The 115,343-nt window shown below is 43.7% G+C and carries 96 protein-coding genes (2 of these 96 cut by a window edge); 59 read left to right on the plus strand and 37 right to left on the minus strand.

What is annotated here, in order from left to right; translation table 11 throughout:
• From ABR189_RS27365 to ABR189_RS27385, 5 genes are all read left to right on the plus strand, one after another.
• A protein-coding gene (locus tag ABR189_RS27365) for a 2'-5' RNA ligase family protein (RefSeq protein WP_354663704.1) crosses the window boundary here: on the plus strand, positions 1–84 show its 3' end. It extends 750 nt beyond the left edge of the window; 84 of the gene's 834 nt are visible here — the last part of the coding sequence; its start codon lies beyond the left edge, outside the window; it ends in the stop codon at positions 82–84.
• Complete coding sequence (locus ABR189_RS27370; RefSeq protein WP_354663705.1) at positions 54–2,381, plus strand: RelA/SpoT family protein; 2,328 nt, start codon at positions 54–56, stop codon at positions 2,379–2,381. The genes ABR189_RS27365 and ABR189_RS27370 overlap by 31 nt, the downstream gene beginning before the upstream one ends.
• A gap of 147 nt (positions 2,382–2,528) precedes the next feature.
• Positions 2,529–3,800, plus strand: a complete 1,272-nt coding sequence (locus ABR189_RS27375) for an adenylosuccinate synthase (protein WP_354663706.1) — start codon at positions 2,529–2,531, stop codon at positions 3,798–3,800.
• A gap of 94 nt (positions 3,801–3,894) precedes the next feature.
• Positions 3,895–4,350, plus strand: a complete 456-nt coding sequence (locus tag ABR189_RS27380) for a hypothetical protein (RefSeq protein WP_354663707.1) — start codon at positions 3,895–3,897, stop codon at positions 4,348–4,350.
• A gap of 112 nt (positions 4,351–4,462) precedes the next feature.
• Positions 4,463–5,668, plus strand: coding sequence for an anthranilate synthase component I family protein (locus ABR189_RS27385; RefSeq protein WP_354663708.1), 1,206 nt, complete (start codon positions 4,463–4,465; stop codon positions 5,666–5,668).
• A 79-nt stretch (positions 5,669–5,747) separates the two neighbouring features.
• Here ABR189_RS27385 and ABR189_RS27390 read toward each other — a convergent pair whose 3' ends face one another.
• Positions 5,748–6,662, minus strand: coding sequence for a TIGR01777 family oxidoreductase (locus tag ABR189_RS27390; RefSeq protein ID WP_354663709.1), 915 nt, complete (start codon positions 6,660–6,662; stop codon positions 5,748–5,750).
• Between the two features lie 165 nt (positions 6,663–6,827).
• Here ABR189_RS27390 and ABR189_RS27395 point away from each other — a divergent pair, with 165 nt between their 5' ends.
• The 5 genes from ABR189_RS27395 to ABR189_RS27415 all read left to right on the plus strand — a co-directional run bounded on the left by ABR189_RS27395 (position 6,828) and on the right by ABR189_RS27415 (position 12,927).
• Positions 6,828–8,360 carry a hypothetical protein gene (locus tag ABR189_RS27395; RefSeq protein ID WP_354663710.1) on the plus strand — a complete coding sequence of 511 codons (1,533 nt, stop codon included), beginning with the start codon at positions 6,828–6,830 and terminating at the stop codon, positions 8,358–8,360.
• Positions 8,361–8,384: 24 nt separating this feature from the next.
• The gene (locus ABR189_RS27400; protein WP_354663711.1) at positions 8,385–9,362 is read left to right on the plus strand and encodes a hypothetical protein; all 978 of its coding nucleotides are present in this window, start codon (positions 8,385–8,387) and stop codon (positions 9,360–9,362) included.
• 248 nt (positions 9,363–9,610) lie between these two features.
• Complete coding sequence (gene purQ, locus ABR189_RS27405) at positions 9,611–10,303, plus strand: phosphoribosylformylglycinamidine synthase subunit PurQ (RefSeq protein WP_354663712.1); 693 nt, start codon at positions 9,611–9,613, stop codon at positions 10,301–10,303.
• A 31-nt stretch (positions 10,304–10,334) separates the two neighbouring features.
• Complete coding sequence (locus ABR189_RS27410; RefSeq protein ID WP_354663713.1) at positions 10,335–10,790, plus strand: protein-disulfide reductase DsbD domain-containing protein; 456 nt, start codon at positions 10,335–10,337, stop codon at positions 10,788–10,790.
• A gap of 112 nt (positions 10,791–10,902) precedes the next feature.
• Entirely contained in the window at positions 10,903–12,927 is a 2,025-nt protein-coding gene (locus ABR189_RS27415; RefSeq protein ID WP_354663714.1) for a protein-disulfide reductase DsbD family protein, read from the plus strand.
• 375 nt (positions 12,928–13,302) lie between these two features.
• On the opposite strand, the gene hisS is transcribed toward ABR189_RS27415, so the two are convergent.
• A complete protein-coding gene (gene hisS / locus ABR189_RS27420) occupies positions 13,303–14,652 on the minus strand; it encodes a histidine--tRNA ligase (protein WP_354663715.1) in 1,350 nt (449 codons plus the stop codon).
• A gap of 33 nt (positions 14,653–14,685) precedes the next feature.
• Positions 14,686–15,123, minus strand: a complete 438-nt coding sequence (locus ABR189_RS27425; RefSeq protein ID WP_354663716.1) for a low molecular weight protein-tyrosine-phosphatase — start codon at positions 15,121–15,123, stop codon at positions 14,686–14,688.
• A 489-nt stretch (positions 15,124–15,612) separates the two neighbouring features.
• Here ABR189_RS27425 and ABR189_RS27430 point away from each other — a divergent pair, with 489 nt between their 5' ends.
• The 22 genes from ABR189_RS27430 to ABR189_RS27535 all read left to right on the plus strand — a co-directional run bounded on the left by ABR189_RS27430 (position 15,613) and on the right by ABR189_RS27535 (position 38,485).
• The gene (locus ABR189_RS27430) at positions 15,613–15,852 is read left to right on the plus strand and encodes a hypothetical protein (protein ID WP_354663717.1); all 240 of its coding nucleotides are present in this window, start codon (positions 15,613–15,615) and stop codon (positions 15,850–15,852) included.
• 16 nt (positions 15,853–15,868) lie between these two features.
• The gene (locus ABR189_RS27435) at positions 15,869–16,792 is read left to right on the plus strand and encodes a PstS family phosphate ABC transporter substrate-binding protein (RefSeq protein WP_354663718.1); all 924 of its coding nucleotides are present in this window, start codon (positions 15,869–15,871) and stop codon (positions 16,790–16,792) included.
• A gap of 36 nt (positions 16,793–16,828) precedes the next feature.
• The gene (locus ABR189_RS27440) at positions 16,829–18,562 is read left to right on the plus strand and encodes a tetratricopeptide repeat protein (RefSeq protein ID WP_354663719.1); all 1,734 of its coding nucleotides are present in this window, start codon (positions 16,829–16,831) and stop codon (positions 18,560–18,562) included.
• A 162-nt stretch (positions 18,563–18,724) separates the two neighbouring features.
• Positions 18,725–19,120 (plus strand): NADH-quinone oxidoreductase subunit A, encoded by a 396-nt coding sequence (locus tag ABR189_RS27445; RefSeq protein ID WP_354663720.1) that lies wholly within the window; start codon positions 18,725–18,727, stop codon positions 19,118–19,120.
• A 68-nt stretch (positions 19,121–19,188) separates the two neighbouring features.
• Positions 19,189–19,752, plus strand: a complete 564-nt coding sequence (locus ABR189_RS27450; RefSeq protein WP_354663721.1) for an NADH-quinone oxidoreductase subunit B — start codon at positions 19,189–19,191, stop codon at positions 19,750–19,752.
• Positions 19,753–19,824: 72 nt separating this feature from the next.
• Positions 19,825–20,346, plus strand: a complete 522-nt coding sequence (locus tag ABR189_RS27455; RefSeq protein WP_354663722.1) for an NADH-quinone oxidoreductase subunit C — start codon at positions 19,825–19,827, stop codon at positions 20,344–20,346.
• An 11-nt stretch (positions 20,347–20,357) separates the two neighbouring features.
• Positions 20,358–21,575: an NADH-quinone oxidoreductase subunit D gene (locus tag ABR189_RS27460; protein ID WP_354663723.1), complete on the plus strand. Its 1,218-nt coding sequence runs from the start codon at positions 20,358–20,360 to the stop codon at positions 21,573–21,575.
• A gap of 98 nt (positions 21,576–21,673) precedes the next feature.
• Complete coding sequence (locus ABR189_RS27465; protein ID WP_354663724.1) at positions 21,674–22,165, plus strand: NADH-quinone oxidoreductase subunit NuoE family protein; 492 nt, start codon at positions 21,674–21,676, stop codon at positions 22,163–22,165.
• Between the two features lie 245 nt (positions 22,166–22,410).
• Entirely contained in the window at positions 22,411–23,778 is a 1,368-nt protein-coding gene (nuoF, locus tag ABR189_RS27470) for an NADH-quinone oxidoreductase subunit NuoF (protein WP_354663725.1), read from the plus strand.
• A gap of 116 nt (positions 23,779–23,894) precedes the next feature.
• On the plus strand, positions 23,895–24,980 hold the full coding sequence (locus ABR189_RS27475) for an NADH-quinone oxidoreductase subunit G (RefSeq protein ID WP_354663726.1): 1,086 nt from the start codon (positions 23,895–23,897) through the stop codon (positions 24,978–24,980).
• 57 nt (positions 24,981–25,037) lie between these two features.
• Entirely contained in the window at positions 25,038–26,087 is a 1,050-nt protein-coding gene (nuoH, locus tag ABR189_RS27480; protein WP_354663727.1) for an NADH-quinone oxidoreductase subunit NuoH, read from the plus strand.
• A gap of 91 nt (positions 26,088–26,178) precedes the next feature.
• Positions 26,179–26,688: an NADH-quinone oxidoreductase subunit NuoI gene (nuoI, locus tag ABR189_RS27485; RefSeq protein ID WP_354663728.1), complete on the plus strand. Its 510-nt coding sequence runs from the start codon at positions 26,179–26,181 to the stop codon at positions 26,686–26,688.
• A 49-nt stretch (positions 26,689–26,737) separates the two neighbouring features.
• A complete protein-coding gene (locus ABR189_RS27490) occupies positions 26,738–27,229 on the plus strand; it encodes an NADH-quinone oxidoreductase subunit J family protein (protein ID WP_354663729.1) in 492 nt (163 codons plus the stop codon).
• Between the two features lie 41 nt (positions 27,230–27,270).
• Positions 27,271–27,588 (plus strand): NADH-quinone oxidoreductase subunit NuoK, encoded by a 318-nt coding sequence (nuoK, locus tag ABR189_RS27495; RefSeq protein ID WP_354663730.1) that lies wholly within the window; start codon positions 27,271–27,273, stop codon positions 27,586–27,588.
• Between the two features lie 107 nt (positions 27,589–27,695).
• Entirely contained in the window at positions 27,696–29,594 is a 1,899-nt protein-coding gene (nuoL, locus tag ABR189_RS27500) for an NADH-quinone oxidoreductase subunit L (protein ID WP_354663731.1), read from the plus strand.
• A 33-nt stretch (positions 29,595–29,627) separates the two neighbouring features.
• A complete protein-coding gene (locus ABR189_RS27505; RefSeq protein ID WP_354663732.1) occupies positions 29,628–31,067 on the plus strand; it encodes a complex I subunit 4 family protein in 1,440 nt (479 codons plus the stop codon).
• Between the two features lie 71 nt (positions 31,068–31,138).
• On the plus strand, positions 31,139–32,512 hold the full coding sequence (locus ABR189_RS27510; RefSeq protein ID WP_354663733.1) for an NADH-quinone oxidoreductase subunit N: 1,374 nt from the start codon (positions 31,139–31,141) through the stop codon (positions 32,510–32,512).
• Between the two features lie 385 nt (positions 32,513–32,897).
• Positions 32,898–34,169, plus strand: coding sequence for an ABC transporter permease (locus ABR189_RS27515; RefSeq protein ID WP_354663734.1), 1,272 nt, complete (start codon positions 32,898–32,900; stop codon positions 34,167–34,169).
• A 113-nt stretch (positions 34,170–34,282) separates the two neighbouring features.
• Positions 34,283–35,596 (plus strand): gluconate:H+ symporter, encoded by a 1,314-nt coding sequence (locus tag ABR189_RS27520; RefSeq protein ID WP_354663735.1) that lies wholly within the window; start codon positions 34,283–34,285, stop codon positions 35,594–35,596.
• Positions 35,597–35,625: 29 nt separating this feature from the next.
• Positions 35,626–36,087, plus strand: a complete 462-nt coding sequence (locus ABR189_RS27525) for a RidA family protein (protein ID WP_354663736.1) — start codon at positions 35,626–35,628, stop codon at positions 36,085–36,087.
• A 33-nt stretch (positions 36,088–36,120) separates the two neighbouring features.
• Positions 36,121–37,224, plus strand: coding sequence for a D-TA family PLP-dependent enzyme (locus ABR189_RS27530; RefSeq protein WP_354663737.1), 1,104 nt, complete (start codon positions 36,121–36,123; stop codon positions 37,222–37,224).
• Positions 37,225–37,252: 28 nt separating this feature from the next.
• Positions 37,253–38,485, plus strand: coding sequence for a DUF2252 domain-containing protein (locus tag ABR189_RS27535; RefSeq protein ID WP_354663738.1), 1,233 nt, complete (start codon positions 37,253–37,255; stop codon positions 38,483–38,485).
• On the opposite strand, the gene ABR189_RS27540 is transcribed toward ABR189_RS27535, so the two are convergent.
• A complete protein-coding gene (locus tag ABR189_RS27540; protein ID WP_354663739.1) occupies positions 38,474–38,881 on the minus strand; it encodes a hypothetical protein in 408 nt (135 codons plus the stop codon). The two genes, ABR189_RS27535 and ABR189_RS27540, sit on opposite strands and share 12 nt — an antisense overlap.
• A 117-nt stretch (positions 38,882–38,998) precedes the next feature.
• Between ABR189_RS27540 and ABR189_RS27545 the strand changes: the two genes are divergently transcribed.
• Positions 38,999–39,871 (plus strand): alpha/beta hydrolase fold domain-containing protein, encoded by an 873-nt coding sequence (locus ABR189_RS27545; RefSeq protein ID WP_354663740.1) that lies wholly within the window; start codon positions 38,999–39,001, stop codon positions 39,869–39,871.
• Between the two features lie 53 nt (positions 39,872–39,924).
• Here ABR189_RS27545 and ABR189_RS27550 read toward each other — a convergent pair whose 3' ends face one another.
• The 4 genes from ABR189_RS27550 to rpsF form a co-directional block, all read right to left on the minus strand.
• Positions 39,925–40,659, minus strand: coding sequence for a hypothetical protein (locus ABR189_RS27550; RefSeq protein ID WP_354663741.1), 735 nt, complete (start codon positions 40,657–40,659; stop codon positions 39,925–39,927).
• Positions 40,660–40,953: 294 nt separating this feature from the next.
• Positions 40,954–41,400 carry a 50S ribosomal protein L9 gene (rplI, locus tag ABR189_RS27555; RefSeq protein WP_354663742.1) on the minus strand — a complete coding sequence of 149 codons (447 nt, stop codon included), beginning with the start codon at positions 41,398–41,400 and terminating at the stop codon, positions 40,954–40,956.
• A 6-nt stretch (positions 41,401–41,406) separates the two neighbouring features.
• A complete protein-coding gene (rpsR, locus tag ABR189_RS27560; RefSeq protein WP_354663743.1) occupies positions 41,407–41,679 on the minus strand; it encodes a 30S ribosomal protein S18 in 273 nt (90 codons plus the stop codon).
• 4 nt (positions 41,680–41,683) lie between these two features.
• A complete protein-coding gene (gene rpsF / locus ABR189_RS27565; protein ID WP_354663744.1) occupies positions 41,684–42,034 on the minus strand; it encodes a 30S ribosomal protein S6 in 351 nt (116 codons plus the stop codon).
• Positions 42,035–42,572: 538 nt separating this feature from the next.
• Between rpsF and htpG the strand changes: the two genes are divergently transcribed.
• The 3 genes from htpG to ABR189_RS27580 all read left to right on the plus strand — a co-directional run bounded on the left by htpG (position 42,573) and on the right by ABR189_RS27580 (position 46,303).
• Complete coding sequence (gene htpG, locus ABR189_RS27570) at positions 42,573–44,408, plus strand: molecular chaperone HtpG (protein ID WP_354663745.1); 1,836 nt, start codon at positions 42,573–42,575, stop codon at positions 44,406–44,408.
• A gap of 172 nt (positions 44,409–44,580) precedes the next feature.
• A complete protein-coding gene (locus ABR189_RS27575) occupies positions 44,581–45,384 on the plus strand; it encodes a carboxylesterase family protein (protein WP_354663746.1) in 804 nt (267 codons plus the stop codon).
• A 115-nt stretch (positions 45,385–45,499) separates the two neighbouring features.
• Entirely contained in the window at positions 45,500–46,303 is an 804-nt protein-coding gene (locus tag ABR189_RS27580; RefSeq protein WP_354663747.1) for a carboxylesterase family protein, read from the plus strand.
• Between the two features lie 150 nt (positions 46,304–46,453).
• On the opposite strand, the gene recJ is transcribed toward ABR189_RS27580, so the two are convergent.
• Both recJ and ABR189_RS27590 read right to left on the minus strand, forming a co-directional pair.
• Positions 46,454–48,166 (minus strand): single-stranded-DNA-specific exonuclease RecJ, encoded by a 1,713-nt coding sequence (recJ, locus tag ABR189_RS27585; protein WP_354663748.1) that lies wholly within the window; start codon positions 48,164–48,166, stop codon positions 46,454–46,456.
• 116 nt (positions 48,167–48,282) lie between these two features.
• On the minus strand, positions 48,283–49,248 hold the full coding sequence (locus ABR189_RS27590; protein WP_354663749.1) for a polyprenyl synthetase family protein: 966 nt from the start codon (positions 49,246–49,248) through the stop codon (positions 48,283–48,285).
• Between the two features lie 293 nt (positions 49,249–49,541).
• Between ABR189_RS27590 and ABR189_RS27595 the strand changes: the two genes are divergently transcribed.
• From ABR189_RS27595 to ABR189_RS27605, 3 genes are all read left to right on the plus strand, one after another.
• On the plus strand, positions 49,542–51,089 hold the full coding sequence (locus tag ABR189_RS27595; protein WP_354663750.1) for an OmpA family protein: 1,548 nt from the start codon (positions 49,542–49,544) through the stop codon (positions 51,087–51,089).
• Positions 51,090–51,218: 129 nt separating this feature from the next.
• Complete coding sequence (locus tag ABR189_RS27600) at positions 51,219–53,204, plus strand: KUP/HAK/KT family potassium transporter (RefSeq protein ID WP_354663751.1); 1,986 nt, start codon at positions 51,219–51,221, stop codon at positions 53,202–53,204.
• 143 nt (positions 53,205–53,347) lie between these two features.
• Positions 53,348–55,114, plus strand: coding sequence for a DUF4091 domain-containing protein (locus tag ABR189_RS27605; RefSeq protein WP_354663752.1), 1,767 nt, complete (start codon positions 53,348–53,350; stop codon positions 55,112–55,114).
• A 109-nt stretch (positions 55,115–55,223) separates the two neighbouring features.
• Here the strand turns inward: ABR189_RS27605 and ftsZ are convergent, their stop codons facing one another.
• The 13 genes from ftsZ to mraZ all read right to left on the minus strand — a co-directional run bounded on the left by ftsZ (position 55,224) and on the right by mraZ (position 72,007).
• A complete protein-coding gene (ftsZ, locus tag ABR189_RS27610) occupies positions 55,224–56,993 on the minus strand; it encodes a cell division protein FtsZ (RefSeq protein ID WP_354663753.1) in 1,770 nt (589 codons plus the stop codon).
• A gap of 165 nt (positions 56,994–57,158) precedes the next feature.
• Positions 57,159–58,562: a cell division protein FtsA gene (ftsA, locus tag ABR189_RS27615; protein ID WP_354663754.1), complete on the minus strand. Its 1,404-nt coding sequence runs from the start codon at positions 58,560–58,562 to the stop codon at positions 57,159–57,161.
• Entirely contained in the window at positions 58,559–59,611 is a 1,053-nt protein-coding gene (locus tag ABR189_RS27620; RefSeq protein ID WP_354663755.1) for a cell division protein FtsQ/DivIB, read from the minus strand. The genes ftsA and ABR189_RS27620 overlap by 4 nt, the downstream gene beginning before the upstream one ends.
• A 29-nt stretch (positions 59,612–59,640) precedes the next feature.
• Complete coding sequence (murC, locus tag ABR189_RS27625) at positions 59,641–61,014, minus strand: UDP-N-acetylmuramate--L-alanine ligase (protein ID WP_354663756.1); 1,374 nt, start codon at positions 61,012–61,014, stop codon at positions 59,641–59,643.
• Between the two features lie 66 nt (positions 61,015–61,080).
• Entirely contained in the window at positions 61,081–62,172 is a 1,092-nt protein-coding gene (gene murG, locus ABR189_RS27630; protein WP_354663757.1) for an undecaprenyldiphospho-muramoylpentapeptide beta-N-acetylglucosaminyltransferase, read from the minus strand.
• Positions 62,173–62,243: 71 nt separating this feature from the next.
• Complete coding sequence (locus tag ABR189_RS27635) at positions 62,244–63,404, minus strand: FtsW/RodA/SpoVE family cell cycle protein (protein ID WP_354663758.1); 1,161 nt, start codon at positions 63,402–63,404, stop codon at positions 62,244–62,246.
• Between the two features lie 124 nt (positions 63,405–63,528).
• A complete protein-coding gene (gene murD / locus ABR189_RS27640; RefSeq protein ID WP_354663759.1) occupies positions 63,529–64,929 on the minus strand; it encodes a UDP-N-acetylmuramoyl-L-alanine--D-glutamate ligase in 1,401 nt (466 codons plus the stop codon).
• A 37-nt stretch (positions 64,930–64,966) separates the two neighbouring features.
• Entirely contained in the window at positions 64,967–66,223 is a 1,257-nt protein-coding gene (gene mraY / locus ABR189_RS27645; protein WP_354663760.1) for a phospho-N-acetylmuramoyl-pentapeptide-transferase, read from the minus strand.
• Between the two features lie 82 nt (positions 66,224–66,305).
• Positions 66,306–67,772, minus strand: coding sequence for a UDP-N-acetylmuramoyl-L-alanyl-D-glutamate--2,6-diaminopimelate ligase (locus tag ABR189_RS27650; protein ID WP_354663761.1), 1,467 nt, complete (start codon positions 67,770–67,772; stop codon positions 66,306–66,308).
• Positions 67,772–69,826 (minus strand): penicillin-binding protein, encoded by a 2,055-nt coding sequence (locus ABR189_RS27655; protein WP_354663762.1) that lies wholly within the window; start codon positions 69,824–69,826, stop codon positions 67,772–67,774. Before ABR189_RS27655 ends, ABR189_RS27650 begins: the two co-directional genes overlap by 1 nt.
• 225 nt (positions 69,827–70,051) lie before the next feature.
• Positions 70,052–70,423, minus strand: coding sequence for an FtsL-like putative cell division protein (locus tag ABR189_RS27660; RefSeq protein ID WP_354663763.1), 372 nt, complete (start codon positions 70,421–70,423; stop codon positions 70,052–70,054).
• A gap of 198 nt (positions 70,424–70,621) precedes the next feature.
• Positions 70,622–71,530, minus strand: coding sequence for a 16S rRNA (cytosine(1402)-N(4))-methyltransferase RsmH (gene rsmH, locus ABR189_RS27665; RefSeq protein ID WP_354663764.1), 909 nt, complete (start codon positions 71,528–71,530; stop codon positions 70,622–70,624).
• Between the two features lie 9 nt (positions 71,531–71,539).
• Entirely contained in the window at positions 71,540–72,007 is a 468-nt protein-coding gene (gene mraZ, locus ABR189_RS27670; RefSeq protein WP_354663765.1) for a division/cell wall cluster transcriptional repressor MraZ, read from the minus strand.
• Between the two features lie 540 nt (positions 72,008–72,547).
• Here mraZ and ABR189_RS27675 point away from each other — a divergent pair.
• The 10 genes from ABR189_RS27675 (at position 72,548) to ABR189_RS27720 (ending at position 82,054) form a co-directional block, all read left to right on the plus strand.
• Positions 72,548–73,378 (plus strand): outer membrane protein assembly factor BamD, encoded by an 831-nt coding sequence (locus tag ABR189_RS27675; RefSeq protein ID WP_354663766.1) that lies wholly within the window; start codon positions 72,548–72,550, stop codon positions 73,376–73,378.
• On the plus strand, positions 73,347–73,688 hold the full coding sequence (locus ABR189_RS27680; protein ID WP_354663767.1) for a DNA-directed RNA polymerase subunit omega: 342 nt from the start codon (positions 73,347–73,349) through the stop codon (positions 73,686–73,688). The genes ABR189_RS27675 and ABR189_RS27680 overlap by 32 nt, the downstream gene beginning before the upstream one ends.
• 208 nt (positions 73,689–73,896) lie before the next feature.
• Positions 73,897–75,105 (plus strand): bifunctional phosphopantothenoylcysteine decarboxylase/phosphopantothenate--cysteine ligase CoaBC, encoded by a 1,209-nt coding sequence (gene coaBC / locus ABR189_RS27685; RefSeq protein WP_354663768.1) that lies wholly within the window; start codon positions 73,897–73,899, stop codon positions 75,103–75,105.
• Entirely contained in the window at positions 75,098–76,105 is a 1,008-nt protein-coding gene (porD, locus tag ABR189_RS27690) for a type IX secretion system protein PorD (protein WP_354663769.1), read from the plus strand. Before coaBC ends, porD begins: the two co-directional genes overlap by 8 nt.
• Before the next feature lie 85 nt (positions 76,106–76,190).
• Positions 76,191–76,664 (plus strand): DUF4296 domain-containing protein, encoded by a 474-nt coding sequence (locus ABR189_RS27695; RefSeq protein ID WP_354663770.1) that lies wholly within the window; start codon positions 76,191–76,193, stop codon positions 76,662–76,664.
• A 26-nt stretch (positions 76,665–76,690) separates the two neighbouring features.
• Complete coding sequence (locus tag ABR189_RS27700) at positions 76,691–77,395, plus strand: CoA transferase subunit A (protein WP_354663771.1); 705 nt, start codon at positions 76,691–76,693, stop codon at positions 77,393–77,395.
• 5 nt (positions 77,396–77,400) lie between these two features.
• Positions 77,401–78,057 carry a 3-oxoacid CoA-transferase subunit B gene (locus ABR189_RS27705; RefSeq protein WP_354663772.1) on the plus strand — a complete coding sequence of 219 codons (657 nt, stop codon included), beginning with the start codon at positions 77,401–77,403 and terminating at the stop codon, positions 78,055–78,057.
• A 163-nt stretch (positions 78,058–78,220) separates the two neighbouring features.
• Positions 78,221–79,633 (plus strand): DUF5723 family protein, encoded by a 1,413-nt coding sequence (locus ABR189_RS27710; protein WP_354663773.1) that lies wholly within the window; start codon positions 78,221–78,223, stop codon positions 79,631–79,633.
• 196 nt (positions 79,634–79,829) lie between these two features.
• A complete protein-coding gene (locus ABR189_RS27715) occupies positions 79,830–80,669 on the plus strand; it encodes an aminotransferase class IV (protein WP_354663774.1) in 840 nt (279 codons plus the stop codon).
• An 80-nt stretch (positions 80,670–80,749) separates the two neighbouring features.
• Positions 80,750–82,054: a cryptochrome/photolyase family protein gene (locus ABR189_RS27720; RefSeq protein WP_354663775.1), complete on the plus strand. Its 1,305-nt coding sequence runs from the start codon at positions 80,750–80,752 to the stop codon at positions 82,052–82,054.
• 3 nt (positions 82,055–82,057) lie between these two features.
• Here ABR189_RS27720 and ABR189_RS27725 read toward each other — a convergent pair whose 3' ends face one another.
• Together ABR189_RS27725 and mqnB are read right to left on the minus strand one after the other, a co-directional pair.
• Entirely contained in the window at positions 82,058–82,849 is a 792-nt protein-coding gene (locus ABR189_RS27725; RefSeq protein ID WP_354663776.1) for a 1,4-dihydroxy-6-naphtoate synthase, read from the minus strand.
• A 65-nt stretch (positions 82,850–82,914) separates the two neighbouring features.
• The gene (gene mqnB, locus ABR189_RS27730; RefSeq protein WP_354663777.1) at positions 82,915–83,700 is read right to left on the minus strand and encodes a futalosine hydrolase; all 786 of its coding nucleotides are present in this window, start codon (positions 83,698–83,700) and stop codon (positions 82,915–82,917) included.
• Between the two features lie 88 nt (positions 83,701–83,788).
• On the opposite strand from mqnB, the gene ABR189_RS27735 reads away from it, so the two are divergent.
• The 3 genes from ABR189_RS27735 to fabD all read left to right on the plus strand — a co-directional run bounded on the left by ABR189_RS27735 (position 83,789) and on the right by fabD (position 85,915).
• On the plus strand, positions 83,789–84,202 hold the full coding sequence (locus ABR189_RS27735; RefSeq protein ID WP_354663778.1) for a 6-pyruvoyl trahydropterin synthase family protein: 414 nt from the start codon (positions 83,789–83,791) through the stop codon (positions 84,200–84,202).
• A 124-nt stretch (positions 84,203–84,326) separates the two neighbouring features.
• A complete protein-coding gene (folE, locus tag ABR189_RS27740; protein ID WP_435575342.1) occupies positions 84,327–84,914 on the plus strand; it encodes a GTP cyclohydrolase I FolE in 588 nt (195 codons plus the stop codon).
• 110 nt (positions 84,915–85,024) lie between these two features.
• Positions 85,025–85,915, plus strand: coding sequence for an ACP S-malonyltransferase (fabD, locus tag ABR189_RS27745; RefSeq protein ID WP_354663779.1), 891 nt, complete (start codon positions 85,025–85,027; stop codon positions 85,913–85,915).
• A 394-nt stretch (positions 85,916–86,309) separates the two neighbouring features.
• Here fabD and ABR189_RS27750 read toward each other — a convergent pair whose 3' ends face one another.
• Both ABR189_RS27750 and ABR189_RS27755 read right to left on the minus strand, forming a co-directional pair.
• Complete coding sequence (locus ABR189_RS27750) at positions 86,310–87,167, minus strand: GNAT family N-acetyltransferase (RefSeq protein WP_354663780.1); 858 nt, start codon at positions 87,165–87,167, stop codon at positions 86,310–86,312.
• An 11-nt stretch (positions 87,168–87,178) separates the two neighbouring features.
• The gene (locus tag ABR189_RS27755) at positions 87,179–87,640 is read right to left on the minus strand and encodes a GNAT family N-acetyltransferase (RefSeq protein WP_354663781.1); all 462 of its coding nucleotides are present in this window, start codon (positions 87,638–87,640) and stop codon (positions 87,179–87,181) included.
• 115 nt (positions 87,641–87,755) lie between these two features.
• Between ABR189_RS27755 and ABR189_RS27760 the strand changes: the two genes are divergently transcribed.
• Both ABR189_RS27760 and ABR189_RS27765 read left to right on the plus strand, forming a co-directional pair.
• Positions 87,756–88,250, plus strand: coding sequence for a DinB family protein (locus ABR189_RS27760; RefSeq protein WP_354663782.1), 495 nt, complete (start codon positions 87,756–87,758; stop codon positions 88,248–88,250).
• Positions 88,251–88,315: 65 nt separating this feature from the next.
• Entirely contained in the window at positions 88,316–89,011 is a 696-nt protein-coding gene (locus ABR189_RS27765; RefSeq protein ID WP_354663783.1) for an NUDIX hydrolase, read from the plus strand.
• Between the two features lie 25 nt (positions 89,012–89,036).
• Here ABR189_RS27765 and ABR189_RS27770 read toward each other — a convergent pair whose 3' ends face one another.
• Entirely contained in the window at positions 89,037–90,386 is a 1,350-nt protein-coding gene (locus ABR189_RS27770; RefSeq protein ID WP_354663784.1) for a TIGR00341 family protein, read from the minus strand.
• Between the two features lie 235 nt (positions 90,387–90,621).
• Between ABR189_RS27770 and ABR189_RS27775 the strand changes: the two genes are divergently transcribed.
• Positions 90,622–92,583 (plus strand): sensor histidine kinase, encoded by a 1,962-nt coding sequence (locus ABR189_RS27775; RefSeq protein ID WP_354663785.1) that lies wholly within the window; start codon positions 90,622–90,624, stop codon positions 92,581–92,583.
• Positions 92,584–92,635: 52 nt separating this feature from the next.
• Positions 92,636–94,576: an ATP-binding protein gene (locus tag ABR189_RS27780; protein ID WP_354663786.1), complete on the plus strand. Its 1,941-nt coding sequence runs from the start codon at positions 92,636–92,638 to the stop codon at positions 94,574–94,576.
• A gap of 49 nt (positions 94,577–94,625) precedes the next feature.
• Here ABR189_RS27780 and ABR189_RS27785 read toward each other — a convergent pair whose 3' ends face one another.
• On the minus strand, positions 94,626–95,627 hold the full coding sequence (locus ABR189_RS27785) for a beta-ketoacyl-ACP synthase III (protein WP_354663787.1): 1,002 nt from the start codon (positions 95,625–95,627) through the stop codon (positions 94,626–94,628).
• 256 nt (positions 95,628–95,883) lie between these two features.
• Between ABR189_RS27785 and ruvA the strand changes: the two genes are divergently transcribed.
• Both ruvA and sov read left to right on the plus strand, forming a co-directional pair.
• Positions 95,884–96,471, plus strand: coding sequence for a Holliday junction branch migration protein RuvA (ruvA, locus tag ABR189_RS27790; RefSeq protein WP_354663788.1), 588 nt, complete (start codon positions 95,884–95,886; stop codon positions 96,469–96,471).
• Between the two features lie 33 nt (positions 96,472–96,504).
• Positions 96,505–103,770: a T9SS outer membrane translocon Sov/SprA gene (gene sov / locus ABR189_RS27795; protein WP_354663789.1), complete on the plus strand. Its 7,266-nt coding sequence runs from the start codon at positions 96,505–96,507 to the stop codon at positions 103,768–103,770.
• Positions 103,771–103,892: 122 nt separating this feature from the next.
• Here sov and ABR189_RS27800 read toward each other — a convergent pair whose 3' ends face one another.
• The 8 genes from ABR189_RS27800 to dprA form a co-directional block, all read right to left on the minus strand.
• Complete coding sequence (locus ABR189_RS27800; protein ID WP_354663790.1) at positions 103,893–104,054, minus strand: hypothetical protein; 162 nt, start codon at positions 104,052–104,054, stop codon at positions 103,893–103,895.
• A gap of 201 nt (positions 104,055–104,255) precedes the next feature.
• Positions 104,256–105,011 carry an SDR family NAD(P)-dependent oxidoreductase gene (locus ABR189_RS27805; protein WP_354663791.1) on the minus strand — a complete coding sequence of 252 codons (756 nt, stop codon included), beginning with the start codon at positions 105,009–105,011 and terminating at the stop codon, positions 104,256–104,258.
• 30 nt (positions 105,012–105,041) lie between these two features.
• A complete protein-coding gene (locus ABR189_RS27810; protein WP_354663792.1) occupies positions 105,042–106,967 on the minus strand; it encodes a T9SS type B sorting domain-containing protein in 1,926 nt (641 codons plus the stop codon).
• A 64-nt stretch (positions 106,968–107,031) separates the two neighbouring features.
• Positions 107,032–109,602, minus strand: a complete 2,571-nt coding sequence (locus tag ABR189_RS27815) for a T9SS type B sorting domain-containing protein (protein WP_354663793.1) — start codon at positions 109,600–109,602, stop codon at positions 107,032–107,034.
• A gap of 105 nt (positions 109,603–109,707) precedes the next feature.
• A complete protein-coding gene (locus tag ABR189_RS27820; RefSeq protein WP_354663794.1) occupies positions 109,708–110,499 on the minus strand; it encodes an alpha/beta fold hydrolase in 792 nt (263 codons plus the stop codon).
• 2 nt (positions 110,500–110,501) lie between these two features.
• A complete protein-coding gene (gene lnt / locus ABR189_RS27825; protein ID WP_354663795.1) occupies positions 110,502–112,094 on the minus strand; it encodes an apolipoprotein N-acyltransferase in 1,593 nt (530 codons plus the stop codon).
• A gap of 177 nt (positions 112,095–112,271) precedes the next feature.
• Positions 112,272–113,744: an IMP dehydrogenase gene (gene guaB, locus ABR189_RS27830; RefSeq protein ID WP_354663796.1), complete on the minus strand. Its 1,473-nt coding sequence runs from the start codon at positions 113,742–113,744 to the stop codon at positions 112,272–112,274.
• A gap of 89 nt (positions 113,745–113,833) precedes the next feature.
• Positions 113,834–114,937, minus strand: a complete 1,104-nt coding sequence (gene dprA, locus ABR189_RS27835; protein WP_354663797.1) for a DNA-processing protein DprA — start codon at positions 114,935–114,937, stop codon at positions 113,834–113,836.
• Between the two features lie 97 nt (positions 114,938–115,034).
• On the opposite strand from dprA, the gene ABR189_RS27840 reads away from it, so the two are divergent.
• On the plus strand, positions 115,035–115,343 hold the beginning of the coding sequence (locus ABR189_RS27840; protein WP_354663798.1) for a 5'-nucleotidase, lipoprotein e(P4) family. The gene runs 498 nt beyond the window's last position; only the first 309 of its 807 coding nucleotides appear in the window; the start codon lies at positions 115,035–115,037; its stop codon lies off the right edge, out of view.

Raw genomic sequence — 115,343 nt, forward strand, 5'->3', positions numbered from 1 at the left:
AATAACCTGTACCTCATGCGGCATAATGACAACTCCTGGGAAGTACTGCATAAATGCAGGTTAGGATTGCCTGTAAAGAAGTAGGCGCAAAAGCTACCCCTATTTATATTTGCGCCAAAATCGTAACTTTATTGCCAATGGAAACAGTGGTAGCACAAAAATACAATTTAGACGAAGAGCAGGAAAAGAAGGAAATTGTTCGTCATTATCGAGCTTTATTGAGGGCCTTAAAACCGCGTTTAAAAAAGGGAGATAGGGAACTGGTCCGTACCGCCTTTGAAATGGCTGCTGATGCACACAGGGATATGCGGCGCAAATCCGGAGAACCCTATATCCTGCATCCGCTGGCAGTGGCACAGATATGTGTGGAAGAGATCGGGCTGGGCGTCCGGTCGGCTATTTGTGCTTTATTACACGACACCGTAGAAGATACAGAAGTTACCCTGGAAGATGTGGAACGGGAATTTGGTACTGAAATAGCCCATATTGTAGATGGGCTGACCAAGATCTCCACCGTGATTGATTCCAGTACCAGTACCGCCCAGGCCGAAAACTTCAAAAAAATACTCCTGACCCTGGCAGATGATCCCAGGGTGATCCTCATTAAGCTGGCCGACAGGTTGCATAATATGCGTACCCTGGATAGTATGAGCCGGGAAAAACAATTGAAGATTGCCTCTGAAACCGTGTTTATTTACGCACCACTGGCACACCGCTTAGGTCTTTACAACATCAAATCAGAGATGGAAGACCTGGCCATGAAATATACCGAGCAGCAAACTTACCGTGAAATAGCCAAGCGGCTCAAGGATACCAAACGTGAGCGTACCCGGTATATCAATGAGTTTATCAAACCTATCAAGGAAGTGTTGTCGGAAGAGGGGTTCAACTTTGAAATATATGGCCGTCCCAAATCCATCCACTCTATCTATAATAAGATCAAAACCAAGGGGGTAGCCTTTGAAGAGGTGTATGACCTGTTTGCCATTCGTATTATCCTGGATTCTGCCCTGGACAAGGAAAAGGCAGATTGCTGGAAGGTATATTCCATTATCACCGACTTTTACCATCCCAGCCCGGAAAGGACCCGCGACTGGCTGAGCAATCCCAAATCAAACGGATATGAAGCCCTGCATGTAACGGTAATGGGGCCACAGGGCAAATGGGTGGAAGTGCAGATCCGCTCCAAACGTATGAATGACTATGCGGAGAAAGGGGTGGCTGCTCACTGGCGCTATAAGGAGGGGAATACCAACTCTATACAGGAATCCAAATTTGACCAGTGGTTTACCCAGATCCGGGAAATCCTGAACAATCCGGATTCCAATACGCTCGACTTCCTGGCGGATTTTAAAAGCAACCTGTTTACCGAAGAAATCTATGTATATACCCCCAAAGGGGATTTGAAGATATTGCCTGTAGGTTCCACCGCACTGGATTTTGCCTATGCTATCCACAGTGCCGTGGGCAACAAGTGTATTGGGGCCAAAGTAAACTATAAGCTGGTCCCCCTGAGCCATAAGCTGCGCAGCGGGGACCAGGTGGAAATTATTACCTCCAATAAACAAAAACCTTCTGAAGACTGGCTGAACTTTGTATTGACTGCCAAGGCCAAATCAAAGATCAAAGATGCGCTGAAAGAGGAAAAGCGTATTGTGGCCATGGATGGCAAGGGTATCCTGGAGCGTAAATTGAGCCACCTGAAAATCCATCCCAGCCAGCATAATATCAATGAGCTGGTGCAGTTCTATAAACAATCTTCTCCACTGGACCTGTATTACCAGATAGCGGTAAAAAATATCGATCTGCGGGAGCTGAAACAGTTTAATGTACTGGGGGATAAGCTGGAACAGCCCAAGCCGGTCAAACCGGAGCATGTGCCAGAGGAGCAACTGAAGCACCATCAGCAGATTCCTTCCAAAAAGGATGCGGAGCTGATCATCTTTGGAGAAAGTTCGGATAAAATAGCCTATAAGCTGGCCAATTGCTGCCGTCCTATACCTGGCGACGACGTATTTGGCTTTATTACTGCCAGCGAAGGCCTTAAAATACATCGTACCAATTGTCCCAATGCTGCACAGCTGCTGGCCAACTATGGCCATCGTGTAGTAAAAACCAAGTGGGTGAAAAACAGGGAAATATCCTTCCTCACCGGCTTGCGTATTGTGGGTATGGATGATGTGGGCGTGATCCATAAAATTACAAACATCATTTCAGGGGAATTAAAAGTGAATATCTCTGCGCTTTCCATCGAATCGAAAGAAGGCTTGTTTGAAGGGCTGATCAAGGTGTATGTACACGATAAGGAAGAACTGGATGAACTTGTAGAAAGGCTTAAAAAACTCGATGGAATACAGTCTGTAAACAGGCTGGAAGACTAGTATGGATAAAAAAAACACTTTTATTCATAATTCGCCTTAATTTTGCCACTTCTTTAAAAAGCAAAGGAGGGTAAAATAGCGTGCTTTTGCCCGCCCATTGCGGATAAAGATAAATATTGAAACCTCCGACAATAAATATAAATCATTATGGTAGATGTTTTGTTAGGCCTGCAATGGGGCGATGAAGGAAAAGGGAAGATCGTGGACTATTTTGCCGGCAAGTATGATGTAATAGCCCGTTTTCAGGGTGGACCCAATGCTGGTCATACACTGTATGTAAACGGACAAAAAGTAGTACTGCGTACGATTCCTTCCGGCGTATTTCATGCCAACACCATTAACCTGATCGGGAATGGCGTAGTGCTGGATCCGGTAGCTTTTAAAAAAGAAAGTGAAGATATTGCCGTACTTGGAATAGATCTGAAAAAGAATCTTTTTATAGCCGAAAAAACGCATATCATTGTACCTACGCACCGTGCGCTGGACAAAGCTTCTGAATTATCCAAAGGAAACGATAAAATAGGGTCTACCCTGAAAGGTATCGGACCTGCCTATATGGACAAAACCGGTCGTAATGGCCTCAGGGTGGGAGATGTGATTTCCGCTGATTTCAAAAGCAAATACGAAAAACTGAAGCATAAACACCTGCAATTACTGGCAGGATACGATTTTAACGACTTCCGTGAAGAAATTGCAGCCTGGGAAGCCGAGTTTTTTGAAGCTGTGGAATTCCTGAGAAGCATGAACATTGTGAGTGGAGAATATTTTATCCACGAAAAGCTGAAAGCAGGTAAAAAAATACTGGCAGAAGGAGCACAGGGTAGTATGCTGGACGTAGATTTTGGTACTTATCCTTTTGTAACCTCTTCCAATACCATTTCCGCAGGAGTTTGTACCGGTTTGGGTATTGCGCCGCACTGGATCAAAGAGGTAATTGGTGTTACAAAAGCTTATTGTACCCGTGTAGGTAGTGGTCCTTTCCCTACAGAGCTGCATGATGCCACCGGAGAAAAGCTGCGTAAAGAAGGTAATGAATTTGGTGCAGTTACCGGCCGTCCACGCCGTTGCGGATGGATTGACCTGGTAGCTCTGAATTACACCTGTATGCTGAGCGGTGTAACGCAGCTGGTGATGACCAAAAGTGACGTGATGGACGCTTTTGATGAAATCAATGCTTGTGTGGCTTATGAAATTGATGGCAAACAAACCAAACAACTGCCATTCCAGATTTGCGATGTAGAAATAAAACCTATATGGCAGACGTTTAAAGGTTGGAGTAATGATACTGCTAGTTGCAAGCAATTCAATGAGTTACCGGAGGAAATGAAAGCATTTGTTGCAGCGGTGGATGAATATCTGGGGGTACCGGTGAAATATGTATCCAATGGCCCGGGAAGGGACCAGATCCTGGAAAAATAGTCGGAAAAAAATTACACAAAAAAAACGTCAAAAAAAATTTGGCGAATAAAAAAAACTGTTAAAACTTTACGGCAAAGAAATAAGTGAACCTATTATGAAATCAAAATCTGATAAGGAAAAAGAGACCAAAAAAACTACTTCTCCAAAAACGGCAAAAGGAGCTCCTAAAGCTGCCGCCAAGCCAAAAAAAGAGGTAGATGAAGATGAGGATGAGGATGACGAGGAGGAAACTCCACGTAAGTCTGCTTCAAAAAAATCAGATAAGCCAGCATCAAAGTCCAAAAGCAGAAAAGAAGATGACGAGGATGACGATGATGATGACGATGATAGTGATATTGATGGGGATGATGATAGCTGGGGTAAGTCAGATGATGAGGACTATGATCCTGATTTTGAAGAGTTTGACATGCCTAAATCCAAAGCTAAACGTGGCCGTCCAAGCAGCAGCAGCAAGAAAGGCGATGATGACGATGATCTTGGATTCGATGAAGAATTCAAGGACATGGGTATGTTCAACGACGGCTTTGACGATGATGATGATGATTTTTAAGCATTAAAAAGCGATTGTTATCAGGATATTTCACAATTTTCCTATCGCTGATCAGAAGATATTTAAACAACAAATGTTGAATTGGGGAAACCAGTTCAACATTTGTTGTTTTTTGGATAATAATAATTATACCTCTCCTTATCATCAGTACGAAGCCTTACTGGCCACCGAAGCTGTTGCATCTGTGAAAATGGGTGCCGGCAATGCTTTTGCCGGTTTGCAGCAGTTTTATGATACACATCAGGACTGGCTTTTCGGGCATCTGGCCTATGATCTGAAAAATGAAAACACCCATTTACAGTCTGCAAATTTTGATGGTATCGGTTTTCCCGACCTGTACTTTTTCAAGCCACGCATAGTGATGCTATTAGAGCAGCACCAGGTGCGGATCGGCGGAGAAGCGTTTACTGCTGCACAGGCGCAGGAGGTATACCGGCAATGTCTTAGTATGCCGGTTACTGTTATACCACCACCTCAACCGGCCGTTTTACCTCCCCTGCAAAGCCGTATCAACCAGCAACAGTATTTGCAGGCAGTTCAGGCATTACAGGAACATATTCTCAGGGGAGATTGTTATGAAGTAAATTTTTGCCGGGAAAACTATATGGAGCAGGTAGTTGTTTGTCCGGTTACTTTGTTCAAACGCCTGAATACTTTATCTCCGGCACCTTTTGCGGCCTATTACCGCATGGAAGATAAATACCTGGTATGCTCCAGCCCTGAACGCTTTCTGCAAAAGCAGGCGGCCACCCTTATCTCACAACCTATTAAAGGCACCAGCAGGAAAAACGAAGATGCGCAATTGGATGAGCAATATCGTAATGAACTTCACACCAATGCCAAAGAGCGGGCAGAGAACATTATGGTGGTAGACCTGGTACGTAATGACCTGTCTTATACCGCAGTACCCGGCAGTGTACAGGTAGCCGAACTGTGTGGCATCTACTCCTTTGCACAGGTACATCACATGATTTCTACGGTAACGGCTAAGCTGGACGACGCTATTCCTTTTGTACAGGCATTGCACCATGCTTTTCCAATGGGCTCTATGACCGGCGCACCTAAACTAAGGGTCATGGAGCTGATAGAACGATATGAACAAACTAAAAGAGGCCTCTACTCCGGTGCCGTTGGTTATATCACCCCACAAGGTAACTTTGACTTTAATGTAGTGATCCGGAGCATTTTGTACAATGCTACCCAACAATACCTTTCCTTCCAGACAGGTTCTGCTATCACCTTTCAGAGCCAGCCACAAAAAGAATGGGAAGAATGCCTGCTGAAAGCTAGGGCGATGGAGATAGCTATTAGCTGTTAGCTTTTGTAAAACAACCGCTTCAACAAGATGCAATCAACAAAAAGTAATCAGCTAAGAGCTAACAGCTAAAGGCTAACAGCTATTTCTTAAACAATTGTTCCATTGCCTGCTGAATCGTAGGATAAGAAAAGACGAACCCGGTATTTTGTATCTTTTGGGAAGACACTTTCATGCTTTTAAGTACTTCTTCGCTCATTTCTCCCAGCGCCAGTTTGAGGGCAAAAGCAGGGACATAGGTAGTGATGAAGCTTTTCCCTTTGGCAGCCCGGGCCATGGTCATGATCAGTTCCTTATGAGGTACTGGTTGTGGCGCTACCGCATTATAAATACCATTCAGGTGGTCATTTACGATAGCGTTAAAGTACAGGCGTACGAGGTCTTGTATATGTATCCAGCTGATCCATTGTTCACCACCGCCTAAGATGGTGGCAAATCCGAGTTTCAGCGGTTTGTAGAATTCTTTGAGCGCCCCGCCGTCCCGGCTTAAGGCGATGCCTGTACGGAATATGACTACCTGTTTGCCCAGCGCACTCATTTGCAGCACACTATTTTCCCAGGCAGCACAGGTAGATCCCAGAAAATCACCCGCAGGCGTATCGTTTTCTATAAAGGTTTTGTCGGTATAGGTACCATAATAGCCTGTAGCAGAAGCACTAATGATCTTTTTTACCTTATTGGGATGTTGCCGGAGCGTATCGAAGAGCAGTTGGCTGGTTTGGGTGCGGCTATCCAGTATTTCCTTTTTACGGGCAGACGACCATCGTTTATCCGCTACATTGGCTCCGGCCAGGTGTACAATAAAGTCGGCTTGTTGTAGCGCCGTAATATCAATTGTTTGGCGGGCAATGTCCCACTGAGCGTAAGATAGGCGGGGATTGTCGGATTTAGGCAATTGCCTGCTTAAAATAATCACTTTATAACCACGATCCAAAAGCAGCTGGGTAAGTGCTTTTCCAACCAGGCCAGTGCCTCCGGTTATTAACACAGTATCCATTCCAGGGATATATATCTTTTTGTAAATAATAAACTAAAAATACACAATATATCGTTGTATTAGATATTTACTGAACATTGGTACAATAACTGTTCCACAACCGGCTTTGCGATAATCAAATTTTCGTGTAGGTTTGGGGAATATCAGCTCATTAAAACACACCACATGCGCACGCTATATCGTTTTCACCTTTGCCTGCTCCTGTTATTGGGGAGTGGTGCGGTAATGGCACAAAAAATAAGCTACTCCGAACCGGAGCGGGACGATTATAAAAGCACTGAATTTGAGATCATTGGCAGAGTGTCCGGTAATATACTGGTATATAAAACAGACAAAGGTGATTATAATGTTTCGGTGTATGACAATGCCATGCAGCTGAAAGAGCGCGTAAAACTGGATTTTTTGCCTAAAAAGCTGATCAGTGTTGATTTCATTGCCTATGCTGATAAGGTATATATGCTGTATCAGTTCCAGCGCAAAGATGCGGTATATAGCTTTTGCGCGCTGATGAACGGAGAAGGAAAATTCCAGGAGGCCCCGCTGATGGTAGACTCTACCCGGATAGGCTTTTATTCCAAAGAGAATAAGGTGTATTCAATGGAATACTCGGAAGATAAGAGCAAGATCATGATCTACAAGATCAATCAGGATAAGGAGGACAATAACGTGTTTTATACCTTCCTGTATGACAGTGCTTTTAACCTGATCAACAACAGCCGTTTATCATTGCCTATGGAATCGAAGAAATCATTCCTGAGTAATTTTAATCTGACGAATGACGGAGATTTTCTGTTTAATAAGCTGGAACGTACCAATAACAAAGACTACATTGTAAACGGCAGCCTGGTTATAAAAAGAGCTACGGTAGATGCTTTTGAAACAATCCCAATGCAGCTGAAAAGCCAGCTGCTGGATGAGGTGAAAATGAAGCTTGATAATAACGCACATACCGTGCTTACCACTGCGTTTTACTATAAACAAAAAAGAGGTAATGTAGATGGGATGCACCTTATCAAATACGATTATACCGGTAATGCGGTGGTGTACGAAAAAACAGTGGTTTTCCCCAATGATGTGAAATTGAATGCCAAAGGAGAGTCATCTACCAATGCCGCATTCAATGATTATTTTACCCGTAAGATTATCAATACCAAAGACGGTGGCTTCTTATTGACCGCAGAATCATTTTATACCACTTCCCGTACCCAGCCCTGGAATCGCTGGAACTACATGTATGGATCACCTTATGGTTATGGTGGCGGATTCTACAATCCTTATTACTATTCCCCTTATTCTTCCATGTATTATAATCCCTGGTACTGGAATAATTCCCAGGGTAACCGTTATCATTATGACAATGTAGCCATCCTTTCTTTTGATGGAGAGGGAAATCTGCAATGGAGTAATTTTGTGCGCAAGAGCCAGTTTGACGATGGCGCGGACCTCTATCTGTCTTATATGATGGTGAATGTGGGGAGTGAGCTGCGTTTTCTCTACAATGAGCTGGATCGGAGAAATTATATCCTGACGGATAACAGCATTGGGCCGGATGGCAAAATCAGCAGAAATCCTACTTTGCGTAACCTGGATAAGGGATTTACCTGGATGCCACGGTACGGTAAACAGATCAGCGGCCGTTCCGTACTGATACCCTGTGTATATAGAAATTACATCTGCTTTGCAAAAATTGACTTTTAACGACTTTAACCGCATCTTTGCATTGTGATTAGATTTTTCCGCTCAGGCAACCCACTCACAGTGCTGTTGCTGTTAATATATACCCTGGTCGTCAAATTCTTTTACCTGCTGCATCCGTCTACTTATCTGACAGATGGCTCTGAAGGTATTTTGTATGAGCTGCTTGTAAAGTGGTTGCATGGCCTGGTAGGCGATAGCCCCTTATTTTTTACATCTTTAGCCATCCTGCTGATCCTGTTGCAGGCATTGTTGCTCACCAAAATCATCAATCATCACCGGCTGTTTGCAAAACCTACCTATTTGCCAGCTATGTGCTACCTGCTGTTTACCTCCATGCTGGCAGGGTGGAATGTGTTTTCGCCTGCTTTGCTGGTAAATGTGATCATGATATGGGTATTTTCCAGTCTAACAGAGCTGTATACCCGCACTTCCGCCAGGGACGTAGTGTTTAATGTAGGTTTTGCCCTGGGGGTTTGTGGATTATTCTATTTTCCTGCTATCCTGTTATGTTTGCTTTTGCTGGTAAGTTTACTGATTATGCGGGCTTTCCGGCTGGCAGAGTGGATTATAGCCCTGTTGGGCGTTTTTTGTCCTTTATATCTGTTGGGCACCTATCTTTTTTTAAGCAACCAATGGCACCTGATCTATAAAATACCGCGGATGGGTATCCCGATGCCTGTAATTACCGATTATAAGGTCTGGGGCGCTATGATTGCCTGCCTGGTATTTTTTGTGATAGGGTGGCTGTTATTACAGCGTCCATTAAAGAAAATGCTGATTCAGGGACGTAAGATCTGGGCGGTATCGATTGTTTATGTGATAGTGGCTATTATGGTACCTTTTTTTAATGTGCATTTTTCGGCCGATTACTGGCTGCTAGCGGTATTGCCGATCTCTATGTTTGCAGGAAATGTGTTTTGGAGCGTAACAAATGATACATTTGCCAACGTTATTCACTTTATTACCCTCGCATACGTGATAGTCATGCAGTATTTCAGTTAGTAAAAGGTGATATACCACCTGAAATGCAGTAAAAGGGCTATTAACCCTGTAACAATGGTGGACTAACCGGCTGATTTCCAGCATATTTGTTAAAACAGGATAAACGGCAATGGAAAATTGCAGGCGGCTAAGTAATTTTGTGTTTTTCCGGTACTTTCGTCATTAGTGAATAATACGAAGCGGAGGTTGGAAAAACAGGTATCAGATAAGTATCGTATTTAGTATAATTCATAAAAAATTATTTTCAGATGAAATTTGGTGTTGTCACCTTTCCGGGCTCAAATTGTGATCATGATATGATTGATTCCCTGCGTAATGATCTTGGGCAGGAAGTGATTGAACTGTGGCATAAGGAAAAAGACCTTAGCATGTTCAGTACAACAGATTGTATAGTATTACCCGGCGGTTTTTCCTACGGAGATTACCTGCGTTGCGGGGCAATTGCCAGGTTCAGCCCGATGATGCAGAGTGTAATAGACTTTGCCAACAAGGGAGGCCGTGTGATAGGGGTGTGCAATGGTTTCCAGGTTTTATGTGAAGCAGGTTTATTGCCTGGCGTATTATTACAGAATCAGAACCAGCAGTTTATATGTAAAAATGTGTTTCTGAAAAGCGAAAACACCACTACTTCACTGACAAAAGAAGTAACCGGCCGCCCGCTGATGATTCCTATTGCGCATGGAGAAGGTCGTTATTATGCGGACGAAGCCACGCTGGACGGGTTGTTTAAAAATAATCAGGTGCTTTTCCGGTATTGTGATGAATTTGGCAACATTATTGAATCTGCTAATCATAATGGCGCTATTCGTAATATAGCAGGGATCTGTAATAAGGAGAAAAACGTATTTGGCATGATGCCACATCCGGAAAGAGCTACCAGTCAGATCCTTGGTAATACAGACGGACAGCTGATATTCCAGAGTTTAATCAGCAATAATTAATATAATACACCAACCAATTAAAAAGCAAAGTATGAAGAAACTGTTCACCGTGTTGTGCTTGTTTGCACTGCCTATTCTGGCATCAGCACAAATAGAAAATCCCGTTAAATGGAATTTTACTTCCAAAAAAATCAATGCAACTACTTATGAATTGCATATGACCGCTACTATTGATGGCGGTTGGCATTTATATGCACAGGATGCAGGAGAAGGCCCTGTACCTACCACCTTCAAATTTACCAAAAACCCATTGGCCAGTGTAAGTGGAAAAGTGGCAGAAGATGGTAAACTGCATAAAGCATTTGATAAGAACTTTAATTCTGAGCTGAAATACTACGAGAACTCTGTAAATTTTGTACAGAAAGTAACCGTAAAAGGTAAAGCTGCTACTAAAGTAAAAGGAACCGTAGAATTTATGGTGTGTGATGATCATCAGTGCCTGCCACCTAAAGAACTGGAGTTTGCAATCAGTGTGGGTGGAAAATAAGCAAGTGTACCGAAGAAGTCTATTACAAACATATCTGGCAAACGAGTTTCTTTCCAAAGGAAACTCGTTTGTCGTTTACTTTAATCTATAGTATTTAAAACCTATGATTTTTATGAAGCATTGGCTTTCATTATTAATGCTGGCTTTCGGGTTTTGGGCTTTACCTGCACAAGCGCAGGAGCAATCAGCGACAAAAGTGATCAAATGGCAATATGCTGCAGAGCAAAAAGGAGATCAGGAATATGTGCTGCATTTTAAAGGAGCGATAGCGAAAGGATGGTTTATTTACTCTGTTACTATGGGAAATGATGATCCCAATACCAGGATTGTGCTGGATAGTGCCAGTGCAGCAGGGACGGAAGTAGTAAGTATTACCGAAGCAGGGAAACCGAACAGCCGTAAAGAACCGCTGCTCGATAACCTGGACATCAAATATTTTGAAAATGAAGTAGAGCTGCTGGCTACAGTAAAGCTAAAAGGTAGTTTGGATAAGGTGCGGGGTACTGTTACAGCAATGGTACAGAAAGGAGAGGAAATTGTGCCGGAAGAAGATGCATTTTCCATTGCCCTGTCGGCGGATAAGCCAGCAACAGCTGAAGGCGCTACCGCTGTTACCAATGAGGTAGCCGCAGATGATGCTACCGATAAATCATTGTGGTGGATTTTCCTGGCCTGCTTTGGAGGTGGTTTCATTGCACTGATCACTCCTTGTGTGTTTTCAATGATTCCTATTACAGTAAGCTTTTTTACAAAACGCAGCCAAACCCGTGCAGAAGGGATTAAGAATGCGTTTATCTATTCTATTTCCATTATTATCATCTATACCCTGCTGGGTTTTCTGATCACTAAAATATTTGGAGCCAGTGCACTGAATGCATTAGCCAGTAATGGTATTGCGAATATGATATTTTTTGTCATCTTCATTTTATTCGGGTTCTCCTTCCTGGGAGCATTTGAGATCAGCTTGCCAAGTTCCTGGGCCAATGTATCTGATTCAAAAGCTGGAATGGGAAGCGCAGTGGGAATCTTTTTCATGGCGTTGACCCTGGCAATTGTATCGTTCTCCTGCACAGGGCCTATCATCGGTAATCTGCTGGTATTAGCCGCAAAAGGAGGGAATTCCGGACCACTGGTAGGGATGTTTGGTTTTTCCCTGGCACTGGCTATTCCATTTTCCCTGTTTGCCTTATTCCCCAGCTGGTTAAACAAAATTGGTAAATCAGGTGGATGGCTGAATGCGGTGAAAGTGACCCTTGGGTTCCTGGAACTGGCGCTGGCATTGAAGTTTTTCTCCAACGTAGATATGGCTTACCATTGGGGACTGCTGGACCGCGAAATATTCCTGGCACTGTGGATTGTCATTTTTACATTAACGGGCATTTATCTGTTGGGCAAACTGAAGTTCAGCCATGACAGTGATTTGCCTTATGTATCTGTGACCCGCTTATGTTTTGCGATTGTTACCTTCTCCTTTGTGGTGTATATGATTCCCGGCATGTGGGGAGCACCGCTGAAAGGTATCAGCGGATTCTTGCCGCATGAAGGCTCACAGGACTTTAATCTGCATCGTTCTATTACCAATCTGGAAGCAGCACTTGATGGTGGTGGCGCCGGTGGTGGAACAAATAATGCTAATACGATACGTCCGAAGAAATACACCGATGTACTGCATTCTGAAATACCAGGTGTAGAACATACTTTCTTTGATTATGACGAAGCCCTGGCAGCAGCAAAGGCGGCCAATAAGCCTTTAATGCTGGACTTTACCGGACATACTTGTGTAAACTGCCGCAAATTTGAAAAATCAGTACTATCAGACCCTGCAGTAATGAAGGTGATGCGGAATGATTTTATTGTAGCGTCTTTGTATACGGATGAAAAGACCTTATTGCCTGAAGAAGAGCAATACGTGTCCAAATTTGATGGTACCAAGGTTAAAAATGTAGGGCAGAAGAATGGCGATTTCCAGGTAATTACTTTTAACCGTAATTCCCAGCCATATTATATTCCGGTGGATTTAAACGGTAAACCATTGGTAGATAAGGGATATGGCTATGATCCGAAAGAAGATGCCAACGCTTTCCTGGAATACCTGGAGCGTGCGAAAGCGGAGTTTGCTAAACGTGCTGCCAAATAATAACACACTGCTTTAAAAATAAGCCAGGGGCTGTCTCAGGGATGAGACGGCCCTTTTGGTGTCCAGCAGCGGGCGCTTAAAAATACCTACTTCTGAGTATTGTGTTTACTTGCTTTTCGGCTGATCTTTGAGAAGATTAATTAACTGATAATTACGGAAGTAATTATGCGTAATTATTTTAATTCGCTTGATGCCGGTTGAAGATAGCTGCTTGATGATAACGAGCCAGCAGTAGGTGATCTGGAGTGGTGATATTGTACCAGGTGCGGATGGGAGGTAGCTACAGGGCAGGAGCTTACGAAACGTTAAAATACTTTTATCAGGAGTATGGACAAGCGGCTGTTACCAGTAATGGAACAGCCGCTTTATTATTTATCAGAATGCAAATGCAGCCAGATCAGCGGCATTGATTTTTTCCTGTTTCCCGGATTGGAGATTTTTGATACTGATCATATTTTCCTGCAACTCACTTTCACCGATGATCGCTACAAACGGGATACCGCGCTTATCGGCATACTTCATCTGCTTGTCCATTTTAGTTGATTCGGGAAAGAGTTCGGTAGCAATTCCTTTTCCACGTAGCAGCATCACATGTGCAAATGCTGTCTTAGCGTTGGCTTCGCCCAGGTTAAGAAATAATACGCGGGTGGATTGCTGTGCAGTTTGTGGAAAGAGCTGCAGTTCTTCCAGTACATCATAAATGCGGTCTACACCAAAAGAAATACCCACACCGGAGATACCAGGTAACCCAAATAAGCCGGTGAGGTCGTCGTAGCGGCCGCCACCCCCAATGCTGCCCATTTTTACGGTAGCAGGGGCTTTTACTTCCACGATCATGCCGGTGTAGTAGTTAAGGCCACGTGCCAGCGTAACATCTATGATTGGCGTAACATTAAAGCTGGTAAGACCGGAATGTATGACGTAGGATAATTCTTCAATACCTTTTTTCCCGGTTTCAGAATCTTTCAGCAGTTCCTGCAACTGTGCCAGTTTAGCAGTACTATCGCCGGATATGTTCAGGAAGTTTTCGATCAGGCCGATTTCCCTTTCTCCCAGACCACGGTCCTGCAGTTCTTTTTTCACGCCATCCATGCCTATTTTATCCAGTTTATCAATAGAAATGGTGATGTCTGTCAGCAGTTCAGGTTTACCCACTATTTCTGCCAGGCCACTTAATATTTTCCGGTTATTGACCCGCAGCTCGTATCCCTGTAATCCCAGCCGGGTAAGTACAGTATCATAAATGAGGAGGAGTTCTACTTCGTTCAGTAATGAATTACTACCTACCACATCCGCATCACATTGATAAAACTCGCGGTAGCGGCCTCTTTGGGGGTTGTCTGCCCGCCATACGGGTTGCATCTGGTAGCGTTTGAAAGGTAGTGCCAGATCGTTCCGGTTCATGACTACGTAACGGGCAAAGGGAATGGTGAGATCGTAGCGCAGCGCCTTTTCAGTAATTAAGGTCCCCAGTTCCCGGTTATCTTTTGCCTGCTGGGCTTTAGGGAAGATATCTCCGTTGTTCAGAATTTTGAACATCAGTTTATCTCCTTCTTCGCCATATTTGCCGGTAAGTGTGCTGAGGTTTTCCATCGCCGGAGTTTCCAGCGGCTGGAATCCGAATAGTTCAAACGTTTCCCGGATGGTTTGAAAAATATAATTCCGCTTGCGTACCACTACTGGTCCAAAGTCGCGTGTGCCTTTGGGTATGCTGGGTTTTATCATTTTGTAAAGTGTAGCGTGTTAATTAAATGTTGATCACTTTCCTGCTTTTACAATTGTTTCACAAGCTTTGTAGATCATTTGGTATACTGGTTCAAACAGGTTGTCATCATACCAGGGATCGGGCACTGCTTGCTGGTCAGGGAGCAGGAGCTGAATTTTATTTTTATCATGGGCCGAACGTGCTTTGCTCAGTACATCCCGGTAGTTGTCCAGGTCCATTACAAAGATCCTGTCAAAGTGATCAAAGTCTGCCACCTGGAATTGCCGGCCACGTAATCCGGAGATATCAATACCATGCTCCCGTGCCACTTTAATGGAGCGGGCATCCGGCGGATGGCCCACATGCCAGTTGCTGGTACCGGCAGAATCTATTTCCCAGTTGAGCCCCTGTTCAAGAGCCAGATGCCTCAGAATACCTTCTCCTAATGGAGAGCGGCAAATATTACCCAGGCATACCATTAATACTTTCATTCCCTGTTACATTTCAATTAATCCGCAAACCTACAAGATTTTGGCAGAAGTCCATAATCCTGATCCGGATACATTTATCCGCAATGTGGGTAATATACCGGGCATACCTGCTTAGCGGCAGTACATTTACCTGCGTTCGTGGCGCAGTTTTTATTATGGAAATTTCCCAAATCTGCATCTATAGGATAAGAATTGTCATAAAAAGTTATGATACCTTTAAAATTCCTTAACAACTGTTTAACACTTTTATGGCACAGCATTGGAGGCGCAGTAGGTATGGAGGCAAAGTAGCTGTGAGTGCGGATTGCAGAAGGGAGGTATCGTATAGAGTATCAATGATTTATAGTGTGGATAACATGGGGAGTAGGGCATTGAATACCTGATTTGATTCAGGAAATGGGCTATAAACCGCAGTTTTATCAAAAAGTATGGGATTTCTTTGACTAGATTAAAAAAATATTTTTTGTATAATTGTAAATCGCTAAAATAATGGAACAAGAACAATCAGGCTACAGAAGGGATCAGAATAAGTACCGCTCGTTAGGAGAATTGGTGCGCGGTTTGTTTTTTATATGCTTTGCATTGTTTGCATTTTTTGCAGAGAAGTTAGGCATGGGAGAATTCAGGCTTTCACCAACCGCTATGAATATTTTTGCATCGGTACTAATGGCGTATGGCCTTTTCCGTGTATATAGAGGAGGGAAGCAACTTTTTTTTAACAAGGGTTAACAGACAGGAGGGAGTTATGTTTAGCAACAAGATAAAGAAACAACATACCTTATATTTATCAGTACTTGCTATCATGATGATGGCATGTGGTGATAATAGCGGCAAGAAAAGGCCCAAACTGGATACGCCCACAGAAGGAACGATTCATATAAGTGTAGATGAGACATATAAGCCGCTGATTGATTCTGAAATAAGGGTATTTGAATCATTATACCCAAAGACCCATATAATAGCTACTTATAAGCCGGAAGCAGAGTGTTTTAAGGATTTGGTGGATGATAGTGCCAGGCTGATCATCGTTACAAGGGATTTTAATCAGAAAGAAAGGGACTATTTTAAAGAGATCAGAATAACGCCACGGAGTATGTTGTTGGCCTGGGATGCGCTGGCATTGGTTACTAACAAAGCCAATCCGGATTCTATCCTGACGATGGACCAGGTACGTAACATTATGAATGGCTCGGATAAATCAAGGAAATGGCAGCTGGTATTTGATAACCAGAACTCAAGTACGGTACGTTATATCCTGGATTCTGTGAATAAAGGCACGCCTTTACCACCAGATGTAATGGCGGCGAAGAATAATCCGGAGGTGATAGATTATGTGGCCAAAAATAAGGATGCGATTGGGGTGATTGGCGTTAGCTGGATTTCAGACCGTAATGATTCAACTTCTATTGAATTTACGAATAAGGTTACAGTAGTGAAATTGAGGGCGGACAATGGATCGGAATTTGTAAAGCCATACCAGTTGTATATTGGTACTGGTTCTTACCCGCTTAAACGGGGCATTTTCTTTGGGCTGAAAGAGCCTCATCAGGGTTTAGGCTCAGGATTTGTCACTTTCCTGGGAAGTTATGAAGGGCAGTTGGTAATCAGTAAATTCAGACTCTTTCCTGCAAGACTAAATGTTGTTTTCAGGGAAGCTAATCTTAAATAATAAAAAAACACAACTAAACTAAAAATCGGATTGCTCATGAACAGACGGAAAAGTTTAATCGTAGCATTGCTGTGCGTCGCGAACGGCGTGATGGCCCAATCTGTGGAGGATGGATTGAAAGACCTTTACTACGGTAAATACCAATCAGCGAAGCAGAACCTTGAGAAAGTAATTGCTGCGAAACCAACTGATGACAAAGCTTACTATTACTTAGGAATAGCCCAATTGGGTCTGGAAGATCAGGCAGGAGCCGAAGCTACTTTTCAGAAAGGGTTACAGGCAGTACCAGCTTCAGCTTTATTGCAGGCAGGTATGGGACGTATAGACCTGTTGAAAGGTAATGCAGCAGCTGCAAAACAAAAGTTTGAAGCTGCGAGCACCGCCACAGAAGGCCGTGATGGTGATGTGGCCCGTGCTATTGCTGATGCCAACACAGAAGTTCCTAAAGTAGGTGATCGTGGTTATGCATTAACCATTATGGAAAAATTACTGAACAATGAAGGCCGCAAGAAAAAGCAACAGTATACACCAATTGCAGCGGACTATATTGAATTGGGCGACGCTTACAGGATGTTAGGTGGTGAAAATGGTGGTAAGGCTATTACTACCTATGAAAAAGCACTGGAAGTAGATCCAAACAATGCAGAAGCAGTTACCAAACAGGGTATGGTAAACTACAATGCCAAACTGAAACAACAGGCAGTAGCTGACTGGAGCAAAGCGACCAACATGGATTCTAAATATGGTCCGGCTTATTTCCAATTGTTTGAGTTTTACATTACGCCAATTAAGGATCAACTTTCCTGGGACAGGGCTGCTGATTATCTGCAGAAGTATATAGATGCTGCTGACCCTGCTGACAAACAAAAAACAGATTACTACCTGGCCGCTATCTCTTTCTATAAGAAAGACTACGATGCAGCCATCAATAAGGCAAAGAGTGTAATCCCTCAGGCCGGAGAAGCTTATAAGGGTAAATTTACCCGTTTGTTAGGCGATGCCCACCTGCAAAAAGGTGATTCCCTGACTGCTAAACAGGTGATGGATGAGTATGTACAGGCTGTTGGAGAAGGCAAACTGGTAGCTGATGACTATAAATTGCTGAGCGCTATCTATGGTAAAGTAAAAGAACAGGATTCTGCGAAAGCAGTCGTGATCGATTCACTGGCTTCTTTATACCTGGAAAAATATGCTTTGGCTGATACCGCTAAAGATGCAGAAAGATACCGTAACGTAGCAGAATCATTCAAAAATCTGCGCGATTACAAACGTGCTGCTGAATGGTATGGTAAGCTGGTAAATGATTTTACGGATGAACAGAATACTGGTAAAATCCAGGATTATTTCTTCAAGGGTACCTGGGAACTGTATGATCGTCAATACGACAATGCAGATGCTACTTTTGCCAAGTTTATAGAAAAATACCCTGCACAGGAAATCCTGGGTAACTACTGGAGAGGACGTGCGCAGATGGGTAAGGATACAGAAGCTAAAGAAGGTCTGGCAATCCCTTATTTCCAGAAATTCTTTGACCTGGGTGGTGAGGCTAAAACCAAGCCAAGGGACCTGATGTTTGCTTATCAGTACATGATGATCTACTACTATAACAAGGAAGATAAAGACAATCTGAAAATCTGGGAAGACAAGGTATTGTCTATCGATCCTAACAATGCTACTGTAAAAGCTATTCAGGAAAACATGGCATCCCGCGAGAAAGCAGCTGCCAGACCTGCCAGTGGTAACGGTAAACAAGGGCAGAACAAGAAATAAATAAGTTTTTTATATCATAATATTAAAAAACCTCCTGTACTTCAGGGGGTTTTTTAGTTTCTGGTTGGTATAAAAATATAATACTTTAATAGCTCATTCATTTGATTTTTGGTTTAGTTGGCGTACTTTTGCGCAATTCGGAGAACGTTTTAAGGGAAGCATATGTTTACACATACTGAATTTTTGTCAGCTACTAATACTCCTTTCAGTTATTTTCCCATTGTATTGCAATTATTTGCGGCCTTGGGTTTTGTGGGACTTGTCATGGTGGCTACCCACTTTTTAGGCCCCAAACGCCAGACCAGCGATAAGCTTATCAACTTTGAGAGTGGTATTGAACAAAAGGGAAATGCCCGCCAACCAGTTGCTATTAAGTACTTCCTGACTGCCATTTTGTTCGTTTTATTTGATGTAGAAGTGATCTTTTTCTACCCTTATGCTGTTAATTTTAAGCAGCTGGGTTGGGAAGGATTTTTAGCTGTGCTGATGTTTGTTGGGTTTTTCCTGACAGGATTCATTTATATTATTAAAAAGGGTGCCCTTAAATGGGAAGATTAATTATAGAAATGTGCGTATGATTTGCAACTTTGCAGATCGGGATTGTAAATCTTTAAATCTTAAATCAAATGGCTCGTCCGGTTCAATATAATACAAAGGTGAAGTTGGTGGAAGCTCCGGAAGGATATTCCAGTGAGGGCTTTTTTGCCACTTCTTTTGACAAGGCGATAGGTCTGGCACGTAAAAACTCCATATGGCCTTTACCTTTTGCCACTTCCTGCTGTGGAATTGAATTTATGGCTACTATGGCCTCCCATTATGACCTGTCACGTTTTGGTTCTGAGCGTATGGCATTTACGCCCCGCCAGTGTGACTTGCTGATGGTAATGGGTACTATTGCCAAAAAAATGGGTCCGGTACTGCGTCAGGTATACCTGCAGATGGCCGAACCCCGTTGGGTAATCGCAGTAGGAGCATGTGCTTCCAGTGGTGGTATTTTTGATACCTATTCTGTGTTGCAGGGGATTGACCAGATTATTCCGGTAGATGTGTATGTACCAGGATGCCCGCCAAGACCAGAAGCGATTATTGATGGATTTATGAGGATACAGGAACTGGTAGGAGAGGAAAGTCTGCGCAGGCGTCACTCCGATAAGTACAAGGAACTGATGTCTTCTTATGGTATTCAATAAGACAACAGGCTGCAGATAACATAACAGTGCAGGCGAACAGCTTTTTATGACATCGTAAATATAACAAGGTTAATGTCTTTAACTAACGAACATATACAGCATAGGTTAACGGAGAAGTTTGGTGAAGTACTTACAGAGTTTGCTGAGTCTTTTGGCATGCTCTCTTTTGCAGCTCCTAAGGATCATAACCTGAAAGTGCTGCAATTCCTGTATGATGATGCAGAACTGAAGTTCACGTTTCTGACAGATCTGACAGGGGTACATTACCCGGACCGGAAAAATGAAGAATTAGCAGTCGTGTATCATTTGCACAACTTTCAGGACAATGTACGGCTCCGTTTCAAAGTATATACTGCTGTAGCTGCTCCGCAGATCTTCACCGCTACCCGGTTATTTGAATCTGCGAACTGGATGGAAAGGGAAACTTATGATTTCTTTGGAATCGATTTCGTTGGACATCCTAACCTGAAACGTATCCTGAATGTGGATGAAATGACCTATTTCCCCATGCGTAAGGAGTTTCCGCTGGAAGATCAGACCCGTATTGACAAGGATGATGAAATGTTTGGACGGGGTGGGCATATTGGAATATAATTAATTAGACTATGTCAGAGCAGCAACATATAAATTTGCCGGAAGGCTCAATAGAAAAGCAAACCACCACGCTTAACCTGGGGCCTACGCACCCGGCTACCCACGGGGTGTTTCAGAACATATTGGAAATAGATGGTGAACGTATTGTAAGCGCTGAATCTACCGTTGGTTATATTCACCGCGCTTTTGAAAAAATTGCAGAACGCCGTCCCTTCTACCAGATCACGCCACTCACAGACCGCCTTAACTACTGTTCTGCTCCTATCAACAACATAGGCTGGCATCTTACCGTAGAAAAATTATTAGGTATTGAAACCCCGAAAAGGGTGGATTACCTCCGTGTGATCATTATGGAACTGGCACGTATTGCCGACCACCTGATCTGTAACGGTGTAATGGGGGTAGATAGTGGTGCCTTTACCGGGTTCCTGTACATTATGAAATACAGGGAACTTATTTACGAAATATATGAAGAAGTGTGTGGCTCCCGCCTCACTACCAATATAGGCCGTGTAGGTGGTTTTGAAAGAAACTTTACACCGGCAGCCTTCCAGAAAATTGAGCAATTCCTGGACGAATATCCAAAAGCATTGAAGGAGTTTGAAACCCTGATGACACGTAACCGTATTTTTATGGAACGTACGCAGAAGGTAGGTGGCATTTCCGCAGAAAGAGCGATGAACTACGGATTTACCGGTCCTAACCTGCGTGCTTCCGGCGTGGATTATGATGTAAGGGTAGCCAGTCCTTATTCTTCTTACCAGGATTTTGAATTCGCTATACCAGTAGGTACTACCGGTGATTGTTACGACCGTTTTCTGGTGCGTAACGAAGAGATGTGGCAAAGTGTCAGCATTATCCGCCAGGCGATGGATAAGCTGAAAGGCTTGCCACCGGAGGTGTATCATGCAGATGTACCTGCTTATTACCTGCCGGAGAAGAGTGATGTATATACGAAGATGGAAGCACTGATCTATCACTTTAAAATAGTGATGGGTGAGGCGGATATATTACCGGGTGAGTTATACAATCCGGTAGAAGGGGCAAACGGAGAGCTGGGTTATTATCTCATCAGTGATGGTGGCCGTAGTCCTTACCGTCTGCATTTCCGCAGGCCCTGCTTTATTTACTATCAGGCTTATCCTGAACTGGTGAAAGGAGCGATGATCAGTGATGCGATTATTTGTTTGAGCAGCCTCAACCTGATTGCAGGTGAGCTGGATGCATAAAGTGTTTTGCTTATAACGGCAACGGCCAACGTTGCATTTGACATTATACATTTTTAAAGCCCTTCCGCCCAGGCGGAGGACATGAATACAAGGGCCTTATGATACAATTTTCTGAAGAGAAACTGAATAAAGTAAAAGAGATCATTGCACGCTATCCGGAAGGAAAGCAGAAAAGTGCATTGTTGCCTGTGCTGCACCTGGCGCAAGAAGAATTTGGTGGATGGCTGAGTGCGGAAACCATGGATTACGTGGCGGAATTACTGCAGTTGAAGCCAATCGAGGTGTATGAAGTAGCTACTTTTTACAGTATGTACAACCTGAAACCGGTAGGAAAATACCTGTTTGAGGTATGCCAGACTGGTCCTTGTATGGTGAGTGGCTCTGATCAGATCATTGAGTACATCAAGAATAAACTGGGCATCGGTGTAGGTGAAACTACCCCTGACGGGATGTTTACCCTTAAAACGGTAGAATGCCTGGGAGCCTGTGGGTATGCTCCGATGATGCAATTGGGCAAACATTACCGCGAACATCTGACCCCTGAAAAGGTAGATGCTATTATTGCAGAATGCAGGGCAAAGGCAAACTAAGGTATCAATAAAACAATATAGCCATATAGGTATGAAAACGTTTTACCACCGGCATAAACTAATGATATTGGAGGCTGCAATACTGATATTAATGCTGACAGTACTCTGGAAGGTGGAAAATTGGTTTACTTCCTTTATTTGTGGCACAGGCGCCGGCCTCCTGTTTTACCGGATAGGTGAACGGATGGCAAGGACAAGGATACGGAAGGCTTAGTACCAACGAGCCATTAAACTATAATCAGACAATGGGACGCAAATTACTGTTAGACAAGGCACATATTGAAGGTATCAGGTACTACGATACTTACAGGAAGAACGGCGGTTATGCAGCTGCAGAAAAAGTGTTGAAAAGCATGAGCCCTGACCAGGTGGTAGAAGAAGTGAAGAAGAGTGGCCTGAGAGGTCGTGGTGGCGCCGGTTTCCCAACCGGTATGAAATGGAGCTTCCTGGCTAAACCGGAAGGAGTGCCCCGTTACCTCGTATGTAATGCGGATGAATCTGAGCCAGGTACGTTCAAAGACCGCTATCTTATGGAGTTTTTGCCACACCTGCTCATTGAAGGCCTGCTGATATCCAGTTTTGCTTTAGGATCTCACCGTACCTATATCTATATCCGGGGAGAATATGCCTGGATACCTGATATCCTGGAACAGGCTATTGCAGAGGCTAAAAACAATGGCTGGTTAGGAAAGAATATTTTAGGAACAGGCTTTGACCTGGAAATATATGTACAACGTGGTGCCGGTGCCTATATCTGCGGAGAAGAAACAGCGTTGATAGAATCCCTGGAAGGTAAGCGTGGTAATCCCCGTATCAAACCTCCGTTTCCTGCTATCAAAGGATTATGGGAAAGCCCTACGGTGGTAAATAATGTGGAAACACTGGCAGCAGTAGTACCTATTATTAACCTGGGTGGGGATGAATATGTGAAGTATGGTACAGGTAAGTCTACCGGTACAAAATTATTATCTGCCTGCGGTAACATCAATAAGCCTGGTGTATATGAGATAGAAATGAATATTTCCGTTGAGGAGTTTATTTATTCTGATGAGTACTGTGGAGGTATCCGCAATGGCAAGCGTTTAAAAGCCTGTATCCCGGGCGGTTCTTCCGTACCGGTTTTACCGGCTAACCTGCTGCTGAAAACAGCCAAGGGAGAAACCCGTATGATGACCTATGAAAGCCTCGCAGACGGTGGTTTTGCTACCGGCTCGATGTTAGGCTCCGGTGGGTTTATTGTAATGGATGAAGACCAGTGTATTGTACGTAACACACTTACTTTTGCCCGTTTCTATCATCATGAAAGCTGTGGACAGTGTAGTCCTTGCCGTGAGGGTACAGGTTGGATGAAGAAAGTACTGCAGAACATTGAGTCCGGTAAAGGAAAAATGAGTGACATTGATTTACTGTGGGATATACAACGGAAAATAGAAGGTAACACCATCTGCCCGCTGGGGGATGCTGCTGCCTGGCCGGTAGCTGCTGCTATCCGTCATTTCCGGGATGAATTTGAATGGCATGTGAATAACCCGGCCGAATGCCTGACCCGTAATTTTGGTCTGGCGCATTATGCCGATCCGTTGCCAGTACCTGAACCTGCTGCAGCGGTATAAGCTACAGGGAATGCTCTTGGAAAAGGTGGCTATGCGTAGCATAGCTGATAAATATAATCACCATTTTTTTGCTACCGGAAACAAAGGCAGCTTAAAAGTGGTTTCAAGCAAATGCAATGGCTGAAGAGAAAAAACTTTTTAAGGTCAAGATTGATAATATCTCCGTGGAAGTGGAGCCGGGAACAACTATTCTGAATGCAGCCCGGAAGATAGGAGGAGATGTTGTACCACCGGCAATGTGTTATTATTCCAAACTACAGGGTAGTGGCGGAAAATGCCGTACCTGCCTGGTGAAAGTAACAAAAGGTTCCGATGCTGATGCCCGCCCTATGCCTAAACTGGTGGCCAGCTGCCGTACTACTGTAATGGATGGTATGGAAGTAGCAAATATCACCTCTCCGGAAGTACTGGAGGCCCGTAAAGGGGTTGTAGAGTTCCTGCTGATCAATCATCCGCTGGATTGCCCTGTGTGCGATCAGGCGGGAGAATGTCATTTGCAGGACCTGAGCTACGAGCATGGTGCAGAAGCTACCCGTTTTGAATTTAAACGCAGAACATTTGAGCAGATAGATATCGGTGATAAGATAAAGCTGCACATGACACGCTGTATTTTATGCTATCGTTGTGTATACACTGCCGACCAGCTGACAAATAAGCGGGAACATGGTATCCTGGGTCGTGGCGATGCATCTGAGATCAGCACCTATATCCAGCAGTCACTGGATAATAACTTTATCGGAAATGTGATAGATGTGTGCCCGGTGGGTGCTTTAACTGATAAAACTTTCCGTTTCAAAAACAGGGTATGGTTCCTGAAGCCGGTAAATGCACACCGCAATTGTGATCAGTGCTGTGGTAAAACCACCTTGTGGATGCGTGGTGATGAAGTATTCCGCATTACTGCCCGTAAAGATAAATACGGTGAAGTGGAAGATTTTATCTGTGATACCTGCCGCTTTGATAAGAAAGAAGCAAAAGACTGGACGATTGAAGGTCCACGGAAAATAGAACGCCATAGCGTTATCTCACAAGGTCACTATGTTGGTGTGAAGAAACCTAAAGAGTCGCTGATGGATGTATTGGATGGCCGTAAGCCCAAGCTGCTGATGGATATCCATAGTATCAGTGAGGTAAACAGGCCAGATATAGACCTGTCCAAAATAGACGGGCCTGCACATTCCGACGACTTCAATAGCAAGTAACTGAAGGAGTAGCGTAACAGATAGTTCATCATTCGTAATTGACACATAAGTGCTGGTATGACATTATTAAGTATAGACTGGTTTTTTATCCTGGAAAAGATATTGCTCATTGCAGCAGTATTGGGAGTATCCCTGATGGTGGCGATGTATGCTACCTGGGGTGAAAGAAAAGTAGCGGCTGTTATTCAGGACAGGCGTGGTCCCAACAGGGCTGGCCCGTTTGGTTTATTGCAACCGCTGGCAGATGGTGGTAAGCTCTTCTTTAAGGAAGAGATCATTCCTACCAACTCCAATAAGTTTATGTTTATCCTGGGACCCTCTATCGCTATGATGGTGGCCTGTATGACCAGTGCTGTCATTCCCTGGGGCGACACCTTAACCTTTGGTGATTATTCTTTCTCCCTGCAGATTGCAGATGTGAACATCGGGATTCTGTACCTTTTTGGAGTAGTGAGTCTGGGAGTATATGGTATCATGATCGGAGGCTGGGCATCCAACAATAAATATTCCCTGCTGGCGTCTGTACGTGCGGCTTCCCAGATCATTTCCTATGAGCTGGCATTCGGTATTTCATTGATTGCCCTGCTGATGCTGACCGGCACTTTAAGTATTAAGGAAATTGTAGAACAGCAACGTCAGAGTGGTATCTGGAATGTGATCTATCAGCCACTGGGATTCCTCATTTTCCTGATCTGTTCTTTTGCAGAATGTAACCGTACACCGTTTGACTTACCGGAAGCAGAAAATGAACTGAACGGTGGTTATCACCTGGAATATTCTTCCATGAAGCTGGGCTTTTACCTGTTTGCGGAATACATCAATATGTTTATCAGCTCTGCGCTGATGTCCAGCCTGTATTTCGGTGGTTACAGTTTCCCTGGTATGGATAGCCTGGGACTGAGCCCTAATCTGCTGACAGTAATAGGAGTAATTGTACTCTTTATTAAAATTATCTTCTTCCTGTTCCTGTTTATGTGGGTGCGTTGGACCATTCCAAGATTCCGTTATGACCAGCTGATGCGTTTAGGTTGGAAGATTCTGATTCCGCTGGCCTTATTGAACATGCTCATTACCGGTGCAGTGGTATTATTCCGTCAGGGATTATAATAAGTAAGGAAAAATGAACCGGGCAACCGGCTAATTATAAAAAATATATACCTGCAGGTATACTCAGGCAGGTAACAAACAAGCATACATTATGCAAGCATTAACCAATAGGGCAAAAGCAGTAGACCGCAGGCCAATGAGCTTTGCGGAAAAAATGTATCTGCCTGCCATTTTTAAGGGAATGGCGATAACGTTTAAGCATATATTCCAGAAGAAAAGCACCATCAGCTATCCGGAGCAAAAGCGTCCGTTCAGCCCGGTGTTTCGTGGATTGCAGATATTGAACCGTGACGAAGAGGGCCGTGAAAGATGTACTGCCTGCGGGTTGTGCGCAGTAGCCTGTCCTGCTGAAGCAATCACTATGGAAGCGGCAGAAAGGAAACCAGGTGAAGAGCATCTGTATCGTGAGGAAAAGTATGCTGCTAAATATGAAATCAATATGCTGCGTTGCATCTTCTGTGGTTTTTGTGAAGAGGCTTGTCCTAAAGATGCGGTTTACCTGAGTGAAACATTTGCGCCTTCCAATTTTCAGCGTAAGGGCTTTATCTATGGAAAAGATGATCTGCTGATCCCTCATCCGAAAGACAACCAAACAAAGTAGTATCTGTATTAATAAAACCATACAATAGACAAACATAGCAGAGATGGGAATGAGTATACAACAAATAGTTTTCATGGTGCTTTCAGTAGTAGCACTGGTTTCTGCACTGGGTGTAGTACTGAGTAAAAACCCGGTAACCAGCGTGTTGTGCCTGATCATTACCTTCTTTACCATAGCAGGGCATTATGTAATGCTGAATGCACAGTTCCTGGCAGTAGTACATATCATTGTATATGCAGGTGCTATAATGGTATTGTTCCTTTTTGTGATGATGCTGATGAATATGAATGCGGAAATGGAACCACAAAAGCGGAACTGGCTGAAATATGCAGGGGCTATCAGTGGAGGTGCCTTACTGGTGATACTGGTAGCAGCGCTGAGAGATGCCAATATGCCTGCTGTTCAACCCGGCTCCAATGAGATCGGGCTTATTGAAAACCTTGGTAAAACCCTGTTTACAACCTATGTGATGCCTTTTGAAGTGAGCAGCATTCTTTTCCTGAGTGCCATGGTAGGAGCAGTCGTTATCGGGAAAAAATAAGGGTAATTCATCATTGATCATTAGAAATTGAAAATTATTATATGCCGGTTCAATACTATATTTTCTTAAGCATAGCCTTGTTTTGCATAGGTATAATGGGCGTACTGGTACGCAGAAATGCGATTATCGTTTTTATGTGCATTGAACTGATGCTGAATGCCGTGAATTTATTAATGGTAACCTTTTCTAAAATGTGGGCAGATGCAGGACGGGTAGATGCAGCCGGCGCCCAGATTTTCGTGTTTTTCATTATGGTGGTAGCTGCAGCCGAAGTAGCGGTGGGACTGGCTATCATAGTAATGGTATACAGAAACACACATTCTGTAGACATCAATATCCTCAACAGGTTGAAGAATTGATGTGGTACCGTTGAGGGATCATCAATAAAAGGAACAATTGAAATAACGTAATGGTCTGTGGCCTGTCATTATGGTGCATAGACGGTTAACTAAATACCGATTCGTAAATGATTAATCTAGTTTGGCTGGTACCATTATTACCATTATTAGGATTCCTGGTTAATGGATTAGGGAGGAGGTTCTTATCCAAATCCCTGGTAGGTGTGATTGGAAGTGGTGCAGTGTTGGCTGCTTTTGCAGTGAGCGTAATGATATTCCTGGAAGTAAAAGCTCCCGGGTTTACTCCGCAGGTGGTAACCCTGTTTGATTTCATTAGTGCAGGCACCCTGCATATTCCTTTTGCATTTCAGGTAGATCAGCTGAGTGCTTTATTCCTGCTTATTATTACAGGAGTAGGTACACTCATTCACATCTATTCTACTGTTTACATGAAGGAAGAAACAGATGAAAGTTTTGCACGGTATTTTGCCTATCTCAACCTGTTTATCTTCTCCATGCTCATATTGGTGCTGGGTGCCAACTTTGTGATGATGTTCATCGGATGGGAAGGAGTAGGTTTATGCTCCTATCTGCTGATCGGTTTCTGGTTTAAGAATACGAACTATAACAATGCTGCGAAGAAAGCCTTTATCATGAACCGCATTGGTGACCTGGGCTTTCTACTGGGTATTTTCTTCATGATCACCCAATTCGGATCGGTTACTTTCTCTGAAGTATTTCAGAAAGCAGCTACCCTGGGGATGAATGACCCGGTTATTGTAGCTATGACGATGCTGTTGTTTGTAGGTGCTATGGGTAAATCTGCACAGATTCCGTTATACACCTGGTTGCCGGATGCGATGGCGGGTCCTACACCGGTATCTGCCCTGATCCACGCAGCTACGATGGTTACGGCAGGTATTTATATGATTGCACGTAGCAACGTCCTGTTTACCCTGGCTCCATGCATACAGACTGTAATTGCGATAATAGGGCTGGCTACCGCTTTACTGGCAGCTTCCATCGCTTTAAAGCAAAACGATATTAAGAAGGTATTGGCTTATTCTACTGTAAGCCAGCTGGGTTATATGTTCCTGGCATTAGGTGTGGGCGCTTATACAGCAGCAGTGTTTCACGTAATGACGCATGCCTTCTTTAAAGCCCTGATGTTCCTTGGTTCCGGTTCTGTGATTCATGCGATGGGCGGAGAACAGGATATCCGTAAAATGGGAGGCCTGAAGAAATTCATGCCTACCACCAGCTGGACTTTCCTGGTTGGTTGTCTGGCCATTGCAGGTATACCGGGTTTATCCGGTTTCTTCTCTAAGGATGAGATCCTGGCACATACTTTTGCTGCCAACAAACTGATGTATGCCCTGGCACTTGCTGGTGCGCTGATGACTGCTTTCTACATGTTCCGTTTATACTACATTACTTTCTGTGGTAAGTTCCGCGGCACGCATGAGCAGGAACATCATTTACATGAGAGCCCTGCAGCAATGACCATTCCACTGATCATACTGGCAGTATTATCTATTGCAGGTGGTTATGTAGGATTACCAGAAGTATTTGGTGTAAAACATGTACTGGGTGAATATCTGGCACCCATCTTTGCACCTTCTGCACCTTTTGCAGCTACACATCATTTAAGCCACAGCACAGAATGGATCCTGATGGGCCTGAGCACTGTACTGGTAATTGTATTTATACTACTGGCACGCAAGCAGTTTATTGCTTACCAGGATAATGGCAAGGAGAATACCGGCCTGGCTAAGGTACTGGAAAACAAATGGTATGTGGATGAGCTGTATGATGCTATCATTGTTAAACCTTTAATGGCATTGTCTCAATTCTTCCAGGATGTAATTGAAAAAGCAGGTATTGACCGGTTGGTGAATGGAGTAGGCCGTGGTGTACAATGGGGAAGCCAGCAAATACGCCTGGTGCAAACCGGACAGGTGGGCTTTTACATATTCGCCATGGTAATTGGTATGATTATATTATTCGTGATAGGGTTTATATTATAAATCAATAGCTGAAGTTACAAGCGCAAGATAATTATGTTGACAGTATTACTAATATTGATTCCTTTAATTGCAGGCCTGCTTACATTTGGCCTCAAGGGATCCGGGCCTAAAGTGCTGGGCATGATAGCATCCCTGGCTTCTGTGGCAGTAGCGTTGGGTGCCTTATTCCAATTCCGGACAGCGCCGGAAGGATTACACTTAACCGCTAACTGGATTCCACAATTGGGAAGTCAGTTTAACGTAGGATTAGATGGAATGGGCGTGATGCTCTGTTTACTTACTGCTATTTCCTTCCTGGTTATTTTTATTACGATCTATACAAGGGAGTACGAACGTGCTAACAGTTTTTATGGCCTGATGTTATTATCCCAGGCTGGTCTGATCGGTGTATTTACCGCTTATGATGCCCTGTTGTTCTACTTCTTCTGGGAGCTGGCATTGATCCCTGTTTATTTCCTTTGCTCCATGTGGGGCGGCGAAAAACGCATACCTGTTACTTTTAAGTTCTTTGTGTATACGTTCCTGGGATCACTCTTAATGCTGGTAGGGTTGATTTATCTGTATACCCAGACTCCGGGCGACAAGTCTTTCAGCTGGACTGCTTTCACCACCCTTAATCTGGCTGCGGGTGAGCAGTCCTGGTTATTCTGGTTGTTTTTTGTAGCCTTTGCGATTAAAATGCCCATTTTTCCGTTCCATACCTGGCAGCCGGATACCTATGAGCAATCACCCACCCCTGTTACAATGGTACTTTCCGGTATCATGGTAAAAATGGGCTTGTTTGGTGTGATCCGCTGGGTATTACCCGTATTGCCACAGGGCGCCGCCATGTGGGCGGATGTAGCTATTGTATTATCCATCATTGGTATTATATATGCTTCCTGCATTGCCATTATGCAGCAGGATCTGAAAAGGCTGATTGCTTATTCTTCTATTGCACATATCGGTTTAATGTGTGCCGCCATATTTGCTAATAATGATCAGAGTCTGCAAGGCGTACAGGTGCAGATGTTTAACCATGGTATTAATATCATCGGGATGTGGATCATTGTTGAAATTATCCAGCAGCGTCTGAACGTGAAGAATATGAATGACCTGGGGGGGATCGCACAGGTGGCTCCACGTATGGCTATTTTCCTGGTAATCATCAGTCTGGCAAATATTGGATTACCACTCACGAATGGTTTCATCGGAGAATTCTTAATGTTCAGCGGATTGTTTCAATACAATGGATGGTTTATGGCAGTAGCTGGTCTGGGAATTATTCTGGCTGCGGTATACACCCTGAATATGATTCAGCGGGTGATGTTTGGAGAAAGTAATACCCTGACTGCCAAGACTACCGATCTGCAAGGTGGAGAATTGCTGGCATTGAGCCTGGTGGTGATCCTGATTCTTGTATTGGGGGTATATCCAAAGCCTATGCTGGATTTGGTTAGCAGCACTACGGAAGTGGTAAACAAGGTGTTTTAGAATAAAAAGGAAAGAAGCGGGGTATTTTACCTTTTACTTTTTTCATTTTAAGTTTTTTGTAAGACAAGAATATGAATGCACTAATTTCTACGGCTTTATCGGGCGTTTTAATGATGTTTGTTGGTTTATTTGTAAGCAATAAGCAACAGATCAAGTATTTTGCCATAGCGGCGGTGATCATCGCTTTTGTAGCTAACCTGCTGGAGTGCCCTGGATTGCAAGGCGGTAGCCGTATTTACTATGGCATGATAGAAGTAAGCCAGTTCAGTATATTGTTTAATGCAGTAGCATTAGGCGCTACCCTTTTATATTTTATATTATCCGGTCGTGAGTTTGAGAAAGTGGGAGAGCATGTGGCGGATTATTTTGGACTGGTGTTTTTCATTTTAGCAGGGATTACCCTGGCAGCTTCTTTCAGCAATATGCTGATGTTGTTCCTGGCTATTGAAATTATATCTATTCCTCAATATGTTCTGGCAGGTAGCGATAAGCAGAATCTGAAAAGCAGTGAAGCAGGTCTGAAGTACTTCCTGATGGGAGCTTTCTCTACCGGTATCATGCTGATGGGTATTACCCTCATTTATGGCGCAGCAGGTACTTTCAATATTGCAGAACTGGGGCTGGGCACCGGCAGTATTCACCCGCTGGCCCTCTGTGGTATTATCCTGCTGGCATTTGCACTTTCTTTTAAAGTATCTGCGGTACCTTTTCATTTCTGGACACCAGATGTATATGATGGTTCACCTACCGTTTTCACTTCTTTTATGGCTACCGTTGTAAAAGCAGGTGGTTTCATTGCTTTCTTACGCATGTTCCACATCAGCTTTACAGGTGGTACCATCAGTGAGCACTGGTTGCTGATCCTGTCTATCATTGCTGCCTGCACGCTGATTCTGGGTAACTTTACTGCTGTGTTCCAGCAAAGTGTAAAACGTATGCTGGCATACTCCAGTATTGCACAGGCAGGGTTTATGATGCTGGCAGTAATAGCCATGAATAAACTGGCCTCCCAGGGTATTATTTTATATGCAGCAGCATATAGCATTGCTACCATTGGGGTGTTTGCGGTACTCATGAAAATGAAGGATTATACCTTTGAAGGATTTAACGGCCTTGCACGTAAATCGCCCTTATTAGCATTGGCTACCGCCATTTTCCTGTTTTCACTGGCAGGTATACCACTTACTGCAGGCTTTATGGCAAAGTACCTGGTACTGGCCGCAGCAGTGCAGGAAGGTAATTTACTCTGGCTGGTAATTATAGCAGTGGTTTGTGCGGCTATCAGTGCATACTATTATTTCAGGATCATTATAGCGATGTATTTCAAACAGGGTGATCCGGAAGTAGAGCCTGTGGGCAGTGGCTTCAAAGCAGCGTTAATACTGACTATTGCTATTATAATTATACTGGGTGTATTCCCAGGGCTGGTGTTGCAGTTTGTATAACAGCTTTTAGCTCTTAGCTTAAATGCAGCGAGTGAAAAAGAGCTGTTAGCTTTTAGACCTTAGCCTTTAGCTCAAATGCAGCAATTAACAAGTGAGAAAAAGTTTGATGATATTTAAAAGACGCCGGGACACCTGGCGTCTTTTTTTATACAGGTGGCCTATCCTGGACAGATCTTCGCATTTATTGACTCGAAGTACACAGCTACCGCTATTCTCTCAGGGCTTGTTCTACCAGCAAAAGGCTAAGGTCTAAAAGCTAACAGCTATTCTTGTTCCACCAGCTAAAGGCTAAAAGCCAAAAGCTAACCGCTATTAAACCCTTTCATCCCAAAAAGGCATGTATTACAATCTTAATTATACTAACTTTAGCTAGTAAGCGATAGTTATGCATTTTCGTGATATATTTTCCCTGGCATTTCGTTCTGTAACCGGCAACCGGCTGCGTACCGGGCTTACGGTAGCAATTATTGCCTTTGGTATTATGGCCCTGGTAGGGATTCTTACTGCTATTGACAGTATGAAGGGGAGTATTTATTCCAGTTTTGCCAGTATGGGAGCCAACAGCTTTTCTATCCGTAACCGGGAAATGATGATCCGGATGGGTAATGGGGATAAGGCTACCAAAGGAAATAAACGGACCAAAGTAAAAGCATCCAATCGCAATAAACCTATCAAGTACCAGGAAGCAGTTGCTTTCAAAGAAAGATATACCTTCCCGGCTTCCGTTAGCATTTCCTTCCGGGCTACCGGGATTGCTACGGTATACAAAGGGGATAAAAAAACAAACCCTAATGTGCAGGTGATTGGCGGTGATGAAAACTACCTGAGCTTGTCTAACTATGACCTGCAGCAGGGGCGTAACCTGAACAAGCTGGATGTTGAATCAGGACGTAATGTAGCTATTCTGGGATCTGATGTGGCTAAAAAGCTCTTTGGGGAAGATTTTAAGGACATTATCAACAATACAGTGCGGGTGGGGGATATCCGTTACCGGGTAATAGGAGTATTGACCTCGAAGGGAAGCAGTAATATCATGAGTGCGGATAATGTGGTGATCACTTCAGTAAACAATACCCGGAGGATCTTTGAACGCCCTAATGCTTCTTATCAGATAGGTGTTTCGGTAAAGGATATCACCCAGATGGATGCAGCGGTGGGAGAGGCTACCGGTTTGCTGAGGATCATACGTGGGTTGGCATTCAATGAAGAAGAGAATTTTTACATCAGCAAGAGCGATAGTATTGCAGAAATGCTGTTTAAAAGCTTGAGTACGGTAACGGTGGCAGCCGCTTTTATCGGCTTTATTACCTTGTTTGGATCTGCTATTGGTTTAATGAATATCATGTTGGTATCGGTAGCAGAACGGACCCGGGAAATTGGTGTAAACAAAGCACTGGGAGCTACCAGCCATACTATCCGCAGCCAGTTTATTTATGAAGCCATTATCATCAGTATTTCCGGGGGGATCCTGGGAGTTGTATTAGGGATGATGGTAGGTAATCTGGTTTCTGTTTTATTAAAAACCAGCTTTATTATCCCCTGGGTATGGATTACCCTGGGTATATCTTTGTGTGCCGCTGTTGGGCTGGCATCAGGGATCTATCCCGCTGTCAAGGCCTCCCGCCTTGATCCTATTGTGGCGCTCCGCTACGAATAGGCTTTTATCGTGCTTTATTCTCCGGCTGCTTGCATAAGACGGGTGTAATAGATAACTTTAGTTCTGTGAGGGAGAAAAGGGAACAGACTACGTTATGAAAAAAAGCACGTTAGATGTCACTATTAGTTGTTATTGCTGCTATCCTCTTATTGGTATTTCTGGTTACTTATTGTCGTCTGAATACCTTTATGGCTTTCCTCATTGTGTCCCTGTTGATGGGATTGGCATTAGGAATGAAAATTACGGCCATTACCCAGTCTATTCAAACCGGAATAGGTAAAACGTTAGGCTCGCTTATTATTGTCATTGTATTTGGCGCTATGCTGGGAAAGCTGGTGGCAGAGAGTGGTGCTGCACAGCGTATTGCCACCGGATTAATGCAGGTATTCGGACAAAAGTATATCCAGTGGTCGCTGATGCTGACCGGGTTTATTGTGGGCATACCTTTGTTCTACAATATCGGGTTTGTGCTGATGGTACCGCTGATATTCACGGTAGCCGCACGTACAGGATTGCCGGCAGTGTACCTGGGTATTCCTATGTTGGCATCCCTTTCGGTAACCCATGGTTATCTCCCGCCACACCCGTCACCCACAGCGTTGGTGCATGAATTCGGGGCTAATATGGGCCTTACGTTGCTCTATGGTATGCTGGTAGCCATTCCTGCTATTGTAATGGCGGGGCCGGTGTTTTCCCGTTTCCTGAAGCAATATAAAACAGCCCCTGCGGCGATGTTTACTGCGGAGCCTATGCCTGATGAGCAATTACCAGGCATGCTGGCCAGTATCTATGCTGCATTGTTACCGGTAGTGTTACTGGCAGTAACAGCTTTGATAAAAGTGGTTACCGTTGAAACGCAGCCTTTGTACCAGCTGGCCGATTGGCTCGGCGATCCGGTGATAGTAATGCTGCTGGCAGTACTAAATGGCATGTATATTCTGGGACTGCGCAGAGGGATGCCCATGAAAAAAGTAATGGGAGTGATGGATGATGCGGTAAGAGATGTAGCGGTGATTATACTGATCATCGGAGGTTCGGGCGCGCTCACCCAGATGCTGCACGACAGTAAGGTGAGCAGTTATATTGCCACTGTTTTACAGGGCATGCATACACATCCGCTGATACTGGCCTGGGGTATTGCTGCATTGATCCGCGTATGCGTAGGGTCGGCTACAGTAGCGGGATTGACCACAGCTGGTATTGTAGCACCCTTAATTGGATCTACCGGTGTAAACCCCAGCTTAATGGTGCTGGCTACCGGTGCCGGCAGCTTAATGTTTTCACATGTAAATGATGCCGGTTTCTGGATGTTCAAGGAATATTTTAACTTGTCTGTGAAAGATACCATTAAAACGTGGTCTGTGATGGAAACAATTGTATCCATAGTAGGATTGGGAGGATGTTTATTATTAAGTTTGTTTGTATAAAGTATAGTTCATTTTATAAAAATATCGTTATGTCAGCAAATGAAAGATTCAAAGCATTAGGATTACAATTGCCACCTGCACCTGCACCTGCGGGAGTTTATAAACCATTGTTGATAGATGGTAAGCACGTATATGTATCCGGGCATGGTCCTGTAAAAGAAGATCAAAGCCTGATCGTTGGCAAGATAGGGGCCGAAATGGATATGGAGCAAGGTAAGCTGGCCGCACAGCAGGTGGGATTAACAATTTTGTCTACCCTGATGGCTAACCTGGGTAGCCTGGACAAAATCAAGCGGGTGATCAAGGTATTAGGCATGGTTAACTGTACTGCTGATTTTGGCCAACATCCATATGTCATTAATGGTTGCAGTGAATTGTTTGCCAAGATATGGGGAGAAGATAATGGTATTGGGGTACGTAGTGCTGTAGGCATGGGCTCTTTACCAGGTAATATTTCTGTGGAAATTGAAGTCTTGTTTGAACTGGCTTAATGGCTGTTGTGATAGTTAATTAATCTTATAGAGATGCACTGGTACGACCTGCAAAATATAGCACAGATTGATTCCCCTGCGATAGTATTATATCCTGACCGTATAAAGGAGAACATACAGCAGTTAATAAAGATGATTGGTGATGTATCCCGGTTACGCCCACACGTAAAGACGTCAAAAACGGCGGAAGTGGTACAGCTGATGCAGGAAGCTGGTATCAATAAGTACAAGTGTGCCACTATTGCGGAAGCAGAAATGCTTGGTATGGCGGGTGTTGCGGAGGCTATGCTGGCTTATCAGCCAGTGGGTCCCAAGATCTTCAGGTTGCTGGCCGTGGCACAAAAATATCCAGCTACCCGCTTTTCCTGCCTGGTAGACAATGAAGCTACTGCGGTGGCTATAGCGGCTACATTTGCCGCACAGCAATTATCCATACCGGTATTCATGGATCTCAACGTAGGGATGAACAGAACCGGGATTAAACCTGGAAAAGCAGCATTGGAATTATATACCCGGCTACATACCATTACCGGTATCACCCCTGTAGGATTGCATGCGTATGATGGTCATATTCATGATACGGAACTGGCTGTGAGAACGGAGAAATGTGTAAAGGCATTTGAACCGGTGAAGGCGTTGGTGCAACAAATAAAAGATGCCGGATTACCTGCACCATTGGTGGTGGCGGGGGGAACGCCAACTTTTTCCATACATGCCGCTAACGAAGCGGTAGATTGCAGCCCGGGCACTTTTGTACTTTGGGACGAAGGATACCGGCAACACATTCCTGAGCAGCCATTTCAGTTTGCTGCTGTATTGATAACACGGGTAATTGCAGTAATAGATGATCAGTTGTTATGCCTGGATCTTGGACATAAATCAGTGGCAGCTGAAAACCCACAGCCCAGGGTATTCTTTTTAAATGTACCGGCCGCAACACCGGTGTCTCAAAATGAAGAACACCTGGTGGTAAGAGTGGAAGATACTTCCCTTTATCCGGTGGGGACTGTGTTTTATGGGGTGCCCTATCATATCTGCCCTACCATGGCATTATATGAAAAGGCATATGTGGCCAGTGATAATACCTGTATGGCCAACTGGCGTATCATAGCCCGTGACCGTAGTATTACAGTTTAATGTACTTTTATAGTATATATCTTGTTTTATGCGGAATGTTATCAAGCGTATTAAAACGTTTAATGATGGCAGGATCCCTGAGCTGTTGCAGCTCAAGTATAAAGGAATGCGTGAAAATGCTTTCCGTTTTTACAGGGGTTCCTGCCATTTATTTTATCAGGACCTGCCAGCAAAAAGCCCTTTGTTAAAGTCCCCGCTGGCATGGGTATGCGGTGATCTCCACCTGGAAAATTTTGGCAGCTACAAAGGAGATAACCGGCTGGCATATTTTGACATCAATGATTTTGATGAATCCGTTCTGGCCCCCTGCCTGGTAGATGCAGGCAGATTGTTATGCAGCTTATTCCTGGCTAGTAGTGCACTTGGGATCAATGAGGATGGCGCTACCCATCTCTTTAATGTTTTCCTGGAGGAATATGCAACTACACTTGCAGCCGGATACATACGCCCGCTGGAACAGCGTACCGCAAAAGGAGTAGTGCGGGAACTGCTGGATGCAGTACAACTCCGCAAACAAAAGGACTTTCTGAATAAGCGGGTTACTTATAAGAACGGGGTAGCCAAACTGATCATTAACAATATACGGACATTCAAAGCAGACAAACATACCCGTGAGCAGGTGAAAGAGGCTATTGAAGCATGGGGTGCTCAAATGAAAGGCCCTGGCTTTTATAAAGTAAAAGATATTGCTTATCGTGTGGCCGGTACCGGTAGTCTGGGTGCAGACCGGTACATTGTTTTGGCAGCAGGAAAAAATGGTACAGCCGGCGACTTTCTGCTGGATGTTAAACTGGCCACTCCTTCCTGTATACTGGCTTATTTTGATTTTCCTCAACCAGCATGGTCACATGAGGCGGCCCGTATTATAGAACTGCAGAAAAGAATACAGGCTACTTCGCCGTTTTTACTGAACGATATAGTGATCAACAACCGGCAGTTTGTGTTAAAAGAACTGCAGCCAATGCTGGATAAACTGGACTATGCATTGTTTAGGGGTAAGCTCCGGAAGCTGGAGATGGTATTGAAAACAATGGGGCAGATCTGTGCCTGGGATTGTTTGCGCAGCTCAGGGCGGCAGGGATCAGCGATTGCCGATGAACTGATTGCTTTTGGAAAAGAGGTATCCGTCTGGCGTAAACCATTATTTGATTTTGCGCAGGCGTACAGTGCACAGGTGGAAAAAGATTATGCTACCTTTTGCCAGGCATATGATGAAGGTGTATTCACATTGTTACCTGCTCCTGCAGAGCTAAAAAAATAGCTGGGATAAAACATTGCTGGCATCATTGATGCTGGGTTTCAGCCCCAGAAACTTACTGAATTGTGCGGCTGTGAGTATTGTTTTTAATTTGGAAGTAAGGCCATTTTTCATACTGCCAAATTTAGTAGTATAAGCAGCCGGATTACTTTGTTGTAATGGCAGGATGTTTACCTTTTGTTTAATAAAACTGGTAACAAGGTTGAGTATCTTTGGTTGCTGTGTTGCTGTAAGTGATAAGGCAGGGCTTAATTTTGAAAGGATGGCATTTGCGGTACCATCGATATTTAACAGGGGGGCCTGTTTAGTAATATCAGGAACCGCAGGCAATGCACCTTGGGCACTAGCTGTCATTGAACATACACCTGCAAAAAATACCAGGAGTGTTATCTTTTTCATGATAAAGGGTTTTAGACGACTGATTTGGTTGTACATATTAAATATACGGATTTCCTCAACAGCGTTCATCAGCCTACTAAGGCATATTATTTGCCATAACTGACTAAAAAAAGTATTATGGGTTCTTACCGCACCATAAACAAGCTGCTTTTATTACTACTGATTGTGGGAGGGTTTTTTGTGGGAGGTTGCCAGAAAAATGAAACCAGTACTATTTTACCGGCATCCAGGGAAGTGGAGGTTAAAGACGAAGCATATGGCACAGATCCTGCACAAAAAATGGATGTGTACCTGCCTGCGGACAGAAGTACGGATGCTACCAAGGCTATTGTGTTTATTCATGGAGGAGGATGGGTAGGCGGTGATAAAAAAGACTTCACCCTGGCGATTGATTCTTTAAAGAACCGTACCGCCACCTATGCTTATTTTAATATCAATTACCGGCTGGCTACTGCCAACAGGAACCATTTTCCTACGGCTGAGCAGGACGTAAAGCAGGCGCTGGAATATATCTGGCAAAATGCCGGCAGATACCAGATTTCCAATATTACCATAGTGCTGGGAGCCAGTGCAGGTGCGCATCTGGCAGCATTGTCTGCTTACAAGCATAATGAAAAAGGGTATATAAAAACAGCCATATGCCTGATAGGGGTGTATAATATGACTACCTTATACAATCAGGCAGGGGCGGACGTAAAACCGTTGTTATCAATCTTTATGGGAGGTAGCCCACAGCAAAACCCTACTGCCTATCAGGAGGGTAGTCCGGTTAATTATGTAACAGCAAAAAGCCCGCCTACACTGGTCATACATGGTACAGAAGATCAGGTGGCGCCGATTGCCCAGGCAGAGGAATTAGTACAGCACCTGAAGCAGGCAGGTGTAGTACATGAATATGTTACTTATAAGGCAGGCCATGAAATTCCTCCGGCATCAGCAGGCGATGCGGTGTTGAGGATGTTTACCTTTATTAACAAGTATGCTAAATAGAGAGCCTGTTGCAGCTATACTGCTGCGTAAAAGCGCAGTATAGCTGCAGCAGGTTATTGCAGTACTATTTTTACATATTTGGTACCTGGATTCATATCATTGTCTAAAAAGATATAGGTAGCTAACAGGGTATTACTGTCCATCCATTTTACTTCGCCGGGTCCCCAATTGTTGATTTCAATTTCGCCTATCATTTTTACCTGGTCATTTTCGTAGCTGAACAGCTGGAACCCGTTGGGTACAAACCCTGCCGCAAGATCCATAGAAGTACATAACAGATACTTTTTATCGGGCGAAACAACCGGTGCGCCCCAGGTATGGAGGGTATCTCCGTTGGCCGGATTTACCAGGAGATAATCTCCGGATTCGTAGTAAGTGGCTATCACTCCCAGGCGGTGAATAGCAGGAAAATATCCGGCATAGGTATAACCCGCATAGTCTTCATCATCCTGGTTCACTTTATTGACCATGGACATCGTTTGTCCGTTGGTCAGTGAGAACAGGAGGGTATCAGCATTACGCTTTAGCAGGAGGCTGTCTTTAGCCAGTAAAACATTTTCGGTGGTATCGGTAGATGAGGAAGGGTATTGATCAAATAAGGCCTTGCTAACCGTGTATACCAGCAGGGTTTTATTCCCTAAATGAAGGGTATCTATTGGAATATTACTATCTATGTTATTATTAACAGTGGTATCAGTAGTGGCAGTACCATCACCGGTACGAGGAGTCTGGTTATTGCATGCTGCCAGCAGGAGGGCGGAGGTCAGCAATAGCAGGTTACATTTCATAAGGTACGTCGTTTAATTGGCCAGGCAATCACCGGTACCACTGTTGAATGATGATGACATAGGATCAGCAGATGGCAGGCGCCCGGTATCGGATGTAAATGTAGATATTTTATTATATATGTTGTATGTCATCGGGAGGGAGATCCTGAGGTTGTACGTGGGAGGCAATAGCAGCAGGTGAGGAAGTAGCTATCCCGGCAGGGGGGATAGTTGGAGGTAAAAAAAATCCCGGACCTGTGAGGGACCGGGAAGTTTCTTTATACTGATTGTGTTGCCACAAGTCAGTCGTATGGTTTACTCAGCTACCACTTCAAATTCCATTTCAGTTTCGTTGCCTTTACCGAAATCGATGCGAGCTTTGTAAGTACCTAATTCTTTAACATCATCCAGGATGTGGATGCGGCGGCGGTCGATTTCGTAACCTTTTTGCTCTTTAATAGCACGTGCAATCTGCACACCGGTTACGCTACCGAATATTTTACCGGAAGTACCGGTTTTAGCGCCAATTTTAACAGCAGAAGACTTCAGTACTTCTACTACTTTGGCAATTTCGGCCAACATTTTCTCTTCTTTTACTTGACGCACTTTCAGGCGTTCCTGTAATTGCTTTAAGTTAGAAGGGCTGGCTTCCACTGCAAATTTCTGAGGTATCAGAAAATTTCTGGCATAACCGTTTTTCACGCTTACCAGTTCATTCTTCTGGCCCAGATTATCAACGTCTTGTATTAAGATGATTTGCATAACTTCTTACTTTAAAAGGTCAGTAACATAAGGCAATAAAGCCATTTGACGAGCTTTTTTAATAGCCTGGGCTACTTTACGCTGAAATTTCAGGGAGTTACCCGTAATACGGCGGGGCAGCATTTTGCCCTGGTCGTTCAGAAATTTCTTCAGAAACTCGCCGTCCTTGTAATCCACATACTTGATGCCCATTTTCTTAAAACGGCAGTATTTCTTCTGGCGTTTTTCAGTTTTAACGGCTGTTAAGTATTTAATTTCTTGTTTAGGTTTAACTGCCATAATTTTAAGCTTCAGTGGTTTTAGGATCAGCGTTAACGCCATGTTTCTTGCGGCCGTTGTACTCTACAGCGTACTTGTCCAGTGCAGTAACCATGTGACGTAATACATTTTCATCGCGATTCAGCTGAATTTTCAGCTTCTCATTGAGGTCGGATGGCGCACTGTATTCCAGAACCAGATACATTCCTGTAGTCTTTTTCCGGATAGGATACGCCAGTGATCTTAATCCCCAGGGATTTTCGTGCGTTACATCTCCGCCATTATCTTTAATGATATCAGCGAATTTCTTCTGGGCTGCCTTGTAGTCATCCTCAGAAAGCACAGGGGTAAAGATCACCATCAATTCGTAGTTCATAATGTTCCCTGTTTAAAAATTGATTAAAAATAAAAATTTGGAGTGCAAAGATAGGCTTTTTTACGTACCAACCCTGATTATTTGGACATTAATTATACTGGGATATTGGGAGGAGAGTAATTGTATGGTAATTAATGCGTTAGGGGGGAGCTAAAAGCTAATTGCCAACAGCTAACAGCTCAAAAAAAGGCCGTCCTCAAAAGGGAACGGCCGTTTCGAAAGAGGTTTTTTCAAAAAAAGATCAGTGGTTAACGAGCATCTTGCTTTATCCAGATCCTCCAATGCTGGTTAATACAGCCATTGGAAGAGATAAATTATTGATATACAATTATTTGATATAAAATGCTGCCGCTTTCCAGGGACAACATACCAATAACATGGGCACATCCGGCCTTACTGCTCCATACCAGTATATATTATTGATGCTCAAATATACGCACTTATATCCACCAGGGGCAGTGTTGTTTTGTCATCTTGTCAGGCAAACCGTACTGGCACGCACTTTGGAAAAAAAACATCACAAAAAATTAAGATTCCCATGCAGAAAGGAGCAATACGTGTACAAACTGAGAACATTTTCCCCATTATCAAAAAATTCCTTTATTCAGATCATGAAATCTTTATCCGCGAGCTGGTAAGTAATGCGGTGGATGCTACCCAAAAGCTGAGAACATTGGCAAGTGTAGGCGAGTTTAAAGGAGAACTGGGAAATATTGACATTGAAGTAAAACTGGATAAGGAAAAAAAGACCCTGACAATTGCTGACCATGGTATTGGTATGACGGCAGAAGAGGTAGATAAGTATATTAACCAGGTAGCTTTTTCAGGTGCAGAAGAATTTCTGAAGAAATATAAAGGCCAGTCGGATGGTGCCAATATCATCGGACACTTTGGATTGGGTTTTTACTCTTCCTTTATGGTGAGTGATAAAGTAGAAATTTTCAGTAAATCCCATAAGGAAGGAGTACCTGCTGTACGCTGGGAGTGTGATGGCAGTCCTGAATACGAAATGGAAGCTACTGAAAAGGCAGAACGTGGTACAGATATCGTGATGCACGTAAATGCAGAAAGCGAAGAATTTCTGGACGAACACCGCATCCGTACCATCCTGGAAAAATTCTGTAAGTTTCTGCCGGTGCCTATCAAATTTGAAGGACAGCAGATTAACAATACCACCCCTGCGTGGACAAAGAAACCAAGTGAACTAACAACAGAAGACTATCAGAATTTTTATAAGGAATTATATCCTTTTGCAGAGGCGCCGCTGTTCTGGATTCACCTGAATGTAGATTATCCGTTTAACCTCACGGGTATTCTTTATTTCCCCAAAATTTCCAAAAGCTACGAAATACAAAAGGATAAGATCAACCTGTATTCCAACCAGGTATATGTAACAGATGAGGTAAAAGATATTGTACCGGAATTTCTGATGCTGTTGCATGGGGTGATTGATAGCCCGGATATTCCACTGAATGTAAGCAGGAGCTATTTACAGGGTGATCCCAATGTGAAAAAGATCAATGCGCATATCACTAAAAAGGTAGCAGATAAGCTGGATGAAATGTTCCGTAATGACCGGAAAGGATTTGAAGAAAAATGGGAGTCTATTGGTTTGTTTGTGAAGTATGGTATGATGACGGACGACAAATTCCTGGAGAAAGCCAACAAATTCCTGTTACTGGAAGAAATTGGTGCGGACAAATTCCATACACTGGAAGAATACCGTACAGAAGCGGCTGCTTTGCAAACCAATAAAGAGCAGAAGCTGGTAATATTGTATGCCACCAATCCGGTACAACAGGATAGTTATGTAAAGGCTGCGCGTAATAAAGGTTACAAGGTGGTGAAGATGGAAACCCTGGTGGATGCTGCCTTCATCAACAACATGGAAGCCAAATGGGAAAATGTACAGTTTACCCGGGTAGATGCGGATATTGCTGATAATCTGATTGACAAAGACGAAAAAGCAGAAAGTGTTTTAACACAGGAAGAAGAAGGTAAACTGAAAGATTTGTTTGGGCAGCAGATTGCACAGCCTAATATAAAAGTAGAATTAAAAGGATTGAGTGCAGATGCACAACCGGTGATTGTAACAAGGCCGGAGTTTATGCGCCGGATGAAAGACATGGCAGCTGTTGGTGGTGGCGGTATGAACTGGTACGCCAATATGCCGGATGAAATAAATATGACCGTAAATGCCAATCATCATGTATATCAGCATATTCTGAAAGAAGACAATGCAGATCTTCAGCAGAAGCTGGTAAAAAATTTAGCTGACCTGGCATTACTGTCTCAGAATTTATTAACCGGTGCTGATCTCACTGCCTTTGTAAACAGAAGTGTGGAATTGATGGGAGGAGAAAAGAGAAGTTAAGCATAAAAAATAAACGATTGCAATAAAGCTCCCCGTTTTCCGTTTAGGAGGGGAGCTTTTTCTGTTTATAGATTGTTGGAGCGGCAGGCTATAAACAGAAAAATATTGAGAAACCTTTTTACAAAGGCATGAAGTAAACCACTTCATGCCTTTTGTCATTTTAACCAGTTATATGAAAAAAAAAGCAATTAAAAATTTTGGCCATGTCTTGCTGCTCGGAGCACTAACAATGATGATGTCATGTGGAAAAGACAGCATTGCTCCCCAGCCATCACTGAACGTTGACAATGAAGCAGCTGCTGTTGCAGCAACGGGATTAGTTACCACTGCCTTTACTCCGCAGACAGTGGGTATTACTGTAAAAAAGATGGATAACCAGCGTGGAAACATCAGTCAGTATCTACTGTACATTCCTAACGGTTATAATGAAAAGAAAACCTATCGCTGGCCGGTGGTGATAGCTTTACATGGAATGGGCGAAACCGGTTCCAATATTAATGTAGTCAGGAATGTAGGATTACCTAAAGTAGTAGCAGGAAAACCTTTTGTTATGATTGCACCACAGTGCCTGCGTAACTGGTGGAACATCGCTACACTGGATGTATTGTACAGTGAGATCATCGCTAAATACAATGTAGATCCGAAGCGTGTGTATTTAACCGGGTTAAGCATGGGAGGATTTACTACCTGGGATTGGAGTATTCTCAGCCCACAGAAATTTGCAGCTATTGTACCTATCTGTGGTGGCAGCAATCCGAAGAATGTAGCCAGTATAAAAACTACGCCTGTATGGGCATTCCATAACGCAGATGATCCGACCGTAAGTGTTTGGAACACCCGTAATATGGTCAATGCATTGAAGGCTATTGGCGGCAATGTAAAGTATACCGAAAATCCTACGGGAGGACATAATGCCTGGGATAAGGCTTATGCCAATGCAGGATTATATACCTGGTTGTTAGCACAACATAAATAGCAGGTAAAAAAATGATCTACCGGCAGTTGCCGCTCCGGCTGCTGGTGGATTTCAGGAAACCATATCACCTGGATACTGTATCCGGATGAAGTATTACTTCTTTAAAGCATTGTATATGAGAAAGACCATGATAGCATTTTTTAGTGCTGCACTATTGTTGGGAACACTGACTTTTATGTCCTGTTCCAAAGAAACCCCTAAAGAACTTCCTGTTCCGGTTGATCCGGGAAAACCAGTTGAACCGGGAAAACCAACGCCTAAGCCGGATGATGTATTTCCGGCGCAGACAGTGGGTATTACCAACAAAAAAATGGATAATCAGCAGGGGAATATTACAGACTATGTATTGTACATTCCGGATGGTTATAATGAAAAGAAAAATTACCGCTGGCCGGTAGTGATTTCCCTGCATGGTGTAGGAGAAATTGGCAATGATGTGAATGTGGTAAAAAGAGTAGGATTGCCAAGGGTAGTAGCGGGGAAGGAATTTGTAATGGTAGCCCCTCAGTGTTTAAGGAACTGGTGGAATATTGCTACGTTGCAGATCTTATATAAAGAAATTCTGGCGAAATATCATGTGGACAGCTCCAGGGTATATCTTACCGGATTAAGCATGGGAGGGATGACGACCTGGGATTGGAGTGTAGCATATCCTGATCAGTTTGCCGCAATAGTACCCATCAGCGGAATGGGAGATGTGAATAAAGCCTGCAATCTGAAGGCAGTACCTGTATGGGCATTCCATAATGCAGATGATCCTACGGTGGATGTAAAAGGTTCGCGCAATATGGTAGCCGCATTAAAAGCCTGTGGCGGAAACGTGCAGTATACGGAAAATGCTACCGGCGGACATAATGCCTGGGATAAGGCTTATGCTAATCCCGCATTATATACCTGGATGTTGCAGCAGCATAAATAAAGAGCTATTAGCTGTTAGTCTTTAGCTGTTAGCTAAATGCAGCGAATGAGTTTATGCTCAATACCCTTTTTAGAATAGCTAACAGCTGTTAACTAACACCTTCCATAATAACAAGGACTTCAACAAAACACAATCGCTAACAGCTAAAGGCTAATAGCTAACAGCTCTCCTGATGTCTATTACTTTCATTTGAAGATTGACAGTGCCATTCCATTCATTTTCATCCAGGGTAAACACCATATCAAAAGGTTGTTTATCACTGATAATTTGAAATTTATCAGCCATGTAAAAGCCGATACCTTGTAAGGAAGAGAAGTTACGGCCTTGTTTTACAGAAAACTTGATATGCTCTTCTTTTACCAGTTTGGAATAGCCGCTGTCTACTACATTTCTGATCAGGAAAACAGGGCGGAGATTATCTGGTCCTAATGGTTCGAACTGTTTCAGGATGTTATAGAAAGCCGGTGTGATATCACTGGCATTAATTTCGGTATCAATGACAATTTCCGGGATTAATAATTCTGGGTTGATGGTAGTAGCTACTACCTGTTCAAATTTTTCCTGGAAGGCCGGCACATTTTCTGGTTTCAGGGTCATGCCGGCAGCATAAAAATGTCCGCCATAGTTTTCCAGCAGGTCTTTACACTGATGAATGGCCTCATATACATTAAAACCTGTCACGGAGCGGGCAGAACCGGCTACCTTATCATTTGATGTGGTGAGTATGATAGTGGGCCGGTAGTAGTATTTGTCTATCAGGCGGGAAGCCACAATACCTACAACCCCTTTGTGCCAGTGCGACTGGAACAGGACGGTAGATTTACGGGCCGCCTGGGTAGCATCATTCTGAATGAGCGCGATAGCTTCCTGTGTAATGGTGTTATCTATTTCTTTCCGGTCAAAGTTGTCAGCGTGAAGAATATCAGCAATAGCTTTTGCTTTCTGGAGATCATTTTCAATGAACAGGTTGACTGCTTTACGAGCGTCATCCATTCTGCCGGCCGCATTTACACGGGGAGCGATTACAAATACCAGATTGGAAATAGTTAGTTTTTCTTTTAGTGAACTAAGTTCTATCAGCGCTTTAATACCTGGTAATGGATCTTCATTTACCTTTATTAGCCCATGAAAAGCCAGTATGCGGTTTTCACCGGTCATCGGCACAATATCCGCGGCAATACTGGTAGCCACCAGGTCCAGGTATTTATTGGCTTCGGAAGGAGGAAGGCCTAGTTTTTGAGCAAATGCGCTTACCAGTTTATAGCCGATCCCGCATCCGCTTAATTCTTTGTAAGGATAAGGACAATCAGGTTGTTTGGGATTCAGAATGGCGACAGCAGGTGGTAAAATGGCATCCGGCAAATGATGGTCGCATATAATAAAGTCTATACCTTGTTCCCGGGCATATGTAATATATTCTACGGATTTAATACCGCAGTCTAATGCGATGATGAGGCTAAATTCGTTATCCCGCGCATATTCGATCCCTTGCATGGAGATACCATATCCTTCCCGGTACCTGTGGGGGATATAGAACTCAATATTTTTATACATGGTTTGCAGGAAGGAGTACACGGTAGCCACAGCGGTAGTACCATCAACATCATAATCGCCGTATACCAGTATTTTTTCCCTGCGGAAGAAAGCCTCTTCAATACGGGAAATGGCTTTGTCCATGTCTTTCATCAGCCATGGATCGTGTAAATCGTTGAGCGTAGGGCGAAAAAAAAGCCGTGCAGCGTCATAGTTAGTAACGCCGCGCTGTACCAGCAATCTGCATAACAACGGGTGTATGCGTAACGCCGATTGTAATAATTGCTCCTGTTTTGGTTGATGTCCTTTTACTGTCCAGCGTTTCTGCATTCATTGGTGGCTTAGGTGAAGGGTGAAAAAGCAAAGCAGTAATATATATAATAAAATGCTACCACCCTACTATCGGGCAAAAGTCCGATAGTAATCACTTTTCACTGCTCACTATTTTAAAAAGTCCGGTCTGTAGTAAATCGCACCAGCGATTCAAGACCCTTTCTGATTTCATTTTCCGGGAACTGGTTTAATATCGCCAGCGCCTCGTCCCGGTACTGGAACATTTTTTCCTGGGTGTAGCCAATTCCACCTGATGCTTTTACCATCCGGATTACTTCTGCTACTTTGTCTTTGTCTGTATTTTGGTTTTTGACTATATATATAATACGTCGGCGGTCTTCCGCAGTAGCGTGCTGTAAAGTATAGATCAGCGGAAGCGTTAATTTTTTCTCCCGGATGTCAATACCGGTAGGTTTACCTATTTTGTCAGCCCCATAGTCAAAGAGATCGTCCTTGATCTGGAAGGCAATCCCTACTTTTTCGCCAAAAAGGCGCATTTGTTCGGTAATATGTTCATCGGCACTGGAGCTCCAGGCACCGGCAGCGCAGGCAGATGCCAGCAGGGAGGCTGTTTTTCTGCGGATGATTTCAAAGTAAATATCTTCCTGTATGTTAAGTTTACGTGTTTTTTCGATCTGTAGCAGTTCGCCCTCGCTCATTTCCTTTACGGCTTCGGATAAAATCTGCAGGGTTTTGAAGTCGTGATTGTTCAGGGAGAGGAGTAATCCTTTAGATAACAGATAGTCTCCTACCAGTACGGCAATTTTATTTTTCCACAGTGCATTAATAGAAAAAAGGCCTCTGCGCTCATAGGCATCATCTACCACATCGTCATGAACAAGGGTAGCCGTATGCAGTAATTCTACCAGAGCAGCCGCCCGGTAGGTACCTTCCTGGATGTCCTTATTGAAGAGTTTGGCAGACAATAATACAAACATGGGTCTGATTTGCTTGCCTTTACGCTTTACAATATAATGCATTATACGGTCGAGCAATGGCACATGACTCTTGACGGAGTCTGCAAACTTATTTTCGAAATCCAGTAATTCCCTGCCGATCAGTTGTTTAATCTCGTCCATATAATAAATAAAAAAAGGATTGCTAAGCTAGGTTTAAAATGCCACATTTTAACAATTTGGCCCTTAATTTGTATATGGTGTATAACATTCCTTTAACAGTAGAGTATAACAATACTTTAACATGAGAGGAAACCCGGTAGATGAATGTAGTAATTATGCTTTCGTTTTGAGGCACTTATCAATGAAAATAATATTGCAAGAAAAATTTGTATATTCATTTATGATTTTTACCTTTGCTTGGTAAAAAACGGGTTATTAGTAAATTTTTAACAGTTTTTAAATAAAAAACAATTATGGCAAGCAAAAAGTACTTATTACTGGCAGGCGCTATGAGTTTACTAGCGGCGTCCTCTGGTTTTGCACAAGTTACGCCTTCTTCTTATGATGCCCTGGATTCATCTAAAGTTCCGGCTAAGAGAATGGCACAACAAAACAGCTTTGTGAATCACCAGTCTAATTTCCCTGCTAAACCAAGAAGCATGTGGGAACTCGGTTTTCACGGTGGTTTACACCTGATCTCCGGTACTGTTAGTCCTACCCCAGGTTTTGGTGGTGGTATCTCCCTGAGAAAAGCTTTAGGGCATACTTTCTCCCTGAGAGCAGAATACACTGGATCTTTTGACTATGGTCAGGATATCAAATTGAAACCATCTCAAAGAGGTGGTGGTGTTAATCCTTGGGCAGCAACAGCAGCTAAGAACAATGGTATGATTGTTCCTAACTACAAAACTGCTACACACGCACTGTCTTTGGATGCGATTGTTTCTTTGAGCAATATCATGTTCTACAAGGCTGAGCCTAAAGTTAACTGGTATGTATTAGCAGGTTACACCCTGGCTATGATCGATGTTGACGTAGATGCTTTGGGTGCAAATGGTCAGGGTTATGACTATTCCGGCATCAACTTTGGTGGCAAACGTAAAGACATCAAGGATGCATTGAAGAATCTGCAGGATAAGAAATATGAAAGCAATGCACCTTCTCAGGGCAACAGGATCGCAATCGGCCGTAAAGACGACAACCAACTGTTGCGTCATGCACTGGATTTAGGTACTGGTGTTGCCTTCAAAGTTTCTAACCGTTTTAATATCGGTATAGAAGAAAAGGTAACAATGCCTTTTGATGCTTACCTGGATGGTTATGCTGGTCCTGGTGGATCTACAAAAGATTTCTTCTCTTACACTAGCGTAAGACTGAACTTCAACCTGGGTAACTCCAGCAAACGCGTTCAGCCTTTATGGTGGATCAACCCGCTGGAATATGCTTACAGCGAGCTGAGCTCTCCTCGTCACATGAAACTGCCTACTCCGGTACTGCCTGATGCTGATGGCGACGGTGTAACTGACCAGTTCGACCGCGAGCCTAACACACCAGCAGGTGCTCCTGTTGATGTTCATGGTGTAGCTAAAGATACTGACGGTGATGGTGTTCCTGACTACAAAGACAAACAACTGATCACGCCTACTTACTGCCAACCAGTTGATGCTGATGGCGTTGGTAAATGCCCAGATCCAGAATGCTGCAAGAACGTTAAGCCTGCATGTGCAAGCCTGGTTCTGCCTAGCGTTTCCTTCAAAGGTAGCTCTACTAAAGTATCTAACGATATGGAAGCAGTACTGTCTAGCGTAGCTAACACACTGAGAAGCAATCCAGAATGTAATGTACTGGTTACCGGCCACGCTGGTGCTAAAGGCAAGAAAGGTGGTGTTGACCTGAGCAGCAGAAGAGTTGACGCTGTGATCGATTACCTGGCTGACAAGCAAGGTATTGACAGAGGTCGTTTCATCAAACAAAATACTCCTGGTGAGTCTGGTACTGTTGATTTAGCTCCTGCTAACTAATTCAGTCCTCACTGGTAAATAGTTTTAAAAAATACCCTGGCAGATCTTGCCGGGGTATTTTTTATTATAACAGGCAACATTTCAGATATTACCGCTAAATTTGAAGGCTCTTAACCAATTACTTATTACGTGGGAATAAACATTAACAGGGTTTCCCTGGCAGGTTTAGTAGTAGCGCTGGGTATTATTTACGGCGACATAGGAACTTCTCCGCTTTATGTTTTCAAAGCAATTATGGGGGGAAACCCGGTAAGCGATCTGCTGGTAATTGGAGGAATCTCCTGTATTATATGGACGCTTACCCTTCAAACAACTGTCAAATATGTAATTCTCACCCTGAGGGCCGATAATAAAGGGGAGGGAGGGATTTTTTCCTTGTATGCCCTGGTCAGAAGACATGCCAAATGGACGGTTGTCTTTGGCATGATCGGTGGAGCGGCCCTCCTGGCCGATGGGATCATTACCCCGCCCATCACTGTTACTTCTGCTATTGAAGGGTTACGTACCCTGGAAGTATTCAAAGATCTGGCACAGTGGACGATTGTAAAAATAGTGCTGACGATTATTACTGGAATGTTCCTGATGCAGCAGTTCGGTACGGTATCTATAGGCCGTATGTTTGGCCCTATTATGGTGATCTGGTTTACCATGCTGGGAATACTGGGCATTTCTCATATTGCAGATGATCTCTCCGTTTTAAAAGCATTCAGCCCACATTATGCCATTGAACTGTTAACAACTTACCCTAAAGGATTTTTAATTCTGGGAGCCGTATTTCTGTGTACTACGGGGGCAGAGGCCCTTTATTCGGATCTCGGCCACTGCGGACGAGGTAATATCCGTATCTCCTGGATTTTTGTAAAAGCATGCCTTATTTTAAATTACCTGGGACAAGGAGCCTGGCTACTTACCCAGCGCGGCCAAATCATTCCTAAAGATCAGAACCCATTTTTTACCATTATGCCGGAGTGGTTCGTGATTTTTGGTGTACTGATAGCCACGATGGCCTCTATTATTGCCAGTCAGGCGCTTATATCCGGCTCATTTACCCTCATTTCTGAGGCAATGCGTCTAAATTTATGGCCTAAGCTCAGGATTAACTACCCCACTGAAATGAGGGGACAGCTGTATATTCCGGGGATCAATGCTGTACTGTTTACCGGATGTGTATCTATAGTACTCATCTTTCAGGAATCAGGGGCTATGGAAGCGGCCTATGGGCTATCTATCACTATTTGTATGCTCATGACCTCCTGTCTCTTTGCCTTTTATCTGTACACCAGGAGGGTATGGCCCGGCTGGATCTTATTATATCTGGTCGTTTATCTTACAATAGAATTCTCTTTCCTTTTTGCCAACCTGGTTAAATTCATGCATGGTGGTTATGTAACGGTAATTGTGGCAGGGGCCTTGTTTATGATCATGATGGTCTGGTTTAAATCGCGTAAGATTAAAAACCGGTATGTGGAATTTGTACGACTGGAAGACTACCTGCCTATTTTACAGGAACTGAGCAATGATACTTCTATTCCCAAATATGCCACTCACCTGGTATATATGAGCAGTGCGGATAATCCGAAGGAAATAGAACATAAAATCATTTACTCCATCCTGAATAAGAAACCCAAACGGGCAGATATTTACTGGTTTGTTCATGTGGATGTGGTGGATGAGCCATATCTGAGCGAATATTCTGTACAAACGATCATCCCCAATGAGGTGATACGGGTGGAATTCCGCTTAGGATTTAAAGTGGAGCAGCGTATTAACCTGATGTTCCGTATGGTGGTGGAAGATATGGTGCGCAACAAGGAAGTGAATATTACCAGCCGTTACGAGTCTTTAAGTAAGAATAATGTTGTGGGCGATTTTCAGTTTATTGTTATGGAGAAATTCCTTTCCCATGATAATGATCTGCCACTCTATGAAAGAATGGTCATGAAAATGTATTTCTTCCTGAAAAAAATCAGCCTGTCGGAAGAAAGGGGTTTTGGGCTGGATTCCAGTTATGTAACCATTGAAAAATATCCTTTGGTAGTAGCACCGGTGACCAATCTGCAGCTGAAACGTATTATACGTGATCGTGACTGGTCTGATCCCCAGCAATTGATTTAAACTTATCTTATAGCATTATAAGGCGGTTTGGGAGTATATCCTGAACCGCTTTTCTTTTTAAATAGTAATAATACATTATCATTCATCAATTAAGCATTATTATAAATCAGAAACATGCCTATTTTTACTACTTAATCTTTTTTATGGTGAGGAAATTTTTTTGGGTCCTGGTTTTGATGGCCCTGCAACAGTATGTTATAGCCCAATCGGGCCCTTTCTCGAAGGATTTTAAAGAATTGCCGGATCCTAAACCGGTAAATACTGCGTCCTGGCAGGCTGTTTCCGGTAATCAGGTACATTTTAGCTTTGCAGATGTATCTGTAAGATATGAGAAAAGAAATGCCCCTGATGCAGCCACTTTACCTAAACAATGGACGGCTAAAGCCTGGAAAGGGGAGAAAGTACATACGCAGTTGTTGATCTGGACTGCGCAGCCATTACAGGAAGTAAGCATGGAAGTACTGCCATTGCAGGATGACAAAGGGAATAAGATAAAGACCAGCCAGATCAGCACAGGTTTTTTACGCTATGTGATGACAGATGGCTTGAACAAAGAAGGTGGCGGTTGCGGACACCGTGCACCTGGTGAGTATGATTCTTCTCTGGTAGCAGATGCGATTGATATTATTAACAAGCGTGATATTCCTGCCAACACAACGCAACCGGTATGGTTGAGCGTGGATGTGCCGGCTAATACTCCGGCAGGTATCTATAATGGGTATGTAAAGGTAAAAATTGGGCGTAATAGTACTCCTGCCATGTTGCCATATCAGGTACAGGTGCTGGAACATACCTTGCCCGCTCCTAAAGATTGGAAATATCATCTTGATCTGTGGCAGAGCCCTTATGCTATATCACGTATGTATGGTGTAAAAGACTGGAGTAAAGCGCATTTTGCGGCGATGAAGCCCTATATGCAGGAGCTGGCCAAAGTGGGCCAGAAAGTCATCACAGCTACGATTATTCATGATCCCTGGAATAGCCAGACAGAGGATATATATGGTACCATGGTAAAGTGGACCAAGAAGAGAGATGGCAGCTGGGCATATGATTATACTGTGTTTGATAAATGGGTGCAGTTTATGATGGACCTGGGGATCCGTAACGAGATCAGCTGTTATAGTATGATCCCCTGGAACCTGAAATTCTATTATTATGATGAGGCTGCCGGTAAAGATACTTTCATTATAGCCAAGCCCGGTACAGCGGAATACACCGCTCATTGGAAACCTATGCTGACAGATTTTGCGAAACATCTTAAAGCAAAGGGATGGTTTGGCATTACTGCAATTGCCATGGATGAAAGGCCAATGAAGGATATGCAGCAGGCACTGGCTATTATCAAGGCGGTAGATAAGAATTTTAAAGTATCTATGGCAGGTAATTATCATCCGGAGATAGAAGCAGATATACATGACTATTGCATTGCAGCGGGCCTGGATTTTGATAAAGATGTGAGGGCATACCGTAAGCAGCATAATATGCCCAGTACTTTTTATACCTGTTGTACCGAGGGTTTTCCGAATACCTTTACTTTTTCTCCTCCGGCAGAAGCTACCTGGCTGGGTTGGCATGCAGCAGCTAAAGGATATGATGGTTATTTACGCTGGGCATATAACTGTTGGGTAAAGGATCCTTTGCAGGATTCCCGCTTCCGTACATGGGCAGCAGGAGATACCTATCTGGTATACCCAGGATGGAGATCATCTATCCGTTTTGAAAGATTACGTGAAGGCATACAGGATTTTGAGAAGATAAGAATACTACGTGAAAAATTCACGCAGGCGCATAATACAGCGAAACTGGAAGCGTTGGATAAAATGTTGACAGGGTTTGAGATCAGTGCCTTAAAAAGCACGTCAGCAGCAGATATGCTGAAAACCGCCAAAGCGCAGTTGAACGAGTTCTAAGAAGATATTTCAACTTACAAGATGAAAAAATCCTCCGGGGAACCGGAGGATTTTTTTTTAACACAACTAAAAAACAATCAAATTGTCTGAATAGAATTCTCTCTGTTCGTCAATCGGGCTTTTTCCCATCTAAAAAGGTATTGATGGTATTGATCTCGGTCTGGCTGTTTTGAGCCGGATCATTACTCACCGTATAATTGGAATAGAAATGTTCTGCAGAGCCGGCACCATTATCCAGGTTCACATTTCTGCGCAGGTAAGCAGGTACATTTTCTATTTCGGCATTACTATCCATTGTTTTTACGTTAAAGCTGATACTGCGTAATTTAGCAATACGTTCTGCCTGTTTACGTTTCTGCTCCTCTGTATCTTCTACAAAGATCGGGTGATGTGGCTCTATTTCCGGAGGAGTAGTATACTCATCTTCTTTAAATACCATTTTCATTTCCGGCTTATCAGTTGCTGGCGGCGTATTTCCCGGCTCTACGTAGATCTGTGCAGGGCTGTTTAAATAAGCACCCGCATTGCTGTTAGGCAAAGGTTGAATAACATTTATGTTATTGCCCGCCTGCGGAAGCTGTGTAGCAGGAGCAGGGTTGCTAACCGGAGCCTGCGCTTGTACGGATGGCTGAGGTGTTGGTACTGGTTCTATATTCAGCACATAACTCTGCCTTTCCGGTGTGGGCTGTGGTGCCGGTGGTGTAAAGGAATTATTTGTTTCAGGATATACAACCATAGGTTCTACGAGCCTTGGAGCCATCAGGTCTACGGGTTCCTGAAACAAGGTCCCCTGGTTATTGCTCGTCATTTTCTTTTCATCCCCATCACGTCCCAGCGTCATTACAATTTTAGGTTCTTCCTTTTGTGCAATAGCAGCAGTTTGCTCAGGAGTTACTTTCATTTGCTGAATAGGTTTTTGTTCAAAACCTGTAGCAATGATGGTTACTCCCAGCTTTCGATCTAATGTATGATCATATCCCACACCCAGGATCACATCACAATCCTCACCTGCCTGGCTTTGTACATAAGCCTGGATAGTATCCATTTCATCAAGGGTATGTTCAAATTCACCTTCAGAAGAAGAGATATTGATAAGAATCCATTTTGCACCATGGATATCATTGTCATTGAGCAGTGGGGAAGTCAGTGCATCCTCGATGGCTCTTTGAGCCCTGCCTTCACCCTCTGCAACGGCAGCTCCCAGGATAGCTACTCCACCATTACGCATTACAGTGCATACATCGGCAAAATCGACGTTGATCTGACCGGTAGAGTTGATTACATCCGTAATACATTTGGCCGCAGTAGCGAGTACGTTATCTGCTTTTTCGAAGGCAGCCTTGAATTTAAGGTCACCAAATTTCTGACGTAGCTTATCATTGGAGATAATGAGGAGGGTATCCACATAATCTTTCAAACGGCTCACCCCTTCATCTGCCTGTGCCATTCGTTTTTTACCTTCATAAGAGAAGGGAGTGGTAACAATACCTACAGTAAGAATACCCAGTTCTTTACAGATACGTGCCACGATAGGAGCGCCACCGGTACCGGTACCGCCGCCCATACCAGCGGTGATGAAAGCCATTTTGGTATTCACCTCCAGTATCTTTTTGATTTCTTCAAAGGATTCCTCCGTAGCCTGTTTCCCTATTTCAGGATTGGCACCAGCACCTAGCCCTTGTGTTAAATGTGGCCCTAACTGTATTTTGTTGGGAACAGGGCTATTAGCAATAGACTGCGCATCTGTATTGCAAATGATAAAATTCACACCTTCAATGCGCTGGCTATACATATGATTCACCGCATTGCTTCCGCCGCCACCAATGCCTATCACCTTGATGATGGAGGACTTCTCCTTAGGAAGATCAAAATGTATCATGACTCTTTCTCTTTTATGGGTTAGTTTGAATAATTAAAACGAACAAATAGTAAATCAAGAATTAAGCTTGTAAATATTTTATTATCCTGTTCCATTCTAATTATCCTGGTATTAATTCTCAATTTTTTGATTTATAAATGGCTGCAACAATTACGCCATTTAGTATTATAGCTTAGCGTCCTCTTCTTCAGTAAACATGTCTATAATCTTGGTTTTCATCTTGTCCAGAAAATTCTTTAAAGATGCACTCCGCTCTTTTGCTTTCCTGTCCTGTATTTCCTCGCTTGAAGGAGCTTCTTCGTCTGTCCATTCTTCTGGTGTTGCCAATGCCTGGGCAGCCTGCTCTTTTGCAAAATAGCTGGTGTTAATTTTAACATAATTTTCTTCCAGTGCACGACGATCATTTTCATAATCGTTATAACCTTTCAGAATCAACCCTACGCAGGTAGCATACATTGGTTTAGTCAGTTCATCGATATGCCCGCTGGCGAGATGCTCATTGGGATAGCCTATACGTGCATTGACGCCGGTAGTATATTCGGTGAGCTGTATCAGATGTTTTAATTGAGAACCACCACCAGTAAGGATAATGCCACCATTCAGCATTTTATTATCCATACCGATCTGCTTGAGATGATATACTACAAAATCGAGTATTTCGCTCATACGTGCCTGGATGATATGCGCCAGATTTTTCACAGATATTTCTTTCGGGCTTTGGCCACGTAATCCGGGAATAGTGATGTACGCATTATTTTTAGCTTCATCCGCCAGTGCATAACCAAACTGTACTTTCATCTGTTCTGCCTGTGTTTTTAAAACACCCAGACCATTTTTGATATCGTTGGTAATGTTCTCACCACCATATGGAATCACTGCTGTATGTTTCAGAATACCTTCGTAAAACACTGCCAGGTCTGTAGTACCACCACCAATATCCACGATGGCTACACCAGCTTCAAAGTCCATGTCGCACATTACTGCGGCAGCAGAAGCAAGTGGCTGTAATACCAGGTCATGGATTTTAAGACCGGACTTTTCTACGCTGCGGTTGATATTCCGGATCGCATTTTTGTCTCCAGTAATGATGTGGAAATTGGCACCTACTTTCACCCCGGACATCCCGATGGGATAGGTGATGTTTTGCAGGCTATCCACAATATATTGTTGCGGTATTACGTCAATGATCTGATCACTGGCGGGAATTACAGTTTTGTACTGGTCATTGATCAGTTGGTCGATATCAATCTGGGATATCTCTGCGTCGGTATCATTTCTCACAATATCCCCCCGGGTTTGTAAACTCTTTATATGATGGCCGGCTATGCCAACATATACTTCGTTTATCTCCAGATTGGGATTCGATGCATAACAGTTTTCCAACGCCTGCCTGATGGCTTTTATTGTTTGGTCGATATTCAGTACCATTCCGTGCTGAACACCAAACGACGTGGCTTTACCGAATCCCAGGATTTCCAGTTTCCCGTATTCATTCTTCCTTCCTGCAATGGCAGCAATCTTCGTAGTGCCTATGTCGAGACCTACAATGATGGGAGCTTCCTGATTCATGGCGTTTTATTGTTTTTTGTTGTGTTTACAGATTTTTTTTCTGGCTTATACACTGCTTTAGGTTGTCTTTGCGGTTGGACCGGTTCTTTCTTAGCCGCTTTCGCTTTGGCTGGTGCCGGTTTTGCTGCATGTTTGGCCGGAGGATGTTCCGGTTCTTTTACTTCCTTTTTTTCTGGCACAACAGCATCCATTACCGGAGGTTCATCAGCATCTGTCAGCTTTAAGCTGTCTGGCTGTCTGATATCCGGTTGTATGGGAGCTTTACCATCTTTGCGTGTGCAAACCACTTCATTTTCGTACGCCACATTGATGCGCGTATAGTTATTCCATCCTACCTTATTTAAACCTTCTTTATAAAAAGCCAGTAGTTTGGTAAATTTCTTTTCTACATCGGTACCTTCTCCAAATGTGATGATGTGATCTCCAAGTTTGGGAATAAACTCCATTTTCCGGTCGCCGGTAATCATTATCTGCTCCACCTGTGCCATCCAGAAATCATTTGTCAGGATATATCTGCCCATATCTATAATCTGTGCAGATAACAGGCTATCTGATTTTTGCAGTTTACCACCATCTGTTGGGAATCCGGTAAATACAGGGACCCTGGCAGCATAGCGGGGTGAAACAGGTATGCGGTCTGCCGTTTCATCCAGATAAAAGCTATTTCCACTAAAGGTAAATACGCGTGCTACCGGCTCCCTTTGTACTACTTTGATATTTAGCTTTTGCTGATTGTCAAAGAATATTTCAGCATGTTTTACCCATGGATCACGTTCCACGATCTTTTCCAGATTGGAAATATTGATTTCGCCAATCGGCATCCCCACAGGGTTCACACTCCGGTCTTTTGCTACCAGTGATTTGATATCTTTTTCTTCAATGAAATAGTTATCGTCACTTCCGGTAATTTTTACAACAATGCCGCTGCACCTGCTGGCATCTTTATCCTGGACAGCTGCTACCAACAGTACTGCAAAGCCTGCCAGTACTGCCATCCAGAGGATGGAAGTGCCTATGCGCCTGAGTACTATTTTAGTTTTGTCCTGCATCGGATTTATCTGATTAAATTAAATTGTTACTAACTTGATTTATTATCCTTGTCTGTTAATATCGTTTTTATCGGTGCTTTTAACTGATCAATATCACCCGCCCCCGCAGTGATCAGTAGTGCAGCCGGATTGTTTTCTATCCAGCTCAATGCTGCTTCTTTTGACAAGAGTTGTACTTGTGCTTTTGTTATTTTATCAGCAATGATTTTACTGGTTACGCCTTCTATTGGCAATTCACGTGCCGGGTATATCGGAAGCAGTATTACTTCATCTGCCAATGATAAACTCTCTGCAAAACCATTTGCAAAATCCCGGGTACGGCTAAAGAGGTGAGGCTGGAATAGCACCACACATTTTTTACCTGGAAATAATGCCCGTGCACTACTGATAAGCGCTTTCAGCTCTTCCGGATGATGTGCATAATCATCAATGTATATCTGGTTGTCTGCTTTTACTACATATTCAAACCTACGTTTGATACCCTTGAAATCAGCTACTGCTTCTTTTATTTTAGCGGAACTGATCCCCAACAGATGTGCTACTGCTATTGCCGCCACTGCATTTTCCACATTATGCATACCGCCAATATACAGGCGGACATTGTCGATCAGCCAGTCCTGCTGCACTACATCAAACTCGTAACCACCTTTATCCATGCGTATGTTAGTGGCATAAATATCAGCTGCATCATTTTGTAAACTATACAGCAGTTTGTTGGGTGCTTTTAACTCACTGTTTTTATGTAATCCGAATCTGGCTATTAAAGTGCCATTGGGCTTGATATTACTGGTATATTGGATGAACGCTTCTTCCAGTGATGCAGCAGTACCATATATATCCAGGTGATCAGCATCCATGGCCGTGAGCACGGCAATATCCGGACTCAGTTTTAAAAACGACCGGTCGTACTCATCCGCTTCAATTACTGCCACCTGTTTGTCGCTACTCCAGAAATTCTTTTCATAGTTTACACTGATGCCTCCCAGGAATGCATTACATCCGTATCCACTATGGCGGAGAATGTGTGCTATCATAGTGGATATAGTAGTTTTTCCATGTGTACCTGCCACGGTGATCGCAAACAGGGAACGTGTAATTTCCTGCAGTACATCACTGCGTTTTACCACTTCGTAGCCATTATTCCTGTACCAGGTAAGTTCTTCGTGATCTGCAGGTATGGCCGGTGTATATACTACCAGGTTTACCTCCTTATCAATGGCACTAATATCGTCTGTATAATGAATTTGCATACCCTCTGCCTCCAGCTGTTTGGTAAGCGCCGTTGAGGTACGATCATAACCGCTTACCTGCACTCCCTTTTCATTGAAGAAGCGTGCAATAGCGCTCATCCCGATGCCACCGATGCCTACAAAATAAATCCTATGTATGTTATTCAAATCCATTTATACAATTCCTGATAATCTGTTATTTAATACAACTACTGTTTACGCTTTCTACTAATGTCACCATCAGATAATCTTCAGCACTTCTTTAGCGATGACCATGTCTGCATTGGCATTACCCAGTGTACCAATATTTTGTTCCAGTTGTTCCATGAGCGCTTTATTCTGTACGAGACTGAACAAAGTAGTGCCCAGTTGGGTGCCTGTTTCATGGTCTTTTATGATGAGCGCCGCCTTTTTGTTCACTAAGCTCATTGCGTTGGATGTTTGATGATCCTCTGCTGCAAAAGGATAAGGAACAAATATGACTGGCTTTTTCACCACACATAATTCCGCAATAGCCAGTGCACCTGCCCTTGATATCACTACATCTGCTGCTTTATAGGCAAAATCCATCAGGTTAATAAAATCGAATACTTTTACCTGAGTAGCATATGGTGCCGCGGCCGATCTGGCAGTATCATAAAATGGCTTCCCTGTTTGCCATATCAGCTGGATGTTCTTTCCTTCAAAAGTGGGTAGTAAGGGTAGTAAGGCCTCATTGATGGATTTAGCACCGAGGCTTCCACCTACTACAAACACTGTTTTTTTATCCTTACTAAGGCCAAAATGAGCCAGTGCTTCTTCTTTAGATACAGCAGATTGCGTGATACTGTTTCTTACCGGATTACCGGTTTGAATTAATTTATCCGCAGGGAAAAAGACCTCCATATTATCATAAGCCACACATATCTTTTTAGCCTTTTTGCCTAATAGTTTATTCGTCTTACCTGCAAAGGAGTTTTGCTCCTGGATGAGGGTAGGAATACCTTTACGCTGGGCCTGTTTTAACATGGGGAAGCTGGCATAACCACCTACACCCACTACTACATCTGGCTGAAAGCGTTGCATGATGCGACGAGCCTGGCCTAAGCTTTTCAGGATTTTAAATGGTAACAGCAGATTTTTCAGCATGTTGCTGCGGTTAAACCCTGCTATTTCCAGCCCTTCAATCGGATACCCTGCCTGTGGTACTTTCTCCATTTCCATTTTGCCCAGCGCTCCCACAAAAAGAATATCTATATCAGGCTCTATTTTTTTCAACGCATTGGCAATAGCAATGGCCGGGAAGATATGTCCTCCTGTACCGCCACCTGCTATAATTACTTTGCGTTGCATATATTCTTTTTATTTATAGCCCATCAGGACTGTTTTATTACAATTCATTTCTCTCAGCTTCCAGCTGCACGTTATGCCACCTGTGCGTTGGCATTTTCACCTACTACTTTGGCTATCCTTTCCTGTTCTGCTTTTTTGACCTCCATTTCATCCACACTGCGTGATATACTTAGTATGATACCAATAGCCAGGCTGGTAAACAGTACAGAAGACCCCCCCATACTTACCAGCGGAAGGGTAACTCCCGTTACCGGAAACAGGTGCACATTTACGGCCATATTAGTCAACGCCTGTATTACCAGGGTTACACTTAGTCCTAATGCCAGGAATGCACCAAAGGCATAAGGGCAGTTTTTGTATATTCTGATACTGCGTAGCAGTAATATCATATATGCTGCCAATATTAAGAAGGCACCAAACATGCCATATTCTTCAATAATGATGGCGTAGATAAAATCTGAATAGGGGTGTGGTAAAAAATTGCGTTGCTCACTATTACCCGGTCCTTTCCCAAATAATCCACCACCTGCTATGGCGATATTGGCCTGTTGTACCTGATACGGTGCTTCAGCATGATCATCGGCCATAAAGCTTTCAATCCTTTTCTCCCATGTTTCCGTACGCATTTTTTCCCCGGTGAGTTTTGCAACGAGGAATAGTAATACTACAAGTCCAATACCCAGTGCCATCATAGACAGCAGAAACTTCACCGGCACTCTTCCTATAAAGCACAACAGCATACAGCTGGCGCCCAGCAGCAGTGCGGTAGACATGTTAGCCGGCATGATAAGCACACATATGATACCTACAGGGATAATAATGGGTAAGAACCCTTTCCTGAAATCCTGTATTACGTGCTGACGTTTGGAAAGTTGTCTGCTTACATACATGAATATGGCCAGTTTGGCAATATCTGATGTCTGGAAGGTCAGATTAATAACGGGCAGCCGTATCCAGCGGCTGGCATCATTAATATTAGACCCAAATGCCAAAGTATAGATCAGTAGAGGAATAGATATAATGAATCCTATTTGTGCCACACGGGAGTAGATCGTATAGTTTACCCGGTGTGCAAAATAGATGATCAGTATGCCCAATGCCAGTACTGTCAGTTGTTTGATAAGGTAATACTCGGTACGGCCTCCCTGTGTGCGATAAGCCAACGATCCAGTAGAACTGTATACAGCCAACAAGCTTACCAGCGACAGGAATATCACTATCGTCCAAATCACTTTGTCACCTTTAGTCCTATGTAGTAAACCTTCCATTTTTCAGTTAAGTGTATTTAGTTACGAATGCTGTTGGTTTATGGATCATTCCGGAAAAAATAAACCTGCATCCGGTTTTTCTATAGCACTATAATTCTTTTACTGTTTCTTTAAACTGACGTCCTCTGTCTTCATAATTCTTGAATAAATCGAAGCTGGCACATGCAGGCGACAACAGCACCACATCCCCTTTTGTAGCCAGCTGGAATGCTGCCTGTACTGCTTCCTCCATACTACCAGTATTTACCATAGCTGGAGTATCTTTTGACAATGCTTCCTGTATAGGGCTATTGTCTACACCCAGGCATACAATTGCTTTTACCTTTTCTTTTACCAGTTCACGGATAGCACCATAGTCATTACCTTTATCCACTCCACCCATAATCAGTACTACTGGTCTTTCCATACTTTCCAATGCAAACCATACGGAGTTTACATTAGTAGCTTTGCTATCATTGATAAAGTCTACTCCACGCACGGTAGCAACGTACTCCATGCGATGTTCGAGGCTTTTAAATGAAGCAAGACTCTCCCTTATTTTTTCTTTCCGTATGTCCATCGTTCTGCCCGCTATCCCTGCTGCCATTGAGTTATATAAGTTATGTTTGCCTTTTAACGCGAGGTCGTAAATAGACATGATAACCGGTTCCTCATTGACCTGGATATTTACCTGGTCATTTGCTATAAATCCGCCTGCTTTCAGTGGTTCCATGATGGTAAAAGGTATTGTTGTTGAAAAAATGGGTTGCTGTTCCAAATGCTTCATTATTTCAGGATCATCTTTACAATAGATAAAGTAGTCTTCCGCAGTTTGATTCATGGCAATCCGGAATTTTGAAGCCACATAGTTTTCCATTTTATATTCATAACGGTCCAGGTGATCTGGTGTGATGTTTAATAAAATGGCCACATTGGGTTTAAATTCTTTTATGTCATCCAGCTGGAAGCTGCTTATCTCAATAACGTAGTAATCTGCCGGTGCAGTGGCTACCTGCTTTGCGTAGCTCACCCCAATATTGCCTACCATGGCCACATTTAATCCTGCGGTTTTAAATATGTGATAGGTAAGTGCTGTTGTGGTGCTTTTTCCATTGCTTCCGGTAATGGCAATAATTTTTTTATCCTTGCTGAAACGGTATGCTAATTCGATTTCGGAAATAACCGGTATTTGTTTTTCCCTTACCTTTTTCATCAATTCCGTTTTTTCAGGAATTCCCGGGCTTTTCACAATTTCAGCTGCATCTAATACGATATCCCAGGAATGATGCCCTTCTTCAAAAGGGATATTATTGACTGCGAGTTCCTGTTTATAAAGATCTTTGATAGCACCCCCATCAGAAACAAATATTTCATATCCCTGCTGTTTGCCCAGCAAAGCTGCACCAATACCGCTTTCTCCTGCACCCAGTATTACCAGGCGCTTCCCGGAGGCCGGAAGTGATGTAGCAGCAGTCTGATATGTAGTATTGTTATCCAATTCGTTTACCAATTTTGTCTATTAATTCTAATCTGTTTTGTGATTTGCCTTACCGCATTTTCAGCGTAGCAATAGAAAATACCACGCATACGATGGTGATGATCCAAAAGCGTACGGCAATCTTACTTTCATGATAGCCCAGTTTTTGATAATGGTGATGGAGGGGTGACATTAACAATATCCGTCTTCCTTCACCGTATTTCTTTTTTGTGTATTTAAAATATCCTACCTGTAACATTACTGATACGAGTTCTACCAGGAATACGCCACAGAAAATAGGAATCAATAATTCTTTACGTACGATGATAGCCAGTGATGCAATGATGCCACCTATTGCAAGGCTACCGGTATCTCCCATGAATACTTGTGCGGGGTAGGCATTATACCATAGAAAGCCCACACAGGCCCCTACAAAGGCTGCAATAAAAATAGACAGCTCGCCCAGGTTTGGTATATACATGATGTTCAGGTATTCGGCAAACTGGATGTTACCGGATACGTAAGCGAATATGCCAAGACATACCCCTATAATAGCAGAAACACCGGTGGCTAAGCCATCCAGTCCGTCAGTAATATTAGCCCCATTGGATACAGCTGTAATGATGAAGATTACAATCAGTATATAAGGGATGAAGGTGTATTTCTCTGCATTGGGTCCCATCCAGGAAATGAGTTTGGAATAGTTGAACTCATGATTCTTTACAAATGGGATGGTAGTGATGGGTGTTTTTACATCCACGAACCGGTGCCCGTCTTTAGTGACCCTTTCGGAGCTGCTAACTGGCCTTTCATTTGCGCTCAGCTTTTTGGCGCCAATCAATTCGCGCGATATAAGCACGTTATCGTTGAAATAGAGGGTAGTACCAATAATCAGTCCTAACCCCACCTGCCCCATTATTTTAAATCTGCCAGCCAGTCCTTCCTTATTTTTCTTAAATACTTTAATGTAATCATCAATGAACCCAATGATGCCCAGCCAGATGGTAGACAGCAGAATGAGGAGGATATACACGTTTAATACCCGTGCAAAAAGGAGAGTAGGTATGATAATGGCGGTAAGTATAATCAAACCACCCATGGTAGGAGTGCCTTTTTTGGTGTTTTCACCAGCCAGCCCCAGCTCACGGATCGTTTCGCCTATTTGTTTACGTTGAAGATATCTAACTATACGTTTTCCAAGCAATAAAGAAATTACCAATGATAACAATAAAGCCATTGTCACACGGAACGTGATGAATTGAAACATCCCGCCTCCTGCGATGTTATAGTTTAATGTTTTCAGGTAATCAAAAAAATAATATAACATATATAGTTTTAGTCGCCTGTCCATGGCTTTACATGGCGCAAGTCAGTTAGTTAGTCTCGGTTAGTCAGTTATTCACTTCACTTTACTTTCCCATCATTTCCATCACTTCTTTCAATACCTGTTTATCGTCGAAAGGATGTTTGATACCATTAATGTCCTGGTATTTTTCATGCCCTTTACCTGCTATCAGGATGATATCTTCCGGATTGGCCAGGCTGCAGGCTGTTTTAATAGCTTCTTTCCTGTCGGTAATGGATAATGTTTTTTTCTTCAGATGTACCGGAACACCTGCCTCCATTTCGCGGATAATTTCCACAGGATCTTCAGAGCGGGGATTATCTGATGTGAAAATCACTTTGTCACTAAGTTCCGTTGCCACATCTGCCATTACCGGGCGTTTGGTTTTATCCCGGTCGCCACCGCATCCTACTACTGTAATTACCTGCTCATTACCCTTACGCAGATTTTGAATAGTAGACAGTACATTTTTAAGTGCATCTGGAGTATGCGCATAATCCACAATACCAATGATCCGTTCATGAGCGGAAAGGATATAGTCAAAACGTCCTTCCGCACCTAATGTGTTGCTCAGGGCCTGCAGTACTTTCACCTTATCTTTACCCAACAAAACCCCTGTACCATATACCGCCAGCAGGTTGTATGCATTAAATTCCCCAATGAGCCGGAAGTGTACTTCTGTTTCGCCAATCAGCATCATGAGTCCGGTAAGGCCGTTGTCCAGGATTTTTCCTTTGAAATCGGCCAGTGTACGCAGGCTGTAGGTTGCTTTCCTGGCTTTGGTATTCTGCAGCATCACTGCACCCCTCTTATCATCCAGATTGGTCAATGCAAAAGCAGTAGCTGGCAGGTTGTCAAAAAACGATTTCTTAACACGGATGTATTCATCAAACGTTTTATGATAATCCAAATGGTCATGTGTAATGTTGCTAAAGATCCCTCCGGCGAACTTCAAGCCAGCAATTCTCTGTTGGTGTATGGCATGTGAACTCACCTCCATAAACACATACTCACATCCTTCCAGTACCATTTGTGCCAACAGGGCATTAAGATGTATAGCATCCGGGGTGGTATGAGTAGCCGGAATGATATCGTCACCTATCTGGTTCTGTACGGTGGAGATTAATCCACAGTGATGTCCCAGTTGGGTAAATAACCGGAATAACAGGGTAGCAATCGTTGTTTTACCATTGGTACCGGTAACGCCTATCAGCTGTAATTGCTGGGAGGGATTTCCGTAGAAATTTCCTGCCATGATACCACATGCAAGTGCGCTGTTATTGACCTGTATATAACAAACATCGGCTGTAAGTTGAGCGGGTAATACCTCACAGATAACCGCTGCTGCTCCTTGTGCAATGGCTTTATCGATAAACAGGTGTCCATCCGCATGTACGCCTTTTACTGCTATAAAGGCATCTCCTTTTGTAACAGTTCTGGAATCCATGCAGAGTGCGTGCACAGTAATATCATTATTACCATGAACGGCCTGTATGCTTACATTGTACAATATGTTCCGCAGCGTATTCATTAACTCAACTCAATTACTATTGTTTGATCATTACCTATTTTACTACCACCAGGTATTGATTGTGTTTTTACTTTACCTGCACCTCTCACCTCTACTCTTAGCCCAGCATTTTCCAACAGGTACAGTGCATCCTTTAATCCCATTCCAGTTACGTTGGGAACAGCGCCCTTGGCTTGTGCAATGGTTTGAAAGGCCACTTTACGGTCATTCACTTTAGCACTTACCCAGCCGCTGTTAGCAACAGTACCCTGCCAGGGCAACTGGAGGGTAGAGAGTATTTCTTTCCATTCGCTGCTCTTGCCATTTTTGAGTGCCAGCAGGGTGTCTATCTGAACTGACGACTGCATGGGCTTTTGTTTTTCTACAGCAATAGCATATAGTTTGTCTGCCACTTCACGAAATACCGGACCGGCTACAGAAGCCCCATAGAACTTCTTTGCGCGGGATTTGTTTTTGATTACCACCACACAGGTATATTGCGGATCATTAGCAGGAAAATAGCCAGCAAAGGAAGACTGATAGATTTTATCAGCATATCCCCGGCTGCCATTGGCTACCAGCGCAGTACCTGTTTTGCCTGCAATGGTATAATAAGGAGTGGCTAGCCGTTTTCCGGTACCACTGATCATTACCCCTTCCAGCATCCGTTGTACCTGTGTTAAAGTACTTTTTGAGCATATGCTGTCCATTACAACAGCAGGCTCTACTTGTTTTACTACCTGGCCAAACTCCATAATGGAATTGACGAGGTAAGGTTTCATCATTTTACCATTATTGGCCACAGCGTTGTACAGCATACAAGTTTGCAGCGGGCTTATCAGTACTTCATATCCGAATGCCATCCAGGGAAGGGTAGTAGCGCTCCATGTTTTGGAAGCGGTATTTTTTATTACCGGTCTTCCTTCTCCCACCAGATCAATACCTGTATTTTGATCCAGCTTCAGTTTTTTCAGGTGTGCTACAAAAGCATTTGGTTTTTTATAATAATACTGATAGGCCAATTTGGCCATACCTACGTTTGAGCTCAGCTCAAATGCATGTTTGATACTCACATTTTGCGGACCTTTGTGTGGTTCAGAATCAAATACAGTTCTGCGTCCCACCTGCCAGCGTCCGTTTTCCATATCCACCAGGTCGTTCATTGTCGCGTATTTATCTTCCAGCACGGCAATTACTGTAGCCAGTTTGAAGGTAGAACCCGGTTCTCCCACCTGCAGTGCATAGTTCATATCTTCCCAATAGTTGCCGTCCGGTTGTCTGCCCAGGTTGGCCACCGCTTTTACTTTGCCGGTTTTTACCTCCATTAATATACAGGTACCATGCTCTGCTTCATTATCCACCATCATATTCATGAGCGCGGTTTCAACAATATCCTGCATGTTTACATCAATGGTGGTAATGATATCGCGTCCGTTTTCCGGCTCTATATCATATCCTTCTACCGGAACAAAAGTGCCACCAGCGATACGGCGCATCAGTCTTTTACCGGTTACCCCTTTCAGGTAATCATTATATGTTCTTTCCAGTCCGACATTCTGGGCATTTTCACGTGCCAGTCCGATGGTTCTGTTGGCCAGCAGTTTAAAAGGGTTGATGCGTTTGTTTTTTGTTTCTGCAATCATGCCCCCTTTGTTTTTACCTAACCGGAACATTGGAAAGTTGCGGATTTGTTGGTATTGCTCAAAGGGAACATCGCGTTTCAGCAAAAAATAACGGTCTTTCGATTTGTACCCTTCCCTCAGCAGCTGTTTGTATTCTCCCGCAGTCCGGTCGCCCAGAAGGCGCGCCAGTCTGATGGAAAGGGAGTCTACGTTATCTTTAAACACTTTACCATTTTTATCACGTAAACCGTCTGCGGCAAAGTCTATCCGTATATCGAAATACGGAATAGAGGTAGACAGCATTCTGCCTTCCTCGGAATAGATGGTACCACGGTCTGCATCCAATGCTACGTAGCGGGTATGGAGGCTATCTGCCATGCCGCGCCAGTAGTCGCCTTGCACATGCTGTATTACAAACACTTTGACAAGTATGGCCACACTGAAGAGTGCCATGCCGATAAAGCATAAATACACTCTCCATAATATGTCCTTTTTTACTTCCACTTCAGTGTTTGTATTTTATAACTGCTGTTTGGCAGTTAATGACAAAAGTCTTTATAGCTAAAAGCCTTAAAATGATACCTGATACTGGCTGCTTTGCTTTTTATCGAGATGCTTGCCATTTGTAGCAGCATCCCCGTCTGACTGCATCAGGCGGGCAGCATCAGGTATCAATACCTATTTCTTTTCATTTTGCTGGATCACGATCTTCTGTGGAGGTGCATTTAATTGTTTTAATCCTAAAGGCTCCACTGATTTGCTAACCTCACTCATCTTGCTGCGAAACATGAGTTCACTTTTCACATTAATATATTCCCACTTCAGTTCTTTTATTTCTCTTCCCAGTTTATTGATCCTTCTGATTTTCTTTTCTGCCAGGTGACTGTTGGCGATATATAGCAGTGCCATTGCAGATAGAAAAAGTATGAATGGCATATTTTGCACAATAGCCCTGTAGTTAATGCGCAATCGCCATTCTTTTTTAGGTTCCGGAGTTTCCAGTGGCTCCTGCGGTTCCTGACTTTCTGTATGTAACGCTTCTTCCTGCAAGACTGTAAATACTTTAAAAAATGAATGATCAGACTATAATTTCATCATTTCAAATAGGGGGGATATTTGGATGTACAAATTGCTGAATTGCCGATTTGCTGGTTAATTCCTGGGCCGTTTACCTTGATGTAAACCCATTGTTCTATCTGGTGTATTTGATCTAATGTATTGGTATGACAGGGAAAATGCCGGCTGTCATTACATTTTTTCAGCTACCCGTAATTTTGCGCTTCTGGACCTTGGATTCAGCTTTAGTTCTTCAGTACTGGCAGTAACAGGTTTTTTAGTAATCAACTGAAACAACTTAGGGGGTGTGTGCATGGTAAATGGATGGTCTTGGACTTCTTCGAAACTGCCTGTTTTCATGAAGTTTTTTACCAACCTGTCTTCCAATGAATGGAAGGTAATAAAGGCCATTCTACCCCCTGGTTTAAGTACAGCTGCTGTTTGTGTCAATAACTCTTTCAGGGCACCAAGTTCATCATTGACAGCGATGCGCAATGCCTGGAATACCTGAGCCAGATATTTTTGCGGGTTGCCTTTAACAACGGGCTGTATTACATATTTAAATTCTGCTATGGTGCGCATGGGGTGTACTTTTCTTTGTTGTACAATGGTAGTGGCCAGCGTTTTTGAGTTGGTCACCTCACCGTATTCCTGGAAAAGTAATTGCAGCCTGGCAGCAGAGTAAGTTTGCAACAACTGGGCAGCAGTCAATGCGCTCCGTGTGTCCATCCGCATGTCCAGGTCTCCATCAAAGCGGGTACTAAATCCTCTTTCAGCGGTATCAAACTGATGGGAGGATACGCCCAGATCAGCCAGTACACCATCTACCTCTGTGGCCTGGTGTAGTTTCAGAAAGCGCTGCAGGTGCCGGAAATTTTGCTGAACAAAGGTGACTCTGTCGTCTTCGATCCTGTTGCGGAAAGCATCCTCATCCTGATCAAATACGATAAGCCGGCCTTTTTCACCCAGTTGCGCCAATATTGCGCGGGAATGTCCGCCTCCTCCAAAAGTGGCGTCTACATAAATGCCATCCGGCTTAATATGTAGCAGTTCAGTTACTTCGTGAAGCAAAACAGGTAAATGGTATTCTTGTGTGCCCATACGCTCAGATTAAATCGAAATGTTATTATCACTGCCACCCATTACCTGTTGTGCCAGGTCACTAAAAGCTCCTGGTGAGAAATTTTCAAAGAACTCCTGATATTTTCCGTTGTCCCAGATTTCTATTTTGTTGGATGCTGCTGCCAGTACGATGTTTTTCTCAAGGCTGGCATACGACATCAGGTTTTTTGGTACTAATAGGCGCCCTGCACTGTCCAGTTCGAGTATGGTAGCACCGTTCAAAAAATAACGGCGGAATTCTCTAACTTTCGGATCAAAATCATTCAGCTTGCTGACACGTTCAAAAATGGGCTGCCATTCATTCATCGGATACAAGGACAAGCATTTTTCAAACCCACGGTTAATCACAAACTGGTCACCAGCATCTTCCGCTAACTGCTTTTTGAAACCGGCAGGTAGGAGGAAGCGCCCTTTTGCGTCCAGCGTTGCTTCATATTCACCGAGAAATCCTGTCATGCCATGGGGTGAAAGTCCTTAAAATCCATTTCCTAACACAAAATAACACTTTTTCCCACTTTTTAACGAAAAAATGTATTATAAATTTTTTCCACAGAAGCATAGTGCCCTGGATATTGGTTTTTGCATAGGTTTGGTCTTACGTAATGTGTATATCTATTTAAATGATGTGGATAATATGTTTAATTAATGTGAATTTGTGTGAATAACATAGTGTTTTGCCCTGTAGATCAACGTTTGGGGAATATTAAAAATGTTGAAAATTCTGGTTGGCTTAGTGAATTTGGATAATCCGGAAGCGGGAAAAGGTGGAATTATATAACACCATCGTGGTAAAATCTCCTGCCTGTGGTAAAATGTGGAAGTCCTGAATAAAAGGTTATTTTTCATCGATTTATGAAAATTCGCCTGAAAAAGTTACATTTCCTCCTTTTCCCAGGCCGGGAACGGCTGTAAATCTGTGTTTTATAAATTTTTTAACAGTAATGAAAAGCTGTCTGCCTTACATTTACATTTAATTATTAACTTTGCCACTCTTTTATGCGGAAATTTTTATTGTATATCAGTGTTATTGTGCTTGTAGCTTCTTCTGCCTGTAATATGGAGCTGAGGAGGATAGAAAAAAGTAACAACTTCGAAAAGAAGCTGGCTTACGCCGATAAGCTGTATGAAAAGAAAAAATACACTCAGGCGCAAACGCTGTATACAGACTTGCTTCCCATATTCAAGGGCACAGAGAAGTTTGAGCCGCTTTACTATAATTTTGCTTATTGTTCTTATTATGTGAAGGACTATGTACAGGCGGCTTTTCACTTCAAAAACTACCTGGATGCCTTTCCCAATAGCCCCAGGGCAATAGAAATGGACTATATGCAGGCCTACTGCTATTACAAACAATCTCCTAAAGTGGCACTGGATCAGACTAATACGATGAAAGCTATTGCAGCTATGCAAACTTTCATTAATAACTATCCTACCGCGGATAAAGTGGCAGAGGCTAACCTCGTTATTGAGCTTTGCCGTCGCAAACTGGAGAAAAAGGAGTTTAACAGCGCTGAGCTGTACTATAACCTGGGTTATTATAAGTCAGCAGGTATCGCTTTCAAGAACCTGATGCGTAACTACCCGGATTCTGATAAAAGCGACAGCTACAAAGTAATGGCTATCAGGGCGTACTACCAATATGCAAAAAACAGCATTGTAGAAAGGCAGAAAGAGCGTTATGAGCAGGTGGTAACAGAGTATATGGACTTTGCGGATCACTATTCAGACAGCAAATTGAAGCCTGACGCCGAAAAATATTATACCTTAGCACAAAACAATTTAAAATCCCTGGATAATGAGCAAAATAAAGAGAAGTCTAACCAGTAGTCTTAATCCCTGGGTAGAAACAAGAAATACTACCGATATTAAGGGCCGTACTGGCAATTTATATGAGTCTATTGCCGTGATATCCAAACGCGCCAATCAGATTAATATATCTGTGAAAGAGGAGCTTCATTCCAAGCTGGAAGAATTTGCCAGTCATACTGACAACCTGGAAGAAGTTCATGAAAACAAGGAACAGATTGAGATTTCCCGGTTTTATGAAAGACTGGCTAATCCTGCTATCCAGGCTACACAGGAATTTCTGGATAACAAGATCTATTTCCGTAAGAACGACGACGATCTGTTTAGTTAATTGACAGCCAGTGATTTACAGTTAGTGGTTTAGTACCGCCAACTGGCAGTTACAAACTGGATACTATTCATTTGGTAAGTTAGTTACGAAAAATATTAACTTCATGGCGGCAGAGTAATTTCTGCCGCTTTTTTTAGCGCATGTTTCCCGTAAGCTGGCCCTGTTGTCCAGGCATCTGCCGTGGATCATGAACCATGGATCAAGATATATGTTACAAGGAAAGAAAGTTTTACTGGGTGTATCTGGTAGCATTGCTGCCTATAAAGCCGCTACCCTTACCCGTCTGCTGGTAAAAGAGGGCGCTTTGGTAAAGATTGTGATGACCCCCGCCGCCTGTGATTTTATTACCCCGCTTACACTTGCCACCTTATCAAAACATGAGGTTCCCACAGATATTAGCAATAACAGCAACTGGAATAACCATGTAATGCTGGGCCGCTGGGCAGACGTGATGCTGATTGCTCCGGCTTCTGCCAATACTTTGGCTAAAATGGCACAGGGGCTGTGCGATAACCTGTTGCTGGCTACTTATCTCTCTGCCACCTGTCCGGTATTGTTTGCTCCAGCGATGGATGAGGATATGTGGCATCATCCTGCCACAAAGGCTAATGTAGCAAAACTATTAGCATACGGACATCAGCAAATACCGGTAGCCACGGGAGAACTGGCCAGTGGCTTATTCGGTGAAGGCCGTATGGCAGAGCCGGAAGCGATAGTGGCCTTCCTGCACCAGCATTTCAGTGAAAATACCACTGCTCCTAAACCTTTAGCTGGCAAAACTGCTTTAGTAAGTGCCGGACCTACCGTAGAACCTATTGACCCGGTACGTTTTATCAGTAATCACTCCAGTGGGAAAATGGGAATTGCGATTGCAGAGGAAATGGCAAACGCAGGCGCAAAAGTAAAACTGGTACTGGGCCCTACACATTTAACAACTACACATCCCGGCGTGGAAATATTCCCCGTTAAAACTGCTGCTGAGATGCTTGACAGCTGTGTGAGCAATGCCGCTGCTGCAGAAATTATTATAATGGCTGCCGCTATAGCCGACTACAGGCCGGTAAATGTGGCTGATAAGAAGATCAAAAAGAATGAAGGCAGCCTGCATATAGACCTGGAAAAAACACAGGACATTTTACGGACTCTGGGAGCTGGAAAAACGCCAGGCCAGCTATTAGTAGGGTTTTCCCTTGAAACAAACAATGAAAAGGAATTTGCCCTTAAAAAGTTAAGGGAAAAGAACCTGGACCTGATCGTGATGAACTCCCTCAACGATCCGGGCGCCGGCTTTAATTATGATACCAATAAAGTAACCCTGTTTGATAAGAACGGCGGTGAAAAAGTGTTACCACTCAAGTCCAAACAGGAGGTAGCACAGGATATTGTATCGGCAATAATTCAAATGCAACATGACTAATCATTCACAGGGCAAAGGCAGCAAAACGGATACCTCCTATAGTTATTCAATTAAATATGCCATGGGGTTTAAACCAGGATATACCATATATGCCAGTCTGTTACTGGGCTGTTTGTTGTGTCTAACAGGTTTTACGGCCAGCGCTCAGGAAATAAGGGCCAACGTTGCGGTAGTAGCCAATCAGATTCAGGGAACCGATAAAAAGGTGTTCACCACCTTACAAACTGCTATCAAGGAGTTTCTGAATAACCGCCGCTGGGCAGATGATGCATTTACACCGGCGGAGAAAATCGAATGTAATTTTTTATTGAATATTAATGGAGAATCTGGCTCCAACAGCTATAAGGCTACTTTAACGGTACAGGCTACGCGTCCTGTTTATAATGCAGGTTATGTTACGAGCCTGCTGAACACACAGGATAATAATCTGGTATTCCGTTATGTTGAATTTCAGACCCTGGAGTTCAGCGATAACAGGGTGGTGGGCAATGATCCGCTGGCATCCAATCTCACGGCTACACTGGCTTATTATGTGTATATCATTCTTGGATTGGATTATGATTCTTTTTCACCCCGTGGAGGAGATCCTTTTTTCAAGAAGGCCTTGAACATTGTTAATAATGCACCTGATGGGAAAGATATTTCCGGATGGAAAGCCTTTGAGGGGAACCGTAACCGTTATTGGTTGCAGGACAATCTGATGGGAGCTAAATTTACCCGTTTCCATGAGGTAATGTACCAGTATCACCGGCTGGGATTGGATCTGATGTATGATGATGTGAGTAAGGGGAGAAGTGCTATTTTTAACAGCCTGAACTTGTTGGCCGCTATTAATGAGGATATTCCCAACTCTATGTTGTTGCAGGTTTTTTTTAATGCCAAATCGGGTGAGCTGCTAAAGATCTTCTCTAAGGCGCCGCCGCAGGAGAAAGCCCGTGCCGCTCAAATATTATCTCAGTTGGATATACCCAACGCCGGTAAATATCAGCAGTTAAAGTAGCTTTGTAGCTTACAGAATAATAGCAAGGGTACCCAGATGCCCGGAGGTAACGGTTAAGTAAAACCGGTAAAGAGGATTAGTTTTTATGCGTAAATTAATAAGTATATTATTTTTTTTGTGTGCAGGAATTGCGTGTGGAGACGCAGACAGGGAGCCGCGTGGGGTTATGCCTAAGGATAAAATGGGAAGTATATTGCTGGATATGACCATGGCAGATGCCCTGAGTAATGAAATAGGAGAAGGTAGTATGATCCCGGTTACAGATTCTATCCGGCAGGGAAAAGTGAAAGTATATTATAAGCAGATATTAGAGCTGCACCATGTTTCCGTGGAAGAGTTCATGCGCAGCTATCAGTTTTATGAAAGTCATCCTAACCGTTTAAAAGAAGTTTTTGGCCTGATGCTTACGGAAGCAGGCAAACGTAAAGCTTTGCAGGAAAAACTGGAACTTGCCAGGATGCCGGTGGATTCTTCCTTACACATGTATTTTCCTAATTCGGGAAAATCAGTAATTTCAGGCAAAGGAAGGGTACGCGTTCCTTTTGTACCCAAAGATTAATAACACTTGAATAAAAACACCAAAACATGAATAAAGTAGTCGCTAATGCAGACGAGGCTTTACATGATATTCCCGATGGTGCGGTATTGATGTTGGGAGGATTTGGCTTGTGCGGCATCCCGGAAAATTGTATTGCTGCGTTGGTACGTAAAGGTATCAAAGGACTCACCTGTATCTCCAATAATGCCGGAATAGATGATTTTGGGCTGGGGCGTTTACTGCAAACCAGGCAGATTAAAAAAATGATGGCCTCTTATGTAGGAGAAAATGCTGAGTTTGAAAGGCAGTTGCTGGCCGGAGAACTGGAAGTAGACCTGATTCCCCAGGGTACACTGGCCACCCGCATCCAAATGGCCGGAATGGGGATTCCTGCTTTTTTTACGCCTGCCGGTTACGGTACCGAAATAGCCGCGGGAAAAGAAGAAAGAGAATTTAATGGCAAAAAATACCTGATGGAGCTGGCATTGCCGGCTGATTTTGCTATCGTAAAAGCCTGGAAAGGCGATACGATGGGAAATCTTGTATTCCGGAAAACCACCCGTAATTTCAGTACCTCCATGGCTAAAGCAGGGCAAATTACCATTGCTGAAGTAGAGCACCTGGTGCAACCAGGAGAGCTGGATCCCGATAATATTCATGTAGCGGGTATCTATGTACATCGCATTTTCCAGGGTAGTAACTACGAAAAGCGCATAGAACGTAAAACAGTAAAAATCATCTCCCAAAAATAAATCTTATGGCGCTGGATAAATATGGTATTGCAAAAAGAATAGCGCAGGAATTAGCAGATGGTATGTATGTGAACCTGGGGATTGGTATTCCTACGCTGGTATCTAATTATATTCCGGAAGGGGTGTCTATTATGCTGCAATCTGAAAATGGTATGTTGGGCATGGGGCCTTACCCGTTGGAAGAGGACATTGATGCAGATCTGATCAATGCAGGTAAAGAAACCGTCACCTTACTGCCGGGAGGTTGCTTTTTTGATTCGGCAGAGAGCTTTGGGATGATAAGAGCCGGTAAGGTGGACCTGACGGTATTAGGGGCAATGGAAGTATCCGATAACGGAGATATTGCCAATTGGAAAATCCCCGGAAAAATGGTGAAAGGAATGGGAGGTGCGATGGACCTGGTGGCTTCGGCGAAAAATATTATTGTTGCGATGATGCACACAAATCCCAAGGGAGAAAGCAAGTTGCTGCCGCAGTGCAGCCTGCCTTTGACTGGTGTGCATTGTGTGAAAAAGATAGTAACAGAACTGGCAGTGCTGGATGTTACTCCGGATGGATTTCGTTTGATAGAACGGGCACCGGGTGTAAGTGTAGCGGAAATTAAAGCTAAAACTGCGGGTAGGCTTGTAGTGGATGGCGAAGTACCAGAAATGAGCATTTAGTCTTTATCTGAAAAATAATGGAAGGCCATTCCTTGTATTGCATTGGCAATACAAGGAATGGCCTTTTTAGTTTTTACAATAATTTATTCTTAGAAATTAGAAAATCTAAAGTGTATTACTATTTTTGCGAATATTTTTTGTTTTATTTATCCAATACTTATCTATGAAGAGAACTGTTACACTCCTACTTCTATCAGGATCCTTTATTCATGCCCAGGCACAGGATTTTGCCGGATATCGTACCGGCAATTACACCGGCGTAAACGGTGTTTTTTTTAACCCTGCCAATATTGCCGACAGCCGCTACAAGTTTGATGTAAATCTCGTTTCTTTAAACGTTGGGGTGGGCAACAACCAGGCAAGCTTCAAATTAAGCGAGCTGAGTAAAACATTTAGCAGCGACAGTATTCAACAGCAGTTCTTTGGTAAAGACAAAGGCGCTACCAGGGGATTGATCAACCTGGATGTACATGGCCCCGCTGTGATGTTTAATACCCCCGGAAAGTTCACCTTTGCCATCACCAGCAGGGTTAGGGTAGTGGGCAACGTAAGTGATGTAGACGGTAAATTGATTGACAAAATCTCTAATGATTTTGCTGCTAATGATCCGGACCTGCCATATACCTTAAAATCCCAGGAAAATATGCGGGTGAATGTAAGCGGATGGGGAGAATTTGGAGTAGCAGTAGGCCGGGAAGTATATAACAAGGGCCCGCACTATATCAAAGCAGGTATCACCCTTAAATACCTGGCCGGAGTAGGAAATGGGAATATCAATATTGCCAACTTCAATGGTACTTTAAATGCGGATGAAGTTAAAATGGATGCATATCTGTCTAATACTACGGGTACGATAGGGACTACTTTTTCCGGGATTAACTTCTCCGATTTTCAGGCTGATCAGCTGACCAGATTTACAGGTCGTGGCTTTGGTACTGACCTGGGAGCCGTATACGAATTCAGGCCGGAGAGCCAGGCAACGTCACCTTACAGTGCTTATAAATTTAAAGTGGGTATAGCTTTGCTGGACGTAGGAAAGATCCGGTTTGAAAAAGATATGCAGCGTAGCGGAACCTATGATATAAACATTACAGGTGCACGGCGGTTTTATATGGCTAACCTGGATGGCGTACAGCTGGATAATTACAACCAGGAGCTGGCTAAGTATCCACAGGATTTTACACCGGCTGCTGATAACGGTAAAGACAACTATTCTATCAGTTTGCCTACTACCCTCCAATTGGATGGCGATTATCATATTCATCATGGCTTTTTCGTTAATATGGGCGTACAGCTTGCATTGGCAAGTGGTAAAAAGAAACCATTCAACAGCCAGTATTACAGTGGGGTAACGGTTACACCACGGTATGACAGCAGGATATTCGGATTTTATCTGCCTATCAGTTATAATGGGTTAACCAAGATGAATGCTGGTGCCAGTGTACGCATAGGGCCATTATTCTTCGGTTCAGGCAGTGTATTTACAGCATTGTTAGGCGGTTCTAAACAGGCAGATGCGTTTTTCGGACTGCGGTTTGGTAATCTGCAAAAACAAAAGAAAGCAGTAGCGCAATAGCATCTTATATAGCGCATAGCTGCAGGGAGTACAAACTTTAGCAATCCCTTAACAGCAGGGCGTTATTACATAATTGTTGGCAGTTGTGTTTACAGTCAATAGTTTGTCATTGGCAGTTTGGGGATGGCTACCCCAGGCTGCCAATTTGCGTTATTTTACGTAACTTAACAGTCCATTTAACGAAAAATTGTTCGAGGTGCAAGTTGGTTTTTTATGTTACAATGGCAAGTTTACGCCTGCAGCTGATCCTATTTTAACGGCCGATAACCGTTCCTTCCGCTATGGTGATGGCTGTTTTGAAACCATGAAAGTGTATCAGGGAAAAGTATTATTACCTGATCTCCATTTTGAACGGTTATTTGCTACCTTGAACTTACTGCATTTCGATATTCCCCAGCATTTCACTAAAGATTATTTTACCAAGCTAATACTGGAGTTGTGTGCGCGTAATAATGCTTCCCCGCTGGCCAGGATCAGGGTAACTGTTTTCAGATCTGATGGTGGATTGTATGACCCGCTTAATAATTTGCCCAATTTTATTATTCAATGCTGGGAGCTGAGCAAACAGATCCTTGAGTTAAATGAAAATGGATTGGTGCTGGATGTGTTTCCGGATGTGAAAAAAAGCTGTGATAAATTATCCAGTATCAAATCAAACAATTGCCTGCCTTATGTGATGGCAGCCATGTATGCCAAACAGCATCGTCTGAATGAAGCAGTGCTGATGAATCAATACGGAAGAATCGCAGACAGCACGATTGCCAATGTGTTTATTGTACATCAAAAAACAATTATCACCCCTCCCTTGTCAGAAGGTGGTGTATGCGGCGTTATGCGCAAACATTTACTTACCAGGGATTTACCATTTAAAGTAATAGAGCAACCCCTTACTATCGCAGACCTGGAAACGGCAGACGAGATTTTCCTTACCAATGCCATTTATGGTGTACGGTGGGTAGGTCTTTTCAGAGATAGCAGCTATGGCAATGCTACTGCCGTAGTTTTGCATGAACTTCTGCATGAAGTGATGATGTAAAAACATGCACCTACTACATTTTTGAATACGCTCTTATGACCGGCTTTTTGTTGCAGCCGAAAGGAATAATAACCAATTACATGCATACTACTGTTAATTTATGCTGGTTCCGCCGTGATTTAAGACTGGAAGATCAGGCAGCGTTATATCATGCATTGCAATCAAAACATCCGGTGGTGCCGGTATTTGTTTTTGACAAGCATATACTGGACGATCTGGAAGATAAGCACGATAGGAGGGTTACCTTCATTCATGCTGTTCTGGAAGAAATACAAACGCGGCTGCTGAAAATGGGAAGTACCCTGCATGTATTTTACGGTACTCCTATGGAGGCGTTTCAATATTGGACTACTCATTATCAGGTAGCGGAAGTATTTACGAACCATGATTACGAGCCTTATGCCAAAGAACGTGATACCGCCATTGCCGGGTTTTTAAAAGAGAAAGGAATCAGATTCCATACGTTTAAGGACCAGGTGATTTTTGAAAAGAACGAAGTGATAAAGGATAACGGAGCGCCCTACACGGTATTTACACCGTACAGCAGAAAATGGAAAACTGTGTTGAGTGATTTTTATCTGAAATCTTATCCCGTACAAAAGCATATCGCTAATTGCTATCAACAACCACCTGTTAAAATCCCCACGATTACGGATATTGGTTTTCTGCCGGGGGAAGCACATTTTCCTGCCAGGCAGTTACAGGAAGATCTGATAGCGCATTATCATGAAACGAGAGACTTTCCCGGAGTAAGGGGCACTTCGAGATTAGGGCTGCATTTACGTTTTGGTACCATCAGCATAAGGAGGTTGGCACAGCGGGCAAATACGTTGAACGAAACATTTCTGAATGAATTGATCTGGCGTGATTTTTATCAGATGATCCTTTGGCACTTCCCGCATGTAGTAGGCCAGTCTTTTAAAAAGGAGTATGATAAGATCCAATGGCGTAATAATGAAAGCGAATTTCAAAGCTGGTGTAACGGGCAAACGGGGTATCCTATTGTAGATGCCGGTATGCGTGAGCTGAATGCTACCGGGTTTATGCATAACCGGGTACGGATGATTACAGCAAGTTTTTTGGTTAAACACTTACTGATTGACTGGCGTTGGGGAGAGGCATACTTTGCGAAATACCTGCTGGATTATGATCTGGCAGCTAATAATGGCGGATGGCAATGGGCAGCTGGTTCGGGATGTGACGCCGCCCCTTATTTCAGGGTATTTAACCCAACCCTGCAAATGCAGAAGTTTGATAAAGCACAGCATTATATTCGGCAATGGGTACCAGAATTTGACACGCTTCAATATGTGGCGCCCATGGTATCGCATGAGATGGCCCGTAAGCGGGTATTGGAAGCGTATGCCAAAGCCCTGAAGCGATAAGGCTTACAGTTGTGCTGCTGTGGCCATCAGTTTTTCTACGGCTTCGTTGCCTTCCTTGCCTAAATCCAGGCTGAAATCATTTACATACAAGTCAATATGCTGGCGCATAACGGCCTCTTCCATTTCCTGTGCATGCGCTTTTACATATTCGGAAAGTTGCGGATATCCGGTGTATGCATGCTGCAAACTTTCATGGATCAGTGCATCTACCTGTGCCTGTACAGCAGCAGGTATATCTTTACGGATAAAAATCCCTCCTAACGGTATAGGGCTGCCTGTAGTGGTTTCCCAGAATTCTCCCATGTCCATTAATTTCACCAGACCTTTTTGCTGATAGGTAAAGCGGTTTTCATGGATAATTACACCAGCATCTACAGTACCATTGAGCACAGCATTTTCAATATCTGAAAACAGCATTACCTGCTTGTTTTTGGCCGCAGGGAATGCAATGGAGAAAAGGAGATTGGCAGTAGTATTTTCTCCCGGAATAGCAATTTTCAGGTCTTTGATGTCTTCGTGTGTAATAGGTTTTTTAGCAATAAGCAATGGTCCGCATCCACGGCCCAAGGCGCTGCCGCTGTTCAGTAATGTATATTGTTCCTTTACTTTCAGGTATACAGCGAAGCTCAGCTTGGTGATCATCAGCTTTCCCTGTAAAGCCCAATTGTTAAGTGTTTCCACATCTTCCAGCCGGGTATCGAAAGTAAATCCTTTAGTATCTATTTTATTATTCACCAGTGCATCAAAGATAAAAGTATCGTTGGGGCAGGGTGAAAATCCTAATGATAAATGCATGTTTCTTTTTTGAGCTGTTAGCTATTAGCAGTTGGCCATTAGCTAAATGCAGCGAGTGATTAGAGCTAAAGGCTAATAGCTATTAGCTGCTTTATTAATGCTTCATTCAATTGTTTAACGGCCAGGGGGATATTCCATTTGCTTTTATCCCTTACTTCCACATAGTTAGAAATACTACGTAATTGCAGGAACGGAATTTTTTCCATCAGGCAGGCATAATGAAAAGCCGCACCTTCCATGCTTTCCACATCGGGCGCATACTTTTCTTCCAGTTTTTGGATGGTAGATTTGCTGCCGCTCACCAGATTTACCGTAATACCAGTTGCTTTAGGTAATTGTGGCAGGTGGGAGATGCCCTCAAAGGTGTTCACCAACCATTTTTCTGTAAAGGGCGGCTGATTCATCTCCCATAAACCTATATCAAATAAATCTTTAAAATGTGTATCATCCTCAGCGCCCAGGTCGGCCAGTTGTTCCTTATCAACCAGGACTACCTCTCCAAGTGATCGTTCCCGGTGGAAGCAGCCTGCAATACCAGCCTGTATGGCTATATCCGGACGGGTGGTAGCCAGGTAGCGTCCCAGGCTATATGCCGTGTGCATCATACCAATACCGCCAATTAATATGCTTACCCGGCAGTGGTGGAAGGTAAAATGATGGTCAGATAGCGCCTGTCCGTGTTGTTTCAAATAATGGCTGAAAGGTTGTATTTCCGCCATTGTAGCGGCTGTAACCAATACGTTCATCTGAAAATGATTAGACTGTTTATCAGGATCTGGCGGAAGCAGTTCACCGTAGTGATCCCTTGTATATGCCTGGGTCCATCCTGTAAAATTACACCAAAAATGCATGTACGGAGTGTAAAACAATTGACAGAATGCCGTTAAATCACGATGGACTCATAGAATAATGGTATTTTTGCACAAATTTTTTATACTAATGATTTATTTAACGCGTGTGGAGAACTTCAATGCAGCGCATAAGTTGTCCAACCCGGGATGGAGTAAAGATAAAAATGAAGAGGTATTTGGCAAATGTGCCAATGAGAACTGGCATGGCCATAACTATGAGTTGCATGTAACCATAAAAGGTAATCCTGATGCTGAAACGGGGTTTGTTTTTAATGCGAAGACCCTGGGAGAAATCATAAAGGATGTGGTCATTGAAAAGGTAGATCACCGTAACCTGAATATGGATGTAGACTTCATGAAAGGGAAGTTTACTTCTGCCGAGAACCTGGCAATTGCTATATGGGAGCAGTTGGAAAAGCATCTGCCCGAAGGAGTGATGCTGCATTGCATCAAACTGTATGAAACCCCACGTATATATGTGGAGTATTTTGGAGGAAAGTAAGCAGCCGTTTAGATAGCCGTTAATCATTTTAAACCCGGTTGTTCCACAGGGGATACCGGAATCATATTTTACTCGTCGGGTCTAGTAAGTATCAGGCGGAGTGGAGAATCTGAAAAAAATAAAGATGGCATACATTAGAAAAGAATCTTATGATGAGCAGGTAACAGTAGGTTTGATGGAGAATTACCGGGAGTGTTTGAAGCTGATAGGAGAGGATCCGGATAGGGAAGGGCTGGTTAAAACACCGGAGCGTATGGCCAAAGCTGTACAATACCTGACACAAGGGTATCAGCTGGATGCAAAGGCTATACTGAATGGCGCCAAGTTTACAGAGGCGTATAGTGAAATGGTGATTGTAAAAGATATTGAGCTTTTTTCCATGTGCGAGCATCATATGCTGCCGTTTTTTGGTAAAGCACATGTAGCATATATCCCCAATGGTTATATTACCGGATTGAGCAAGCTGGCACGTGTGGTAGATGTATTTGCCCGCCGCCTGCAGGTGCAGGAGCGTATGACCCACCAGATCCTGGAAGCTATACAGGATACCCTGGAGCCATTAGGAGTAGCAGTAGTGATTGAAGCGCAGCATCTTTGTATGATGATGCGGGGTGTACAAAAGCAAAATTCTATTACCACTACCTCTGCTTTTTCCGGACAGTTTGAAGATGGCCGAACCCGCAGTGAGTTTATGAGGCTGATTGGGCGGTAAAATGTTGCGCTGTAATACAAAAAACATTTTTGATTAATGCGTAAGAGTTTGAATATTTGCATTTATTTTGAGTAAATATTCAAGAATCCACTAAAACAAGAAAACAATACATGAAGCACGCATACGTATTCCCTGGTCAGGGATCTCAGTTTCCGGGCATGGGCAAAAATTTGTATGAAACAAATGAAAAAGCCAGGGAGTTGTTTGAAAAGGCGAATGAGATTTTAGGTTTCCGCATCTCAGATATCATGTTTACTGGTACAGATGAAGATCTGAAACAAACCAAGGTAACCCAGCCGGCTGTTTTTCTGCATGCAGTGATTGCTTTTTTATGTGCGCCTGAAGCCCGGCCTGACATGGTAGCCGGACATTCATTAGGCGAATTTACGGCACTGGTAGCCAATGGTACCTTGTCGTTTGAAGATGCTTTAAAGCTGGTAGCGGTACGTGCCAATGCGATGCAAAAAGCATGTGAGGCGACTCCTTCCACCATGGCAGCGGTACTGGCGCTGGATGACGCTAAGGTAGAAGAGATTTGTCTGGCGGTAACCAATGAAACCGGTGAAGTAGTAGTACCTGCCAATTATAACTGTCCCGGACAGCTGGTTATTTCCGGTACCGTAAAAGGAATTGATATTGCCTGTGAGCGGATGAAGGCGGCTGGTGCAAAGAGAGCATTGGTATTGCCGGTAGGTGGTGCTTTCCATTCTCCCTTAATGGCACCTGCCAAGGAAGAACTGCAGGCAGCTATTGAAAAAGCAGTATTTAATACACCTACCTGCCCTGTTTATCAGAATGTGGTGGCAAAAGCAGTAAGTGCCCCTGCAGAGATTAAACAAAACCTGATAGATCAGCTCACCGGCGCAGTAAGATGGACACAATCCGTGCAGGCCATGATTGCCGACGGAGGTACCGAATTTACCGAGGTAGGGCCCGGTAAAGTATTACAAGGCCTGATACAAAAGATCCAGAAAGACACGGTGGTAAATGGAATCAGCTAATGCTTAAAAGCTATTAGCTGTTAGCCTTTAGCTCAATGCAGCGGATGATCGCATGATCACCAGTTCTAAAATATGCTGACCCTTGTGTGGTAATTTTACTACACAAGGGTTTTCTTATGCCCTTTTCATAGCCTTTCATGCACTCTTCATACACTATCTATGCTTTTACTATGCTTCAACCATAGCTCAACTATGCTTCGGGGTAGGCTTATCTATACCTTTAGAACGCTTTTACTATGCTTTTGCCATAGCTCAACCATGCTTCAGGGTAGGCTTATTTATGCTTTTAGAACGCTTTTACTATGGCTTTGCTATAGCTCAACCATGCTTCAACCATAGCTTAAGGTAGGAGAAGGGAGCCCAAACAGGCAGATTTGCTACATTTTGCTCGCAGCTATAGATTTAATACCATCTCATATTGAGATAACGTATGGATAAAGCCTGTTTTTAGCAGCAACTGGTTCATTGCGGGGTAGTGATCATCTATGTTAATGATAGACAATGGGTTACCAAGTTGGGAGGCAGCATGTTGTAACAGGGCACTACCAATACCCCGTCGTCTGAGGTTTGGATGTACCGCTATTTGCCGGATGCGTTTACTGGCCAGGTGTACGCTGATAAAGCCTGCAGACTGGCCGTCGAGGGATGCCTCCCAGGAAGTAGTAAAAGCCTGTTCCCTTTGTATGGCAGGGATGGCATTGGACCAGCAGGGTTCCATATCACTGTAGGCTGCCATCAGCGACCAGTTGGGGGTAGCGTTGAGCGTAATCGTTACGCCCGGAACAGATGAGGCTGTCGTAACTGCCCCCTTGTAGCAATGGACCAGCCTCTTTTGTTCAAATCCGCTGTTTTGGTAGGCTTTGATAGCTGGCTGATTGGTTTGTATCACTTCCAGGAGTATTTTTTTAATACCTTTTTGCCGGTAATAGGGCATCGCCTGGGTATATAATTGTTGGACCAGGCGTTGGCCACGGTATGCAGGAATGACCCCTGTTCCGCCGTTGTACAATACTTTGGGCTGTAATACATTATCTACGCCATGTAGCATAAAGCCTGCCAGGGTGGGACCATCAAAAGCACCCATGGAATAGTCCAGCCGGAGGTTTTCCCCTTGTATCTTCTGTTTCAGCAGGGGGAGTGTAAGCTGTACCGGAACGATATAATCGCTGAAAGCGGCGTTAAATGTATCACAGATATCAGGCAGGGTAACTGCCTGCAGATCATGGAACCCACCGGTATTCAAAATATGCATACACCAGTATATTAAAGTTCGATGCTGGCATTCCACCAGTCTGTTTCAAAATGGGCACGGTATCTTTTGTAGAATCTGATAGCAGGTTTATTCCATTCCAGCACCTGCCAGGTCATCCCGCTTAGTTTCTTTTCCTGGGTTTCTGCTATCAGCTTGTCGAACAGCATGCTGCCTATCCGTTTGCTTCTCCATTTTTCAGTAATGATAATATCTTCCAGGTAAAGCCGGGACCCTTTCCAGGTAGAATAGCGGATATAATACAGGGCAAATCCTATAATTGTTTCGATCCCATCTGCTGTATTTACCGCCACAAAAGCTTTCCATACCGGATTTTCACCAAATCCGGCCTCTTCAAAATGTTCCAGTGTAACGGTCACTGCCTGGGGGGCTTTTTCATATTCTGCCAGTTCTCTGATTAATTCCATTAACCTTGGACAATCTTCCTTTCGTGCAACCCTGATAGTTATATTCATATGCGTTAATTTTTATATGACTGGCATAGTAGTAGGGACCGGTGGCATAATATGTGCGCAATGTTCCGTAATACCTGCTATTTTTATGGCATAAAAGGTCAAAATTACGATATACATGAAGGAAATCCTATTTGGCTATGCTGCTTATAATTACTGGGCCAATCAAAAGCTTGCCCATGTGCTCCGTAAGCTGGAAAAGCCAGCAGCGGACCAGGAGCTGGTAAGCAGCTTTCCGTCTATACGCAAAACGGTTTATCATTTGTGGTGTGCAGAGAGTATGTGGTACCAGCGTTTACAGCTGGCCGAGAAAGCAGTGGATCCTACTATTCATTTTGAAGGTGATTTTGAGGAGGCGATTGATCACTGGCTGCATCAGTCCCGCCTGCTCAGGGATTGGGTAAAGCATGCTACTGCGGTAAGACTGGAACATACCCTGGCATATATTGACCGGGCCAAAGAGTATCATAAAGTACCCGTGAAGGATGTATTGCTGCATATATTCAACCATACCAGTTATCACCGCGGACAATTGGTGACCTTGCTGCGGCAGGTAGGCGTCAGTAAAATTCCGGGGATGGATTATGATGACTTTACCCAGGGGAAGAAATAATAGCTGTTGGAAGATAGTATAGGTTAAGAGATAAAAAAGTATTTTAGCTGGAAGTAATCCTGATTATGAATTTGCAATCATTTTATGAAGAGGTTCCAAGGCATTTGGTAGCAGTAGATTGTATCATCTTTGGTTTTGATGAGAGTAAGTTAAAGCTGTTGGTCATTGAGCGGAAAGTAGATCCTATGAAAGGAGAATGGTCGCTGGTAGGAGGTTTTGTTCAAACCGGAGAGAGCATAGATGCTGCGGCCGCAAGGGTATTAAAACAAACCACCGGGCTGGAGAATATTTTTATGGATCAGCTGCATTGTTATGGTGAGGTGGACCGGGATTCCGGTGCCAGGGTAATTGCAGCAGCCTACTATGCACTGATCAGGATCCAGGAGCATGATCATCAGCTGGCAGAGGAACATGGCGCACATTGGCTGGAATTGCATCAGATGCCGGAGCTGATATTTGACCACAGCAGGATGATAGCAGATGCATTGAAAAGACTACGGGACAATGCCCGTTTTCATCCCGTAGGTTTTGAATTGTTGCCGGAGAAATTTACGTTGTCGCAGCTTCGTACCATGTATGAAGAAATATACCAGGAAACCCTTGATAAGCGTAATTTCCGTAAGAAGATCCTCTCCATGAATATCCTGGAAAAACTGGAAGAAAAAGATAAATCTACTTCAAAGAAAGGTGCTCACCTTTACCGGTTTGATAAGCTGCAATATGAGCAGCTGACCAAGAAAGGGTTTGTGTTTGAAATATAGGATGCAGTGTAACTTTCCCACACAGCTATTGTATCCATAATGCACTGTTTTTTAGTGCCAGCCGTTTATTCAGCCAGTTGCGCAGTTTTTCCTGTTCCGCTTTGGTAAGCGGCTTTTTAACCTTCACTGTAATAACGGTTAGTGTATCTGCAGGCGCCTCAGTATTGGTGGTAGCGTAGCGTACGTGATCTGCCATAGAAAGGCTGCTGATCTGAGGAAAAAGGGTATACGCTTCTGTACTTACCTGTGCTACAGGATAGGCAGCTTGCTGAGGAGCAGGCTGTTTTAATTGTGCCTGCAATTGTTTCAGTTGCTCCGCAATTACAAGTGCATTGGCATCTTTATCTTTATTGATGTCCTGCATAATAATGTTCTTTACGGTGTTGATATCAAGGGTGCTATCTGATGGCTGATGAATAACCAGTTGTGTATGCTTTAATCCGTATGCAGTTAATAACTGCTGGTAGTTATTAATTTCCTGCGGAGATATTTTTTTGTTGAGCACCGCAATTTCTATGGAAGAGGAGGTTCCTTTATAGTTTATTTTTTTGTAGATGACGGTCAGGTGTTTTTCTTCAAAAACCTGTTGAATGTATTTGTTGGCATTATCTTTAAACCGGTTTTCCATCACCAGTGTATAGGCAAGGTAAATGCTGGGAATCAGCATCACCACTACGATGATGGTGATGGAACGTCTTACCCGTTTACCTCTTAGCTCATCTACGTAAGCTTTTTTAGGGTACTTGAGATATTTTACAATGGCCAGTGTGGCAAGACAGATAAACACACAATTAATGAGGTATAGATAAAATGCCCCTGCAAAGTAGAGCCATTGACCACTGGCCAAACCGTAGCCTGCCGTACATAGCGGGGGCATCAGGGCGGTGGCGATAGCTACTCCCGGAATGGCATTCCCCTTTTCGATACGTGTTACCGCCACAATACCGGCAAGGCCGCCAAAAAAGGCGATCAGTACATCATAAATAGTAGGTTGTGTGCGTGCCAGTAATTCTGAACGGGCCTCGCTGATAGGGCTGAGTAAAAAATAGATGGTGGAAGTAATTAAACTGATAATGGTAGCAATGAGCAGATTTTTCAGGGAACGTTTCAATAACTCAAAGTCGTTCAATCCCAGTGAAAGACCTGCACCCATAATGGGGCCCATAAGCGGGGATATTAACATGGCCCCGATAATCACTGCCGTGGAGTTGGTGTTCAGGCCGATGGATGCAATCATAATTGCAAAAGCGAGAATCCAGAGATTAGCGCCTTTAAAAGAAACATTCTTCACAATGGATTCGATGGTTTTTGCCTCCTCTTCCTTATCCATGTGAAGATTAAACTGATGTTTCAGCCATCGTAACATACGTGTCATGTCTTCATCGTTTATAGCAAAGAACGTATTTTTTTGATAATTGCTTCACGAACACACAGTATCAAAATGCGAATGAATAGAATGGCTAAGTCCTTTTATCCTTTTTTGATTATTTTCGATCATATCTTTATTTTTATATTGTATTTCTTGTGTATATCGCTCCGGCTGAATGAACCATACCCTATTAAGCGTACCCTTTAAAGCTGATGACAGATGGCATGTTAAAACTGATCCTATGAGTTTTTTGAAAACCCTTGTTTGTAACGGCTGTTGTATGCCTGTCAGGCAACGTAGATTACTATTATTTTTTAGTTGGTTATTATTTTTTACCACAACGATAACTGCGCAAAAAAGAGACGGGCAGGTAGTACTTCCTGTTTTTACGTGGCTGAATGACAGTACGCAGATCGTAGATGAATTGAACCAGCGTGCATTATGGTATCAGCCCCGGCAGCTGGATACCTGTTTCTTTTATGCAGATAGTGCCCTGAAGATGGCTACCAGGCTGCACTACGTAAAGGGCAAAGCTACCGCCTATAAAGTAATGGGGAATTATTATGCCTTCACGGCCAATAAATATTTATCATACCGTTTTTACCTGGATGCCAAACAGGCTTATGAAGCATTGAAAGATACAGTTAACTATTGTACGGTATTGATGAACCTGGGTATTTATTTTCAAAAGGAAGAAGAGCATGCCTCGGCGCAGCAAGCGCATTATAAGGCGATGGAATTGGGGCGTCAGCTGAAAAATGATTCTACATACGGACTGGTGCTGGCCAACTATTACTATATACACAGGGCGGATAGCACGAAACGGGATTCTTTAAGCTGGGCACTAGCCCGGGCCCGTGAAATAGCCACCCGGTATCATGATGAAAAAACATTGTTGTACATAGGTTTACTGGAGGTAGATAATGCCTATGGACGTACCAGTTTTCAACATATACAACAAAGGCTGGACTCCATTATAGCGGCTGCTGAGCGGCAGGGATTTATCTACATGGGGATGTATGGCTGTATGCAAATGGCAGGATATAAAGGCATGCTGGGGGAGGAGGATTCGATCCTGTATTATCAGAAGATGGTAGATCTTGCTGTGCGCGGCAGCTACAAGAGTTTGATTATCCCTGAAGTGCGTCATCTGTATGAATATTACAAACAGCGTAAAATGCCGGCTGCTGCAAATGAGTATAGCCGCATTATGCTGGATATATTGCAATACAGGCAACAAACCAAGCAGCGGGGAGAGATCGATTATATGGCCTACTTCACACAGGATCAGGACGTGAAGCTGCTTCAGATGGCGTACGAAAGGCGACAGCATCTCCTGGAAAAGAAAAGGATGGAGAACAGAAACGTTGGTTATGCGCTTTCCTTCGGGGTAGGGCTATTGATATTCCTGGCAGTGATTACAATGAACACCTACCGGCACATAAAAAGTGCAAAAAAAACCAGTAAAGCACTGAAACTGGCTAATGAAGAAATCATCATTAAAAACAAATTGCTTACTACGAATGATGATTTTAAGAACATGCTGATATCATTGATAGCACATGATTTCCGGGTACCCTTATCAAATATACTGGATATAACCACCCTTTTAAAAATACAATCCTTTACCCTGGAGGAAGCTTCGGCCATGATCGTAAAAGTGGAAAGCGCGGCGCATCATACGCTGCTGACATTTGATAACATATTGCGTTGGATACGTTCCCAGCTTTCGGGATTTGTATATCACCCGGAGCCTTGCTGGCTGGAAGGGTTGATTAATATCGCTCAAAAAGGGCTGGAGCACCTGATAGCAGGAAAGGATATAAAGGTAAGTATCAAGATACCCCCTGATTTTCAGTTATATGCCAATCCTGAGATGCTGCAGTTTGTGCACCGGAACCTGCTGCATAATGCGATCAAGTTTTCTCCCAAAGGAAGTGAGATTACAGTGAGTGCCGTGCGCAGTAATGGTATGGTGAAAGTATCCTTCACCGATCAGGGAAAAGGAATGGCGGCGGAAGTATTGGAAACGCTTTTTGTATTTGGAGGGCAAAGGAAGCAGCACGCGGGATCGAGTAAGGGGGCCGGTTTGGCATTAATTATTTGTAAAGATTTTATAACAAAAATGGGAGGGCATATACAGGCAGAAAATAATGAAGGGACAGGAAGTTCCTTCTGGTATAGTTTGCCTGATAAACCGTAAGCAGATTGGCATGAACTATTTTATTACAACATATAAAAGATGCATTCATTTAATGAAACGTGCCCTGCCGGGAATTATGGCAGGTACAGTCATCCTGTTTTTTGTCTGCTCCTCAACGGCGCAGCAACGCAGGCCATCACAGGTGGATCAGATCTATAGCACACTATTGCAACAGCGGGATAGCATGGCATATGTGGATGTACTGTCTCAATTGGGCATGCTGTACCATATGATTAACCGGGATAGCTGTTTGTGGTACGCCTTAAAGATTCAGGATATTTCAGAACGGATTCACTATGAAAAGGGGATGGCCAATAGTTTAAACCTTTTAGGTATTTGCCATGCCTTAAAAGGAAACTTTAAACTGGCTGTAGAGTATGGTTTTCAGGCATTGCAGCGATACCGCGCTGTGGGGGATAGTGCCAATACTTCCCAGGTACTGAACAATCTTTGTGTATACTACCTCAACTATACTACAGACAAAAAGAAGGAAGCGTATGCCTATTTGCAGGAAGCGATGAAAGTAGCCAGCCAGCTAAAGCCTCCGGAAGATTCTTTTTATTCTCTTGTTTTAATGAATTATATCGGGTTTTTTGGGGAAGATACCACGAAGCGGGATTCAGTAAAATGGGCTATAGGCAAAAGCCGTGAGATCTTAGTGAAATACCCTTTGAGCCGCTTTGCCTTTTATATAGATATTACTATTGCGGATTCCCTGATGAAAGCGGGTAAGGGAAAGGAGGCAGAAAAGATGGTAAATGAACTGGCCACCTCGGCACTGGATAAAGGGTTGACTTATGTAGCTATTGAGATGTATGAACGGATGGATCAGTACCGGAGTATGGGATACCATACCGATGCTGTTTATTACTGGGAAAAGATGTATGAGTTGGGTAAGCAGGCCGGATACAATGATCTGCAGATGCCTACATTGGCAAACCTGTATAAACATTATAGTGCAGTAAACGATCAGGCCAGGATGAACTATTACAGTAATGAGATAATGCGATTGTCGGCTGGGGTGCAGGACGTAGAAAAACAATCCGGCGTTAAATACATTGATTTCTTCTTAAAAGAACAGGATAAAAATGAGCTGAAAGTAAAAACAGCATTGCAGCAGCAACGGATTGAAAAAAATGATTATGAAGATGAGAGTAACCGTTTGGGGCTTACCTATATAGCGGTAATATCCGGCCTGATGATTTTATGGTATATCCGGCAGCGTTACTATTACCGTTCCCAGAAAAAGGCTACTGCAGCATTAGCACAGCTGCATACAGATTTATCCGGTAAGCAGCTACAACTGGAAATAAATGATGCCTTTAAGAATAAGCTGATTACTATCATTGCCAATGATTTCCGGGCGCCCCTCACCCATATTACCAAAGTGGCTGACTTGTTACGTACCAGATCGATGAATCAGGCGGATATGATGCTGGTGATAGATCAGATTGCAGCTTCCTCCGGGAAAACATTACTGATGTTTGATAGTATTTTACGCTGGATCAAATCGCAGCTATCGGGGTTTGTATTTGTACCGCAAAGCTGTACACCGCATCTGATGCTGGGGGTAGTGTTACAGGATATGGAGGTGCAGGTCAAAGAGCGGCAATTGAAAATATTAAACAGGGTACCGGTGGCATTACAGTTACTGGCAGATCCGGAAATGCTGCAATTTGTACACCGGCATTTGCTGGCCACCCTGGTAGAAAGCGCTGTGACGGGCAGTACGATAACGATAGTGAGTGAGCAGGAAGGGAAACTGGTAGATATCAACTTAACTTTTGTCCCGATGGAGCACCTGCGGGTCAGGATTCAGCGGTTATTTGATGCAGATAATACGGGTAATGAGCAGTTACTTCAGCAATCTGATACGGGACTAATACTGGTGATCTGCAGGGACTTTATCACCAAAATGCAGGGAAGTATCCGGATAACAAAGCAGGAGGGAGGGAGATTATCTTTTGTGTATACCCTGCCAATATTGGTATAAAAGCAAGATCCGGTTTGTGGGAAACCGGATCTTGTTTTATTGCTTTATTTTATTTGTCGCCGTCATAGGCCCATTTGATATAGCTGGCACCCCATGTAAAGCCGCCACCAAAAGCAGCTAACACCAGGTTGTCACCTTTTTTCAACTGTTTTTCATAGTCCCACAGGCACAGTGGAATAGTGCCGGCAGTAGTATTGCCATAACGTTGAATATTCATCATGATTTTTTCTTCCGGCAGCTCAATATACTGGGCAGTGGCACTGATAATACGTTTATTAGCCTGGTGAGGTACCAGCCAGGCAAGGTCAGCAGCCTGCAGTTGGTTGCGCTCCATTACATCTTTGGCAGCTCCTGCCATATTTGAAACGGCATATTTAAACACCATCTTACCTTCCTGGTATACAAAATGCTCCCGGTTAGATACTGTAGCAATAGTGGCTGGTTTTACAGACCCACCGGCTTTCATATGGAGGTATTCCCGTCCGTGGCCATCACTTTTCAGGATACTGTCTATCAAACCATACCCTTCGGTATTGGGTTCCAGCAATACACCGCCGCCGCCATCACCAAAAATAATGCAGGTGGTTCTATCGGTATAGTCAATAATAGAACTCATTTTATCGGCACCAATAACCATTACCTTTTTGTAACGGCCGCTTTCTATGAAGCGGGCACCTGTATCCAGGGCATATAAAAAGCCGGAGCATGCTGCACTGATATCGAAACCAAAGGCATTTTTTGCGCCAATTTTATCTGTTACCACATTGGCAGTAGAGGGGAAAGTCATGTCGGGGGTAACCGTTGCCACTATCAACAAATCGATCTCTTCGGGGCTGATACCTCTTTTTTTACAAATTTCCAGTGCTACTGGTACACATAGGTCGGAAGTTCCTTTGTTGTCGCCTTTTAATATCCTCCTTTCTGAAATCCCCGTACGGGTTAATATCCATTCGTCTGTTGTGTCTACTATTTTTTCTAATTCCTGGTTGGTCAGAACATAGTCGGGAACATATCCACCCACCGCCGTAATAGCGGCTGTAATTTTATTCATAAAAATGATATAATAGTTTAAAACGAGGCGTAAAAATACGACTTAAACGAATATTTCCTAAAAAACTAACATATGAGCCGGTCTGATCAGCGATAATAATACAAATGTGGCAAACTTTCCGCGGTTTTTCAGGTAGAAAAAATAAGACATCCATTTTATCCATTTTCCTATGTACCTGGGTATCCGGACAAAACATCCTTTGCTTATTTTCATATATCACGTAAGTTTGTTTAATTTACCGAACCTTTACCTTAGTATGATTGCGTACCTCAATGGAAAATTGGCTTATAAATCACCAGCGCTTGTGTATATAGATGTGCAGGGGGTGGGATATGAAGTGCAGATCAGTTTAAATACTTATTCCCGTATACAGGATCAGGAAAACTGCAAATTGTTAACCTACCTGCACATCAAAGAGGATGCGCATACTTTGTATGGATTTTTTGAAGAGGCTGAAAGGAGTTTATTTTTATTGCTTATTAGTGTATCAGGGATAGGAGCCAGCACTGCGCGAATGATGCTTTCTTCCCTTCAACCAGAAGATATCCAGCGGGCCATTATGATGGAAAATGACAAGATGCTGGAAAGTGTAAAAGGCATTGGCGCTAAAACTGCCAAGCGTATCATATTGGAACTCAAAGACAAAGTGGCAAAACAACGTGATTCTAATATACATTTATCTTCGAATGCAAACAATACAATTCAGGATGATGCGTTAAATGCTTTGGTAACTTTGGGGATAGCCCGTAATATGGCAGAACAGGCTATCCAAAAGGTACTGAAGGCCGAGCCATTATTGCATGATCTGGAAGGGCTGATTAAGAAAGCCCTTAAAAGCTTATAAATTTATGAACAGACCTCTATAAACCTATTTCGCTTGGCAAGAAAGACATATTACGGTGCTTTTGCAGTAATAGGAGTTGTATCTTTTATCTTTGTTAACACCGCCGCTGGAACCCGCTCCGGGTATAATTATGTAAACAGTGTAAGTTGGGGGCGGGATACCATTATTAAAGATACTGCCGCAAAAAAGGATACCTTGAAATTCCCTATTCGGGACAGACGGGGCACAAGTGTCACCGATCCTGCAAAGAATGTGATGGACCTGAAGGACCCTGCTAATATCACCAAATCAGTAGAATACGACCCCGTTACGAAACAATATACCGTTACCGAAAAGATAGGTGACCAATATTACCGTAATCCTACCTATTTAAGTTTTGATGAATACTACAGATTACAGGCTAAACAAAGTGAAGAAAATTATTGGTTAAAAAGAGCAGGTGCGCTGGGCAATCTTAATCAGAAAGGCAGCGGACCCAGTATGTATTATGGCAGCAGCCTGTTTGACAGGGTGTTTGGGGGCAGCAAAGTAGATATCCGCCCCCAGGGAAACCTGGACCTCACCTTCGGCTATGAAGGGCAGAATATTAAAAATCCCGTGCTGGTAGAGCAAGCCCGTAAAAACGGCAACTTCCTCTTCGACATGAACATTAATATGAACGTAACGGGTAAGATCGGGGAAAAGCTAAAGCTGATTACCAACTATAATACCCAGTCTACGTTCGACTTTGAAAACCAGGTAAAACTGGAATATACCGGCTATAAAGATGAAATTATCCAGAAAATTGAGGCGGGTAATGTGAGCTTTCCGCTGCGCAGCTCTCTGATATCAGGTATTCAATCCCTGTTCGGGGTAAAAACACAGTTGCAATTCGGACGGCTTACCATCACCAGTGTACTCTCTAACCAAAAGTCGCAGAAGCAGAACCTGATGCTGAAAGGAGGTACCCAGGTGCAGGACTTTAATCTTCAGGCAGATGAATATGAAGATAACCGGCACTTTCTGTTAGCGCAGTTTTTCCGGGACACGTTTAACTATGCCATGGCCAACCTGCCCATTATCCGGTCATTATCCAATATTAACCGGATTGAGGTATGGGTGACCAATAAAACAGGGGCTACCACCCAGGCACGTGATGTGGTAGGTTTGATGGACCTCGGGGAGTACGCGCCTTTTAATCCGGATATCAAGTTACTGACTACCTCTCACTTGCCCAATAACGCTACCAACGACCTGTACAGCAACCTGGCCCGTGATGCGGGCGGGCGTAATACGGGAACCGTTATCAGCCGTTTGCTGGCATTGGGCCTTAAACCTGTGCAGGAATTTGAAAAGACATTTGCCCGTAAACTCGATTCTACCGAGTATACCTTCAACCGGCAACTGGGCTTCTTATCCCTCAACCAGCAGTTACAACCCGATGAAGTGCTGGCAGTGGCCTTCCAATATACTTATAATGGCAGGGTGTACCAGGTAGGGGAATTTTCGCAGGATGTTCCGCCAGATCCCAACAATAGTGTGAACCAACGGATCCTCTTTCTCAAATTGCTGAAAGCTACTTCTGCCCGTCCCGGCTTACCCATCTGGGACCTGATGATGAAAAACATTTATGCAACAGGCGCTTTCCAGGTAAACCGGCAGGATTTTAAACTGGATGTGTATTATAAGGATCCAGGCGGTAAAGATCCCATAGGCACAAACCGCCAACCCAGTGATAAACGTTACCTGCCCGATGCCAAAGGCGATTTTGCAGGTGCGCCTATTATCACGATCCTCAACCTGGACAGGTTGAATAACCAGAACGACCCCCAACCTGATGGGGTGTTTGACTATGTAGACGGTTATACTATCAATTCCCAGACCGGTAAAATTATGTTCCCCCAACTGGAACCTTTTGCGGATGGATTGAAAAAAGCCTTTGCCGGAGATGTGGGACTGGAAAAACAGTATCTCTATAAAGTATTGTACGATTCGATAAAAGTAGTAGCACAACAGTTTCCGCAATTGAACCGCTATGTTATCCGTGGGTCCTATAAGTCCAGCAATTCTTCGGAAATAATGCTGGGAGGCTATAATATTCCGCCTGGCTCCGTAATCGTTACTGCCGGCGGGCAGCAACTCCGTGAAAATGTAGACTACATCATCGATTACAACCTCGGCAGGCTTAAAATCATTAACGGAGGCGTACTGAATTCCGGTGTGCCTATCAATGTACAGTTTGAAAATAATGCCCTCTTCGGACAGCAGGTGCGTAATTATTTTGGTACCCGCATGGACTATGTGGTGAATGATAAGCTGAGTATTGGAGGAACCATGGTACGGATGAGCGAACGCCCCTACTACCAGAAAGTGAACTATGGGGAAGACCCTATTAAAAATACGATGCTGGGATTGGATGTGAACTATGCTTCTGAGTGGAAAGGACTTACCCGCTTCCTGGATAAATTACCTAACTATAGTACTAGCGCTCCTTCCAATGTCAATTTTACCGGAGAGGTAGCCAAGCTGATTCCGGGACACAGCAAGCTCATCAATGCACCGGGCAGCAGGCAGGGGCAGGTATATATTGATGATTTTGAAGGTTCCAAAAGCGGATATGATCTGAAATTCCCGGCTACCAACTGGGCTTTGGCCTCTACCCCTAAAGATGCTACGGATGCAAACGGTACGGTGCTATTTCCGGAGGCTGATCTCAGTAATAACCTGGCCTATGGCAGGAACCGTGGTGCTTTGTCATGGTATATCATTGAGCCTACTTTACAGATTCCCAACTCGCCAGCTCTCCCCGCAGGGATTGATAAGGACCAGCAGTCTGATCCCAGGGTGCGTCTGGTATACCAGCGGGAAGTATTTAAAAACAGGTCTACCGATTTTGGGCAGAGCCAGCTGAGTACACTGGATCTGGCTTATTATCCAAGAGAAAGAGGACCATACAATTTTACTGCCGGTGCCGACACTATTGGTGCAGATGGCTACTTTAAAAATCCCAGAACAAAATGGGGTGGTATTATGAGAGCCATTGACAATAGTGATTTTGAAACTTCCAATATTGAATATATCGAGTTCTGGATACAGGATCCGTTCATCACCAATCCTACCAGTACAGGCGGGCAGTTATATTTTAATCTGGGTAATGTATCGGAGGATATCCTGAAGGATTCCCGTAAGTATTTTGAAAACGGGATGCCGGATCCACGTCAGAGCCCTAATATGTTGGACTCCTCCAATTGGGGACGCATACCTAAGTTCCAGCAGCAGATCACACAGGCCTTCGATAATGATCCTAACATCCGTCGCTATCAGGATGTAGGGTATGACGGATTGAACAGTGAAGATGAAAGAGCTTTCCATGCTGACTATCTGCAAAGGCTGCGTAATAATTTTGGAGAAGCCTCCATGATTTACCAGGCAGCAATAGCGGATCCTTCCAATGACGATTACCGCCATTACCGGGATGCAGCATATGATAGGGTTCGTGCCACCATTCTGCAACGGTATAAAAGATATAGTAATCCGGAAGGCAACTCTCCGGTGTCGGATACTAAATCTCAGTTCTCTTCCGCCGCTACCAATGTGCCGGAATCTGAAGACCTGAACAGGGATGGTACGTTGAATGAAACGGAAGAATACTTCCAGTACCGGGTACATCTGACACCAAATATGCAGGTCGGTACTAATTTCCTGGTAGATAAAATTACAGCAGATGTAGACTTGCCGAATGGGAATAAAACGCAGGAAATCTGGTATCAGTTTAAGGTGCCGGTAAATGAATATGACCGTAAAATCGGAAATATCCCGGATTTTAAATCCGTACGTTTCATGCGTATGTTCCTGACTGGATTCCAGGATTCGGTAGTACTCCGTTTTGCAAAACTGGAACTGGTACGTAACCAATGGCGCCGTTACCTGTATGAACTGCGTCCGGGAGATCCTGTTCCGGTAGATAATTCTACTACCTTTAATTCTACTGCGGTAAATATTGAGGAAAACTCTTCCCGTCAGCCTATTCCATATGTACTGCCTCCGGGCGTATTAAGGCAGAATACAATCAGTACAAATAATACTACCCTGCAACTGAATGAGCAGTCTTTATCCGTACAGGTTTGTAATCTGAAAGATGGCGAAACAAGAGCCTTATATAAAAATACCAATATTGACCTGCGCCAGTATAAGAAAATGCAGATGTTCATTCACGCGGAAGCGATGCAGAATGAGAATGCTTTGGAAGATGGGCAGATCCGGGCTGTAATACGGGTAGGTAGTGATTTTGTGGCCAACTATTATGAATACCAGATACCACTGAAGAAAACCAATTGGAGAGCTACCAACGAGCGGGATATATGGCCGGAAAAGAATGAGATGGAACTGATCCTGAACAGGCTAAGCCAGCTGAAACAAGTACGTAACATGTGCGATACCTGTTCGCCGGTATTACCTTATCCTGCCAATCCGGTGCCGGATGAGTTTGGCAACTTTATGACGGTAATGGGTAATCCTAGTTTGGGAGATGTGCGTAGTGTGATGATTGGTGTTACCAACCCTAAGAATGACGGGATGCCTAAATGTGCGGAAGTGTGGTTTGATGAGCTGCGTCTGACTGATCTGGATGAAAAGGGTGGATATGCGGCATTGGGAAGAGTAGATATCCAACTGGCCGACCTGGGTACGATTTCAGCGTCGGGAAGTATGCATACCGCAGGTTTCGGGAATATTGACCAGCGGGTAAATGAGCGGTTCCGGGACAACTTCACCCAATATGATGTGGCCGCTAACCTGGACCTGGGTAAACTGTTGCCCAAACAGGCAGCCATTTCCATACCGGTATATGCAGGGTACTCCCAGGCAGTGAGCAATCCGGAGTATGACCCTTACGACCTGGATATTAAGCTGAAAGATAAACTAAGCCTTGCGCGGAACAAAGCTGAAAAAGATTCTATCCGTAGAGATGCGCAGGACTTTACTTCTATCAAGAGCCTCAACTTCACCAATGTACGAAAGTTGAATGTAGGCAAATCCAAAAACAAGCTGTGGGATATTGAGAACTTTGACCTGAGCTATTCATTCTCCCAAATAAACAGACATAATCCATTGATCGAAAATGACCTGTTGACCAGGCACCGCGGAGGTTTGGGGTATAACTATTCAGGACAAAGTAAATACCTGGAGCCATTTAAAAAGCTGTTTAAAACGAAGAGCAAATGGGTAGACCTGATCCGCGATTTTAATGTCAACTATGTACCAACACTGATCAGCTTCCGTGCGGATGTAACCCGTCAGTTTGGTGCTACCAGGATCAGGAATGTAGGGGGAGATGGTAATTTCAAACTGCCGGAAACCTATGACAAGTACTTCACTTTTGACCGTTACTATGGCCTTAAATGGGATCTTACCCGCAGTCTCACTATTGATTTTAATGCGGTGAATAATGCGCGCGTGGATGAGCCCAACGGGCGTATTAATACAAAGGAAAAGAAGGATTCTGTACGTAGTAACTTCTTTAAATTAGGCCGTACCACCAATTATTTCCATTCAGCCAATGTAACCTATACATTGCCTACCGGTAAATTCCCTTTACTGAGCTGGACTAATATAGCAGTGGGCTACAGCACGGAATACCGGTGGACAGGCGCTTCACGGCTGGCCCTGTATCTGGGTAATGCTATTGAGAATACCCAGCAGAAAACATTGACAGCAGAACTTAAATTCTCTGAACTGTATAACCGCTCAAAATTCTTGCGGCAGATCAATACCAATAAGCCGATGGCCGTTAAACAGCCGCAGAATAACAATGCGGGCGCCAATAACAAGCCTGCTGCACCACCGCCTGCCAGTCCGGGCAGCGATGATATTTCACCGGTATTAAAAGCGGTGATGAAACCATTACTTTCCATCAAACGTATTGGGATCAACTACACTGAAAATGCAGGTACCCGTTTGCCAGGCTATATAGATAGTACAAAGGTGTTGGGGATGAACTGGGCATCTATGGCGCCTGGTCTTAACTTTGTATTTGGATATCAGCCGGACAAAAAATGGATGGACAACTTCGCAAAGAAAGGATTGGTTACACCGGATACCCTGTTTAATATTCAGTACCAACAGCAGTTTACCCAAAGGCTGGATGCCCAGGCACAACTGGAACCAGTGGCCGATCTGCGTATTGACCTGAACATTACGAAGTCGTTTACCAAAACGCATACAGAGCTATTCAAAAACTTATCAGATGAAGGCTTCAAACATCTCAGTCCTTATGATGCCGGAGGTTTTGAAATCACTTATGTAGCGATCAAAACCATTTTTGGTAAAATAGATGCGGAAAACGGGATTTCCAGTACGTTTAAGGATTTTGAAAAGTATCGTACCACTATTTCTCAAAGGTTGGGGGCAGCTAATCCATACAACAAGGATCCCGGTACACCTTATAGTGATCCTAATGATCCGGCTTACAGGTACGGTTATGGCAGATATGCGCAGGATGTAATCATCCCGGCTTTCCTGGCGGCGTACACTGGTAAAAGCCCGGAAAATATCGGTTTGCTGAAACAAAGCAACAGCAATGTGCGGAGTAATCCATTCAGTAATTTTATACCTAAGCCTAACTGGCGGGTAACTTATAATGGATTAACCAAGCTGGAGCCGTTCCGTAGCATCCTGACCAATTTCACGCTTACGCATGCGTATGTAGGTAGTTTGTCTATGAACTCTTATAATACTGCTTTGTTCTATGAAGATCCCCGTTTGACAGGTTATCCTGGTTTTGTGGATTCTTCCTCCGGCAGCTTTAACTATGTACCTTACTTCCTGGTGCCTAACCTGTCTATTACAGAGTCTTTCTCTCCGTTGATAGGTGCAGATATGACCTTTACAAATAGTCTGAACCTGCGACTGGAATTCAAGAAAAGCCGGTCATTGGCACTGAGCCTGATCGACTATCAGTTGAGTGAATTACGCTCCAGCGAAATAGTACTGGGCTGCGGATACCGGATCAGGGGATTAGCCTTACCATTTGCGATCGGAAAAGATGGCGGCAAGAAATTGCAGAATGACCTGAATTTTAGGCTGGATATGAGCTTTAGGGATGATAAAACGGTCAATAACCGGTTGGATGCCGACCTGGTAATTCCTACCAGCGGGCAAAAAGTAGTAGGTATTGCACCATCTATTGATTATGTGGTGAACAACCGGCTAAACCTGCGCTTCTTCTACGACCGCAGGCAAACTATCCCGGTTATTTCTACCGCATATCCTATTACAAGCACCAGAGGAGGTATAACCCTGAGGTTTGTATTGTCACAATAATGATTGTATCAAAAGGAATTATATATAAAAAATCCCGGCTGTTAGCAGCCGGGATTTTTTATATAGCTATGTTACTAAATACAACAGCCAGGTAGTGCATGTACCTGGCTGTTATATTTTTATCAACTGTAGCCCAAGGAATAACCTTTCTCGTCCACCCAATCTTTTCGCATGGCCCAGCGACCATAATTGTTCCTGCGGGATTTGTCGAAATAAAAGCGCCATTGTTCTTTCCACCTGGGATAGTACAGGCGTAGCATGTAAATTGTTGCAAATGTAAGCATAGGGATATGGTTAGGAATTAAGGATAGTACGGCATAGTAAATTCAGATAAAAAGGTAATTATTTCATAGGCACCTCAACATGTAACACTTCATTCGTCGGCAATAAGATTTGCAATTTACGCATAGGGTGCAGACTGCAAATCTAATATAAATTATTCCAAATATAGTTAAAAAACATAAACTATAAATAACATAATCGTGTTAATTTTTATCGGTATAATAGGCGTTAGCTTGTTGTAAGGGGGTGATTACCAGGTCGTTTATACAAACATGAGCAGGTAAGGTGCTGCAGTAATAAATGACATCCGCTACATCCTGCGCAGTTAAAGGGGTGAAGCCTTTATACACATCTGCCGCTTTGCCGGTATCTCCTTTAAACCGGACTACGGAGAATTCGGTTTCTGCCGCTCCGGGATGTACTGCTGTAACCTTGATACGGTGTGGAAGCAGATCTATACGCATGCCTTGCGAGATAGCATCCACGGCTGCTTTGGTAGCGCAATACACATTTCCTTTAGCATATACATGTTTGGCCGCTGTGGAGCCCAGGTTAATAATATGTCCTTTTTTGCGGGGCTTCATCCATGGCATCACCATGCGTGATACATACAATAGGCCTTTTACATTTGTATCGATCATGGTATTCCAATCGGCTGTACTGCCTTCATCGATGGTGCTTAATCCCAGGGCCAGCCCGGCATTATTAACCAGGATATCCACCTCTTTCCATGATGCGGGTATGTTTTCAAGTGTTTGTTTTACGGCCAGTTCATCTCTGACGTCAAAATCAAGTGATAATACTTTTATGGCATATTCTTTTTCCAGTGATGCCTGGAGTTCCGCCAGTTTTTCTTTTCTGCGTCCGGTAATAATGACATCATATCCTTTTGCTGCAAAAGTAGTAGCGCAAGCTTTGCCAAAACCGGCAGTAGCGCCGGTAATTAAAACAATTCCCATGAGTATATTATTTGAGCCTGATTCAACATTTTACCGCACCAAAGTTACCGAGCCTTTTCGGGAAATTGGCTGCCCTTTAAAATCTTTTCCCTCCAGTATCCACATATAGGTGTCTATAGGTGCCGGACGTCCATTCAGTGTACCGTTCCAACCAGTACGGAAATCGGTAGAGGAGTAGACTTCCTGTCCCCAGCGGTTAAAAATGCGGAAATAACGGTATTCAACAATACCTACGGGTATAAAACGGAAATAATCATTGACCCCATCTCCATTGGGGCTAAAGGCATTGGGGATATACATTTCAGGACCGGTGTAATATTTTATGTTGATCGTATCGTAGTCAACACATCCCTGCTGGTTTGATACCTTTAAAGCATATTGGATATCCTTTTGCCAATTCACTACCGGATCTGGAATACTGCTGCTGCTAAGCCCATCAGGCGGCCACCAGGTATAGAAATCACCACCACTGGCATGGAGAGGCAATAGCTCACCTTTACTAAGTATGGTATCGTTCCCGGCAAAGGCGTTTACTTCATAAATCCGGACATTATGTGTAATTGATTTTGCGCAGGTTTTATCTGTTTCGAGGGATAGGGTGACTGTATAAACAGCTCCTTTATCATAAGTATAATCCAGGCTTCTGGTAGCAGGGCGGAATGTAGTGTCATTGAGTAATCCCAGGTCCCAGGTTCTTTTAGTGATCTGGCCATATCTGTAAGAGGAAGTATCTTCAAAATGTATCGGTAAGCCTTTGCATAAGCCCGTAGTAACAAAACCTGCTTTAAGGCCAGGATAATTGTGTACTATGCCGGTGGTACTATCCCTACAGGGAAGGGTAGGATTAATCACCAGTTTGACCTCATAGCGGCCGGTATCCGGATACTGATGTTGAAAAACAGTTTTATCATAAGTGATGGTATCGGTGCCATCTCCAAAGGTCCAGTAATAAGCAGAAGTGAACCCTGCATTACTGTAGTTGGGAATAGACACATCCAATGCCTCACTTTCAGTACAATTGCTCAGGACGGAAGGAAAGCTGGCCTTAATATCAGTCTGACAATTAAACACGGTCAGCAATATATCCTTACTATGGGTACCGATTAACTGTTTGGTAATGCGGTCATATTCATTTACGCAAACGGTTACCACAAATTTACCTGACCGGGTAGGCGTACCGGCAATAATACCTGCCTGAGAAATACTTATTTGTGGCTGTCCGCCCATCGGGTTGGCACCGGAATATGGAGGAATGTAGTCTACCAGGCTGTTATATGGTGGAGGAGTGTTTAAATTGCTTTCATCGCGGGAGGTACCTCCTGTCAGTGCCTGGCAGAGATGGTAGGTGAGGCTGTCGCCATCCTGATCAAAAGCCGCATAACTATATTGAAAGGGCATATTGGAGCAGATAACAATAGCAGCATCTTTATTGAAATAAGCGCTGTTATTGTTGGGCCTGCTTTCTGTACCAGGGATGCGGGTATAAAAGGTAGAACCTTCCTGTTCCGAATTGTAAATATTGGCAAGCTTTTCTCCTCTGCAGCAACGCTGATAAGTTACGTAATACCCATTGGGGATAGGAGGAAGCTCAATTTCAACCTGGTAAAAGGCAACTTCCAGGTGTTGGGTTTGTGGCGCCAGGCAAGGATTTTTCAGGGTATCTCTTAATGGAAGGGTGTAACTGATACTAAGCATTACGGGGGCCCCTACTCTCATACCTGAAGCGGTGTAAATGCTAATGGGAATGGGGTTTTCAAATCTGTCCAGGCAGCCCTGGCGTTCGCCGCAGGTAAAGTCTGCATCGCGATATAGTTTGAGGGTAATCAGGTAGCGGTAATAGCCTCCGGTAGTAGTGCCAATGGTTTGATAATAAATTTCTCCTCCAATTATATGGTACCCTGCTGCAAGCTGATAAAACAAGCAACAGCATAAAGTGATGAGGATAACCTTATTCATGTAAAGATGGCAATGACCCTTACTGAATTTAACGAAAAAAAGCCACTTGAGAAAATAAATTTGCTTATTTGACGAGTGTAACAGTTCCCTTTCTCAGGACGGTTTCCCCCTTTATATTTTCACCCTGTACTACCCAGGCATAAGTGCCTACATTGGCGGGTTTACCATTTACGGTACCATCCCATCCCTTCATGTATTCTGTAGTCGAAAACATAAGTTTTCCCCAGCGGTCAAATACCCGGAAGAAGTCCATTCGTACGATTCCTACCGGTAATGGCCGGAACTTATCATTCAACCCATCACCGTTGGGGGAGAAAGCGGTGGGAATATAGATTTCGGGGCCTGTCATAAACCGAAGGTGGATATCATCTGTGCCTTTGCAGCCTTCTACTGTATAGGCGGTGAGCCGGTAAGTAAAATCCTTATTAATGGTAGTAACAGGATCCGGAATAGTGCTGCTGTTTAACCCATCTGCAGGCGTCCAGGTATAGCTTGCCCCACCTGTAGCATGTAGCTGAAAAGGCTGATTTTTTATCACAATAGTGTCGTTACCAGCAAAGGCAGGTACTGGAGGTACTACACTTACTTTTATATCATCACTTACTTCTTTAGGACAACCCAGATCATCCGTTACTATAACTGTGTAAACGGTAGTGTCTTTAGGCCGGGCAGGGGTGCTGGCACGGGTAGGACCTTCTATGTTTATGTTAGGTGTCCACCGGTAATGGGAACCACCGGTGGCATGTAAAATGACAGCATCTCCATAACAGATAGTTGTATCATTTCCTGCAAAGGCTTTGGGAGGATCCACGACTTTAAGTATGATAAAATCACTTGCCTTACAGGTACCCAGGGTTACGGCTATTTCGTAAGTATTGCTGGGTGGAGCAGGGGTAACTGTAAGATTTGGGGTAGTACCTATTTCAGTATTGGTGGTCAGATCGCGCCAACTGTAGGCATAGTTATCACCACCATCACTCACTGCCCGGAGCGATATGGGATCACCTGTACATACCGTACTATCAGCAGCAGTAGATACATGAATGGCATCGCGTACATCGATGTGAATAGTATGGCTATTAATACAACTTTGCACATCAGTATAGGTAACTGTATAATCAATATCATTTTGAGGCCTCACAGTAGGAGTGGGGGTATTGGCCCCGGTAATAGCTGTATTAGGAGTCCAGCTATAAGAGCCGCCCGGTTGTGAACTCTCTGCTTTTAACTGTAATATATCATTTTTACAAAGCAGGGTATCATTGGTAGTAAAAAGCGGAGGCTTGTCGTATACACTGATCGGTTTGGTAATGGTGCGTTCACATCCTTTTACGGTGCGCATAAACAGCTGCACGGTATAAGTACCTGGCTGTGCATATTGAAAAGTTGGATTTATGGAAAGGGAAGTGTCATTGGTGAGATTAGTATCGCCAAAATCCCACCGGTAATAATCCATTGCATCAACCCCATTGTTGGTAACAGACCTGTCGGTAAAACGGGTAAGCTTTTGAATACACAGTCCGTCAAAAGAAAAGTCCGGACGTAAAAGCGGATATACGTAGGCGGTAGCCATAGCACTATCCCCGCAACTGCTGGTACTATCTACAAAAAGTTTTACTGTATAGGTGCCGGGCTGTGCATAAGTATGTGGAATCACATCCTGGCTGGTAGTAACCAGGCGGGTCCCATCTCCGAAATGCCAGCGATATTCTTTTCCCGGTGTACTGTTATTAGCAAAGTTGATGGTATAGCTATCGCAGTCGGCATATTTTTCCGGCATAGCTGCTACTACCTGTTTGATACAGTTGGTTACATTTACATGAAAGTCTTTACGATGTATATTGATGACTTTATTATTCCGGTATTCAGTTACACACACTGTTACCACATATTTTCCCGAAGGGGGCGCTTTACCTGAAATAATACCGGTATTTTTATCAATCACCACATCAGGTCCTAATGGGCTGCCACCACTATAAGGGGGAATGTATTTTACATTGCTATAGTTAGGTGCAATGGCTGCCGGAGGAATATTAGTTTCGGTGGGAGTTGTTTGTCCGCCGGAATAGGCATCGCAGAAGGAATATTCCAGGCGGTCACCATCTTTATCTTTAGCAGAAAAGTCGTACGTGAAGTTTTTTCCTGCACATACTAATACCGCTTCATCTTTCGCAAAAACGGCGCTGCTGTTTCCCGGCACGCTATTGTTGGTACCCGGAAGTTCAGTAAAATAGGTAGCACCTGTCCCAGGATATAAGGGATCGTTAGGTCGTGCTTCATCTACAATATTGACCATGAAATTATCCCGGCAGCAGCTCTGAAAAGCAACAATATATCCTTCCGCATTCGATGCTACTGAAATATCAGCTTCATAGGTGCCGATCTGGAAGCAGATGCTGGGAGGGTTTACAATACAGGGATCCACTTGTCCGAGTTCTCTTACTTCTTTGCTACTGCGTGATCTCAGATAAGGGGAGCCTGGTGCATGCTGATAAGTAGCTTTGTCGAAAACAGAGAAGTAGATCTTTTCAGGTAGTTCTGCAACCCGCTCTCCCGTACCGCAGATACGGTAAAGCTTTAGGGTAACTTTATACTCGTAATTATTACCATTCATTCTCAAAAAGGTGTAAGACATTTGCCCTCCGATAATATGCGAGGCTTGTGCTAATGTAGCACCTGCTAAACACCATATGAGAAGGATAAGCTGTTTCACGTTGGTTGAAAAATGGCGGATTAATAATTAACGTTGACAAAAATTAACAAACTGTTGTACAGCTGCATTACTTTCTTCAAATGCTTCCCACATACCCATATGTCCTACTTCTTCAAAAATATAAATACTGCTTACAGCTGGTAAAGTTACTTGTGGCAGTATACTATCTATAGGGATGGCATTATCATCTTTCCCAATAATAAATAATACCGGCACCTGTAAAGACTGTAGTACAGTTTTACGATCAGGGCGTTGTATCATGGCTTCATAATAAGCAATCAGGCTTTCCTGTTTGCATTGCATGCCCATTTTTATGTAGGCTTCCACACGCTCCGGCTGCCGGCTTTTGAAGGCGGGGCTGAACATATTGGGAAGTGTTTGGCGCAAAAATGTTTCACTGCCGTATTGCTGCATCATCTTTATTGATTTTAGCCTGGCTGTTTTCTTTTCTTCACTGTCGGCAGCAGCAGTGGAGTGAAACAGCCCCAGGCCTTTTAACAGCTGTGGGTATTTCTCTGCAAATGCTAATGCTACATAGGCGCCCATCGAGTGACCTATCATCACTACTTCGTTAATATTTTCGGCTAACAGGATGGCATGTATGTAATCTGCCATGGTATCCATAGTAAGCGGCGTTGTTAACGGAGCTTTCCCGCTACCGGGCAGGTCTGGTATGATCACCTTAAAATGCGCCTTTAAGAAAGCCTGCTGATGTTCCCAAACATAACTGTTTTCAGGAAAACCATGCAGCAGCATTACTGCCGGGCCTTGTCCATCTATCTGGTAGGCGATATGCGGGTTGCCGGATTCTTTCCACATGGTTACTGTTTGTTGTAAATAAATCGTGAAATAATGGCGTAAACAATCAACAATATACAAAATATCAGTGCTCCTCTGGAAATTAGATCGCCGTACCTGACATAGAACGTAAAATCAGTGCTGGTTGTTACAGTTGCTTTCATAACCGCTTCCTGCCAGTAAGGTTGGGGATCATGTATATTGCCTTGTGGATCAATAAAAGCAGAAATACCGGTATTGGCGCTGCGGGCTACCCATCGCCGGGTTTCAATAGCGCGGAGGCGGGCATATTGCAGATGTTGTTTGTGTCCTGCGGTATTTCCCCACCAGCCATCATTGGTGAGGATGACGAGCAGATTGGCCCCGTTACGCACGTGCGCTGCCACATATTCGCTGTATACGGATTCATAACAGATAGTTGGAAAAACTTTAATCTGTTTGACTGGATCCGTAAAAAGAGATACACCAGGTTCCCGGCCATAGCTGCCGGTTATCCCGCCAAAATCCAATGCCAGGCTGCCCATAAATTTCAGATAGCGCATATAGGGTACCAGCTCTACTCCAGGAACGAGCTTGTATTTATGATAGATCTGTATACTTTGTGAGGTATCTATTTGTAATGCGGTATTATAAGGATCATAGAAGGTGCCATCCTCCAATTGCCTGGCTAATGGTGGTACTTCATCCAGATAGCGTTTAACGGTAACAGCCCCTGTAATAAGTTTGGCCTGTGGATACTTTCTCAGCATTTCTCTAATGGCAATCACCTCACTTTGTGAGTTGAGTTGTTCTTCCCAGGCGCCATGTGGAAACAGGGCTGTTTCCGGCCAGATGATATAACTGGTCGTACTATCCAGTTTTTGTGCCGTCAGCTTCAGGAATTTGGCCAGTTGTTCCTGTACCGTACCGGATGTGAATTTTTCATCATAGGGGTCAATATTGGGCTGCACTACCACTACAGAAATATTGGTGCCGGAGTTTTTGGGAGCGGGGATCAGCATGCTGACCAGCATAGGTAAAAGGATGATGGCCAGCGGCTTCCACGCCTCTTTTACTAATACGGTTTTAAGTGGGAGAGTGGTCTGTTTATATTTTTGCCAGATACCGTAAATAGTAATGTTACTAAGTAATATCCAAAGGCTTCCCCCGCTGGTACCGGTATATTCATACCATTGTATCCATCCGGGATGAGTAGCAAATACATTACCCAGTGTAAGCCAGGGCCAGCTGAGCTCCCATTGCTGATGGATATATTCAAACGTTAACCAGCATACGATAAATGAAAAATACCTCAAAGAGCTTCCCCATTTCTTAGGCGTACTTTTATAAGCCATCCAGGGAATACTCATCAGTAGTGCATTAAAGACGTTGGCAGCTACTCCGCTGGCTGGTACTGTAGTATTACCTACCCACCAGGTTGTGATCACATTCCATATCAGTAATGAAAGCAACAGCAGGCCAAAATAACCACTGCGGTTTTGCTGCAGGTCAGTGAGTGCGAGCAAAGGCACAAACGCAAAGAAAATAAGTGGTGTGAAAGGAAGCATGGGCCATGCTGCTCCTAAAAGCAGTCCGCTACACACACAAAGCAGTAAGGGGGTAAATTTCCGAGACATGCTGTTAGCCATATGGATCATTCAATAGTGTTCAAAAATAAGGCTTTATGTGTGGAATGTGGTATGCAGTATGTTGTTTATGCGTTATGACTATACCCGCTAAAAGAAGGAGCGCTTAATATTTCCTGCGGCCTGGCAGGAAGTATTAAGCGCTCCCGGGAAATTTATGTTAATAAATTATCTGCTGTAATTAGGTGCTTCCTTGGTGATCACCACATCATGCGGGTGATTTTCTCTTTCGGTAGCAGCGGTAATTTTCACAAATTGTGCAGCTTGTAATGTTTTTACATCTTTTGCACCGCATAAGCCCATTCCGGCACGTAATCCACCTACAAACTGCTGTACTATTTCTGACAGCATGCCTTTATAAGGAACACGGCCTACGATGCCTTCAGGTACCAGTTTTTTAATATCATCTTCATCCTGGAAGTAACGGTCTTTGCTACCTTCCTGCATGGCTTCAATAGAGCCCATCCCACGGTAGGATTTAAATTTACGTCCTTCGTAGATGATGGTTTCTCCGGGGCTTTCTTCCACACCTGCAAAAATGGATCCTGCCATAATGCAGGAAGCACCTGCAGCTAATGCTTTTACCATATCGCCGGTATAGCGGATACCGCCATCAGCAATGACCGGGATACCTGATTTTTTGAGCGCATCAGCAGCAGCCATAATAGCAGACAGTTGCGGGAATCCGGCACCGGTTACAACGCGGGTAGTACAGATAGAACCAGGTCCTACCCCTACTTTTACTGCATCAGCGCCAGCGGCTGCCAATGCCAGTGCACCTTCGGCAGTAGCAATGTTGCCTGCTATCACCTGTAACTTAGGGAATGCTTTCTTCAGCTTTTTCAGGCTGTTGAGTACTGCAATAGAATGACCATGGGAGCTATCCAGGCAAACAACATCCACACCTACGTGGATAAGGGCCTGTGCGCGGTCCAGCAAGTCGGGGGTAATGCCCAGTGCAGCTCCGGCCAGTAAGCGTCCGAATTCGTCTTTTATGCCATTAGGATAACTGGTTAGCTGCAGGATATCGCGATAGGTAATTAATCCTACCAGTTTACCTTGTTTGCTTACCACGGGGAGTTTTTCGATCTTATATTGCTGGAGTATTTTTTCTGCTTTCTTAAGGTCTGTTCCTTCCGGAGCGGTAATGAGCTTTTCTTTCGTCATTACTTCGCTTACCAGCCTTTTGGTATTTCTTTCAAAGCGGAGGTCGCGGTTGGTGAGGATACCCACCAGTTTTTTAGCTTCATCTATAATGGGAATACCACCGATACCATTTTCCTTCATCAGTTTCAGTGCCTGACCGATGGTAGCATCGGCCTGGAGCGTTACGGGGTCCATGATCATGCCGCTTTCGCTACGTTTCACCCTTCTCACCATCTCAGCCTGCCGTTCAATGCTCATGTTTTTATGCAGGATGCCTATACCGCCTTCTCTCGCAAGCGCAATGGCCAGATTGGCTTCTGTAACAGTATCCATGGCGGCAGACACCATTGGAATGTTCAATCTTATGTTCTTGGTTAATTGCGTGGAGATGTTTACTTCCTTAGGTAGTACTTCTGAGTAGGCTGGAACTAAGAGTACATCATCGAATGTAAGTCCTTCAGCTACAAATTTCGGTTTTGATTTTCCCGCAGGCATGATGCAACTATTTGTCAGTTAAAAAATAATTGCATGCAAATTTACATTTATTTACCCAATAAATAACAAAGAAAGATTTCGTGATGGGGTTAAACCAGCTGGAATACCTGCCCAGGAAGGCTTTTAATTATACTTTGCATTTGCAGCTGTAATAGCACGGTAGCTACCTGGCTATTGGAAAGGTTACTTTGCCGGAATATTTCATCTATATGCTTGGGTTCCCTGTTCTGGATAATGTTGACCACTTCCTGTTCCGCTTTACTGAAATTTGTAAACAACGGACGTTGCAATACGGGCGGAGGAGATGAGGCCGCTGATTGCCAGCCCATTACTTCCAGGAGGTCTCCAGCGCCAGTAATCAGCATGGCGCGGTTGGTTTTGATCAGGTCATTGCACCCTGCTGCCTGAGGGTCGCTGATCCTGCCGGGAAAAGTGAACACATCCCGGTTATAGCTGTTGGCAATATCGGCTGTGATAAGGGAGCCACCACGCAACCTGCTTTCTATCACGATAGTGGCATCACTGATGCCTGCTACAATACGGTTACGCTTAGGGAAATTTTGTTTGTCAGGATTGGTACCACTGATAAAATCAGTCAGGAGGCCGCCATTTTCCAGCATCTCTAGTGCGGTGGCTTTATGGGTAGCCGGATAAATGCGGTCCAGGCCATGGGCTAATACGCCCACTGTAGCAAGTTGGTGCTGCATGGCGGCTTTATGGGCAATAATATCAATACCATAAGCCATTCCGCTTACAATAGTGATATTATAGGGGGCCAGGTCTGCAACGAGCTGTTCACATATTTTCCTGCCCGCTTCGGAAGGCTGACGCGTACCTACTATATTAATGATGCGGGAAGTATTGAAATCCGTTTGGCCTTTAAAATAAAGCAGTACGGGGCTGTCATAGCAATGACGTAACCGCTGCGGATAAGCCGTTGAGGTATAAAAAAGCGGTTGTATCCTGTATTTTTCAATAAAAGCTATTTCCTTTTCTATGCGGGCATAGTCCTGGAAACGCTTGATGGCGGCAGCCCGGATACTTCCTACCTCTTCAATTTTCTCCAGCTGATGTTTTTTGGCGTTAAAAATGTCACTGGCACAGCCAAAATGATCTAACAACTTTTTTGCAATGATATCTCCTACCTGGGAAATCTGGGTCAACGCGATTTGGTGCATTAATTCCTGGGGCATAAAAACTTCCTATTTTTGGGTATTCCAATTTACGATTTTCCTCTGGGGTTTCCCAAACAGTAGCGGTGTTTTTTCTCATTCTCAAATTGATAAATGTATGAGCATTAAATGGTTATGGATAGGTATAGTGATGGTAGGAGCAACGGCCTGCAAAACAATGCAACCTGTTAAAGAGCAGTCACCACATACCTGGCTGATACCATCCGGTCCGGCATGGGCAGCGCTCTGGCAGCAACAAGCGGCAGAATATAAGGCATTGTGTTTTCAGGCATACCAGCTGGCAGCATTGCGGTTGGATCAGTATCTGCTGCATAAAGGAAGTAAACCCCTGGCGATTGTAACGGATATAGATGAGACCATACTGGATAACAGTCCTTATAACGTGCATCAGGCTTTAAAAGGGGAG

This window comes from Chitinophaga sp. H8 (assembly GCF_040567655.1).
In the GTDB taxonomy this organism is placed as follows: Bacteria; Bacteroidota; Bacteroidia; order Chitinophagales; family Chitinophagaceae; genus Chitinophaga; species Chitinophaga defluvii.

Bases quoted from the DNA above. Each gene is read 5' to 3' on its own strand.
- ABR189_RS27370 (WP_354663705.1), top strand. From the start codon at position 54: ATGCAGGTTAGGATTGCCTGTAAAGAAGTAGGCGCAAAAGCTACCCCT.
- ABR189_RS27375 (WP_354663706.1), top strand. From the start codon at position 2,529: ATGGTAGATGTTTTGTTAGGCCTGCAATGGGGCGATGAAGGAAAAGGG.
- ABR189_RS27380 (WP_354663707.1), top strand. From the start codon at position 3,895: ATGAAATCAAAATCTGATAAGGAAAAAGAGACCAAAAAAACTACTTCT.
- ABR189_RS27390 (WP_354663709.1), bottom strand. From the start codon at position 6,662: ATGGATACTGTGTTAATAACCGGAGGCACTGGCCTGGTTGGAAAAGCA.
- ABR189_RS27395 (WP_354663710.1), top strand. From the start codon at position 6,828: ATGCGCACGCTATATCGTTTTCACCTTTGCCTGCTCCTGTTATTGGGG.
- purQ (WP_354663712.1), top strand. From the start codon at position 9,611: ATGAAATTTGGTGTTGTCACCTTTCCGGGCTCAAATTGTGATCATGAT.
- ABR189_RS27410 (WP_354663713.1), top strand. From the start codon at position 10,335: ATGAAGAAACTGTTCACCGTGTTGTGCTTGTTTGCACTGCCTATTCTG.
- ABR189_RS27415 (WP_354663714.1), top strand. From the start codon at position 10,903: ATGAAGCATTGGCTTTCATTATTAATGCTGGCTTTCGGGTTTTGGGCT.
- hisS (WP_354663715.1), bottom strand. From the start codon at position 14,652: ATGATAAAACCCAGCATACCCAAAGGCACACGCGACTTTGGACCAGTA.
- ABR189_RS27425 (WP_354663716.1), bottom strand. From the start codon at position 15,123: ATGAAAGTATTAATGGTATGCCTGGGTAATATTTGCCGCTCTCCATTA.
- ABR189_RS27430 (WP_354663717.1), top strand. From the start codon at position 15,613: ATGGAACAAGAACAATCAGGCTACAGAAGGGATCAGAATAAGTACCGC.
- ABR189_RS27435 (WP_354663718.1), top strand. From the start codon at position 15,869: ATGTTTAGCAACAAGATAAAGAAACAACATACCTTATATTTATCAGTA.
- ABR189_RS27440 (WP_354663719.1), top strand. From the start codon at position 16,829: ATGAACAGACGGAAAAGTTTAATCGTAGCATTGCTGTGCGTCGCGAAC.
- ABR189_RS27445 (WP_354663720.1), top strand. From the start codon at position 18,725: ATGTTTACACATACTGAATTTTTGTCAGCTACTAATACTCCTTTCAGT.
- ABR189_RS27450 (WP_354663721.1), top strand. From the start codon at position 19,189: ATGGCTCGTCCGGTTCAATATAATACAAAGGTGAAGTTGGTGGAAGCT.
- ABR189_RS27455 (WP_354663722.1), top strand. From the start codon at position 19,825: ATGTCTTTAACTAACGAACATATACAGCATAGGTTAACGGAGAAGTTT.
- ABR189_RS27460 (WP_354663723.1), top strand. From the start codon at position 20,358: ATGTCAGAGCAGCAACATATAAATTTGCCGGAAGGCTCAATAGAAAAG.
- ABR189_RS27465 (WP_354663724.1), top strand. From the start codon at position 21,674: ATGATACAATTTTCTGAAGAGAAACTGAATAAAGTAAAAGAGATCATT.
- nuoF (WP_354663725.1), top strand. From the start codon at position 22,411: ATGGGACGCAAATTACTGTTAGACAAGGCACATATTGAAGGTATCAGG.
- ABR189_RS27475 (WP_354663726.1), top strand. From the start codon at position 23,895: ATGGCTGAAGAGAAAAAACTTTTTAAGGTCAAGATTGATAATATCTCC.
- nuoH (WP_354663727.1), top strand. From the start codon at position 25,038: ATGACATTATTAAGTATAGACTGGTTTTTTATCCTGGAAAAGATATTG.
- nuoI (WP_354663728.1), top strand. From the start codon at position 26,179: ATGCAAGCATTAACCAATAGGGCAAAAGCAGTAGACCGCAGGCCAATG.
- ABR189_RS27490 (WP_354663729.1), top strand. From the start codon at position 26,738: ATGAGTATACAACAAATAGTTTTCATGGTGCTTTCAGTAGTAGCACTG.
- nuoK (WP_354663730.1), top strand. From the start codon at position 27,271: ATGCCGGTTCAATACTATATTTTCTTAAGCATAGCCTTGTTTTGCATA.
- nuoL (WP_354663731.1), top strand. From the start codon at position 27,696: ATGATTAATCTAGTTTGGCTGGTACCATTATTACCATTATTAGGATTC.
- ABR189_RS27505 (WP_354663732.1), top strand. From the start codon at position 29,628: ATGTTGACAGTATTACTAATATTGATTCCTTTAATTGCAGGCCTGCTT.
- ABR189_RS27510 (WP_354663733.1), top strand. From the start codon at position 31,139: ATGAATGCACTAATTTCTACGGCTTTATCGGGCGTTTTAATGATGTTT.
- ABR189_RS27515 (WP_354663734.1), top strand. From the start codon at position 32,898: ATGCATTTTCGTGATATATTTTCCCTGGCATTTCGTTCTGTAACCGGC.
- ABR189_RS27520 (WP_354663735.1), top strand. From the start codon at position 34,283: ATGTCACTATTAGTTGTTATTGCTGCTATCCTCTTATTGGTATTTCTG.
- ABR189_RS27525 (WP_354663736.1), top strand. From the start codon at position 35,626: ATGTCAGCAAATGAAAGATTCAAAGCATTAGGATTACAATTGCCACCT.
- ABR189_RS27530 (WP_354663737.1), top strand. From the start codon at position 36,121: ATGCACTGGTACGACCTGCAAAATATAGCACAGATTGATTCCCCTGCG.
- ABR189_RS27535 (WP_354663738.1), top strand. From the start codon at position 37,253: ATGCGGAATGTTATCAAGCGTATTAAAACGTTTAATGATGGCAGGATC.
- ABR189_RS27540 (WP_354663739.1), bottom strand. From the start codon at position 38,881: ATGAAAAAGATAACACTCCTGGTATTTTTTGCAGGTGTATGTTCAATG.
- ABR189_RS27545 (WP_354663740.1), top strand. From the start codon at position 38,999: ATGGGTTCTTACCGCACCATAAACAAGCTGCTTTTATTACTACTGATT.
- ABR189_RS27550 (WP_354663741.1), bottom strand. From the start codon at position 40,659: ATGAAATGTAACCTGCTATTGCTGACCTCCGCCCTCCTGCTGGCAGCA.
- rplI (WP_354663742.1), bottom strand. From the start codon at position 41,400: ATGCAAATCATCTTAATACAAGACGTTGATAATCTGGGCCAGAAGAAT.
- rpsR (WP_354663743.1), bottom strand. From the start codon at position 41,679: ATGGCAGTTAAACCTAAACAAGAAATTAAATACTTAACAGCCGTTAAA.
- rpsF (WP_354663744.1), bottom strand. From the start codon at position 42,034: ATGAACTACGAATTGATGGTGATCTTTACCCCTGTGCTTTCTGAGGAT.
- htpG (WP_354663745.1), top strand. From the start codon at position 42,573: ATGCAGAAAGGAGCAATACGTGTACAAACTGAGAACATTTTCCCCATT.
- ABR189_RS27575 (WP_354663746.1), top strand. From the start codon at position 44,581: ATGAAAAAAAAAGCAATTAAAAATTTTGGCCATGTCTTGCTGCTCGGA.
- ABR189_RS27580 (WP_354663747.1), top strand. From the start codon at position 45,500: ATGAGAAAGACCATGATAGCATTTTTTAGTGCTGCACTATTGTTGGGA.
- recJ (WP_354663748.1), bottom strand. From the start codon at position 48,166: ATGCAGAAACGCTGGACAGTAAAAGGACATCAACCAAAACAGGAGCAA.
- ABR189_RS27590 (WP_354663749.1), bottom strand. From the start codon at position 49,248: ATGGACGAGATTAAACAACTGATCGGCAGGGAATTACTGGATTTCGAA.
- ABR189_RS27595 (WP_354663750.1), top strand. From the start codon at position 49,542: ATGGCAAGCAAAAAGTACTTATTACTGGCAGGCGCTATGAGTTTACTA.
- ABR189_RS27605 (WP_354663752.1), top strand. From the start codon at position 53,348: ATGGTGAGGAAATTTTTTTGGGTCCTGGTTTTGATGGCCCTGCAACAG.
- ftsZ (WP_354663753.1), bottom strand. From the start codon at position 56,993: ATGATACATTTTGATCTTCCTAAGGAGAAGTCCTCCATCATCAAGGTG.
- ftsA (WP_354663754.1), bottom strand. From the start codon at position 58,562: ATGAATCAGGAAGCTCCCATCATTGTAGGTCTCGACATAGGCACTACG.
- ABR189_RS27620 (WP_354663755.1), bottom strand. From the start codon at position 59,611: ATGCAGGACAAAACTAAAATAGTACTCAGGCGCATAGGCACTTCCATC.
- murC (WP_354663756.1), bottom strand. From the start codon at position 61,014: ATGGATTTGAATAACATACATAGGATTTATTTTGTAGGCATCGGTGGC.
- murG (WP_354663757.1), bottom strand. From the start codon at position 62,172: ATGCAACGCAAAGTAATTATAGCAGGTGGCGGTACAGGAGGACATATC.
- mraY (WP_354663760.1), bottom strand. From the start codon at position 66,223: ATGTTATATTATTTTTTTGATTACCTGAAAACATTAAACTATAACATC.
- ABR189_RS27650 (WP_354663761.1), bottom strand. From the start codon at position 67,772: ATGAATACGCTGCGGAACATATTGTACAATGTAAGCATACAGGCCGTT.
- ABR189_RS27655 (WP_354663762.1), bottom strand. From the start codon at position 69,826: ATGGCACTCTTCAGTGTGGCCATACTTGTCAAAGTGTTTGTAATACAG.
- rsmH (WP_354663764.1), bottom strand. From the start codon at position 71,530: ATGGGCACACAAGAATACCATTTACCTGTTTTGCTTCACGAAGTAACT.
- mraZ (WP_354663765.1), bottom strand. From the start codon at position 72,007: ATGACAGGATTTCTCGGTGAATATGAAGCAACGCTGGACGCAAAAGGG.
- ABR189_RS27675 (WP_354663766.1), top strand. From the start codon at position 72,548: ATGCGGAAATTTTTATTGTATATCAGTGTTATTGTGCTTGTAGCTTCT.
- ABR189_RS27680 (WP_354663767.1), top strand. From the start codon at position 73,347: ATGAGCAAAATAAAGAGAAGTCTAACCAGTAGTCTTAATCCCTGGGTA.
- coaBC (WP_354663768.1), top strand. From the start codon at position 73,897: ATGTTACAAGGAAAGAAAGTTTTACTGGGTGTATCTGGTAGCATTGCT.
- porD (WP_354663769.1), top strand. From the start codon at position 75,098: ATGACTAATCATTCACAGGGCAAAGGCAGCAAAACGGATACCTCCTAT.
- ABR189_RS27695 (WP_354663770.1), top strand. From the start codon at position 76,191: ATGCGTAAATTAATAAGTATATTATTTTTTTTGTGTGCAGGAATTGCG.
- ABR189_RS27700 (WP_354663771.1), top strand. From the start codon at position 76,691: ATGAATAAAGTAGTCGCTAATGCAGACGAGGCTTTACATGATATTCCC.
- ABR189_RS27705 (WP_354663772.1), top strand. From the start codon at position 77,401: ATGGCGCTGGATAAATATGGTATTGCAAAAAGAATAGCGCAGGAATTA.
- ABR189_RS27710 (WP_354663773.1), top strand. From the start codon at position 78,221: ATGAAGAGAACTGTTACACTCCTACTTCTATCAGGATCCTTTATTCAT.
- ABR189_RS27720 (WP_354663775.1), top strand. From the start codon at position 80,750: ATGCATACTACTGTTAATTTATGCTGGTTCCGCCGTGATTTAAGACTG.
- ABR189_RS27725 (WP_354663776.1), bottom strand. From the start codon at position 82,849: ATGCATTTATCATTAGGATTTTCACCCTGCCCCAACGATACTTTTATC.
- mqnB (WP_354663777.1), bottom strand. From the start codon at position 83,700: ATGCATTTTTGGTGTAATTTTACAGGATGGACCCAGGCATATACAAGG.
- ABR189_RS27735 (WP_354663778.1), top strand. From the start codon at position 83,789: ATGATTTATTTAACGCGTGTGGAGAACTTCAATGCAGCGCATAAGTTG.
- folE (WP_435575342.1), top strand. From the start codon at position 84,327: ATGGCATACATTAGAAAAGAATCTTATGATGAGCAGGTAACAGTAGGT.
- fabD (WP_354663779.1), top strand. From the start codon at position 85,025: ATGAAGCACGCATACGTATTCCCTGGTCAGGGATCTCAGTTTCCGGGC.
- ABR189_RS27750 (WP_354663780.1), bottom strand. From the start codon at position 87,167: ATGCATATTTTGAATACCGGTGGGTTCCATGATCTGCAGGCAGTTACC.
- ABR189_RS27755 (WP_354663781.1), bottom strand. From the start codon at position 87,640: ATGAATATAACTATCAGGGTTGCACGAAAGGAAGATTGTCCAAGGTTA.
- ABR189_RS27760 (WP_354663782.1), top strand. From the start codon at position 87,756: ATGAAGGAAATCCTATTTGGCTATGCTGCTTATAATTACTGGGCCAAT.
- ABR189_RS27765 (WP_354663783.1), top strand. From the start codon at position 88,316: ATGAATTTGCAATCATTTTATGAAGAGGTTCCAAGGCATTTGGTAGCA.
- ABR189_RS27770 (WP_354663784.1), bottom strand. From the start codon at position 90,386: ATGACACGTATGTTACGATGGCTGAAACATCAGTTTAATCTTCACATG.
- ABR189_RS27775 (WP_354663785.1), top strand. From the start codon at position 90,622: ATGAGTTTTTTGAAAACCCTTGTTTGTAACGGCTGTTGTATGCCTGTC.
- ABR189_RS27780 (WP_354663786.1), top strand. From the start codon at position 92,636: ATGAAACGTGCCCTGCCGGGAATTATGGCAGGTACAGTCATCCTGTTT.
- ABR189_RS27785 (WP_354663787.1), bottom strand. From the start codon at position 95,627: ATGAATAAAATTACAGCCGCTATTACGGCGGTGGGTGGATATGTTCCC.
- ruvA (WP_354663788.1), top strand. From the start codon at position 95,884: ATGATTGCGTACCTCAATGGAAAATTGGCTTATAAATCACCAGCGCTT.
- ABR189_RS27800 (WP_354663790.1), bottom strand. From the start codon at position 104,054: ATGCTTACATTTGCAACAATTTACATGCTACGCCTGTACTATCCCAGG.
- ABR189_RS27805 (WP_354663791.1), bottom strand. From the start codon at position 105,011: ATGGGAATTGTTTTAATTACCGGCGCTACTGCCGGTTTTGGCAAAGCT.
- ABR189_RS27810 (WP_354663792.1), bottom strand. From the start codon at position 106,967: ATGAATAAGGTTATCCTCATCACTTTATGCTGTTGCTTGTTTTATCAG.
- ABR189_RS27815 (WP_354663793.1), bottom strand. From the start codon at position 109,602: ATGTCTTACACCTTTTTGAGAATGAATGGTAATAATTACGAGTATAAA.
- ABR189_RS27820 (WP_354663794.1), bottom strand. From the start codon at position 110,499: ATGTGGAAAGAATCCGGCAACCCGCATATCGCCTACCAGATAGATGGA.
- lnt (WP_354663795.1), bottom strand. From the start codon at position 112,094: ATGTCTCGGAAATTTACCCCCTTACTGCTTTGTGTGTGTAGCGGACTG.
- guaB (WP_354663796.1), bottom strand. From the start codon at position 113,744: ATGCCTGCGGGAAAATCAAAACCGAAATTTGTAGCTGAAGGACTTACA.
- dprA (WP_354663797.1), bottom strand. From the start codon at position 114,937: ATGCCCCAGGAATTAATGCACCAAATCGCGTTGACCCAGATTTCCCAG.